Raw genomic sequence first — 115,343 nt, 5'->3', positions numbered from 1 at the left:
TGAACTCTACGGTGGTATCTAATGTATTTGGAAAGCAGTTTTCGAAAAGCCACTTTAGTTCCGGTGCTGCATTAGCCGCTTTGAATTCCGCTATGGCCGCTTCAACACTTTTGCTCGTGAAATTGCGCTTGTCAGCGGCTACCCTTATAACCGGAAAGTCCACCCGGTTCTTTGCAAATCCGGTAGCACTAAGCATTGTGCCTGCGCCTGCCAATGCCGTGTTGCGGATGAATGTTCGTCTTTTCATTATTGTTAGATTATATCTGTTCAATGATTAAGGCAATGGTATACAATTCTGCTGCATTACAACGGAAAATTAGCAGTTTTGCGGCATCATTCCGAGGTCAGCGCTTTTTTCATCGCACGTACTTCTGCTTCATCTATGTGCGGGTTCAGGTAATCTTCCACGGCTAAAAATTGGGGTAAGTGAAAGGCCATCTCACTTGCCTTTGTGTTGCGCAACGCGCCATGCAACTCCACTGCTCCTGTTGCATCGGCCAACTGCCTGATGTTGCCCGGCTTGACACCGCTGCCGGGCATTATAATAATTCGTCCTGCAGCAGTAGAGACTAGTTCCCTGATGAGCGCACTACCATCCAACGCCTTCAATTGCTGACCTGAGGTTAAGATCCGTTTGCAGCCGGCACTAATGATTTGCTCCAGTGCAACAAACGGATCGGCACAACGGTCAAACGCACGGTGAAAGGTAACTTCCATCTCTTCTGCAGCATCAAGGACCCGTTTAAGCCGGTCTACATCAATTTCGCCTGCAGGGTTTAGGAAACCTGTTACCAATCCGCGACACCCCAGTTCTTTACAAACCCGGATGTCGTCAAGTATGATCTCAAATTCGTCATTGCTGTACAGAAAGTCGCCACTGCGTGGACGAATAATCGGAAATATCGGAAGCTCAAAAGCCTGAATACATCGCCTGATCAAAGCATACGATGGCGTAAGCCCACCTTCTGATATTGCGCTACACAATTCAATACGGTCTGCCCCACCCCTTACAGCAGATGAGGTGGTGGTAAAATCAGTGGTGGCAATTTCGATGAGGTAGGGCAAAGAGGAGTTGATGATTGATAAATTTAGTAATGGCGAATGAATAAACCCTGTACAAATAGTAACCTGGCTGAATAGTATCCTGAACAATCTGGGGCAAGCGACCGAAAGCACTAATGCATGTTATATCTGCCCTGGAAAGCTGATCGCCCCCGTCCGACTAATTACCGTCCCGGTTTACTGAATGCTTACAAACTGCTCCTTGACATTCCACCCCTGTAAGGACACCAGGGGTTTGCCGTTGGCTTCATATTCAAGCAAGACCTTTTTTTGTTCACCGGGCAACACGGAAACATAGTTGTCGCTATAGTACACCGGCATCAGCCGCTTTTTTGTTTGTGCATTTACAAGGGACAGCCTGTTGAAAAAGGCGACCGTCCCATTCGCCGGGTTCGTGATTGTTACCTGCACTTTGCCCTGCCCCACGCGCCTAGCTGTAATCGAAGCTGCAGCCTGCCCGATGTGCTGTAATCCGAGATATTGTTGTTGCTCATTTGGCAACCAGTAAAAATTGTCGCTTACCAATTCCTTGTTGTTCATCAAACGTATCGACAGGAATGTGCCATCGTTTTTCTTTAATTCGTCTACCTCCCGTTTTATCGGCTCAAAGTCTTTAACCGCCGAAGCGCCGATTTCTATGTTGTCTTGTCGCAGTACAGTTGATCTGCCATCCATATCAACCGCCGTTATGAGTAGCTGAAGCTTTAAGCTTTCAAAGCTGTTGTTTACCACCATCGGTGCGCCATTCAGCGGGTTGTACATCACATGAACGGGCTCACTGCCCGAACGTAAACCATACAGGCAGGCATTGGGATCGAGGTAATAGTCGTACATCTGTCCGCGCAGCGCCGTCCATGGATTTTGAGTTTTCCAGATGATCGTACCCGTATACCAGTCCCACATGCGTGCGCTGAATCCTTCCATCAGCGAACGGTACTGGTTGTAGTTCACCAACTGCCCTTTTAGCGCAAAGTCGCGGACACCTGATGGTTTCCCGTAGGGGCTGATGTAGTTTTCATAACCGATGTACCGGTGGTATTCCCAAACAGGGTCAACCTTTTCAACGGCTTTTATCTCGCTTGAAACCGCGGGCACATACTCCGGTACAATCATGTTTTCTTTTGGAATAAAACGTTCAAGGCTCTCGTAGTCACCCAGGCCCACAGAACCTACCTCGGAGTTAAACGGGTAAGTGCGAAACTTCCAGAAGGTATCGGTTGGTTGTATCGTATACGGTCCGTCACCTCCACCATTGAGGATGTTTTTCGACATGCTGTCGGAATTGGAGTAATCAAAAAAGTAACGGGTACCATCCAGTGCGGGAAACAGCGAATCTTTCATCACCTTCAGGATATCGTCGGGTGGTGTAATCTCGTTACCACCACACCAGATTGCGAGCGAGGCATGGTTCCTGATCAACTTTATCCCGTCGGCAGCGGAACGGATAAACAGGCCATGGTCATCCGGGTATTGCCGCCGTACCTGCCGGCTCTCGAGTTTCCTGGGATCATTCCACCGCCCGTTACAATCGCCCGACATCCAGAAGTCCTGGAACACGAGCATGCCGTATTTGTCGCAGGCGGCATAAAATTCCGGTCGCTCCAACAGTGCACCACCCCATATCCTGATGAGATTAAGATTCATGTCGCGATGTAGCCGTACCTCTGCATCATAGCGCTTTGCCGACAGGCGCAACATAGCATCCGAAATGATCCAGTTGCCTCCTTTGATAAATATCTTTTGACCATTCACAGAAAACTGGCTGCTCAAAGTGGTCCCATTCCATTCGCGCCTGATCTGCCGGATTCCCACTGAAATGGTTTCCATGTCTGCAACTTTTCCATCTTCAATAAACTCCAGCTTGCTCACGTATAGGTTTTGGGCACCATACCCGGCGGGCCACCATAGCTTCGGATTTCTCATGATCATTTCCGGCAGCCTGACAAGCGTATTGGTGTTTGCCGGCAGACTAACCCGTTGTGAAATACTTACACCTGCTATAGTATACCTGAGTTTGCCGCTGATGGTTTTATCGCCTGCATTCAGCAGCTCTGCAGAAACATGGATCATTGCGGGTTGTTGCAATCCACCCGGTTTGCGGGTGCCCGGCACCACCGTAACCACATGCGGATTTTGAATGTTGATGCTGCCGGTTTTTTCAATAAAAACTTTGTCCCAAATCCCGGTGTTGCGATCGCGTATAGGTTGTATCCAGTCCCAACCTGCTACATATTGCAACGTAACATTTTTTGCTATGGTCCCATCACCACCTTGTCCGCCATTTGGGTTGCCAACAGGGTCGGGTGGATATACAATCACGGCAAGGCGGTTCTTCCCATCTTTGCGCAGCAGCTTTGAAATGTTGTACTGCTGCCTTAGATACATGCCCTTAAAAGTGGTATCGTTTAGCCGGGAACCATTCAGGTAGATATCGCATCCATAATTTACACCCCTGAACTGCAACCACACCTGCTGCCCGTCTGCGGGCAAAGTTTCCCTGAAGTCTTTTACAAACCAGTACGTATAATGGTCCCGGCCCGTGGTATAAATATCCGGTATCTGCTCGTTGTTCATGCCATAGAAAGGATCGGGTACCTGCTTGTTTTGTAACAAGGTGGTAAGTACGGTACCGGGGACAACGGCCGGCTTCATACCGGTTAATGGAAGCGCCGGGTTCGACAATAAATTGCCGTCAGCCTTAATCGTTGTAACGGGCGCGCAAACCCATCCCATTTTCAATTCATAGCGGGTTTGGGCACTTGCTTGAATGCAGCAGCCTGCTACCAGAAGCAAAGCGATTAATGAACAGATGGGTTTATAGACCAACGCTAATTTGTATGCTGCTTCTTTCATGATTGTTTTTTTATGATCCCGGCAGAAGTATGCGTGGCGACATCGTTGCGTCGCACTCTTGTACTTGTAGTAATGCTATTCAGCCATACTACAGTTAAACCCTGGTATGCCGACCTCGTTGAAATACATGTTCGCATTTTGCGATAACGCGGCAACGGTTTTTTTCTGATCGGTTATGCATTGCTTAATCCCAGTCTGCACTTGTTGCGTCGCGATCTTCCGTACAAGCGACATAGGACTTCAAATGCCGGGTACAAAAAAAGTTTCACCCTTGCCTTCACCAAACTAGTCCAACGCAGAAAATGGCCTGTCCTGCAGTTTCACGCCCCATGTTGACGACGGGTTGTTGCCCATTTCAATCGTCATTTTTCCGCCTGCAATAATGTGTTTGTACGGCACATACGATTTACTATATGGCTTATCATTAAGCAGTATACGTTGAATATATTTATTGCTGCTGCTGTTGTTTTGCACCTTAATGGTAAACGTTTTTTTATCGCCTACCTGGAGGATGGCTTCGTCAACAACCGGGCTGCCAACAAGAAATTTTCCATTCATGGGGTTGGCCTGGTACAATCCAATCGCAGATAATACATACCATGCCGACATCTGGCCAACGTCTTCATTGCCCGATAATCCATCAAAGCGGTCGGAGTACATGCTGTCGAGAATAAACCTGACCTTGTCGGCCGTTTTCCATGGTTGACCAACATAGTTGTAGAGGTAAGTGATGTGGTGGCTGGGCTCGTTTCCATGCGCATATTGGCCGATAAGCCCGGATATATCGGGCGATGCTTCTGCACCCATGTTGCCCTTGACGATAAACAACGAATCCAATTTTTTGGTAAAGGATCCTTCCCCACCCTGCAACTGAATTAATCCTTCAACATCCTGTGGTACCAGCCAGGTATATTGCCAGGCGTTGCCTTCGGTAAAGTCGTCTTTCATATGACGAGCCTGGAAAGGACTAAATGAATCGCGCCATGCTTTTTCTGAGATCCTGCCACGCATAAACCCAGTTTCAGCATTGAAATAGTTTTTGTAATTGGCCGCTCTTTGTGTAAAGTATTTGTGGTCCTCAGCTTTGCCCATACGTTTTGCCATTTGCGCAATGCCCCAGTCGGCGATGGCATATTCAAGCCCCATTGCTACCGACTCCGTCATGCTATCGGCCGGTATAAATCCGTATTGTTTGACAAATGACAATCCGCGTTCATCCTGCATAGCAGTGGTCTTGACGGCCTCCCATGCAAGATCCGCATCGAAGCCCTTGATACCTTTCAGATAAGCATCAGTGATTACCTGTACAGCACTATAGCCCGGCATTGTATTGGTTTCGTTTGCCATCAGGTGCCACACCGGCAACTTACCCTGTTGTTGATATATCGCGAGCATGCTGTTGATCATATCGGGCACTTTATCGCGCTGGTATAAGGTAAAGAGCGGATGCGCCGCCCGGTAAGTATCCCACAAGGAAAAGGTAGTGAGGTTGGTAAAGTTTGCCGCTTTATAGGTCTTCTTGTCAGTACCCCGGTAATCGCCATTGCTGTCGTTGAAGATTGAAGGAGCGATCATGGTGTGGTATAACGCGGTATAAAAAACTTTCAGGCGCGATGTGTCTTTTGTCTTGATTTCAATTTTACGCAACTCCCTGTTCCAGTCTGCATCTGCTGCTTTCACCACCTGGTTAAAGTTCCAATGGGGCACTTCGGCCTTTATGTTTGCAAATGCATTGGTGATGCTTACCGGCGATATGCCCACCTTAACCATAACCTGCTCTTTGTTGAATGTGGCAAAGCTGATCATGGCTTTTACCCTTCTGCCGGTAAGGCTATCGCCCCCGTGCATTACCGAGTCTTCATAAAGGGCAAACGATTTGAACGGCTTCGAGAAACTGGCGGCAAAATAAAGGCGCTGGTCCTGTGCCCACCCCCTGGAATAGCGGTATCCTTCAATGGTACTGTCGTTTACCCGCCTGATGTGGGTTTGGGTTGCGAGATCCCAACCGATGCCTTCTTTAAGATCGATAACAATACCGGCATTTTGTGAAGCCGGAAAAGTATAGTTGTGAAAGCCCACCCTTTTAGTCGCGGTAAGCGCAACATCGATATCGTAACGCTTTAGTTTAACCCCATAATATCCCGGTTTTGCTGTCTCATCATGGTGACTAAACAGCGAATAATAACCACTTGCGGGATCATTGAGCGAACCCTTTTTCGGCAGCACCTGGCCGGTAAATGGCATTATCAAAATGTCGCCGAGATCACCAATCCCTGTACCGCTGAGGTGGGTATGCGAAAAGCCAATAATCGTAGAGTCGGAATAGTGATAACCAGAGCACCAGTCCCACCCTTGCGACATGTTCACCGGTCCCAGTTGAACCCCGCCAAAAGGCACATTGGCCCCAAGAAAAACATGCCCATGAAATCCCGTGCCGATATACGGATCCACAAAGCGGGTATAGGTTCGGGCTGATTTATTTTGTGCTAAGCTGTCCGCGCTTAATACGCTAATCAGTACAACTGCTGCAAGGCAGTTTGCAAGTATGCAAAGCTTTGGTAGTGTAAGCACTCCTTGCAATCCTAATAATTTATAAACCGTCAATAGTATGTTTCTGGTCATCTGTTGCGTTTTCATTTAGCCCGCTGAAATCATTCGGTCGATTGAATGCGTCAATCTTAGATCTTACGAATGACTTGCCACAAGTAATCCGCCAATCCGCAATTCGCCAATTCGTAATCCGCTCAATAGATAGCAATCTCACTTATCAGCGGACAAGCTTTTGACTCTTTTATGTTCAAGCGAATCTCCGTAGTGGTTACCGGGTCTATCTTGAATATTCTTTTGTACCCAATGGTTGTGCCTTCAGCCACCTGCTTCCAATCCCCGGCTTGTTTTACATCAACGGTAAAGCTACTGATGCGTTGACCCAGCCTGATGTACTCCTGCAATACAATGTATTTAACCTGCTGTTGCCGGCCAAGATTAATATTTATGGTTGCCGCCTTCACCTCATCATGGGTTGACCAGTAAGTTTCTTTTTTGCCATCTGTAATTTTTGCAGCACCGAACATGGACGCACTGCCCCGAAACGAAGTGGCTGTTGCTTTCGCTTTGGCAGCAAGATTTTTCTTGAATTCTGTATCCAGCAGTTTACGGAATCCCTGCAACGCTTTTACATCTTTTTCATGAAATAGTCCGCGTTGGTCTGGTGGAATGTTTAATAACAAGGTTGATCCGCGGCCCACGCTCGACAAGTAGATCTGGAACAAACGCTCAGGTGTTTTTACCATAGTGTCTTCTTTGCTGTGGTAAAACCATCCTGGCCGGATCGATACGTCTACTTCAGCAGGGATCCACTTTGTGCCGTTGGCCGCACCCGTGTTGAGCAGCCCCTCTATACGGGGCTTGCCTGCATACAAGGTATCATTTGATATGGTGTTCCAGTTGGTGAGCCCGGCTGTTCCGTTCTCGTTGCCACACCAGCGCAGATCAGGTCCTGCATCGCTGAAGAACAGCACCTGTGGCTGGATGTTCCTAACACTGTCCAGAGTTGTTGGCCAGTCGTAATAAGTGGCTCCATTAATCTTGCGGGTTTCATTTGCCCCGCCGTAATAACCGCTACCCCCATTTGCACCATCAAACCACATCTCGAACACGGGCCCATAGTTGGTGAACAATTCCTTCAATTGGTTGCGGTAATAGTTGATGTATGCCGGTTGACCATATGCTGCGTGGTTGCGGTCCCAGGGAGACAGGTAGACCCCGAATTTTAATCCGTCGCTTTCGCAGGCAATGGAAAGTTCTTTTACCACGTCGCCATTACCATTCTTCCATGGACTCCGTTTCACGCTGTGGTCGGTGAATTTGCTGGGCCACAGGCAGAAACCATCATGGTGTTTGGCAGTGAGGATTACCCCTTTAAATCCTGCGCTTTTTAGGGTTTTCGTCCACTGACGAACATCCAGTGCAGTTGGGTTAAAAAGGGCTTCACTTTCATCGCCGTTGCCCCATTCCCGGCCTGTAAACGTATTGGTGGTAAAATGGATAAATGCGTTCATTTCCATCTCGTGCCATGCCATTTGTTTTTCAGTAGGCAACGGCAACAATGGTGCAGGTGGCGCAACCGGTTGCTGCGCCCAGCTCGCCCTTGCGCATAGGATCAATGCGGCGGTTAACAGGTATGGTATACGTTTTCTCATTGGGTTATGCGGGTACAAATGGCACGCTCTCCTGCGCAACGCTTTGCTTTATTCAGCTGGTGTAAACTCAAATGCAAGCGCCGGGTACTGCTCTTTTGATTTGACTAATGAAACCGGCATGGTTAGTTTAACCTGGTTACCCTGGGTGCTCCATTTGATGGTTTCACCAGATTGCAGCAGCTTTATTGTTGTTCCCTGCTTTGGCAGATTGTTGTTCCACGTGATGGTTGTGGTTAAAAGTTCATTTTGTTTGAGGCAAACCAGTGCGTACCGCTTCCCGCTTTTCTCACCCCCGGTAAAATATGTGCTGTCCTGTTTATAATCCTTTACCGTGCGGGTATTGTAGATGGCCGCTCCGTTTCGTTTTAACCATGTGCCAATCTCAGCCATTCGGGTTATTGCTTCCGGGGGCAATGTGCCGTCGGGTTTCGGGCCGATACCCAACAACAAACTACCACCTTTGGCTACCACGTCGATGAGGGTATGGATGATTTTTGCCGGTGATTTAAACCGGTCATTTGGCACAAATCCCCAATTATCGGCCAGGGTCATACAACTCTCCCAAGGATAGTCAAGTTGCTTTTCGGGTATACGTTGTTCCGGTGTTTGGTAGTTCTCATATGGACCATGAACAGTTCGATCAACGATGAGCAAACCAGGCTGGGCCTTCCGACCCATCGCAGCAATACGAGGCATGTCAATGTCCTGGCTCCACTTTGGTATGGGTGCACCCCAGGATAATACCTCTGCGTTAACCGTTTCACGCGGACGAACCCAGCCGCCATCAAGCCAGAGAATGTCGACGGACCCATAGTCGTGCATGAGTTCGCTCAACTGGTTATAGGTGTATTGCTTGAATGCGTTCCATCGCCAGGGAAAACGCGTGATGTCGTAATTGTTGTTGCGGTCGGGTGTTGCGTATTTTGGCCACCAATAATTTTCCGAGTGCCAGTCTGGTTTGCTGAAGTAGGCGCCGATCATAAAGTCCTTTTCGCGAAAAGCATCGAACACTGCCTTTGCGACATTGGCTTTGGGATGACTGGCGAAAGGACCATTAGATATTTTAAAGTCTGTTTGTTTGGTATCGAACATGCAAAATCCGTCGTGGTGTTTGGTGGTAAAAACCAGGTATTTCATCCCGGCGTCTTTGCCTGCGGCTGCCCATTGGGTGGGGTCGAAGTTTATGGGATTAAAATCTTTCTTTAATCCCCAATACCAGTTTTTATACTCGTCGTAATTCGAATTGCTATCCCGTTCGATCCAATCTTCGGAGCAGATCGACCACGATTCTATAATGCCCGGAACAGCATACAGCCCCCAGTGGATGATCATACCAAATTTCAGGTCGCGCCACTGCTCCAGTTTGTTGCGCACCTGCGGATCAGTTGGCCACTCATAGGCTGTTGATTGCGGATGAATACTTTCCTGGGCCACCAGGCAAACATCGAACACAAAAAAGAGAAAAACAAACAGTATAACGGTTCTGATCATTGATTAGCTTTTATTCCAATGGTTCGTTGGGTACCTGATGCAGTTCTCCTGTTGTCCGAACGCTTCAATGTCTTTTTACCACATTGCACCCAGGTAAGCTGCTTTTTTATTCACCAGTGGTAACCTTTCCATTTGCGAAAACAAGCTCCGAACAAAAGACCAATTTGGGATCTTTTCTTTCCGCTATTGTTTTTTCCAACAACCCTATGGTACGTTTTACCTTGCCCTTGAAAATGGTTTTGCCATTATGGTTAACGGTCACCGGCTTGTCGAGATCCATCATGGCATCACTCAAGCGGATACACAGGGTATCTGCGTAGTTATTTTCAATGGTCACTTCGTTTCCTTTGTAAGATACCACGACCTCCCCACCTGTTTTTATAGCCTGTACCGGTGTTGCCAGCCAATAGAAAGTAGAATGGTGCATGTCGTCCTGTTTCCATACAACCCGGTTGGGAGTGGTATTGCGCTGGTATTGCATCATCCAATCAATTGCCACGGTATCTTCCCGGTTCATCCAATGTGGGCGGCTCTCATGCAACTGCACCAGGTGTTTGTAACCAGGTGGATCTTCCTTTGCAAGACTGTCCAGCATCACGCTCCAGCGCCGTGCAACCTCGTTACGATTGAAGCCATTATCAAGTGCGCCTACATGAATCGTAAATGGAAGATTACGTAAACCCAGCGGAGATGTTTCATTTGGATGACCGGCCATCATTGCTGCCGCTGCCCAATGATCGGCCATTCTTGGTGCGAGCTGGTACACCCCATCGCCGCCTGCGGAATAGCCCATAATGTATACTTTATCGGGGTTTACATTTTCAAACAAAATTGCGGCATGAATCAGCTTGTCAAAAAGGGTATCAATATGCGACTCGTGCCACAGGTTCCAGGTGTTTGTGGGTGCACGGGGAGAAAGGTATACACCTTCGGATGGCTTATACAAGCCCACCTGGTTTTTCCATTGCTGGTCGTTTACCCTTGCTGCAGCATTACCACCGCCATGCATGGAAATAAACAGGCTTCGTCCTTGTGATGGCTTTTCACCAAATATTTTATACTCAAATCGGAGCGTGTCATTATCGCTGATGATGGCCTTGTTCTTCCATTGTTTTTCAAGACCAACGCGAAGCATTCGGTAGGCGTCCTCCAAAAGCAATGACGTGGCTGAAGCTGCCTCTTGTTTACTGAGCGGCTTATTGCTAAACTTTACTGCGCTGATTGGAGCACGTTTGCCGGCAGGTGCCCGGAGCCATGATTGAAGTTGTGTGGTGGTACTTTGCGCATAGGATGGTTGGGCATAAAAGAGCACAAGCGAAACGAGTAGCAGGTATCTTTGGTTTTTCATCGTCAAAAACTTTGATTGCACATACAGGACAATTGAACGTGATTGCCGTTCGTGTTCATACCATTGGTAGCGCAAGTTTACATTTGGATTATCTTGAAACAGTACTTTTTCATAAAGGTGAGCAAAGCCGCAAGCCATAGTGGCCTGACCTTGACGGGCCTATCGAACCAGATGTGTTTTACGATCGCTGTTGTATGAGCCTTGACCTGCGTCATATAGATGATCCTGGCTTGCGCTTGCATAGGCATAGGCTGGTATGTTTGATTACTTAGCTACTACGGTATTTTCAAGGTCCAGCTTCCATTCGTTGTTGAAGAAACCCGCCATTTTTACTTCTGCTGCACCCGACTGCAACATGTTGAAACCATAAACCATAAAATCAGGAAACCCACTTGCGCCCGCAAAATACTGGTTGGCATTTGCAGCCATCATTCCCTTCAATCCACTTCCGCTTATAACTGCAACAGAAGCAACATTGGAATTTTGAAGTGGCCATACAAAATAAGTGCTCAGGTCATCCCCTGTCCAGGTCTGACTGCCTGCAGTGATCTTGTTTCGTTCAACCTGGATGGGACAGTCGGCGAGAAGTGACTTCCATGCCGAGTTGGTGCTTTTATTTCCAAAAAGGATGATGCCACGGTCGGGGTATTTGCTGGCATCGAAGGCCCTATCAGCAATGATGTCTACTGCCCCATTGCCACGATAGTACCAGGTTTCGGCGTCATAACGTGCCTTGGCGAGGCTCCATTCATTTTCCGCTTTGTTGCCGCTGGTGCCATAAACAAAAACCATCCTGTTGTTAAAGGCATCTTTAAACGTGCCATAACGGTGCGGACCTTTACTAAAGCGATTGGGTTTTGTGCCGATGCTCCATTTGTTGTTTTGCTTAACGAGGTAAAGGCTATCCGTTCCGGTTGTAGTGTATGTAACGGAAGTTCCATCAAGGTCGACCCTGATGGCGGTACCCGGTTGAAAGTCTGAAAGATCCAGTTTCAGGAGGTGAACGTTATCAGTAGTGCCTGTGATGGTGCTTTGTAATTTATTCCGGTTTAACTGGATGTGGCTATACTGCAAGGGAAATTGCTGTTGTTCAATCGATGCCCAGTGATAGGAAGCTGATATGCCCGGGCTTGCGGTTTTAAAGTCAATTACATCGATGCTGCTATCCACTGCAAGGGTATGCCACTTGAAGAAGTCGAAGAGCGGCTTCCAGTCTACACTCTGGTCGCCAAACCAGTGTTCACCATTTGGGTATTCATAGTAACTCATGTCGGTGTGAAACTCTCCAAGAATTCGGCGCATCTGCCGTGCGTAATTCACCGAAACCGTCCTGTCGGCGTCGCCATGCAATACGTATACACCAAGTGGCTTATAGTTGGTTGCGAGCTTTGGAACATCACTTTGATTGCCACTGCGCAACAGCATTTGTTCAAGCGGATTATTGCTGCTGTCCGGCACAAGGCCATCAGCAGATCCGTATCCTTTTAATGTCGGATACCCGGCACAAGGGCCAATAGCGGCCCACTTATCGGGGTAGGTGGCGCCGAGAAACCAGGTACCGTGCCCACCCATCGAATGACCCGTTAGGTAAACCTGTTTCGGATCCGGTTTGAACTTCGCTTTACCAATTGCAAGTACTTCCAATGCGTCAAGCCTGCCCCAGTCTTCCCAGTTAAAACCGCGGGGGCGCCTGTTGGTTGCAGCAATTAGTGTTCCCCAGTCTTTTGGCTTGTAAGCCCTGGCCTGGCCGATGGCTTCTACCCCGGCTCCGTGTACCGATAAAAACAGGGCGGAGTTTGTCGTGTTTGATGATGACTGTGGTGTGACCCCGTAATACTGAAGACTGCCGTCGATATTGCTGATGAATGTGCCACTGTAATGCTCGGATGGGTTCACCGCCTCTATGGCCAGTGTAGCAGTATCGAGGGTTCGGGATTTATCAACCAGGGTGAGCTTGCAGTCATATCTACCTTTTACTGTAACCCCGCTGCCGTTAAAAGCAAAGGGCACTTTGCGGGACGACATGGCCGGCACTTCCGGTATAGGGGTGACCAGTTCTTTCCCTTGAAAATTGGTTTTGATTTGAAAAGACTTTCCAGGTGTGTTGCTGGTGTTATAGACAACAATGGCTCCCTGTAGTTGGTCGTTTTTGCCATTTAAAACAACGTAGGGTAATGTTGGGTCTTCGGTGTTTAGCAGTATGGGCTTTGTTGGAAAAGTAAGGCTTGCAATGATGCCGGCACCACGCACATAAAATTCGTTGAGGCCTTTTTTGAGCTTGCAGGGAATATAGAGATAGCCAAGGCTGTAAGCATCACCCATGTGCGGCTCGCCGTTGATGTAAACGCCACTGTTACCCTGTATGTTTAACAACGCAACCTGCTCCTTATCGGATTGATAAGTAAGGTAGATGTATGTACCACCAACACCGATTGAATTCCTGGCACCAGGTATTACACCGGGGCCTGCCGGACCTGTGCCCCTTGCACCAAAACCACCCCGGCTTCTTAAACTGTTTAAACTATCAGCACTAACGGGTTGCCACTTCAGCTCTTGTCCTCTTTCGTCCTTGCCAAATATTGCGCCGTCCACCGGAGCCTTTAAGGTGCCGTTGTACAATTGCCAGGCAAGCTGATCCATATACAGCGCTTCCCTTCCATACCTGCTGGGTACACCGGTCATTAATCCTGTGGTGAAATGATAAACCTGCTGGCTGGATACAATAGATGTACAGAATAGATTAACCGCTAAAAAAACCAGTCGAAATACAGGTAACATGATTCTCTGACTCATAGTTCACATTTAATCTCTGGAGCAAAATGGCCCGGAGCACAAGTTTGGCTGCGGCAACTACCGTGGTACAAGAGTGCGACGCAACGGAAGCAAAATAGCAATACTTCCGCCTGGTCCATAAAAATAAAGCGTTGAAAGGCCGATGGTCAAGATCAAGGGCAGGCTACTAACCTGCCCCTGGTGATTTATTCGTAATTATAGTTTGGCCAGTACGGCTTTACACTACGTTTATTTGCCGGCACCCAGAATATCGGTGTTGTGAAGTTATCCTGGTCCTTTACCAGCATGTAAAATTCGGTATTAGTCTGAAGCGCCGATTGTGGGTACTTCAGGCGTTCAGGAAAGGGGGTCATCACCTTCCCGGTAAAGGTCATTGGTTCGAGATATGGATGGCGTGTGCGGCGTAATTCTGTCCATAGTTCAAAAGGTGACATGATGTTCAGGTGAATATATTTCTGCTGCATCAGGATCTCCATTTTTGCTTCCACATCGCCGCGTGAGTTAAACCTGGTTGCTATTGAATCGGAATACTGGTTGATAACTGTTGCAGATGGTTTAGCAGGGTGGAAATACAATGCCGAGTCTTCGCCGAAACGATTGCTGTTAAAGGTTAGCGGACCGGTAAAGAAGTTGCCCGCGATGGCCTTGTTGCGGAATGATGCCGCCATACGACTTTCCTCGTTACGTGCATACCAGAAATCTGTTGAATGGCTGATGGCATCCTTGATGTACTGGCTCGCCTGTTTTGGCGTAGGTGCAAGGTTTTTAAGAGCAACTTCCGCAAGCAAGAGGTCCACTTCGGCAACGGACATCATGTAGGCAGGAAACTTGGCATTGTGGAAAAACGTTGTGTAATTGTACTGTGATTTTGCATTTTGTTGTAAGGAAAGGATAAACGATGCCCCGCTTGTAACATAACGTTCACCGGCAACATAGGCAGGCTTTTGGGCATCGGTATTATAACTAACCCCAATGTACTTGCGGCGGTTCACCGTGGTGCTTGGTGTTCCCGCAAAATACTTGGTTGGCATTGCAAGCACCTGTAAACGCGGATCATCAACACCGGGCTGGTATGCGGCTGCACTATCCCGGTGCATTCGCCTCATGATGATATCCGGGATGAAGGTTGCAAAGTAGTTTTCGTACATACCGCGTAACCAGAAGCCGTTGCTTTCCGGAGCTACATCCACGGTGAGCGACCAGGTAAGATCTGTTGCGGGCATCGGCTTGGTGAGCAAATCCTGCAAGTGTGTTTTTGCGGTTGCCTCGTCGACCCCGGAGATGCGGACAGCATATTTTAACCGGAGTGCGTTGATGTATTGTATCCACCGGTTGATGTCACCCTGGAGCGCGATGTCCTGTTGAGTGAAGATGCTTTTACCAAGCGGCGACATGGCGGCATGGGTGGCAGGCAGTTCTTCGCTGATGAGTTTAAGTTCGTTGAGCACGGATTTATAAATCTCTAGCGGCTCATCGAATTTGGCGTAAAAAACGGTATCACGTCCCTTGAATGCATCGAAGTAAGGAATGTGGTTGTAAAAGTCAACGTTTACCAAAGCAACATAATCCTTAATGACCGTGGCAAGGCTATAGTATATCTTGTTATCGGCCAAAGCTTGGCCATTCAGCTTTTCCAATTCATCTTTTAGAACGGCCCAGAAACGTGCACGGGTATAGAAATCGTTAAGCCGGTTATTCCACAAGTTGTTGGTAAGGCCACCAAAACCGCCAGTGCCGCCAAGGTCGTCGTAGTTAAGGTACCATGCATAGCGGTCGGTAATATGACGTTGTGAAATTTGTGCGTATCCCGGCACTTCTGTGCCCGAATTCAGCTGCCAGTAGAACTCACCATAGTCATTGGAGTACACCTTGTTTTCCGTGAGCATTTTTAGAAAGATGCCGCCGTACAGGTTTTCTACTTTAGAGTATACTTCAGGATTGTAAAATTGTTCCTCCAACTGCTTTTTACAAGAACCAAGTAAGGTGATGCAGGCCAGCAGGAACAAGTATCTGTATGATTGTTTTTTCATGATCGGTTTTTTAAAGCATTAGAAGCTTACGTTAACGCCAAAGGTGAAAGTGCGTAATGATGGATAAAACGAGTTTTCAACATAGCCCTGTGCGCCAAGGGTTGACTCAGCATCAACATTGGGGAGGGTTTTATGTAGGTAAAACAGGTTTCGCGCAGCTGCAGTTATGGTAAGCTTTTGCAGGTGAAGCATGCTGGATATTCTGCGGGGGATGGTGTAGTCAACTGAAAGCTCCCTCAACTTGATATAATCATTGGTGAACAAACGATCGGGAGGCCAGCCTGTGCTATTATCGCTGATGTAGGTTTGGTAATATGCAGGTGCTGCGATAATGATATCATTCTTTTCATACTTGGTAACACCACCCGTGGTTACTGCTTTCACTCCGTCGAGGATCATCCCATCGTGATGAACCCTGCCGCCAACAGCATTTGCAGGCGCCGGTTTATTATGCTCCCATGCAATCTTTTTGTTGGTGCCGTTTTCGATATAATAAGCCTGTCCGCCTTGCGACTCATCGCGGTTTGCGAGTGTTGATTTGATAACACCATTGCCAACAAGGTAATTGTTTGAATAAGAGAACACCTTGCCACCAAACTTGTAATCGATACCAACATGGAAGTTGAAACCTTTCAAGAAGAAGTCGCTGTACAAGCCGCCGTAAGCCTTAGGGTTGATGTTACCAAATGTTTTAAAGTTGTTGCCCAGGGTGTACAGGCCATTTGCATTTACTACCCTGTTACCATCGGGATCCCTGCTATAATCAAACATCTGGATGTCGCCCGCTGGTTTACCAATGGTTCCTACAACCCGGTAGCCTGCGCTACCATCAATGATTTGTTCGTTAATGCCGGGGTAGAGCTCAACAACCTTTGAAAGCTGGCGTGCAGCGGTAAACGTTACATCCCAACGGAAATTTTTGGCCACGAGCGGTGCTGCCTTTATGAACAATTCATAACCCCAGTGTTTAACATTGCCACTGTTGATGTTTGCCCTGCTATAACCCGTAAGCGGGTTAATGCTAAGCGGGATGATCTGGTTGTAGATATTGTTGTTGTAAAAAGAGAAATCAACTTCAAGGCGGTTTTGTTCAAACCATCTTGTATTTAATCCCAATTCAAATTCGCGTTTTCTAAACGGTTTGATGTCGCCAAGGAAAAGTGCTCCCGGAGGGGTAACAGCCCTGATGGTTGCGTTTTCGTAAATGGTACCAACCGTATAGGCGTTGTTGGCAAAATACCTGTCTTGTAAAGAAGTTGTTGGCCCGCCGCCAATATCTGCCCAGGAGAACCGGAATTTACCGTACTTCATTTTGGGTATGGTGATATTGTTGGAGAAGTTATAAGTAAGTGATGCACCAGGATAGAAGTAGGAGTTATTGCCCGGCGATAGCGAGGAGTTCCAGTCGTTACGACCCTGTATCTCGAGGTACAGCGTGTTTTTCCACGAAGCCGTAAACGAACCAAATACCCCATACAGTAGGTCAGCTCCCCGCACAATACCCCTCACCTTTGATAGTTCGGGAGCACCGCCGATGTCGTTATTCATCGAATACCAGTCAGGGAAGCGAAGGCCGTTATCACCTGTTCCCGCAAACAGTTCGTTGTAACGAACCTGCTGGTATGCGGCCCCTGCGAATGCAAAAATGTGGAGGTCGTTATTCAGGTTCTTTTCATAATTAAGAATACCCTGGTAGTTCTGTACTGTTGATGTTGATTTCCTGAACTGAAATTTACCACCTGTAAGTGTTGGCAGCAACCGAACGATTTTGTTTTGGGTTGTAAAATCAGTGGTGGTATAGTCTACGGCAGCCTGCCCAATGAAGGAGATATTCTTGGTGAACTTCAGTGTAGTTTTAATTGAGTTGATGGTGTGGAACTTGTTGTCGATGTCGCTGTTATTGTTTTGTTCGTTTAATACACCAATGAGCCTGTTTGCGGATGGCGGCAGGGCATAATTATCAAGAACTCTTTGATAGCCGTTCTCATCCATATAAAAATTATTGATGAAGTTGTAATCGTAGTCTCTGTTTAAACCAAATGCTACCACCTGCTCGATATTTGGCCGGCGATTTTTGGTTTTTACACTATAGATGTTGCTGATGAACTCGAAGTTTGCAAACGGCGAAACACTAAAGTTTCCATTGAAGCTAAAGTTGTTGCTCTTTTGATAAGAGTTCGGCAGCAGGTCGCTGAAATCGATGTTGGAGTATGATGCCCGTGCGCTTCCAAATTCTCCGCCACCTGCAATGGCCACGTTTGTACGGTTGGTTACACCATTTTGAAAGAAGTCGAGGAAGTTATTTGGGTGCGCAACATACGGAACCATCGTGCTATCATAACGCATTACCGGGTTGCCATCGAATTTAGGTCCGAAGCTTAGCCGGTCAGCGCGTAAGGTACGCACCCGTTGGCCGTTTGGCAGTACGGTAGTGGCTGTGTCAAGAATGCTTGTACCGGAGCCATACTCGTTCTGAAAGTCGATGAAAGAAAATGGCCGGTCAATACTGGTTTGGTGCGAAACGGTTACACCAAGGCCCCTTGTTTTTTTGCCGCTTTTGGTAGTGATCAACACGACCCCGTTTAAACCTTGTGAGCCATATAACACGGTTGCTTTAGCACCTTTAAGTATCTCTATAGACTCGATGTCGTCGGAGTTCAGGTCGTTGATGCCTGAGCCATAATCCAATGAGTTTAACGGATCATAGGTGGTATTGGCCATGCTCGTTGCCTGGTCGTAAATGGGCACACCATCTACTACAAACAGCGGCCTTGTTTTAGAATTGGACTCCAGGCCACCCGCGCCCCTGATGTTGATATTTACACCACCTGTGGGTCCTGAAGAACCTATGTTTACACCAACCCCGGCAGCCTTTCCGTAAAGTGACAAGGCAGGATTTAAAGTGGTTCCCGCTTTGGTGAGCTGGTCGCCCGACACAGTAGAGGTAGCATAGCCAAGACTCCGGCGATCACGCTTTACACCAAGCGCGGTAACTACTACATCACTCATCTGGCCCTCACCAATTTCCAGGGCTACAGATATCGTTTGTTGGTCGGCATTCACCCGCACGGTTTGGCTCTTATAACCCACATAAGAAACATCGAGATCAACACGGCCCTGTGGAACAGTTAAGGTGAATCTTCCATCATTTTCGGAAACAGCATTTGCCCGCTGATTGTTGGCCAGGATTGTTACCCCGGTTAATGGCTGATTGCTTTGCGCATCGGTAATTATACCTGTAATTCTCCGTGTTTGAGCGAACACGAAAAAGACAGAATGCATCAGCATCAAAGTAAGTAGATACTTCCTCATTGGAGTTAGTTTTAGATGATTGAATTAGAACTCAGAACCGGGTATATCATTGGTGCCGCATCCGCAACATTGAATATGCCTGTATATTATATGATGATCAAATAACGATGTTTAATTAAGCAGTTCTTTCACGCGCAATCGGGTTAATGCTTTCGTATAGCGTTCTAAAGTGTCACGCTCAAAACATTAAATTGGCAAATAACAACACTATTTAAATGCCCGTCACAACCATGGGCGATTGTTAAGCAAGCCTCTAATCTAACACCGGTAAGCCATACCATTGCAACCGCTCATAATAGCTTTTATCCGAAAGAATAATATCACTGAATTGGATAACCTGGCTTTTGTTGTTGCACCAATTAATTAATTTATCAAGGTTATTTCCTGCTTAATAAGAAGATTTGATGGCTATTTCTTTATTGTTGTTTTTATCCGTTTGTTTATGCTGAAAGTTTTCCATCACCAGTGCGGCTGCACCCACTAATTCAGCATCATGGCCAAGTGTTGACATCACCAAACTTGTATTCGCTGCAATACGCGGAATGCAATGTTCATTTAATGCCTGTTGTATCGGGGCGAGCCAAACTTTTCCCGCAACCGAGCCCCTGCCGCTGAGAATGATGAGTTCGGGGTTTAGCAAGTGGATAAGTATGGCCACTCCCCTGCCGATATTGTAACCAACTTTCGAAAATAATTCTATAATAAACCTGTCGCCTGCATGTACTGCCCGGCTAATCGCTGTCCATGCTTCTTCGTGATCTTCTGTAAACGATATATCTGTCATAGATGAACGTCCCAGTTCCAAAACTCTCTTTGCCTGGTCGATGATTACCAACAACGACGTTTCCGTTTCAAGGCATCCACTTTTGCCACAACTACACATTTTGTCGTTTGAAAAAACGGGTATATGGCTGAACTCTCCTGCAAACCCATCGTGTCCCCGGAATAACTCTGCATTTAAAATCATCCCAAGGCCAAGTCCCCATCCGAGGTTGATGACCATTGCATTGTTTTTATTTTTTGCTGCACCAAATCTCAGTTCCGCAAGTGCAATTAGACTGGAATCGTTATCGATAAAAACGGGCAAACCCGTCACCCTGCTAATATGTTCGGTTACTGTTCCGGTAGTTGTTTCGAGAAAAGAATAATTGATGCCGTTTTTATAATCAACAAATCCCGGCATGCCGATGCCTATACCCAACAACTTTTTTTTGGGCAACCGTGCTTCTTTTAAATAGCCTGTGATGATCTCTGTTAATTGCGTAAGTGCACCCTGATTTTTCGGCAACGACAGTTCAAACTTCCCTGGTGTGCTTACCATATTGTTTTGCATGTCCATCACAGCAATCCGTACAACAAACTGGTCCATTGCAACACAAACGATAAAGCTGACATCGCTTTTTAACGAGTACATCCCTGGTCGCCTGCCACCGGTCGATGGAGCAAATCCCATCTCACGTATCCAGCCATCATCAATCAATTCGCTTACGATCCTGGTAGTCACGGGCAAGCTCTTCTTAATCTTCAAGCTTAAATCGGCACACGACAACGAGTTATTGAAATATAATTCCCTGACGATTTTTTCCCTTGTCGAGTGCTTCTTGTCGTGCATTAGCGGATTACTTACACAATTAATGAGAGAAAGTTAGATACATTCTTCAAAAATGAGAAAACTTTTTCGAATATTTTAAAAAGTTTTTTTACTTCTGCTTTTCCGCGGAAAGAGGAAGTGGAGCGTTATCGACTACAGGAATGGGTTATCTTTAGACCCCGTGTCGCTGATTAAAACATTTTTTTGGAGCCGGGCTGATGTGCCCTGATTCGACATCCTTGCGTCGCACTCTTGTACTTTGGGTAATGCTACGGAGCCAATCCGTTGCTGGCATTTCATTGAACGACATCACAACGAGTGATGGCTACTGCTTGCATCAGGTTTAAGATGCTACAACGGGGGATTGCTTCCTGCGTCGCAAAGACGAAGTGCGCAAGTCATGCATTCATCGTTCATCATTGAGCTAAATATTTTCGATGCTACAACGGGGGATTGCTTCCTTCGTCGCAATGACGGTGTACGAACCAGTTTACGATGCTAAAACATGGGATTGCTTCCTTCGTCGCAATGACGGTGTACGCGGCCAGTTCACGATGCCAAAACGGGGGATTGCTTCCTTCGTCGCAATGACGAAGTGCGCAGATCATGCATTCATCATTCATCGTTCATCATTAACATACGTCGCAATGACGGTGTGCGCGGCCCGTTCACGATGCTAAAACGGGGGATTGCTTCCTTCGTCGCAATGACGGTTTGCGCGGCCAGTTCACGATGCCAAAACGGGGGATTGCTTCCTACGTCGCAATGACGAATTGCGAACCAGTTCACGATGCTAAAACGGGGGATTGCTTCCTTCGTCGCAATGACGGTGTACGAACCAGTTTACGATGCTAAAACATGGGATTGCTTCCTTCGTCGCAATGACGGTGTACGCGGCCAGTTCACGATGCCAAAACGGGGGATTGCTTCCTTCGTCGCAATGACGAAGTGCGCAGATCATGCATTCAGCATTCATCGTTCATCATTAACATACGTCGCAATGACGAAGTGCGACCCAGTTCACAATGCCAAAACAGGGGATTGCTTCCTTCGTCGCAATGACGAAGTGCGCAGATCATGCATTCATCGTTCATCATTGAGCTAAATATTTTCGATGCTACAACGGGGGATTGCTTCCTTCGTCGCAATGACGAATTGCGAACCAGTTCACGATGCTAAAACATGGGATTGCTTCCTTCGTCGCAATTACGAAGTGCGCAAGTCATGCATTCATCACTCATCGTTCATCATTAGGCTAAATATTTCCGATGCCAAAACATGAGATTGCTTTCTTCGTCGCAAGGACGGTGTGCGACCCAGTTCACGATGCTAAAACATGGGATTGCTTCCTTGGTCGCAATGACGAAGTGCGCGCCGCCAGTTTACGATGCTACAACGGGGATTGCTTCCTTCGTCGCAATGACGGAGTGCGCAGATCATGCATTCATCATTCATCGTTCATCATTAACATACGTCGCAATGACGAATTGCGAACCAGTTCACGATGCTAAAACATGGGATTGCTTCCTTCGTCGCAATGACGGTGTGCGCGGCCAGTTCACGATGCTAAAACGGGGGATTGCTTCCTTCGTCGCAATGACGAAGTGCGACCCAGTTCACGATGCCAAAACATGGGATTGCTTCCTTCGTCGCAATGACGAAGTGCGACCCAGTTCACGATGCCAAAACATGGGATTGCTTCCTTCGTCGCAATGACGGTGTGCGCGGCCCGTTCACGATGCTAAAACATGGGATTGCTTCCTTCGTCGCAATGACGAAGTGCGACCCAGTTCACGATGCCAAAACATGGGATTGCTTCCTTCGTCGCAATGACGGTGTGCGCAGATCATGCATTCATCGTTCATCATTAACATGCGTCGCAATGACCATGGCGTGAGGAGGCCATACGAATTTGAATCTATATTAATCACCTTTCACACTTGCGCAACCAAATAATTGCACAAATATTTGCAACCAAACGATTGCAGATCGGTGCAACTAAATTGTTAGAATAAGTGAGTCGGGCTCTTTAACAAACGTCGAAGTTCTGTAGCAAACACTATTTTACAACATAAAGCAATGGCAAATGACCACAAACAATCAAACCCGTATCACGGCTGAACCCGGCAAACAGGAGCTGTTCATCGAGCGTGAATTTGATGCGCCACGCGACTCAGTATTCAAAGCCTTCAGCACTCCTGAAATACTACTGCAGTTTTTTGCTCCTGCCGGTGTCACCATGCATTTCAATACCGCCGACTACCGGGTAGGTGGATCATACAATTACACCTTTACCATGCAAGATGGCAGTGCGTTTACATCATTTGGCTTCTTTCATGAGATGAGCGCACCCGAAAGGATCATCCAAACTTTTGAATTCGAAGGCATGCCCGAGCAAGGGCACGCTGTTCTTGAAATCCTGACCTTTGACAGTCTACCTGGTGAAAGAACCCGGCTTACGATCCAGGATATATGCCGGTCGGTAGCCGACAGGAATGCCATGGTTGAAAGTGGGATGGAAAGTGGCCTGGTCATTATCTTTAAGCAATTGGATGAACTGCTTAAATCTGCTGATCATTAACAGGTACCCTGCAGGTCAAACGCCATTTAGCCGAAGCGCACGATACTTAAATCTCCAGCTATGATAAAAACGAAAAAGCCGGTGAGTCACGACGAGTACATTTCGCGGTTTACGCCCGAAGTGCAACAGATCCTACAACAAATGCGGGAAACCATCAGGAGCGTTGTTCCTGAGGCTGAGGAAACCATCAAATATGATATGCCAACTTTTTTTCTGAACGGCAACCTGGTTTATTACGCCGCATTTAAAAAGCACATTGGCTTTTACCCCGTACCGACGGGCAATCCCGAGTTTGATCCCCTATTCAAGTCATACAAAACCGGGAAGGGTTCTATCCAGTTTCCTTTCGATCAGCCGTTGCCGCTTGACCTTATTATTAAGATCGTAAACTTCAGGGTGCGCGCCAATAAAGCAAAAGCTGCAGCGAAGCCGGCTACTTAACTTAATGGGATACACCAATCATTCCGTCCAGGGCTAATGCAACCACGTATTTTTGATTGGCTAATCGGGCATTTTGACCTTGATGTTTGTATCTTTCTGCAGCGCTGAACATGGATCAACCGAACATAGTCTCGCTAGAAAGGAGAACATGGAAAAACGGCCAATCATTAAAATTGAACTTACCAATGGCGACAAGGCTGTTGAAATAACAGGCTGGCTATTGCTTGCAGGCTTGTGGACGCTAACGGGTCTGAACTATTCGGGTCTGCCAGACGAAATTCCTGTGCACTATAATGGTTTAGGCCAACCGGATAATTACGACAGCAAGTCTGGCATCTGGATGCTACCTGTAATTGGCACCATCCTGTTTATCGGGATGACTGTTCTCAACAGGTCTCCGCATATCTTTAAATACCCGGGCAAAATCACTACCATTAATGCCAAACAACAATATACCAGCGCAACAAGACTGATCAGGTTCCTGAAAGTTGCGGTTGTAATGATTTTTGTTGTAATTGTATTTAAGACGATCCAAACGGCTTTGGGGCAGGCAGCAGGTATGGGCAACATGTTTCTGCCTTTTGCATTGCTGTTGTTGTTTTTGCCGCTGGTGATCTTTTTATCATCTAACAAAAAGAAGGACCGGGTATAACACCGCAACTCGCTTGTGATTGAGCTGTGTTTAAATTGTTTAATTGAGTACTATCTCTTCTCTGGGCCGTAGGGGGAGATATTAATTGGCTTGTCCCGCTCTTGAACAGTATAGCCGGCAAATATTCTTCTACCCAAACCTTGGCTGGTATTGTGGCAGGTCCCGGTCACTTTTCCGTATCTAATTTCTAAAAGCTCTTTCGTATTTGCCAACTGAAATAATACTCGCTTAACTAATTTCATTTGCTTGCTTTCCAATTCTAAATTGAAAATTGCTGAGGTGTTCCAAACAGCGCGAAAAATTGCTTGTCAAGCTTTTTTTTCTATTTTTAAACACCCGATTCACTGACCAAAAAACTGCTACATGAAGAAAATCACCGTAATGGCTGCGTTAGTCTGCCTGGTATGCATATCGTTCGCTTTTCGCCAACGTGCAGCGAGGTATAAAAACCTTAAAGTGTTGCCAAAGAACACAACCAAACAGGAAATGGATAGCATCATGCGACACTTTTCGACGTCGCTGGGCGTACGGTGTAACTTTTGCCATGTGAGGACCAATGACGCTCAGCGTGATTTTGATTTTGCAAGCGACAGTAGTAAGAACAAGCAAATTGCACGCGGCATGTTTAAGATGATGGTCAAGATCAACAAAAAATATTTCAAAGAAAGCCAGGCTGAGGCAAGAAGTGCAAACAGGATCCCCGAGGTTTCGTGCTTCACTTGTCACCATGGCAAAGAAAACCCGGAAAATCGCCCTCCCGCACCACCTGCCCCTGGCCAGCAACGGCCCCCTGCACCGCGCACCGGCTTACCCTAAAAAACGATAGTGCCCCTGCCCGGCTATAGTATTGAGTTCCTGTTTTTGATGCAATAAACTTAAAATCATGACGACGCTGCATTTTTCGATAACCATCGATGCACCGAGGGAAAGGGTTTGGGAATGTTTATGGAGCGACGAAGGATACCGCACCTGGACCGCGGCATTTAGTGCGGGTTCCTACGCCGAAAGTGATTGGGAGCAAGGAAGCAGGGTTGTATTTCTTACCCCCTCAGGCGAAGGTATGTTTGGCATCATTGAACGAAAGGTTGAATTTGAGATCATGCGATTCAAACATATCGGCGAGATCATCAACGGCGTTGAGGAAAGAAAAGAATGGGAAGGTGCCATCGAGGAATACTTGTTATCGGAGTCAAATGGCAAAACCGTGCTGCAGGTTAACATGGATACGAGCGAAGATTATGTTTCGATGTTCCAGGGCGTTTTTCCCAAGGCACTCAACATCCTGAAAGAAGAATCAGAGAAGCGCACAGCTCCTTAATCTTAGTTGTTAACGTCCATTTTGCCACGAGAGATTCTATTTGTACCAGCAACCTAACTACAAGCATGCACCTTTCACCGGTCCACCTTGCTAATCATTTTTCCAAGCATGAATTTCAGCTTGTTTACCCCCACCTTTCAGAACATGTGCAGTGGACCCTGGTAGGAGAAAAGCTGCTTACTGGTAAACGAGCGGTTATCGACGGATGTGAGCAGTCGTTACAATACTTAGCCGGTGTAACCACAACGTTTACGAGGTTTAAGGTTATAGCGGAAGGCAACGACGTGGTAATTGACAGTATAGCAGAATACCTGGATAAAAACAATCAGGTTTCTACTATTGCTTCCTGCGACATCTATCATTTTGAAGAAGGCAGGTTGACTGAAATAACTTCCTACTGTTTTGAATTAAATAAATAATAGCTCAAGAAGAACCTTAAATCGCGGTCGCTTCGTAATAAGTTGTAAACAATTAGCCTAATCAGTTGTACCAATGAGTGACGTAGCTTTTCTTGCGCGGGAACAATATAGGATGATTTGCGCGTCAAGAGCGGTACTATTTCAGTACTGTGCCACGATCGGGGAAAGCGATTTTGTAAAAGAGAACAGTTTATTCAGCCAGGGAAGTATACGAAACCTGCTGGTGCACGTTCCAACATTTACGAACATAGGATAGGGAATATAGCCCTCCAAAAGGGTGTGGTTTCCACTCCTTTTATGTCCACGCAATCGCTTGCGGATATCGTGTTACTGTTCCAGAACATCGATCAAATGATGTCAGCATTCTTTGACACCTACCTTTCTACCCTGCCGCTGCCATCGGTTTTGATAATGATGGAACAGTATCGCAGGCAACTCCTCTCCAAGTATACACACACGTTATTACACCCGAATTCCATCACAAGGGGCAAGTGCTTACGCTAAGCAGGCAGCAGGGTTATATTCCTGCTGACACCGATATCATCCGTTAAGCGCTGTTTAAAGGCCTCTCTTCCTTATAATTTTCCTATAACTGATCAGGAATATGGTTTAACACCGGGACACTGTCACCGTGCTTCAAAGCTGGTTGTTATCAGGTCAAAGGCCTTTTGAACAACAGGCACGGTTTTTCTCTCTCTTTGACGGATGTTTTCTTACCCTTTCGAAACTTAGCCGTGCATTTGGTGTTAGAGAACGGAAAAAATCACCTAAAAGCTACCGAATGAAAGCACTTGTACTCAGTTTTACTTTCGTTATCATGTATTTACAACTGCTGGCTCAGCCTGGAACGATGAGCCGACCTTCTGCCAGTGGCAGATTGTTTGGAAAGATTGTTGACGCGAAAACAAAAAAGGGGCTTGACGCGGTTTCGGTCCAGCTTAGTATGATGGTGCCCGGGGGAGCTAACCAGGGGACAAAAGACTCGATTATAGCGGGCCAGTTTACCCGCCCAAATGGCGATTTTAGCTTCAACAACATCGCCTGGGCTGACTCTCTGAAAGTTACAATAACAGCGATCGGCTACCGCAAACTCCTGAAACCGGTTTCGCTTAAAACGCCGGCTGGTATGAACGGACCCTTGCAGGAGATCGACCTTGGCAATTTTGGGGTTGAAGCAGAGGCGCAAACATTGGCCAATGTAACCGTAGTAGCCACGCGGGCAGCCATGGAACTGGGTATTGATCGCAGGGTATTTAATGTTGAGAAGAACCTGACTGCAACCGGCGGAACCGCTGTTGATGTAATGAAAAACATCCCCTCTGTGACGGTTGATGTAGAAGGAAATGTGCAACTGAGGAATGCCTCACCCCAGATATTTGTTGATGGCCGCCCTACTATCTTAACCCTTGACCAGATACCTGCAGAGAATATTGAGAAAGTGGAGCTCATTACCAATCCCTCCGCAAAATTTGATGCTTCGAGTAACGCAGGCATCATTAACGTGGTCTTGAAACGCAATCGAAAGGTTGGTGTTAATGGCACAGCTTCTTTATCGGTTGGTTCACCACGCATTCTTTCCGGTAACCTGAACCTCAATCTAAGGCAAGGCAAATTCAACTTTTTTGCAAGTGGAAATTATAACCGTTCCGGTGGGCGGGCCGACGGTAAAACTTATCGCCAAAACCTGAATAAGGGTGTTATTGACAATTACTTCAACCAGTTTACCTGGAACGACAGAACCCGGCAATTCCAGTCTGTTCGTTTTGGGTTCGATTACTTCCTGGACAACAGGAATACCATTTCCCTGACACAGAACCTGGTAAATGGCAAGTTTACCAATAACGAAGACCAGCAACAGGAGTACTACAATGCCGCCATGGCATTACAACAAACCGGCACCCGAACATCAATGGGTAATAACGGCTTTAACCGAAGCGGCACGCAACTGGTATACACCCACAAGTTTGCCAACCCCGGTCAACAACTAAGTGCCGACCTTAATTATAACAAAGGTTCAGGTAATGAATTGACCAATATACTGAATGCTTACCGCGCAGCAGGCGGAGGTCCTTCCAAGGCCGCTGAAAGGGTACGGAACACCGGCGACAATGAAAATACCCAGTTCACCGCCCAGGTTGACTATGTGAACCCGATTGGCGAAAATGCCAAGTTTGAAGCCGGTGGACGAGCATTTATACAGGACAATGGGAACATTTTTGAAGCCTTTTCCATTGGCCAGACCGGCAACACCACCAGGCTGCCATTAAGTAACCATTACCAGTTCAAAGAAACCGTTAACGCAGGTTATGTTACGTTTTCCAATAAGATCAATAAACTCAGCTACCAGGCCGGACTTCGTGCGGAGATTTCTAAACTCGACGGCGAAATCGTTGACAAGGGCCAAAAGTTTGGCTATAGTTACCCGTCGGATTTCAAGCGTATCTGGGACGGATTGTTCCCCAGTATGTTTATCACCCAATCCCTTGGCGAAAACGAAGATTTACAATTGAATTATACCCGCCGGATCCGGCGGCCCGACTTCCGCCAGCTTAACCCGTTTATCAACTTCAATGACCCGGTGAACCTCCGCCAGGGAAATCCTGCACTCAGGCCTGAATTCACGAATTCATTTGAGGTGAACTATAACAAGAACCATAAAAGCGGCAACTTTCTTGCGGCGGTGTATTACCGTAATACCGTTGGCGATATCACTGAATACAGCGATACCCTTACAACTGCCCAGTACCAACAACTCAACAATGCTGCTATCGACTCAAATGCCATCTTAAGTACGTTCATCAATTCTCGAAGTCAAAATCGTTGGGGTGCGGATATCACCCTACAGCAGACCATTGCAAAAAACCTTGAAATCGTTCCAAACATCAGCCTCCAGTATCGCAAGGTGAACGCGGTGGTAAACAACACCGCTTTAAACAATGAAGGATTTAGCTGGGAAGGCAAGCTGATCATGAATTACAAAATCGAGGCACCCAAGTCATGGCTTTTTTCAAATCTCGGGTTCCAGTTAACCGGTGAATATGAGTCCCCCGAGGTGATCCCACAAGGGCGGCGCAAAGAACAATACAGTGTTGACTTTGCCTTACGAAAGGACATGTTTAAAAACAAAAGCGGGACCCTCACCTTTAGCGTTAATGATGTATTTAATTCAAACCGCTTTGGAACCATCTACGAAACAGAAAATTTTTACCAGGACTCGTATCGCCGCTGGAATGTCCGCAGTTTCCGGCTGACCTTCAGCTACCGGTTTGGTGACTCCAACTTCTCGCTCTTTAAAAAGAATAACGGTATTCAAAGAAGGGATGATGATGACGATGATAACAGTGGCGAGGGGAATTGATTGCGGACCATTCGCGGATTGCGGATTTGCGGATTTGCGAATTACGGATTTGCGGATTTGCGGATTTGCGAATTGAGGTCGTGTATTCTTTTAAATAGTAAAAGCGTATTTTTTCATTTTACATTTTTCATTTTACATTTCGCTTCCTCGCTGCCATGAGAAGATATGGATGAACCGAGCGTGGCAACCGGAGCTAAATAGTTATCCTCAGCTAAGGCCATAAAAAAGTTGATAAGTTGATTGGTTGACAAGTTGGTTCCCAGGCAGGAACCAGGGTAAACTAGACTAACGATTCACGGATTAGCGGATTACGGATTATCGAATTGAGGTCGAGTACTGCTTCAAATTGTATCAACCCATTTTTTCATTTTACATTTTACATTTTACATTTTCCTAAAACCATTTGTTCCGGCGTTTGTCCCAGGAGGTGACACCAATTTTGAACGTAAGCGGATTGGTGAACCTGTTCGCCACCGAACCAACAACATATACCCCCAGCTTAAATTTGGAGCCTACATTGAACGGCCATTTGAACACCCGCTCAACACCGGCAAATGTTTCGGCATAGCGGAGGTTTCGTTCAGGTACTGACAGGAAGCCGGCACCCGCAACTTCACGTAGCTGCAATTTTTTAAGCAGCGGTATTTTGTTGATGAAGTATCCATTAAACTCGTGCACGACATGGCCCTGGTAAAAGCGCTTGAAAACCGGGAATGTTGAGTCAAGCGCCTGGAATGCACCATCGGGATTGGCAAAAAGAATGGGATCTCCGCGACGCTGCCACTGGTAGTCGATTGTTCGTAAATCGCGCCGATTAAGAAAAGTTCCGCTGGTAAGGTTATAACGCAGGATACCCAGCAAGCCAAAATTGATCTCCTGTCGCATTCCAACGTCCCAAAAGTCGAAATTCACCTGGCTGCCAAAAACACCGCTGATACCTTTGCGCCAGGTGGTGTAAAAGGTGGGCCAGGCAGATCCTAAAATAATTTTTTCTCTCGGCTCCCTGATGTACCGCTGCCTTGGGGTGTACTCGAGCCTGATCTTGCCATAAACGGCATTATATGATTCGAAACTGATGGGATTGTTGTCCGGAAGTGCACTTCCAAAAAGGCTATCTACCGTATTGCCGGTTTTATAATCCTGCAGTGACCGTCTTAATGCAACCTCAAGGTCCGTGTAAAGAAAAAGTCCGTTTTTGATTTCGACCCCATGGTATAATCCCAATGCATTATTGAGGTAAAGGTTACTTCGCTTTAGCATATTGATCCATGCATCGCCCTGGAAAATAAACTCGAAATCACGCCGGACTGAGATACCATAAAAGCCACGGTTGAACGGGTTATACATACGATTAATGCGGACGGAGCCATTGAGGTCATGGTTGCGAATGCCATAACTCAGGTCGGCAGCAAGGCTTAGGTTTTTCTTTGATTTGTACGTTTTAGCATAGTATACCCCCGGGTTTATTCGCGCGCCACCAAACTGAAAGGGTTGAAAGAGACCCGGTAGTGGTGGTAGCTGCCAGGTGCGTTCAAGTTCACGATTGTATAATGTTTGGCCTGTAAGCAGCGCTTTCTTCCAGGTAAACTTGTTGGTAAGGCGATCAATAGAATCAAGGTATTGCCGCGAATGTGTTACCCGGTAAATGCTGTCCCTGTAACGGATGAGTTTAAGCTCCTTATCCGTAAGTGGTTCTACCCGGGCCGTATCCCAGAAAGTACTGTCGCGTTTATAAGCGTCCTCGGTAGTGGCACTTACTTCTAACCCAAAATAATGTGGTGGAAAAGTTTTATTTAGCTCGTATTCACCATATGTTACCGTTGTAACCCCGGACAACTTATTCCTGGCGGATTTTGAATTATACGTAAACACCTGCTTAGTCAGCAACGAAAAATTTTGTTGGGCGGAATACCACTGTTCCACCTCGAAGAAGTCGTATTGCGGCAGATGAAATCTTGGAAAGCGAATACGGGTATGTTCAATGGTATAGTTGCTGTCGCTGATGGTCACTTCGCCTTCAACGGTCGCATTACTCATTAACCGCGGTCGTATTGAAATGGTGTAGACCTTATAGTTACCGCGTTGGGTGATGTTGATTGTTTTATAGCGGTAAGCAAGCAGTCCGCTGTAACTAACCGGCGAAACGAATTTTGCGGTAGAAAGTCCAGGTACGGTAACCAGGTTATTGTAGAAGTTGAAGAAACCTTCGGTTGCAGACAAATAAAAAAGGTCCTGGCTACTGCCAGACCGCTTTACGCCGAGCCGCTCTTCTTTAATTTTGTGTTCTGATGCATAATCAAGCCTGAGTAGGATCTCTGTCATGGCCATCCCCGCAACATCGGCATTGCCCTTACTTAAGGTGTCCGTTTTGTTTTTAGATTTAGGGGTCCGTGGAACGGAGTCCTGCTGAACCGCTTTGATATAAATGTTACACGACCACGAACCAACGGCTTTTTGCAGACTGTCTTTATGTCGAATTACGTTTGTGATAACCGCAACAGCAGGATCTTTATATTTTGTTTTAACGGCTACACCGGTTAATTGTTGAAGGTCTTCTTCAAGTATAATATTTTGAACATAGTTCCTGTTTACAACAATTGTAATCAATTGCGATTTGTAGCCGAGTATGCTGTAAACAATGTCGTATTTGCCCTCTTCCAAGGAAAGCGAATAAGTTCCATCTTCCCTGGTTACCGTACCGCTTTGCCATTCTTTCACCTGTACAGACACGAAAGCTACAGGCTCGCGGGCGGCATTGGTAACCTTGCCGGTAAGTTTATAAGTTTGAGATTGTACACTTGCAGTTATGCCGATCAATAGAATAATGAGTAGCGTTTTAGGCATAACAGATTTGTTACGCTAAAAGTCTGTATATAAATTGTACACCGCAAAGTTGGGGCTACTGAAAATTGTTAAATTGATGCAGTATTTACAACAAGTTGTTTTGCCTCACTTGAGTAAGCAATCGCATCGAGCCCTTGTTGCTGAAACAAATTGCTTACCCGGCACAAATAGGTGACCGCCACCAGTGGCGCGGTTACGATACTTGCTGTTTACAAGCCGACCGCAACTGCTTCGAAATAATTTATGGGGCCCAAAAGAATTGTCAGCAGAACAATGCTTTGGTGGGTATCAGGGAAATTACACGCAGGCCTGTCACGGACAATTAACGGATCATCAGCTTGCCGGTTTCGACCAACTTACTTTCACTGTTCAGTAATTTGTAAATAATCAATCCCGTGGGCAACCCGTTTGTATTGACGTTGTCCGGAACCGAAGTATAGCTCCTCAGTAATCGACCCAGCCCATCATACAACAACAACTGGCTTCCAATAGGCACACCTTGCTGTAATACCCGCTGGAAAGGATTGTTCCGAGCGGCCGGGTTTGGATAAAACCAGATGCTTCTTTTGCCAGAGGTTAGAACAGGAATGATTTCAGTATAAACGACCGCCCCGCTTTTCAAGATGATCCTTGCCCTTATATGGGTTATGCCCGACTGCAGGTTATTGACCACATAGGTATACTGGCTAGTTCCCCGCTCCTGCACGGGCAAAGCTTTATATACCTGCACCAGTCCACCTGTTGCAGTTACCTGCTCGAAAATTACACTGTCAACAAAAGCGCTGCTGCTTAGTTCAAGTTGAAGGCTAAGCCGGTTCTGGTCAAGTAAATGATAATTGAACGTTTTGTAGAAACACTGAGTCCCAAATTGATTGATATCCAGCGCAGCACTTCGGATTGCAGTTGAACCACTTCGCAATATGGGTTCAACAGCATAAACCGCAGTTGAAGAACCTGACTTCTGTATTACAACAAAGGTGTCGGTCACAGTGGCGAAAAGCTGGAGGTAAGGGCTGTCGGTAAGCCGGTACAAGTGGTAGGCAGTCGCTTCCTTGTTTTTGTGCCAGGAGAGTGCAAAAGAATCCGAGCAGTTAAACTCCACATTAAGGGTTGTGGGCTTGCCGACATAAAAGGGTTTGGAGGTAAATTCACCAAAGGTGGTCTCCATCTTTAAAACAGCTATTGCAGTGGTATCGGGGATGAGCCAGCGGTATTTGTTATGTGCCAGCCGGATTGAACGGCTTATCAAACCCCAGCTGGAACCGGAATTGTAGCTCACATATAGATTACCTGTATGATTGGTATCTCGCACAAAAGTTTGCCACCTGATCCAGGTGTTTTCATGCTCAGTTCGATTAACGTCGGAAGCATGTTGCGGGCTCACGAAACTAAATGTATTAAGGGTATCGACCCGGTAAGCTATACTAAATGGGAGATTATGGATTCCCTGGCTTAAACTCGAAATGGATAGCTCATAATTACCCGCCGACGGCAGCGTGATGCTAACCTGTTCAGCCGTATTCAGTGAGTCACGTTTCCTGGTGGGAGGCAATGCAAGAGAATCGATGTGTGCGGATGTGTTGAGTACCCAGGGATGATAAGCCCTGCCTGTAGCCGTTTCTGTTACCTCAAGATCAAGGTCGTGAACGAGGGCCTTGTAATTATTTACGCCTGCGGCACTGTCGGTCCACGAAAGTGTAACCTTAAGCGCGGCAGCATTCGCTGGCACACGTATCGTTTTTGCCCACCGCTGACCCGTTGAAATCACATCACTAAAATATTGTTGGCGCCTCATAGCATTTACTGCAGCATAACTATTCATCAACCCGTAACCTGTCTTGTAGTCGATTCCAAGGTTGTAAATAGCATCGGTTGTATTATAGAGTATAGCTTTTATCAATGCAGCCGAAGGCAAAACACCGCTATGGCGTTCGGCATATACCTGCTGCATAACGGCAACTGTGCCGCTTACAAGTGCAGCCGCATCCGACGTGCCATTAGGACCAAGGGCGGTTACCTGGGGTGCAATCCGGCCATCGTAGAGTGGACCAGCAGAGCTTTGAACAGGCACCTCATCGTTGCTGTTTATGGCAGCAACTGTAATTACATTTTTAGCGGCTTTAAAATTACCAGTGAGGTTTGCAAAACCGGGGAGATTGGCGTACCTGCCCTCACCCGCAAAACTTTCGCCCTGGTTTCCACCTGAGAATACCGGAACAAAATGTTTGTTTCGCCAGGTCTGCACATCATAGCTCACGGCCTCCGCACCATAAAAGGGTTGAATAACCGTTCCATACGAATGATTCTGCACCGTCACGTTATTTGCGTTCAGGACTGTTTCGTCATCTGCAAAAAGGTTGGCAAAAGAACTTGGGAACAGACGGCTTGCCCAGGCGAGCCCCCTGCCATCATAATAACTGTTTCCTGCACCGGCGATAATAGAGGCAATTACCGTTGAATGTTGTGACCTGGATGTCCCGGCAATGGGTGAAAACAAAACCCTTTGGCGAAGATCAAGGTCGTTTTCATCCATTTGCTGTTCCTTCACCCCTACAACAATGTTGTTGCCATTGGCACCAGGCAGGTTTACCGCCAGGGCACCAATACCATGAAAACTCCTGTCGTAACCAATGATGGGAGCTTCTGCTGAAGCTGTATGAACAACATCGATAAAAGTGATTTCTTTAAGATCGGCCAGGTATCGCTTTAAAAACCCGGCATTGCACTTTACAACTACCGAATGGGAAGGTTTGTCTGTCGTTAGTATTTGAAGATCCTTTGAAAAAACAACCAGTTTCTTCAACAACAGATCTAGGCTTGCTCCGGTAAGTATAAACTTTTGATTACCCCCGGCAATTAGTTGTGCGGCATTACCCGGATACTTCCAATCATTGTTGGCAACGGCCAGCCTGCAAACTTTGCTTAATGCCTCATATGCTGTTGGTGACAACACTTCTGTGATCGCGAGGTTTTCATTTATTTGCCGAACGATCCTTGCTGGTTGCGGGCGTGATCCGGTCCATTCACAGAGATAATAACTTGCATCTGCACGGTAGTGAGAAGGTCCACCGATAGAGAATTTTCCAAATAGCTTTTCCCTTTCGGTAGCCTTAAGCTGTGCCGTTGCATATGAGGTTAGCATTAGCCCGAGGCAGAACACGGCACTCCATACACGGGGAAATCTATAGTACAAACACCTCAGCATATTAATCTTAAAAAAGGTCTTGCTTCATAAATAAACGTTCTGGCGCTATACCAGGAATCTTTCTTAAACAAAAATCCCCTCCCGTTATGGGAAGGGATTTTACCCTATAGTCAGAACTAATAAACTTCTCTTAATGCAGTTTGGTCAGCAGTGGTGAATCCAGGGTTGCCGTTTGTACAAGCCATCATCCATGAATTGTTGCTTCCACTTACATTCGTTGGTGTTCCGGCAATGTGAACGGCTCCAATTGAGCCTGCCGACTCTCCTCCTCCGGGTCCGCAACTAGCCCTGGTTTTATAATCGGTATGCCTGAACCCGATACAATGTCCAATTTCATGTGCAATAACTTCGTCGGCCTTGTTTGCATCACTGATATATGATGTTGCACAGCTACTGTTACTTAATGTGAAACCCTTGGAAGGGTTACCATCCGATGTTGGAAACCCGGATGCCTGTCCGAGGATACAACCTCCACCTGAGGTACCCAGGTTGGAAGCAGTAACAACAATGTCGCCACCGGTGCTTACCCGCTGCAACCTTATCCTGAGGTTATAGCTGTTGTATCTCGCAATCGATTGGTCGAGACCGGTTGAGTAGTAAGCCGGGAAACCGTCTGTTAAGCGTACGGTTATTGTTCGGCTGCCTGTAGCCGGTGCCGTTACAATGTTGTAAGTGCGGTAATGTTCTTCATTAGCTACGATAAAGTTGTGGCTCGGTGTGGCACCTGCCATTTCCTGCAGCTGCGCCCTTGTTAATAAAATATCGCCTTCAATAAGGTAACTGCCGCTACTGGTCTTTTCCGCCCAGTTGCTGTTAAACCCGGCTGCTGAAACCAGCGCTTTCTCATCCTGCCTGAGTAAGCTTTCATTAGCTGAAACAGATTCCGCCTTTTTACAGCTTCCAAATGTAGCTGCCACCATCAGACCTAAAACTGCCGAAGAAATTGGAGTAGAAATTCTCATGTGGATTATGTGGTTTTTAGTTAAGAATAAGTTAAGACAATCTAACTTTTATTTTCAAACCTCCAAGTTTATTGGTGAGATATTTCAAAGTTATTTCTGCAGCAACTTCGGCGTTTGGCTGCCAGGAGAAAGGTTTAAAGTAGAAATTGATCAAACCACCCGGCAACCAGGTTACCGGTTGTACTTGCGCAAATAAGACGATGGAATTTTGAAGATTGAAACCCTGTTTGCACCAGCTTTGCCAATTGTAATCCGACTGTTTGTGGTGCACCAATCTCGTTTTACAACATAAAGTCGCGCAGGTACAAGCGCCCAGTTTCATGTAGCCAAATAGTGGACTTATCTATTACCAAAAACTTTTCCGGAATTAGAACGGATTACTAAAAACGGAGTGCCTTCCACTGGATAATCTGCGGCGATGGGTAACCAGGAAGAATAGTTTATACTGGAGAATCTTTGTTCTAGCAAAATTGAAAGAAATTGCCTGAACGCGTCAGCTAAAAATATAAATGCTACGGTTGGAATGTAAATTATTTCACTATTTAATCGCAAGTGCTTTCACCCCTATATGGGTCATCTTTACGGGCTTAATAAATCCCTTCTCATCAAATAACATCTCATCTATACAAGTAACCCGGTGATTGCCATTTGTCTCACCAAGCGGACGACGATGGTACACAATAAACCACTTATCTTTTTTGGTATTGTGGATCACCGAATGATGTCCTGCCCCGGTTGCAATGGTTGAGTCTTGTTGTAGTATCTTACCTACTCTTTCAAACGGTCCGAAGGGTGAGTCGGCAATAGCATATGCTACAGAATAGTTCGGCCCTGTCCAGCCACCTTCCGACCACATGAAATAATACCTGCCGTCTTTGATAAACATAAAAGGCCCTTCCACATAGCCTTTTGGTGTAATCTCTTTAAACGTGGTACCGTCAGCATAAGGAATAAGCCCGGTAAAATCATCTTTAAGTTTGGCGATATTGCAATGCCGCCACCCCCCGTAAATGATATAGTACTGTCCGTCTTTGTCGTGGAAAACAAATTGATCAATTGGCTGGGCGCCGTTGTAAAACTTATCAATTAACGGTTTACCCAGGTAATCAATAAAAGGTCCGGCAGGATTATCGGCAACGGCAACACCAATACCGCCCTGCTGTTCGTTATTCTGTATATCATTTGCACCGAAAAACAAATAGTACTTGCCGCCTTTTGCTACGATAGCAGGTGCCCACACCGCCCGTTTTGCCCATTTAACATTTACGGTATCCAATATACGGTTGTGCTTCGTCCAGTTAACCAGATCAGGCGAAGAAAACGCATCAAAAAATACCTGGTCCTTGTAAGGCGCAGAATAGGTAGGATATACCCAGTATTTGTTTCCAAAAATTGCACCTTCCGGATCGGCATACCAGCCCTCGGCAATCGGATTGCCCGAAGTGGTCTTCTTTGTGCCTTGCTGGTGCGACGAACGGGAACATGCCTGTAAAATAAGCAGGATCACAAATACATAACAGGAGTTCCTAAACATACCAGCAAGTTTTTATAAGGATAATCAACGATTAATAAGCATTACTTACAAATAGCAAGTTTGAAATTACTTTGCCTGGGTATAAGCTGTCCAAAGTTCGTCCAGTGTTTTACCGGTTAACGTCTCCCAGGTCTGGGCCGTATATGTATGTGCACGCATAATGCCATCCAGCTTTTTTACGATACCTGCATGAACATTGGTTTCAAGCCAGTTTAAAAAACGGGCAGTTACCCGGTAACTGTTGGTATAATTTTGACCTTCTTTCCATGGTGTTAATGCCCACTTAGCGCGGGCATTATCGACCCCGAACTTGAAACGCGCATAATCTGCAATGCCCTCCGTAAGCCAGCCGGGCCCCGTACTTCTTCCATAATTCTGCACGATATGCATTACTTCATGCGTAACCACATCGATGTCTTCAGGGTGCTTTTGCATCCATCCCGAACTAAAAACAACGCGCCCCGAACTGGTTGCAGCTACGCCCTTGTAAGCCGTGTCAACTTTAAACTTCACCTCGCGTGCTGTAGCGGGGTTGTATTCTTCAGCAAGCTTCGGATACACTTCGAAAAACGTTTCGATTAACCGTTGCTTTAGCCCCGGATCAAGTTCGGCGTAATTACTTTCAAAAGTAAGCGTATAGCCATTTCTTGTAACTACTTCCTGCGCTGCCAGGCCATTGCTAAAAAGCAAAAACGCCAGGAGCGATCTACTAAAAAGTTTCTTCATAATTAATGTCAGGTAAATTTAATTGAAGTGAACAGAAAACAACAGCTACATATGGTTGTCGTGCACCTCATCCAAAAAAATTATTCAGGTCGAAATTTAAGACCTTACTTGCTTCAAGATATTCTCACCTCTTATTAAAATCTCTACCGGTAACGACAAGTTCCTCAAATATTTTATTCCAGGCAGCAACCAGCTCAACCTTTCAACTAATTAACTAATCCACTATCACCGTTGCTCGTTCGAAAATGAATAAGGGAAAGCGTTGGCAGATGTACCCCTCGCCATGTTTGGCTGGCTTTCCATCATAAAATTGATTACCCCACCCTTTTGCAATTCAGCATGCGAGAGCCAGTTTTTATCCCATGCTTTTCCATTTAATTGTACGCTTTGTATGTATTTGTTTTTATCTGAATTGTTCTGCGCATTAATCACCAGTTGTTTTCCGTTTGCCAATGTAACCGTCACCTTTTTAAATAGAGGGGTTCCCAATACGTATTGATCCGTGCCAGGGCAAACAGGATAAAATCCCATTGCAGAAAAAACATACCATGCGGATGTCTGGCCATTATCTTCATCGCCGCAGTAACCATCTGGTGTCGCTTTATAAAGCCGCTCCATTGTTTCTCTTGCCCAAAATTGTGCTTTCCAGGGCTGACCGGCGTAGTTGTATAAATAGATCATGTGTTGTATGGGTTGGTTGCCGTGTGCATACTGACCCATACCTGCAATTTGCATTTCCCTGATTTCATGTATAACCCCTCCATAGGCACTTTCATCAAATAGCGGCGGCATGGCAAATACAGAGTCAAGCATGCCTGCAAACTGCGCGTTTCCGCCCATCAACTTTTTTAGCCCTTCAATGTCGTGGAACACGCTCCAGCTATAATGCCAGCTATTGCCTTCTGTAAAATCTCCACCCCACTTTAAGGGATTGAAGGGGGTTTGAAAACTGCCATCCACTTTTTTGCCACGCATCAGTTTTGTTTCAGGATCAAACAGGTTGCGGTAATTCTGTGAGCGTTTAGCATAAAGGTCTATTTCTTCCTTCGGACGGTTTAATGCTTTGGCAAGCTGGTAAATGGTAAAGTCATCGTAAGCATATTCGAGTGTGCGCGCTGCACTTTCGTTAACCTTTACATCGTTGGGTACATAACCGAGTTCGTTGTAGTGTTTAACACCGGCGCGTCCAATGGCTGTAATCGGCCCCTCGTTGTTTGCGCCGTGTAACAGCGCATCGTATAGTTTATTGATGTCGTAACCACGTAGTCCCTTTATGTAGGCATCCGCAACAACCGATGCTGAGTTATTACCAACCATAATGTTAGCATAACCCGGGCTCGACCACTCGGGCAACCATCCACCTTCTTTGTAATCATTGATCAGCCCCTCCTGCATTTCTTTATTGATTGCCGGATAAGCAAAATTCAGGAAAGGGTAAAGCGCACGAAAAGTATCCCAAAAGCCCGTGCCTGCAAACATGTATCCCGGCAACGTTTCACCAGTATAAGGGCTCCAGTGCACCATCTTGCCTGCAGCGTCAAACTCGTACAAACGCTGTGGAAACTGTAGTGCGCGGTACAAACAGGAGTAGAATGTTTTCGTTTGCTCAGTTGTTCCACCTTCAACCAGGATTTTGCTCAACTGCGTGTTCCACGTGGCTTTTGCTTTGCGTGCAGTTGCGTCAAAGTTATCACTGCCAAGTTCGCGTTTCAGGTTTAACTCAGCTTGCTCCTGGCTGATAAAAGACGATGCCACACGCAAGTGTACCTGCTCCCCTTTTCTTGTTTTAAAACCTATTATTCCACCGGCATGCCGGGCTGTTGTTTCAAGCGAATCTTTCACCAGTGTACTGTCATGCCATGCATACGATACATCAAAGCCTTTATCGATATAGATAACAAAGTAGTTCTTAAAATTTTTCAGGGGGCCCCTGCTGTACCGGGTAGTATAGCCAACGATCTTTTTTTCCGCAGATATAATTTTTACGTGGGAGCCCCTGTCAAATGCATCTACAACAATAAAAGAACTATCAGTCGAGGGGAATGTAAACCGAAATTGGGCGGCTCTTTCGGTTGGTGTAATTTCGGTAGTAACATCAGCATCGGCAAGGTATAAGCTATAATAATAGGGCTTCGAAATTTCCGCTTTATGCGAAAACCAGCTTGCCCGCTCGTCTTCCCTAAACTTCAGTTTACGCGTTACCGGCATAATTGCAAATTGCCCGTAATCATTCATCCATGGCGATGGCTGGTGCGTTTGTTTAAAGCCCCGGATCTTATCGGCGCTGTATTGGTACATCCACCCATTACCCATTTGGCCGGTTTGTGGCGACCAAAAGTTCATTCCCCACGGAACACATATCGAGGGATAAGTGTTGCCATTAGACAGGCTTGGTTTCGAGTCTGTACCCATCAGAGGGTTTACCCATTCAACCGGGTCGGAAACTTTCGTTACAAGCTGGCCAATACTGTTGTTGATTGTAAATAGGGCAAACAATGCCAACCATAGATTCTTCATAGTCGTACTAAATTTTAAACATACCCGGTCCGGTTTCCAATTTACGCTCCCGGGCTGATAAGCATTTTCTTTGGGGCTTTCAACCACATCTATATCCAGGCTGCAACCCGGGCTATCCGCTGCAAATCCGCCACAAGGCCCTGCCACAGATCCTTCAGCGTGTTTTCCGCTCCTATCCCGCAGCCCTTCGGCAATTGTACAAAAATCTGCTTACGGTACTGCTAATATAACCGTTCTTCCCATGCGGGCAGATTACCGCTGCCGGGGTTTTTTGAGCTGAATATTGTATTGTCGTACAAGGAAGATCGGAAGGGCTCAAATGCCGGGTCCATAGAAAGTTATTGCAGTAGCCGAATTAGTATTGCTGAAGCGGTTAAACATCTTCATTTAACAAACAAAACTGCTGGCCACCAGAGCCAGCAGTTTTTAAAATGTTGTTGGGGTTAATAGCCGGGATTTTGTTTCAGCCCCGGGTTAAGTGTGATCTGCCTGTTAGGTATTGGCAACAGTTCCTTGTTCTTATCGTTTGTTGCTTTATGATCCCACCATTCTGTAGTTACAAACTTATCAAAGCGGATCAGGTCTTGCCGGCGAAAGCCTTCGAAGATAAACTCGCGACCGCGTTCCATCAGTAATTCATCAAGCGTTAATGTTGCAGGTGTATAAGCTTCGGTTGCCCAATCTGCAGCACTAAACGACCTGCGTTTACTTGCATTTACAAGATCAACAGCTTCCTGGTTTGCGTTACCATTGTTTTTACGCATGATGGCCTCAGCTTTTGCGAAGTTCACCCATGTTAAACGGTAAAGCGACCAATCGACAGCCTGGTAGTTTGTTGCATCTGTTGTTAAGCCGAGCTTGTATTTATTAAAACGTACACCACTGTTTTCTTCTCCCGTGGTCATGTTTGAAGGAAGACTGTTTGGATCCTGTCCAGGTTGTAAGGAAGAGTTCCTGCGAACGTTGTCTACAAAAACCAGTGGTCTTCCAAAATATTCACGGCCATTTGTACCCGTAACAGCGGTTGTAGTTCCATATACGAACTGCGGCCCGATCAGGAACCATTCTTTCTTACGCAGGTCCGTATTTTTATAAAAGCCATCGTACACGCCGGGAATGACAATTACACCATTGTTACCATTACGTGTTGAGCCGTTGATCTGCCTTTGATTGAAGTGGTAAAAGTCGCCGGGCCACTGCGGAGCTGAACTTCCTTTTGGCGGATCGTAGGTGATTGATAACAGGATTTCTTTTGACTTTGTACTGTTTCTCGGACTGTAAGTATCGATGATGTTTGGGTCAAGAGCAACTGCGCCCGCTTGTCCGCCGGCTTCGCCGGAGATGATTTTATTACAGGCTGCAATACAATCATCCCAGCGTGGTGTTCCGGTCCACTTGGCAGCATTCAGGTACAACTCAACAAGCATAGCATATGCACCGGCACGGTTCATCCGGCCGACCATAGATGGTGAAAGCACCGGTATTTTTTCTATATTTTCTTTGATGTCCGTCTCCAGAAATTTAAATACGTCGGCACGCGACTGAGTTGGAATATTTAATTCACCAACGGTTATTGCAACAGGAACATTACCCCATAGGTCCATGATCTTTAGCAAGGTGAAGTCACGAAACAATTTCAGTTCTGCAACGTAGGCATCCTTTTCTTCCTGGGTGATCCCCATTTGAGCAAGGCTTCGTTTCTCGAGGTTTTCAATTGGCTGGTTACATAAGCCAAGCCCCCACCACATCAGGCGCCATGGGCCCCAAACGGCTTCGTCGTCGTTGGTCCATTGATGGTAATGATCCCTGATCCAGTTGCCCCCATCCTGGCCATCAATACCCTTTACCGGCCATGCAAGCTGATCTGCAGACAATTCACTTACCCGCCACCAGCCATTTTGGCCCGGGGTTGTCCATGCATTGGCATGTGTATACGGGCGCAATACTGCGGAGAGCACCTCGCTTTTGGTGTTGTAATAGTTTTCGGCAACATACCTGCTGTACACCTTCTCATCCAGTTTTGTACAGGAATTTATGCTGACTAAAGGCAGGATGAGTGCTGCGTATTTTGCTATCGTTTTCAAATTTTTCATGTTGGTTGATTTAGAAGCCTACGTTTAAACCGATTAAATAAGACCGTGTTCTTGGGTATGGTCCGCGGCTATCCATTCCCGGAGCTTGTCCCTGGTCGTTTGAAAATACATCGTTGATAAAATCCGGATCGTTACCGGTGTATTTCGTGAATGTCGCCAGGTTTTGGCCGGTTGCATAAATCCTCAGGTTCCGGATGTAGGAACTGTTGAGGTTAAAGTTGTAACCTAAAGTGATTTCATCAACTTTTACATAGTCACCTTTTTCAATATAATAATCGGAGTATTGGTAGGTATCCCTTAAATCAGCATTTCTTGTAAATGTGCTTCGCAGTACATTACCAGGCAATACTGCCCTTGTGCCATAACCAAGCTCGTTAACGTTAAGAATATTAAAACCAAACTTTCCGCGTAAAAACAACCTGAGGTCAAGATTTCCATACCGGAAGCTGTTGGTCCATGAAGCATAGTATTTGGGAATACCATTACCGATAACTGCCAGGTCCGTCACCGATTGATCATTCGACGTATTGATCTGGTTAAATGGCACAGTGGTTTTTCCATCGCGCTTGTAAAACAACCAGGTTCCGTTTGGTGCAAAACCGGCAAACTTTTTACCATAGAAGTTGCCTATTACATCACCTTCGGCTGTGCGTACTGCGCGCCCAAGTGCTCCTGCACCAGGTATGTCGCCAAAGGTTTGCGGATTACCACGAAAGCCCACTGCATTAAACTTGGTGAGTTTGCTGGTAGCATGACTTGCAGCAAGGTCCATATCCCAGTTAAACTTACCTCTCTTTAATACCATAGCACTCAACGTAAGCTCAACACCGTTGTTTTGAATGGTGCCAACGTTCGCCAAAACAGTCTCCCTTACAAACCCAGGCAGCTGTGTATCGAAAGTGCCTAAGAGGTCAACCGTGTTCCTGCGATAAACATCAATGGCTCCGGTGAGCCTGTTACCAAGGAAAGCAAAATCAACACCAAGGTTCAGCTCTTTTTTCTTTTCCCACCTGAGGTCTGGATTTGGATTCCTGTCGGGCCCATACGTTTGACGCCAAACGCCATCAGGGTACAGGTAAGTATTACCCGTACTTAGCGTAGTAAGCGAGGAATAATTGGCGAAGCCCTGGTTTCCGGTGATGCCATATCCTGCGCGAAGCTTCAGGTTATTAATAAACCTCACACTGCTCATAAAGTTTTCTCGTGAAATATTCCAACCTACTGAGGCTGCGGGAAAGTTACCCCACTTGTTGTTGGCGCCAAATCTTGATGAACCTTCGCGACGGATGATAAATGTAGCGAGGTATTTGCCGTTGAATGCATAGTTGGCCCGGCCAAAAAATGCAATCAACTTATTGTCTTCTTTGGAGCTTCCCATACCTGCCCTGAAGGTAGCGTTTGCGTTCAGGCCTGTTCCTGCGTTAAGATTGTTTTCCTGGAAGATATCGTTGAGAAAACCAACGTTGGATGCATTAAATGAAGAGCCGACATTATACTGGTAGCTGTATCCTGCCAATGCAGTAATGACGTGCTTATCGGCAATGTTCTTATTGTAATTAATGGTGGGTTCAAAGGCGTAATTATTTTCAAGAAACGAACCTTTGTAAGCATAACCGCCACCACCTAAGTCGAGTACCGAGGAGCGTGAGGCAAGCAGGCGGTACTGGTCATCAACGTAGGTGTTTCTTTGCAACGACCCGAACACCGATGCCGACAATCCTTCATAAATATCAAGGGTCATCTTTGCATCCAGCGAAGTAGTTTGTTGTGTTCTCCAACTAGTTTCCTGGCTCAGGCGTGCAAGCGGGTTAGCAGTTGTGGCGTCTTCAGCAAAAGTACCGTCAGGCTTGTATATTGGTGCAGTAGGATTCCGTGTAAGCGCGGTTTCCCAGTTAATGCCATTACCCAGCAGGTTCGCCCTGTTGAAATTGGTGGCAACATTTACCTGGGCAGAGAGGCGGTCGTTAAATCCTTTTTGGCTGATGCTTAAGCGCCCGCCATAGTTGGCCCGGCCGCTTTGTTTTGCGATCCCTTGCAAATCCTGGTAAAACATACTCACGCGGTAGTTCGTTTTACCGCTTCCTCCGGAGAGTGCGAGGTTGTGGTATTGACTCAGGTTTTCTTTGTTTAGAAGCGCATCATACATATCATCTGAAGAACCGAGGTCGAAGTTGGTTCCGATCACCCCTTCCGCGATTTTAGCACGGTATTCGGATGCGTTAAGAAATTCCGGTCTGGACGACAAAGACTCTTTCCGGAAGTAGGTGGCGTAGTCGAAACGTGCGGGACCTTCTCTACCCTTTTTGGTTGTAACCAGGATAACACCGCCATTTGCCCGGGTACCATAGATAGCGGCAGCCGAACCATCTTTAAGTACGTCGATAGAGGCAATATCGTCTTGTTGAAGCAGGTCAAGATTTCCGCCGGGAATTCCATCTATTACAATCAACGGGGAATTACTGCCCTGCAGGGAAGTTGCACCCCGGAGGATGATTGCTGCACCTGAGTTGGGGTTATTGCTTGTACGGGTGATCGTTAAACCCGCAACCTTACCCTGGATGAGATCGAGCGGGTTGCGGGCGCCGCCTGATCTGAAGTCTTCCGGTTTTACGGTTGCTGTTGCAGAGGTAACTTCTCCTCTTCTTTGGGTGCCGTAGCCGACTACCACTACTTCATCCAGGGATTTCGTACCGTACTGAAGGGCAACCGAAATGTTGTTAGCACTGCCGGCCGCGATTTCCTGGGTACCATAACCTACTGAAGAAAAAATAAGGGTTTTCGCGTTTGCCGGCACACTAATCGAAAAGGAGCCATCGCCCGACGTAGCAGAACCGATTGTTGTACCCCTTACGGTAACTGTTACACCGGATATTCCTTCACCCGTTTTGGCGTCGGTTACCTTACCGGTTATTGTACGATTTTGCGCAAAAACACCTTGCGCCAAAAAGAGAAGTACCAAACACGCAAGAAGGTGATGTTGGATACTGAAGTAAATTTTTTTCATTCGTTAAGTTGTGTTTTGATGATTTTTGGCAAGCTATTTTGGTAGAACTGATGTTGAACTACACAGCAGTAAGCCAGCAAACCATGAATAGCAGGCACAAGGAGGCCGCAAGCTGATGATACTGTTTGCTGGGTAGTGGTACCCGCCCTGAACTTGTATTATGTAAGTGCGGCTAAGATGAATTGAAGCAAATGAGCATTTGCGGGCTTGGGCAGCTGATGAACATAGAACGGCTCTTCGGGAGGTGTTTCACCGGGATCATATAATTTTTTAGGTTGAAGTATACGGGCAAAACAAAGCTTGCGTTGCCCGTTAAAAAATTAAAGTCACTGTTATACTTTCAGGCTAACCTGATGAATATTAGTTCAGCTAATCTTATGGGATTTGGATTTGTTGGGTTTACTGTCCCTTCTTTGGTGTTTGTTCCGCGCACGCTTGATTTTCCTTCCGCTAATCCTGACATGTTCAAATTGCCGGCAATAGGAACACGGGAGAAACCGGGTAAGCCTGGGAACAAAATTATGGTGATTATTTGCGCTTGTAATCTTACATTAAATTTTGCAAATTGGAACCAACGATTTTGTTTTTTGTTTTAGTGGCGTTCCTGGAAAAATGGCCGGATCGTCAATGCCCAGGTGATAAGGCGTACCAGGGGAAAGGGCTTTGCGGTACTAACCACCCACAATACAAGACGGAAATTGGGAATCTAAAAGAATTGATTAGTGCAGATATTTTAATAACGATGTAGCGGTCAAAATACTTCGTGCATAATGCACCAACTCTGCTGTGAGGACAGTGGGATAAGCGATCAACATCGTTAGGTCTGTTTCTGTATAGCCGGGCAGAATCTGTTTATCGCGCACGAGGTAAACCAAGCGAAACGGCTTGCATTTACTGATGGGGTTTATTTCCTAAAGAGGGTCTTAAGCTTGCCCGTAAGACCCTTGAGTTTCTGCTTCATGCCGGATTCTTCCTCTTCTTTATCCTGGCCGACCAGGTAACCATAAGGCTTAAGGGATTCCACGTGGTCAAAAACGATTTTTGCCATTCCCAATAAGGGTATTGCCAGCACCATGCCCGCAATGCCCCACAGAGTCTCACCAGCGATTAAACCCACAATCGTAAACAAAGGATTAATACTTACCTCTGCTCCTACGATCATAGGTTCAAGAATATAACTCTGCAGAAATTGCACGACCGCATAAGTGATAAGTATACCGATAATGAGGTTGGAGCCTCCCCCACCCTGGGCAAGCGACATGATCAAGGTAAGTGCTGTGCCAAATAGGTTACCAACAAAGGGCACGATTTCAAGTACCCCACAAAGGATAGCAAAAAAGATTGCATTCTTTACACCCACTATCGAGAAGCCGATAAAGTACATCACCCACAAACACACAATCATGAAAAACATTCCGGTCAAATACTGTTGCGATACCTTCTGGGATCCATCAACGATCTCCACGGCATTGCCTTCCTGCTCCTTAGGCACCAGGCGGATGATAAAACCTTTAAGTCTTCCCCGAAAATAAATAAATAAAAAGATGTACACCAGCACCAGCAGGCTATCTGTCAGAAACCCGCCAAGTCCGGCCAGCAACCCGGTTATCATCGAGGAGGTTTTCCCCTGTGAGGATGATTGCTGCTCCTTTAACATCTGCTGCTGTTTATCGGGTGATATGCCGAGCTTTTCGCTGGTAAACTGTTGCAGTTGATGGTATTTGCTGGTAAACTGTTGTTCTATTTTGGCAGTATTACCAGCAATGTCGGCCACCTGGTAACTCACAAAAAAAATGACCAACCCAAAAAAGCTCACGAGCACAAGAATGGATGATATTATTGCCACCGCGTGGTTAACACCCTTTGATTGCAGCCATTTAGTAACAGGCAGTAACAACATCGACAGGATGGCTGCAAATGTCAGCGGTACCAGGAATGATTTAGCGTAAACGAGAATAACAACAATCAATACAAGTATGGCAAGTATTGCCGCGGCCTTAAAAACCTTTTGGTGCTTCAGTTCAATCATAGGAAAAAAGTTGGGTTCGGCGTAATTCACAAAACAGGCAACCAATTTTCAGCATGCTGTTTATGGTTGTTGATTGAAGATAAAACAAGCAATGGATTTTCAAGCCCCGGGACTAAACTTACCGCGTATTTATTTAGCGGAGTTTCGTAACCATGTTACCGCTCGTCGGCTTATGAGTAGCGTACAGGCAATAAAGAGTTGGTGCTACCCTACCTGGTGATCAAGAAATTCAAGTTTTGTTTTGAATTGCTTTGCCCTGCAAGCATGGTGGTTTATCGTGAAAACGGAAACACTTCCTTTACCTATTCTTAGGATTAAAGCCTCGTTCATCAAAATGCTTCCGCTTCCATTTCGTGCACGGCTGACTTTACCCTCGGAGGTGTAGTTTTGATTTGCAACAACCTCCGGTAGTCGCCCGGGTTTATGGGTTTGAAAAACTGGAGCGGCGACCGGCTAATGCGTGTAGGAAGCCCCATGTCGTTCATTAATTGATCAATGTGCTTAAAGTTGAACGGCGCAACACATGTACCACTGAATACTGAGGCCGATACACGGCTTCTACGCCAGTTATCCATAAATGTAATATCCTGCCGGATACGTTCACTGGTTGGAAGTTTGATCGTACCTGATGCATACGCCACAAGCCAGTGAGCCGCAACTTCTGAAGTAAGTGTACTGAAAAGGCTGGAGTTGAAACCCACAAATCCCAGTTGCGGTATGTCGGGGTTAACGATATTCCGGTATAGTTGGTAGCGTCCGCTCTCATCGACCACGAGGTTCCTATATCGTTCTTCCAGGAAAGGTAGCGACTGGCTAAAGCCCGTACCATAGATAATGAGATCCGGTGTAAGCGTTTCGCCATTCTTTAAGACCACCTTCTTTCCATCGAAGTGGTCGATAACAGTACATTTCGCAGCTATTTTACCAGTGCGCACCTTCTCGTAAAAACCTTCGGGTGCAATGCCCAGTGCGCAACTAATCTGGTCCTCAATCTTATGATCGGGGATCATATTACAGGCTTTTAGTTTGAACTGCATTTTAAGCAGCGCCTCAAGGGCTCGCCACTGTCCCCAAACCAATGGCTTACCAATAGAATGCAAGATTTTCTCGAATAATGGTTTTTCAGGCCCGTTGAAAAACGCTTCAGAAAAGCGCGAGAACAACAGGTACTTCAGATTGACCTTGTTACCAAAGAAGCGCGGAACTTTCCACTGGGCCTTCCGGTATAACAGGGTACAACTTGTGCCCAGGTCTGCAGCGAGGGTGGCAATATCTGTTGCAGACTTGGCAAAGCCCACGACAGCAACAGCCTTATTTTTTAGCAAAGACTCGTTTTTCACCTGGCTAGAATGCAGGATACTTCCGCCAGCTTCAACAAACTGCTGTGCTCCCGGGTACTCTGGAACATAGGGTTTGTGAAAGGTCCCGGTGCAAATTGCAACAAAGTCAAATGTCAACGTACCTGCATTGGTATTGTCAACATTATTGATACGCATCAACCAACGGCCATGCTCATAGCGCAGATCGGTTACCTGGGTATTAAAACGAATGTGCCTGCTGATGTCGAATGCTGCTGCATAACTTTCGAGATATGCCTGCACCTGGGCACCCGACGGCCACAAAGGATAATGGGCTGGCATGGGGAAGTCGGAGTAGGCATATTCATCGCGGGTTGTTTGGGTAGTAACCCCAAGGTATGACCGGCTTTTCTCCCAAACGCCACCAATAGATGCCGCTTTCTCGATAATTGTAACAGCATAGCCCTTGTTTAAAAAAGCTTTTGCAGTGGTGAGGCCGCTTATTCCAGCCCCGATGATTCCAACCTTTTTCATATTGCTAAGAATTATTTCCGCTAAAGTAAACCCGCTTATGTAGCGCTATTGCGGTGGTTAACGAATCCGGCAATTGGGTTAACAAAACGGCAATTACAACCCATCAACCCAGGTTTAGCAGCGCTCGGAATAGACCTTCGCGGTTTCGTGACAGCTTTACCCGATATATCATTTCTTCAAAAGACGGCCTTAAAAATTGGTCGTTATGCGTGACAACATTGTCTGGTGCTTTCATTTGCACAATCAGCGGTTTTTGTTAGCGCTCTCGAATACGACCCTGGTGCCTGTGTTAACATGCGCCTGGCACAAAGGCCTGGCATATGCGGCATATCCGTTAAGTGAAACTGCCCATCCGTTAAGCGGGTATTTTAACCAGGCGGTTTCCTCACGAGCTTTGTCTCATCAATAACCAAGAAAAATTAAAACATGAACACAGCAGTTAATACACGTACAAATGCGCTTTCCTTTTTGCAAAACATCATAAAAAAAGGAGGCCCGGAAACAGGCGAGTACGCCGTGTTGAATACAATCTTCGACGACATTTCCGCTGATTACAAATCCGGTAAAATGAGCGAACAGGAAGTACAGCTATTACAGGAGGGTTTTGGTGATGAATGCATGGAAAATACCCTCCATGGACACGTTAAACTGAAACCGTTTGGTTATGCCGGGGATTTCCTGATCATCGATAAGATCTATCGCGAGCAGGTAACTACAGATCAGCGTTTCGAAAAGTGGGACATATTCTGGAATAATCACGCTGCAGCAAGGGCAGTGCGCAATAGGAAGGACTATTTTATAAGTATGATGACCCACAAGCTGGTCACCAACCCTTCCCTGCACCTGTTAAACGTTGCGAGCGGACCAGCCCGGGATATTGCTGAACTTTATGGCACCATCGATAGTGCAAAACTCCATACGGTATGCGTAGAAGCGGATGCAACTGCAATCAACTACGCCAAAGAACTCAATGCATCCAATGCCTCAATGGTATCCTTTATACACAAAAACGTTTTTCGTTTTACCCCCGAGGACAAGTTTGATGTGGTTTGGAGTGCCGGACTGTTTGACTACTTCGACGAAAAGGTTTTTATCCGGCTGCTGACTAAATTCATGAGCTGGACAAAACAGGGTGGAGAGGTAATAATTGGAAACTTCAGCAATGAAAATCCGAGCAGGAACTATATGGAATTGGTTGGCGATTGGTATTTGCAACACCGGTCAAAAGAACAATTGGTTGAACTGGCTATAAAGGCAGGCGCAAATAAAGAACAGATCCATGTTGGTCAGGAACTGGAGGGCGTAAATCTATTTTTACACGTACAAGTTTAATTGAATTGCGAAGCTTGCGTACTAATCAGCAATGTTTCGACATTATAGAACAGGTGGTGCTCGAAACTAAGCTGAAGTACAGTTTGCAGTCTACGATCAGCACCTACCCTTTGGTCCTACATAGCAAAGAGTGCCGGGAATTTATCATCTTTAGTTATTAATAAAAGCTTATTGAAGTTTAATTGCCAATACCGCTCAGTCGCTCTTGTATTGTGCTGGATGCTGTTTCCAGCGTTGCTAACTGCACAATACCGTATAAAGGAAGATTCATGGAAAGAAACAAAGGCGAAAAAAAGGGGGGTAATCAGTGTATTGTGGTACGACATTGAGCCATTTATCTACCGTACACGCAGTGGTGAAATCATCGGGGTAGAATATGAGCTAATGGAAGGATTTAAGCCTTTTCTGAAAAAACATTATGGCGTTGACTTAGAAGTTAATTGGGTTGATGCAAAATCGTTCAAAAATATATACCCGTTTATTAGTAGGTCGCATTACAAGGGCCTGTTTGGACTTTCATTTTATTCTATCACGGACGAACGTAAGCGCGAAGTGAAATTTTCTCCGCCCTATATGCCCGATCTAAACATTGTGGTGTCTAACAACAGTTTACCTGTTTACAAAAGCGAGCATGACTTCGTCGGCGACCTTAAACGAATGAAAGGTTATACTATGGAACATACCACCATGGAAAAAGACCTTCTCAGACTTAAACAAGATTACTATCCAGAACTACCGGTCTACAACCAGGTAGATGATTACGAAGTGCTGAAACAAATTGCTACGGTACAAAATGCGTTTGGCTATGTTCCGGTAAGCATATATGTAATAGCCTTGCAACGGGGGATTAAAGTCAAGCGACAACAGGTACTTGCTACGCGCCGGGAAGGTTTTGCCGCCATATATTCAAAGGAAAGCGACTGGAGTGAACCGGTAAATAGTTATTTTAATAGTGTTGAATGCAAACTATTGGTTAACCGGCTCATTAAAAAATACCTTGGTGAAGAGGTGGCAAATATCGTATTAAACGTGTCCAACGCAGATAGCTCAAGGGGCAAGCCGGGCGATATCGAGTTACTTACAAAAGAACGCGAGATTGTTACCCAACGATTGATCGACACCGCCCTGGAAGTTCAGCGGGAAAAAACATATCGCAATATTGCACTTGCCATAGGGGCGATGGTAATCTTGTTTGCAGGTGGTCTGTACCTAAGGTTTCGCGAAAAAAAGAGACTCCACGACGAACTGAAAGAACGGAACAAGCTGATAGCGGAACAAAAGCAAACGATTGAGGGGATCAATGAACATCTAAAAATGAAGATTCTTCAAGCGAAGCTAAATCCACACTTCATTTTTAATTCACTTAATTCACTACAGTACTTTATTGGGCTAAACGACCGCAAGAGTGCATTACTTTACCTCACCCGTTTTGCCTCCTTCTTGAGAAATGTGCTTAACTATGGCGACGACCTTTTGATAACGGCAGCACAAGAAGCCGTGCTGCTTGAACAATACTTATGGCTGGAGCAATGTCGTTTCCCCGACCGCTTTGAATATAGTGTACATTTCAGTGGCAATGGTGTTACCCGTTCTGCGTTATTGCCACCAATGATGGTCCACAGCCTGGTTGAAGATGCGTTGTACCTGGGAATTTTGAATTTGGATAGTGGCGAGACCGGCAGACTGTGTATATTATTTGAGATGGCTGGAAGTCAGTTGCAGGTAACTGTTAGCGACAATGGTCTTAACCGAACCACAGCCATTGCAAGACAACAATCCAAAGGGCTGGATAATGAAATGAACGCTTCAGCTATCCTGCACAAAAGGCTCACATTGTACAACAATAATACGGAGCGCAAAATAGAAGTGGTGCATCAGGAAGAATTGCCTGCTGAAACAACATTTGTTAACGAGGTGAGGTTGCTGGTTCCCCAACCACGGGACGGCGGTAATTTATAAATAGTCAACCAATTTATATATGGTTCTGAAAGCAGTCATTGTTGATGATGAAACCAGGAGTCGTGAATTTCTGAGAACTCTTGTGGAGGAATTTTGTACCGACGTGAAAGTTGCCGGGTTGGCGGCCAACGTACCTGAAGCTGTGGCGTTGATCAACACGCATAAGCCGGACGTGGTTTTCCTCGACATCGAGCTTCAAACCGGAACGGGTTTCGATGTATTGCAGCATTTCATTGATCCACAATTCCAGGTAATCTTTACCACGGCTTACGACCACTATGCCATAAGAGCGATTAAGTTTAGCGCGATCGATTACCTGCTAAAACCAATAGATATTGAAGAGTTGCAATTAGCCATAGAAAAAGCAAAGTCGCGGGTGGAAAACAACTCCAGCAAACAAACGATCGATAGGTTATTGCAAAACATTCGCAAACCTGCAAACAGCGACTTTTCAATAACACTGGCAACATCTGAAGGACTTGAATTTGTACCAATACAAAATATAATCCGGCTGGAGGCTTCAGGACCATATACCCATTTCTTTTTAAAAGAAGGCAGAAAAATAATGGTAAGCAAAAACCTTAAAGAGTATGAAACCATGTTGGGCGATCACAATTTTTTCCGGGTACATAATTCACACATCATAAACCTAAAAGAAGTGAAAAGGATGATTAAGACTGATGGCGGGTATGCCGTGATGAATGACGAATCAACAATTGCAATTTCACCAAAAAAGCGGGACGAGTTTATGACACAAATCGGGCAAAGGTTGTTGTAACTGCCAGCCGACTAAACACCAGGCGCTACCGACAAATTGTAAGCCCACCTGTAAGTCTGGCCAGTTTTGTGCGTATTACCAATCTGATGTGGACGGGTTATAAATAGATGAAACTCCGGGATACCAAACAGGAATTGTCAGGGTTGTAGAAGTGCCAGTTCTTCCACGGCCTGCTTACAAACCTGTTCTACACGACTAAAACACTTTTTGACTTCTTCGATGTCGCCTCCTGCCCGTGCAAGTTCCTCTATACTGGTGAGGTCATGACTAACAAGTGGGCGTAATCCAAACATGCTGGTTTCACTTTTCAAAGAATGCACGGTTTTATAAATGGTTGTGTAATCCGACCGGGCTATTGCGACAGACAACTTTGAAATGTCTTTAGGGTTTTCTTCACGAAAAATCCGGATCAGATCCGACATGACAGCCGCATTGTTCCGGGTTTGTTTTTTCAAGAAGCCAAGATCGATAATAGCAACCGGGCTGTCCTCCGGGTTAACGGCTTCTGAAGATCTTTTTTCCACCAGCCAAAGCGAAAGTTTAAAAAGGAGGTCGCTTTCGGAGAATGGTTTAGCGAGGTAGTCGTTTATTCCCTGTTGAAAACACTTTTCCCGCTCGCCAGCCAGAGCGTGCGCAGTCATTGCAATGATTGGTATTGCTATCTTCATGGTATCCCGGATATAACAGGTTGCCTCATATCCATCCATTTCAGGCATTTGTATATCCATCAGGATGAGGTCGTACTGTTCCCCGCGTAGGATATCAATAGCCTGCCTGCCGTTTTCAGCAACGTCTACTATAAAGCCATTATTCTGAAGAATGATAGAGGTAAGTTTTTGATTGAGCAGTGTGTCTTCCACCAGCAGGATGCGTTTGGGTGTCGTGAAATGCAGTTGTTGACCTTCCATATCCGCCTGGACAGTTACCGCAGCATTTGCCCGGGTAACAGGTATTGTAAACTCGAAAGTTGTTCCCTGGCCGCGACAACTTTTTACCGAAATCGCTCCGCCCATTAACCCGATCAGCTGCCGGGTAATCGAGAGCCCAAGGCCTGTGCCGCCATACTTACGGGTGGTATTTGAGTCAGCCTGGGTAAACCGCTCAAAAATTGTTTCCAGCTGAAGTTCGTCGATGCCGATACCGCTGTCCTCAACCGAAAAATTCAATATAACGGAATCATTCTCCTCTTCTGCCCCGATACAGCTTACGGTAACACCGCCGGTTTCGGTAAACTTGATGGCATTGCCGATCAGGTTTAAGAGGATCTGGGTCATACGGGTAGGATCGCCGAGAACCGGGTAATTGATGGCTGAGTCCAGGAGCAAATTAAACCTCAGGCCCTTCTGCTTTGCCTCGTTGCCAAACATCAGTCGTATGCCGTGCAGGAGTTCGGCGAGATCAAATGAAACATTGTCTACGACAAACTTTCCTGCATCAAGTTTCGATAAGTCCAGAATGTTGTTGATGATAGACAGCAAATTTCGACCTGAGGTATTGATTGCTTCCAGGTACTCTTGCTGTTGTGCAGTAAGCGCAGTTTTCTTCAGCAGATCGCTAAATCCGAGGATTGTGCCCAGCGGTGTGCGTAGTTCATGACTCATATTCGCAACGAAATCCGACTTTAGTTTTGCTGACTCCTCTGCCGACAGCCGCGATTTCTGCATCTCCTCTTCTACCCTCTTTCGATCGAAAAATGTTGGCACTTCATACCGTTCGGCCCGGCCGTATTTGTAATTTGAGCGCTGATGGTACCTTTCGAGGTGAAGCTGAATTTTCTCCGGTGGCGACATAATAAACCTACACTGTTTATCTCCCCTGGCAATGCAGCTTACTTCTACTGCGGTCAGGGGTAACCCAAAGCTTTCTTCGCACTAGCCCGACGAATAGCCGGCGTTCATGATGCATACAGGAGTATCGGACCTTTTTCCCGACCGAACCCACGAGTCAGCTTCAAACGAGTAAGGATGGGTATAAAATAAAACGAAGTTTTCGTTTGGTTCAGGGTTGCTTTCACCAGAGATATCAACAAACGCCCAGCCGGTATGCGCAAACAACACAGGTCCTGCCGACAGCCGGGCAATCGGATCGCTGAGGTTCATTTTTGAATGAAAGTTTTTTGCATCGTTCATCCCGATTACGTGGGCAATATCAAAAAGAAAATTTTTGCCAATGGCAAGTGCCGCCTGTTCGCCGCGATCTGCATAAAGGTTCTGAACCGTATCAAGAAAATCCTTTGATAAGGCCGATGCTCTAACAAGAATATAACGTTGGTCGTTGATCTCTATGGTACCTTTCGTGGGGTCCATTTTCAAGTGCTTGAAGTATTCACCTACCGTTTGTTCTGCGGCATCGAAATGAGGCCTTAGTTCCTTTGGAACCACCACACAAACATCACCGGGTTTTACGTGAAACCTGCCACGAAGAACCTGGTTTTCAGCTTCGAGATCTTCGATGCGTTTGAGCAGGGAAAGTGTATCAGGCTGGTCGATCATAGCGACAAATTACAAATAAATGCCAATAGACTCTTTTAAGCCATTTTAACATGAGGGGTAAATCACCGGTGAAGTAAGGTGCGGCACTTTGTTTAACTTCGGTGTCGCAAGAAGCAGGTACAATTTTGATTTCCTTTCGCGTCAAGCGATTACACACTATGAACAACCATTCCAATAATACCATTAAAATCTGGTCAGGATGTCTCAAAGATTATAGCCTCGAGGAGCTGTGCGTACCGCCTTCACCTGGGAGCTGGTCAATGGGGCAGCTCTATATTCACCTGGTCGAGGATACATCGTTTTACTTGCAGCAGGTAAAACGGTGTATTGGCACCAACGAAAATGCAGATAAACACACTTCCCCCAACGGCAGGTTCATTCTTGAAAATTTACGATTTCCCCTGGAGCAGGTATTGGGCTCACCAGAACATGCACTTATTCCACAACCACCAGGAAAAGCTCAATTGGTAAATCGTTTTACATCATTAGAAGCTGCATATGATTTGCTCGGTGAAGCCGTATATAGCTCGGTATTCATGGGCAAAACCGAACACCCTGGCTTTGGTTTTTTTGATGCCCGGGAATGGCTGCTGTTTGCGGACATACATTTCCGGCACCACTTAAAACAAAAATCACGGATTGATCACTATTTACTACAACGCTAATTCAATATCCCAGGGGTTAATCCATTCAGGTTTTACTTATTACCTCTTTTTCTAAAAGCGCTGTATTTACTTTTTGAAGGCTTTGTAGCCCCTGGGTTTGGAGGACCGGACCGCTTCGCTGCAGCTTTTTTTGCAACGGGTTTTCCGGAGGCATATTTCTTTGGGGCGGATTTTTTTAAGCCCGACTTTTTAGATGGGGCTCCTGCAGGCACCGCTTTTTTTGCAGAAGCTTTTGCTGGTTTTCGCCGGGACTGGTCACCCTGATCACCCTGGCCCGGTTTGACGCGTTTTTTGGCCCGCTGTTTTATATCGCGGCTGAGCGATTTACCCACGTCATCACTTTCTACAATTTGCCCTTTTTCATTACGTTTTATATAACGCTTATCCCCTCTGGGCGCGATAGTGGTGCGCTTAGCTGAAGTGCCTCCGCGCACCGGCTTGCGTATTGATTTGGCCATCGTTTTTGTTGTAAGCTATTTAATGTTGTTGACTGTTGCTGATATAATTGTTCCAACAGGAATACAGGCAAAATTTCCATGAGCAGAATGCACGCAATGGAGTGCTCAGCAATTAACACGATCAAAGTTGGCGTCAGTGTTATTAAATTATTGCCTTACTGAATACCATCTATTCTAACCGAAAATTATAACGATCTGAGGCATAAAAAAGCATTCTTTTTTTGAATCAATCTTTAAAAAAGCATTCTTTGTTCCACGCTCATTATTTGGATAACTGGCCCGCTTGTGTGATCCCGGAACAAGCTATAGAACCCCTTGCATTCTAATCCCCTGCAATCTAATTTTCAAAAACTGCTTAACCTGCTCCCAACGAAAATGCCTGGCAAAGCCAGGCATTTATCGCTACAGAGGTCGCTTAATCGTAACCTTATTTCTTTTTCTTTGGCGACAGCAGGTTTTCTTTAAAATCTGTCAGTGCATCGGCCAATTTCTGCAATTCAGGATCTAATCCCGGAGCAAATTCTTCCGGGCGCTCTGGTGCCATAGGAATAGGATAGCTTTCCCGGGGCTCTTTCATGGTAACCAGTTCTGTACCATCATTAAAAGGAGCGCTTCCGGCAAATATTTTCTCCATTTGCGAACTGTCTAACCTGAAATGATATTGTTCGCGGTGTATACCAGCATCAAGTAATGTCTTTACTTCGGGAAATTTAGAAGAGTCAAACTTCGGTATTGGCAATGCCTTACCCCAGTCTACACCAAGTGTTTCAAGTGCTTTTGCAAAAGCCGCCTGGTGCGCTTCATCCCGCACAATCAAAAAGGCAACAGTTGCCCGTAATGTTTTATTCTCAGACATCTGGTAGATCCGGCATTTCTGTAAACGACCAGTAGCCTCAAGTACCAGGTTATCCATCAAATCAAGTACAAGGTTGCCATGGCTGTGTACATATGAGCCTACCCACGGGTTTCCTGCTGCGTCAACCGGCAATGCTCCTTGTGCACCAACAATAAAGTGATGTGGGTTTTGTTGCTCTTTCGCCATTCCCATTGTTGCTTCGCCACCCTTACCCGGTGTTTCGAACTTCTTTCCATGATATTCAGGTGCACCATCAAGCAACTGCGCAATTGTTTTTGAGATCAACTCCACGTGGCTGATCTCTTCAATTCCAACACCCTGTATTAAATCAAGGTAAGGAACTGCATTGCCCCTGAAGTTGAAACTCTGAAAAAGATATTGCATCATGGTGCGCATTTCACCAAACTGACCTCCGAGGCCTTCCTGTAATGCATTTGCTGCGGACGGATCTGGCTCATCGGCAACAATGGGATTGATTAGTGATTGGACGTGATAAAACATACTATTGAAGATTAATGATTAGCCCATATAGGATAAATTATCATGCCAGCAGCAGCTTAAAACATTGATATGAAATAAAATAGTAATAGGCTAAAATGATGTAGCACCTACGGTACAATATTTAGTTACTACCACAGGATTTTGACTCGCCTGCTTTGATCTGAAGCCTTTGGTTGAGTCCAATGCAACATACCAACGCAGTGCGAACCAAGCTGCTAAATTAAATGGGAACAAACCCGGCATCGTTCAAAGGAATACCTGCATCTATCATTGTATGCCGTTACCGCGCCGACAATAGTGAATACTATTTCCAACGAAATCTGTGGCAAAATCCATAAATATGCTAAAGCTGGATTCAATGTCGTTTAGGTAAGCAATCTTTTGGGAACCAAGCCCCGGTTCTTCAATTGTAGATCGTTGCGCTGTGCCCCCAATTAATCGGTAAGTCGCGCTCCCGTCCGAACGACTTTAGCCCTGCGGGGGCTTGTAATGTTTACCATTACTCGGCAAATAAAACCAGCAAAGGGCTTAACTAAACGACATCGATTTCTGATTGTACACCCGGTGCGACGGCAGATCGCCGTAGGCGGGATAGCGTAATCCGCGACACCAACAATTTACCAAAGCCGGTGTCTACGTTGGAGAAGCAATCCCCGGACGAAAACTTATTACAACAACCTAGTTAGAAAAACTTTTATGCGTCGACCACTACTGGTGCTTATTACCCTAATTTCATTGCTACGATTTATACTCCACAATAGAGCCAGGTAAACCTTTATTGCAATGGATCAACACCTTACAATCATCAACTATGCACAAGGCGCTACTTGCCACGATTTCCTCTTTATTCGTATTTTTTTCAACAGCTCAGCAAAGCACATATAAAGCGCTTGACCCCAAACACCCCATTCAGTTTAAAGGCAAGTACATCGTTTATCAAAAAGATACCATCTCCTTAGGACCGCGGGCGCTATTTGTTGATGGTCAATTGTCGGATACTGAGATTGCCGGGCAACCTTTTGTATATAATTCAGCAACGAAGGCTCTTGATCATCTCCAGGATGGTACCGAACAGCAACCAATGGTACTTTATATCGCGCCATATGTTTATTGGATCGACAATCCCGATGACTCCGCAATCCGGGTTGCAGCTGATGGGGGATCACCTTACGGTAAGATTGTGAAATGTGAATGGCTGAAGTTTCATGGTCTCACCAACAATCCGGAAAACGTAGTACTCGCCTGCAATCGCGGGCAAACAATAGGCGCACAGGGAAACTTTACCATGTTCCGGTTTATCGGGCAGGGTACGGGGTCTGAAAACATCACATTCGGCAACTACTGTAATATTGATCTTGTTTTTCCTCTACTCCCCCGGCTAAACCGGCCTAAGCGGGCATCCGCAATTGTGCAGGCACAACTAATCCATTGCAACGGCGACAAAATTGTTGCCCGTAATACAAGGTTTGTCAGCCGGCTAAACTTGTGCCCCTTCACCGGTGGCAAACGGGTGCTGTTCGACCGTTGTCATTTTGAGTCAACAGATGATGCCTTGTGCGGCACCGGGGTTTACCTAGATTGTTCGCTCGACGTTTATGGTTCGAAACCTTTTTACAGCACGAGCGGCACCGGAGCGGTTTTCTTAAACTGCATGATCAATTCGTTTGTACGGGATGAACAATTCTTTACAAAAGCTAACGGGAAGGTAGCAGTTGTTGATACCCGTTTCAAAACCTTACCGGGCACATATCTCGGATGGAGAGATGTACTACCTTTAGAAACGCGCAATTATCAATACAATATTGTACAAAATGGCAAGGGTGCCGTAATTGGCAAGAATAACCCATCATCAACCATAGACATGACCGGAAGAGGTGTTCTTGCGGCTTACCGGCTTCTGCATGATGGAAAAATTGTTTACAACACTTATAACCTGTTAGCCGGAGATGATGACTGGGATCCGATGAGGGTTAAACAACTGGTGATTGAAGCAGAAAAAGAAATTAACAAAAAACTCACCAATTTACCCGTGCAAATGTTGGTTTTCTCTACATCGGCAACTATCGAAACTGGTAAGGATACCGCCGTGTTAACGGCAAAACGGATGCGCTTTGGCAATTTCGCTTATTCGGGCGAACCGGTGCAATGGAAGGTCGCTAACGAATACAAGAACCTGGTCAGACTGGAAGTAAGCGAAGGCGGGTTGAGCTGTAAAGTTATTCCTGCAAACAACAATGATGAAAAACGGAAAGTAGTAGTGGTAGCATCAGATGCTTCAGGCCTTGAAGCAGCAAGTTTGCTTACTGTTTCACCTGCAATCCTGGCGCCCCCGGCTTTTGCCTCCCAGCCGAAAATCAACCCATCTGTAAATGGCAAACTCCGGCTCGACTACCAACTTGACGCACTATACAAAGACGAGTCAATAGTTACATGGTACCGTAGTAGTGACGCAATGGGTAATGATGCCATTGAAGTTGCCGTTTCAAGGTTTGACAAGCCTTTTGTCGATTATACTTTAACTACCGGGGATATTGGCTATTACTTGATGGCAGAAGTGGCGCCGAAACATATCCGATCTGGTGCCGGCAAGTCCGTGCGTTTTGTACTGCCCGAAAGAATTGTTGCCGCTGATGTAAGGACCAATGCCAAAGTGTTGTCCACTGATTTCAGTAATACATCAACCCGCAACCAGCCAAAAGTGCTCCCGGGCTTTTGGACGTGGGAACAACTTCAGTCTTCATCTAACGAAACCGGGAATACCGGCCCAGCCCGCGACGCCTGGTATTATGGCGAAGGCGTTGACGGCGCAGCAAATCTTACCGGCTTGTTACAAGGTAGAAGTGCTGCAATGCGCTATACCCCCGTGGGAGAAAACTTTTCCGATATGGAACTTACCATGACCGTAGCGCCTTTTAAAGCCGCAGGCCAGGGATTTAGTGTTGCACATCTCTATATGGATGTACTTTTAAAACTGGACACCCGTACGATGACAGGCTATGGGCTACGGTTTATAAGGACAACGAAACACCACGACGCCGTTGATTGCATTCTGGTGAAATATGAAGACGGGAAAGCCATAATGATCAGCGAACCTGTAACTACAACAAGCTACAAAACCCCGTGTACGATTAAACTTAACGTAAGCGGCAATAAGCTGTCGGCACATGTTACCACCCTGGCGCGCAGGGATCCTGGACCAGCCAGGGCAAACATGGTTCACGAGGTAATAATGGAGGGCACAATCGTTCCCGGGAAATACGGCGGAATAGGAATACAGTATAATGGTGGCTCACCCACGCTGATTAAAACTTTAAAGGTGAGATGGAACTAAGGTATGACTTGCCTTAAGCTCCCTAGTATACGCTTGATTGTAAATGCAAATGCGATTGGAACGGGGTAATATGCTGCGCCTTTTAAACCTTCGTGGGCATAGAGGCAAATGGAAGTGGGTATAAGCAGCGCTAAAAATTAAGCAATAATTAGGACATGCAGGGGTTTCAGCATGCTGATTGAATGTAAGTTTAAACAGAATTTCAGGGCTGTTATAACATCTTGCATTATCAACAATTCGGGATGCTATAACGTAAGGAGCCGAAACATTTCCAGGAAATTATATACGGGACCAGGATTGATATGAAAAAAATTTTAGTGACCGTACTCGTTGTTCTTCTGTTCGGGTACACGAGTTATAGCCAGGGAGTCTCAGCAGCCGATCGTGTAGCGTTGAGTATTCCGAAAAAAGATACTTATTCAACTGAGGGTATCAGTAATTATGTGAAGTCGCATTTTACGTCAGACTCTGACCGGGTACGTGCCCTTTTTGTTTGGGTAGCAAACAATATCGTGTATGATGTAGAAAGGCTGCGCACACGTAGTCCGTTGGAGAAAATACCCCTAACCGATGTGCTGAAGTCACGAAGAGCTGTTTGCCAGGGTTATGCGGAGTTATTGGTTGAACTGTTCAGGACTTGTAATATCAAAGGGGTCCTGGTTCCCGGGTATACAAAGGTGCAGGATGGCACCATTGCAGATTTATCGCATGCATGGGTTGCTGCTCAACTTAACGACAAATGGTATCTTTTTGACCCGACATGGTCATCGGGCATGGTTAAGGATCTGCAGTTTACAAAACGTTTTACCAACCGCTTTTACAAAGTTGCACCAGAGGAGATGATTAAGGATCATATGCCCTTTGATCCCATGTATCAATTCCTGAACTATCCTGTTTTGTATGACGAATTTAATTCCGGCAATGCCGAAATTAAAACGTCGAAACCGTTCTTTAATTATACTGACACCATTACGCATTTCAATTCACTGGACACGCTGAACCAATTTATCAGTGCAGCACGCCGGATAAATAACAACGGTGAAAAGAAGCCAATCGTTAATGAGATGCTCACCGTGCTGACCAAAAACCAACGCGCAGGCGAGTCTAAATTGGGTTATACTGGTGCAGTCAGCGAGTTTAAACAAGCTACCGACATCTTTAATAAATACATTGCCCACAAAAACCAGCGATTTACGTCGGTTCGGGATGATCTGGAGATCCGCGGTATGATGGACAGTGTTCTGCGACACATCCAAAACGCTTATGCAATGTTATCAACTGTGCTGGCAAACACCGATGAACAAAAAAGGTTGCTGACCGATATTAATGCCGCATTGTTCAGGTTCAATAGCCGGGTGAATGATGAAAATAGTTTTTTGAAAAAATATTTGCAAACCGACAGGTCTGTTCGGAACTAAAAAGACAGTTTCTACCAGCGATGTTGTTGGTAGTAAAGCACGTTGGTTGCGGCAACTACAGGGTTGATTAATCGCCGGAAGATGCTACTTTGTGCGTCGTTAATGTTGTTTAACATTACTGATTTTCAGAAAAATATTATGAGAATTCTCCTCACCTACTTTGTATTGTTTGTGTGCATACCGCTTGCCTCGATGTCGCAGGTTAACCGCAATACCCCAGCCGCAATGGTACCCGGGGTTACTGCTCACAGGGGATACTCAATGGCATATCCCGAAAATACGCTAAAGGCATTCCAGGCAGGTATTGATGCGCGCGCTGATTGGGTTGAACTGGATATTCATAAAAGTAAAGACGGGCAAATTGTGGTAAGCCATGACAAAAACACCAAACGCGCAAGTGAAATTGACCTTGAGATTGCCAATACCACCTATGCTGAGCTTTTGAAGGTGGATGTTGCAACTGAGTTTAGGAATAAAAACAAGCTCACCATACAAGAATGTCCACCAGAGCGTATGCCACTGTTGTCTGAAGCTTTGAAATTGATGTTAAGGCAAAGCAAAGTACGGTTGTCCATCCAGCCGAAAATGGATTGCGTAGCAGAAGCCATTGCCATTGTTAGAAAATTGAATGCGGAAAAAATCGTTGGCTTCAATGATGCAAGCCTGCCTTTAATGTCGAAAGTAAAAACACTGGCACCATCGATCCCTGTTTTTTGGGACCGTCCTGCAACAGCAGACATCGATGCCGACATAACGATTGCGAAGGAAAGAGGTTTTGAAAGGATGGTACTGCACTTCTCAACCATTACAACTGAAAAAATCAACAAGATAAAGTCAGCAGGTATTCAGGTGGGCGCATGGACGGTTGATGACCCAAAGATGATGGGCCAATTATTAAGAATGGGGATTGAAAGAATATACACGAATGATCCCAAACTGCTGATCAAGGTGAAGAACGAGGGGATCTGACAACGATCCGAATTCCTACCAGGTAATCAGCCTGCCTTGACGATTTTGATGGTTGTTTTCAACTTCACCGAAACTGCTATTCATGAACAACAATCAACTAAACCGCCGCATTTTCATACCCGTAATAATCAACACGGCAATATTTGCATTACTTTCCCTTTTGCATTTCTACTGGGCATTTGGAGGCACATTTTGGTATGACGAGGTTTTACCTACAAACTCCAGTGGTTCAAAAAAGTTAAACCCCGGGATGACCACAGGGATTATTGTGGCCAGTGGCCTGGCAGTACTGGCCTTTATCAGTGTTGGCAACTTAGGCTGGTTTCATAAACACATAAAGACAAAGTACTTTCAGTACGGAGCTTTGATCATTGCCGGTATCTTTATCCTGAGGGCAATTGGAGACTTCAGGTTTTTTGGATTTTTCAAAACAATAAAAGTCACAAAGTTTGCAGTAAATGATACCCTGTTCTTTTCACCATTGTGTGTATTTATTGCTGTAATCAGTCTTAATATATTTTTCTTAGCCCGAAATGATGAAAGCGGTAAAAAGGGCCGCTAAATTATCGGCTTTGGTTTAATCATTATGCCTCGTAAAATCTCCAGCATATTAAAAAGAACGGTAGTCGTAATCCTGATCATTGCAATGGTGCTAACGATCGTTACGGTTGCTTATATGCAAAAAGCTACGTTCGGGAAAGCTCCTGAAGGAGCAAGATTGGCAACCATCCAAAAATCGCCCCGTTATAAAGAGGGGAAATTTCAAAACCTGAGTATAACACCGGAGTTAACGGAAGGCTATTCAATGGCCGGCGTGACGTATACCCAACTGTTCCGCAAAGCTCCGAGGCGTACCCCCATCGATCGCATTCCTTCCATCAAAACCAACCTGCTTAGTTTGCCAGCGGATACAAATGTTTTAGTATGGTTTGGGCATTCCTCCTATTTTATCCAGCTTGATGGTAAACGGATTTTAGTGGATCCTGTATTTAGCGGCAATGCATCCCCGGTACCCGGAACAGTCAATGCATTTGATGGCACAGACATCTATACCGCTGCTGAACTTCCGCCTATTGATTACCTTTTTTTATCACATGACCATTATGATCATGTTGACCATGAAACGCTGCTGGCGTTGAAAAGCAAAGTAAAAAAGGTGATATGTGGCCTTGGCGTCGGTGCCCACTTTGAGTATTGGGGTTACCCTGCCGAAAGCATCATTGAAAAAGACTGGTACGAGCAGATTGAACTTGGCGATGGCTTTACTGCCGTTAGTACCCCTGCACGACACTTTTCGGGTAGAACCTTTGCGAGAAATACTACACTGTGGATGTCGTATGTTTTACAGAGTCCTACTATGAAAATCTATATTGGCGGCGACAGTGGCTATGATACACACTTTGCAGATATTGGTAATCGCTATGGCCCGATAGACCTGGCCATCATCGACAATGGTCAATATGACTCAGCATGGAGGTATGTGCATACCCTTCCGGGTGAGGTTTTGATGGCAGCTCGCGACCTTAAGGCCCGCAGGCTTTTTCCCGTGCACTCGTCGAAGTTTGTACTTGCTAATCACCCCTGGGACGAACCACTCGTTGAGATCAGCAAACTAAATGAAGCCTACCATTTTCCACTGGTAACCCCAATGATAGGAGAAGTGGTTCAATTGAATAACATTAAGCAGGTATTTAAACAATGGTGGGTTGGTATAAAGTAAGCAGCAAGTAGTTTTCCCGGTAGTAAGAACAACTTCCGACAATGCGTTGAACAGGTTAACGAAAGCCCGGAAGCGTATACCGTTATGCGAATAGTAGCATGGACTTCAATAGAAACAATAACCAATACAACTAATTTCAATGCCCCAAAAACCCCGTTCAATCCGCGCATTTATTGGAGCAAAAAACTTCGGGCTCTCCAGGGCCTTTTACCAGGAACTTGGTTTCGTGGAGAATAGCATATCCCATGTTATGTCGTACTTCAGCATGGGAGAACTGGGCTTTTACTTACAGGATGCATATGTGCGGGACTGGATTGATAACACAATGTTGTTTTTAGAAGTAGAAGATGTTGAGGCATATTACATCGAACTGTTGACGTTAAACCTGCCGGCTAAATATGAGGGATCAAAACTTACACCCATTCGATATGAAAACTGGGGGAAAGAGTGTTTCTTACATGATCCATCGGGAGTTCTCTGGCACTTTGGACAATTTAACCCGCGGCCAGAACTATAATCAAAAAATGGCTGCGCCTGACTTAGTAAATAATTTACAGAATATTTGAATATACATTCAATAGCGTATTTTCAAAGTAGACAAAATCATAAGGGGTGGCACTACTACCCTGCCCGGATTAAGCCAGGCTCTATACTCGCGGAAACTGCCGATTTTATCGTGGAAACAAAATTATATTATGGCATATAACGAACCATTTGCCCAACGGGTTAGACAGGCACTCTCCCCGTTGCCAGACGTGGAAGAAAAAAGGATGTTTGGCGGACTTGCATTTATGGTCGACAAGAAGATGTGCGTTACCGTTGGCGCCGATCGAATGATGTTTCGAATAAATCCTGTACTCCACGAAGAAGCAGTTTCAAAGCCGGGTTGCAGTACCGTAAGCATGGGTGGGCGCCAATATAAAGGGTACGTACATGTTGCAACCACCAACCTTGCCAACGAAGATGATTTCGCCTATTGGTTACGACTCGCACTTGACTACAACAAAATTGCCAAAGCGTCCAGAAAATAATTCTATGCCCTCAAAGTAAAACCGGCATGCTATCCTATCGTAATCTTGTTACACAGCAGTGTAAAGTTGAAACCGAACACGGATTAGCATTTGCATCTTCTGCACGCGCTTCGTTTATCAAAATGCCAATAGTACCTGGTGCCGCTGTTTAATCCTGACATTGAATTAGTACCCGCTTACGAACTTTAAGTTGTGACACTAGCCGCCGGGCTGCGCTAGTTCGGCTGGCGGTGTGGTGGAGCACGAGGCCGCAATCAGTTAATGTTTTGCCGGTTCGTAGATATGACCTACTATAGTAAATGCAGCCACAATGGAATTACTATTCACGGTAAGATTTGCATTGTATTGTTATGTTGGCCGCTGTAAGTACTACCGTATACGCTGTGCGACGCAACGGCTGCTCAACCGGAGCTACCGTAGCCAGGTCCATAAAAAAACATGTTGTTGAGGCGGCACACTAACATAAGTGTCGCCTATGATCCAGGCTTAGCTGATATTGACTTTTATAAGTCGGCTATGTTTGACCCCGGGTAGTAATTATATACAAATTTCAGCGCTCGCCTATGCAACCGCATACGCGTTAGCATCTTACAACGAGATCTTCCTGTAGCAAGTTGGGGTAGTACGCACGATAGCGCCTGGTTAAAGGCACCAGTTTATATTTGGATCGCCCGCAGCCATCGTATTGCGGCAGAAAACAGCATCTTCGTGGAAATCTTAACCACCGCCGGTGAAAACAATATTATACCTGACAGACCTGTACTATGAAGCAAAGGGCCGCAACTATTACGAAGAGGACTTATATATCACTTCGAAGCTAATGGCGCATTTTAGTGTAATGATCTGTCATCCGATACAGGCTATCTCCTTTTTGGACCGCGCCGACATTGTTGTCTTCAGAAACACGGGTCCGGTGATCTATTACAAAGAAAACTTCAACGCGTTTTTGGATGCCGTGGAACGGACGGGCGTGCTGACCTTCAACTCTTTTGACGGTAAAGCCGACATCCGGGGCAAACAATACCTGCCTGATCTGTGGAACGCCGGGTACCCGGTTATTCCAACCGTTGACACGATAAACGATATTGACAAGCTGGGAAAGCCCGAAAGATACGTTGTTAAGCTACTGGACGGAGCTGATTCCATTGGTATGGAGATACTCACAAAATCGGAACTGTCGACTGTACTGCCCGGGGGAAAGCTCATCCAACCCCTATTGGATTTTGAATACGAGGTGTCCTTTTACTACATGAACGAGTCGTTTCAGTATGCATTGTATGCGCCGGATGTAGCCAGGCGATGGGAGCTCAGGCTATACGACGCCAGCGCCGACGATCTCGAATTCGCAAATAAGTTCATACGATGGAACACCTTGAAACGCGGCATATCGCGTGTTGATGCCTGTCGAATGCCGGATGGACGACTGCTGCTGGTTGAATTGGAAGACTTAAATCCGTACCTGTCGGTGGGCTTGCTTTCCGAGGAAATACGCAATCGCTTTATAGATGACCTGGTTATAGCCCTGGAAACTGCCGGTTGAGTCAGCTGCAGACGCATGGATTTCCTGGTGCTGTTAAGGCGGGTGATTGAAACTGACACTGACCTACGGTGCGGCCTGCACTACGCTTACCGCGGGCCACAGTAGGTAAATGTATCGGTTGCCACCCGGTCGCCACTCCAGCCATACTTCACATAAAAGCTTTCAGTGGCAGGATCGTACCGGCTATCGTAAGTTGGGTACTGCACGAAAACGTGGATAAATACCTGTTTGTATTGCGACTGCCCCATAATGTTTAGCAATGGAAACAACGAAGCTGGTGTCGTCCATAGTTGAATAAGATCATCGTGCCATTTCTATACACCTAACCTCGGAAATATCGCTGGGCATTTGCAATTACGCACATAGAACAGATAAATTTAAGCAGGCAAACAAACTTTAATATATTGCACGCGTTGAAATCGGTGTGGTTCATATGAATCAATATTCTTTCGAAAATCTACTGCCTGTGATTACAGGGACGATATAAACCTCCCTGTGTACGCTTAAGTACAACAGTCGTTGGTGAACAGGTCGGCAGCCTATGGCTGAACGTAAAGTTGCCTGTTCAGCGCCAAACAACATAACAAGCCATTTTACGTTTTGTAAACTGCCTGGCCGGAGTCAACGGCGGGGGATTAATGCCAAACACGAGGCAACGTCGGGTTAACTTTAGGTGATCAAAGTATAACCAGGCTGAAACCAATTTCCAGTTGAAAAAGCAACTAAGTAGCTTATACTTATGAAACATGATCGAGAAAGTTGTATGTAATCAAAAAATCTTTGCCATTATCATCCGGGCTGAATTCAGGTCGGACGGTATAGAATTTTTTACACCGGGAGAATTTTCGCAACAGCTCGCTTATATGAACAGGCCTAAAGGCTATGTGGTTGAGCCCCATATTCACGTGCACACCGACCGGAAGGTTAACCTTACACAGGAGGTGTTGATTGTTAAGTCTGGCAAAGTGCGGGTTGACTTCTTCAACGATAACCAGGCTTTTCTCGAAAGCGTGGTAATCAGTAAAGGCGACGTAATATTACTTGCATGCGGCGGTCATGGTTTTGAGTTTCTTGAGCCTACAGAAATGATCGAAGTTAAACAAGGACCGTATACGGATCAAAACGACAAAGTACAATTCCCGGTAACCTAGGTATTAAACTATGCGCTTTCAGCTAAACTATTGTTTATTTTCGGCCGATAATAGCACAAAGCGTTATGAGGACAACGTTCAACGCAGATGTTGAAGGCACCCTATCGAGGGCCAATTTGGTTAAGCCAGTCATAGCTATTTCGCAGCCGGCCAACGGCTTCATAAAAAACATCACCTATCCAATAGGTATATTTGCTGACCACATACATGTCGATGGATAAGTTAAGAATCGGAATTATCGTTGATCACAATGCTGTACCAACAGAAGGTGGTGGATATACTTATTATCAAACATTATTACACACGATAAACCATTACGATTTCTACCCCGAGATCGAAATAATCAATATTGTTTTCTCCAAGAAAGCCAAAGAGAGTCTCCCCAACCTTAAGCAAACGATATTAATCAAAAAAGATTTCGCACCGGCCGTTATGTATACCGCGTTCGACGTGTTATACCGGGTGTGGTACCGAACAGTAAGAAAAGCCTATGTTTCGCTGGGTGATTCCATTATGAACGTGATGGACGGCATACGGAACAAGTGTATCATTAATGTGCTTAAAAAGGAAAATATCGACATGGTCTATTACCTTAGACCAGTAAGTAACATTATTGATTATCCTGCGATCATCACCCATTGGGACGTCGGTCATAAATCGATGTACCCATTTCCTGAAGTGGCCGACAAGGCAAATTTCAAAAAGCGGGAGACCTACTACATCAGCATGGTCAATAAGGCATTTTTGATCCTGTGCGAGTCTCAGGCGGGGATTGAAGAACTATTGAACTACTACCCCATCAATCCCGAAAAGGTTAAAATGCTACCCTTGTTTAGCGGGGAAGTGGTAAAGCAGGAAGTCTCAGAAACGGAACAACAGGCAATCTTATCGCAGATTGGTTTGGTAAAGGGCAGTTTTTTCTTGTATCCTGCGCAGTTTTGGGCACACAAAAATCACTACAACCTCGTTAAAGCGTTTTTTGCATTAACCCGCGAACCTGGTGGCGAGCAACTGAAGTTGGTATTGTGTGGTTCCGACAAAGGCAACCTCAGGTATATCAAAAAACTGGTCGAGAGCCTGGGACTGACCTCCAGGGTGCTGTTTCCCGGATTTATCAGCTACAAAGCGCTCTACTCGTTATACAAAAATGCGGTGGCTATGATTATGCCCACCTTTTTAGGACCTACTAATATTCCATTAATAGAAGCTGCAAAGTTGGGCTGTCCGGTGCTTTGTACGGCGCTAAAGGGTCATAAAGAGATAATGGGCAATGCTGCACTGTATTTCAATCCTTCCGAGGTTGAGTCGATTAAGGCTGCAATGCAGCAAGTGCTGCAGGAACAGTGCAGGCAGGAGCTGGTAGCCGCGGGCTACGAACGAATGCGTGTGTCTTTCTTTGACGTTGAAAAAAGTGTCGGCTTCCTGCAAAAACTCCTGCTTCAAATAAAACCCATCCGAAAAGCATGGGGGATCGAATAATCAACCCCATTCTTTATTGCAGATACGATATTAAATGGAACAATCTTGTATCCTGCTTATAACATCGACAGCAGGGATCTCCTGTTTATTGCTTCGAACGCTGTTGACTCAGCTGTTTTGTGGCCCTCAGCTAAAGCTTGCCTGATTTGTTTTAAAGTTTCCCAACGAAGGTTTAGAAAGGTTGTGCTAAAGTCAAATAGTTGACTGCGCAATGCCCGAAAGGTAGCCAGGTACACTTTAACCATGATCTGCTGAGCCAACTCCGGGCTGAAGTTCGCCGATAATACCAACCTGTATATTGCCGGGGAATATTTGTCATAGAGCTCCGATAACTTGCTTACCGCCTGGATATCGGCATCGGTGAGCTCATACAAACAATCGGTCATGGTAGCAAAAGTTTCTGGTACTTAAAATACTGAAGTGCAAGTAAAGACGTATAATCACGCCGATTTGTTGCAGTGTGAGGAAGGGATCGTGGAGCCACATGGTCCTTGTTCGCTGTGAAAAGCAGGAAGGTTTAAGACGTTAGAGAGGGCTTCAGAATGAGGCGAGTCCTGCTCGAAAGCAGAGAGGGATAGCTTACCGGGTTTTCTTATTATTGCTCAGCCAATAACTTCTTTATTAGTACAATCTGTCCTAAATGGTAGTGGGTATGCTGGATTACACCATTAAGGTTCCTGTAGTAATTACCGTATGCTTCGTTTACAAAAGTGTTCCATAATTGATCATCCGGCAGCGCTGCTGTTAAGGTAGCCAGCTCCTCCACGTCGAGCCAGACTTTGTTAAGAAAACCGTCCCAATCTTCCTGGCTATAGATAGCGGGATGATCAAAACTATACTTGTCGTGGGCGTCCAGCGGATTACCCTTTAATACCTGGAGGTTTGCAGCTACATAATAATAGCTGTGGTATACAAGAGCAGCAATCGTGTTAAACGAATGTACTTTGGTAGTTGCATCTACCCAGCTTATGCCAGCAACATGTTGTTGCAGGTTTGATGCTGTCCAGTTTTTCCCGAAAAACACTTCCCTGAGTTGCCCGGATATTTGCTCTGTTATGGTCATTGGCATTATTTGTAGCGATGTTCCTTTCCGCTGCAGGCATTTGACTCACTTTTTTCTCAATGTAGAATCCCTGATCACCAACTCGGCATTAAGCACTACCGTGCTGGTAAAAGAAATTTCGTTTTTTCCGGTAAGGTGGCCGATTAACATCCGTGCAGCAACCTTGCCCATATTAAACCCAGAATAGTTTACCGTTGTAAGATTTGGTTCTATGATCGTACTTACCATGTCGTTATTAAACCCGGCCACGGCGATATCATCCGGGATCTTCCACCCACCTTCTTTAAATGCCTGGATGCAAATTGCCGCTGCTAAATCTCCTGTAGTAAAAAGCCCGTCGGGCCGTTGTTTCATCTGCATCATCTGTTTTGCCGCTGCTACACAGGAGTCTTTTTGAAGATCGTTGATAAAAATCAGCTTTTCGTCAACTTTGATTTTGTTGTCCCTTAACGCAGCAACATAGCCCTTGTAGCGCTGGTCGTACACGTTGCGCGACCTGCTACCCGTAACGTGCGCTATTCTTTTGCAACCCTGGTCAACCAGGTGTTGGGTGACCGCGTAAGCGGCCTTATAATTATCTATGATGATTTTTGTGCCGCCCTTATTTTCTTCTACCCGGTCAAAAAATATCACCGGTATTTTTTTATCGGTAAAAGCGTCGAAGTGGGAAATATCTGGAGTGTCAAACGCAAGCGAGGCAATAAGTCCGTCAACCCGCTTGTTAAACAGGTTCTGAACATTTGCAATCTCTTTTGAACCCGACTCCGCACTATGTGTAATAAGGATGTCGTATTTGGCCTCGGCGGTAACGGCTTCTATACCTGCAAGCACCGATAGCATAAATGAACTGTTGAGTTCATGCATAAGCACCCCAATGGTATGCGTTTTATTCCGTCGAAGGTTACTTGCGAAACTGTTGTACCGGTAGCCAAGTTCTTTTGCTTTGTCGAGAATTCTTTTGCGTGTTTTTTCTTTTACGGCTTCATTACCCTGTAGTCCCCGGCTCACCGTTGCAGTAGATATTTTCAGTGCCCGCGCTATATCGTATATGGTAGCTTCTTTTGCCGGTGTCATAGATGGTAGGTTATCAGAAACGTGCAAAGTAACACGGTTTGTAATACGAAAGTTATCACTTTGTGCGAAAAGTAGCTAACCCCTTCCGCTTGGTATTAAGGTAACCCATGTGGTTTAATCAGTAATCTGCTGAGCGTTATGATAAGCACAACAGAGTGATGTTTGACCCAAACTGGATGCCTCGTAATTATATAAATCGATAGAATAGCACAACGACTCATGTTCCGAAAAAATGATCCGAATAGAAAGAGGCTGCCTCAGATTGTTGAGACAGCCTCTTTGTCGGCAATAAGTTCTTCCGGCGAAATACGCCGGGCATTTCCCGTTGATGAGCATGCTGCCTGAAGCATTTTTGCTTCGCAAAAACCTGCGAATAAACGAGGATTACCATGGGCTAATCAACTTCCATCAGCAAGGTTCCATACTGAATGCTTAAAAGCTATACCTCAAACCAACCTGCATCTGAAACGGGTCACCAGATGGTGTAACTACCCCTGCAGTGTTTACCCGGTAATTGAATCTTTTGTTTACGGCATCAAAAGCGGGAACCGCAGGGTTTGTTCCGGAAGCAGGTATGCCAATGGCATACAGTGCCTGGTTGCCCAATGATTTATTAACCCCCCAACTTTTGTTGAGCATATTAGCGAAGTTGAACACATCGGCAGATAATTCGATATGATGACTCCTGTATAATTTGAACTTCTTTGTAACCCTGAGATCGATTGTGCCAAAGAAATCATTTATGCCCGCATTCCTGTCCGCAATCCTTCCAAAGTATCGCCTGATATATTCTTTGATACTGCCACTGGCGTCCGGGTTGTCTAAGATCGCTTGTAACCCTGTTCGTACATTCTGAGGAACTTCCGGGTTATTGGGATCAAATACAAATGCAAGGTCGTTGGTGTTGGAAACAAAATCCGCATTACTGTTTGCACCGGAGAGTAAACTATACCGGGTGCCGCCTATACCTGAATAACGAACGCCGATATTTACCCCAAAAAAGGTTGGCAAAGTACCGAAAATCACAACTTTGTGCCTGAACTGGTTGTCTGAATACCGCATAATGCTAAGGTCGCGCGGATCATCTTTAACGGGTAGCGAAAGGGTTGCTGTATTCGCAACGTTTCCATTGTAAGAGGTATTGTCGCGGGTGTCATTCCAGGTATAACTAAAAGAAATGTCGCCATCTTTATAGTACTGGTAGGTTCCATCAAACACTACCGCAAACTGGTTTACTTTTCCTTTGCTATTAAGTTCCAGTACACGTCCCAACTTTTTGCTAACACGACCTTCCAGCCAGTCGCCGGCGCCATTTGTTGGCATGGTGTTAAGCGGCACGTATACTCCACGATTGTCTTCATTTGCAAGCCTGAAGAAAGGTTCAGCAACCATGTTACGGTCAACGTACATGTAGTTGTTCCGTCCGAGTGTCGCATACCCCGAAATGGTTAGCTTGAACTTGCCGGTAAAATAATGACTGTACGAAAAATTGGCTTTGTACATCACAGGAACCTGTGCGTCGGTTGCATTGGTGTTGATTGTTGGCAACTGGTAGGCCGATAGTGTCGGAATGGTAGACGGATCGGCGCGGTAACCATTAAAATTTACTACCGGGATATTCGGTGCCCTTACATCTACCGTAGCAGAATGTTTACCGTCGAATACCAGGTTATTGATAAGTGCGTAGTTATTAATGTCGGAAGCAAATACCCCTGCACCGAAACGAACAAAGTCGGTATGCTTGTCGTTCACATCCCAGGTAAACTGAAAGCGTGGTTGTATAACCGAAGACCTGAGTTTGTTATCGGTACGCAATTCAAGTTCGTCCAGTACCATTTGGTTTAAGGGAGATGTCGGGTAGTGTGCATAGTCGAAACGAAGACCCGCTGTAAGGTCAAGACCTGTTGCAAGGGTGGTTTGCATCTGCGCATAAACCCCCAGGTTTTGTATGTTGCCGATTACACTTGGATCGGGCACAATCGGAACTTCGCGATAGTAACGGTAAGGTTGATTGTTTTCGAAAGCTGCCAGGCTGATGTAATGAAAGCGCCCGTTTACCTCGCTGCCGTATCTTGAATGTGAACGGGTGTTCATAGCGTCGATCCCGAAAGTATATTTTACCTTATTGGTGTTGTAATAAAGGTTGTCAACCACCTGCAGTACATTGTTGTCAAAGTTTTCCTGGGCAAAGCGGTGTCCGCCAATTTGTATGTTAGTGGACCTGGTTACACCTCCGATGGAAGAGGTTACATTCTCAACGATTGCACGCGGAATATTTGCGGATGGCAGATCATCGCCCGGCTCACTGGATTGGTAGGTATACAGGTGTTGCACTTTAAGCTCGTTGGTAAAACGTGAGCTTATTGAAGTACGCAAGGTTGCGAGCAAGCTATTGTCGCGGTTATAGTCGTTGCCCGTAGACTCATATAAGTTGATAGCGGTGTTGTCGGTAAGCCCAAGTTTATTTTTGTCGTTGGTAAAGTTGTTCCTGATGGTCAGCAAGTTCCTGCTGTTGATCTGCCAGTCCAAACGAAGAAATGCAGCATCGGAAGCGCGGTTTTTATCGAAGGATCCATATTGTTGTTTGCTGGAAACCCCATATTTGGCCCTTGCAATACTAACAAAGTTATCCAGGGTCGCCTTGGTAACGTTAAACCGGGTTTCGTCAGCAGGCGATTGAACATCTGCAATTACGAGTGAACGGTTATCCTGCTGGTGATCCCAGGCCATAAAGAAATGGAGTTTGTCTTTGATAATCGGGCCACCAAGCGAAAAGCCATATTGGTAGGTAGAGTAATTGTTGTTCCGGCGGTTACCCCGGATATCGTAATTGCTTGCCAGCCAGTCGGCCCTGCCATACCCGAATACACTTCCGCTAAGTGTATTTGTACCAGATTTGGTAACGGCACTTACTGTACCACCACCTGCGCGGCCGTAAGTAACATCGTACTGGTTGGTTACCACTTTAAATTCACGTACAGCTTCAATAGAAATCGAATATGGTGCACCACTCCGGCTGGTTGTTGAACCTGCCGAGGTTGGATTTTTAGCATTCATACCGTCAATCGTGTAGTTGGTAGAAGAACCCAGTTGCCCCGCGATATTGCCCCCGCGGCTCAGCGGCGAAAGATCCATCAGCGTGGTAAAATTCCGGCCATTCACCGGCAGCCTGGTCATTGTGCGCGACGAAATCGCAGTTGCTGCGCCAATGTTTTCAATTTTGTTTTTCAGGCCCGATGCTACTACCTGCACAACTTCAAGTGTGTTTTCCTGCTGCTGCATGGTAATCTCCACTTTCACGGCGTCGCCCTGGTTAAGTGAATAGCCGCTTACTTTTTGCTCGCCATAACCAATGTAGGTAACGTTAACGGTATAGGGTCCACCAAGGGGCAACTCCTTAAACGTAAATTCGCCTTGTGCGTTGGTAGCCGTTTTGGTGGTAAACCCTGTAGACTCATTCCGAACGGAAACAGAAGCGCCGGCTTGTGGCTTCTTTTCGTTGTTGGTTACGGTTCCGGATATTGATGCCTGGGTTGTTTGGGCAAAAGCGGCCGGGCCCATCAAACAGGTTAGCAGCAATACTAAAAGCAGTACACTTTTTCTCATGGTGTTTTGGGTTGAAGGTTTGGGCGGCGAAACTATGGGTGGTCCTTTGATTGCTTTGTAAGTTGATATTAATACATTGTTACCAATTTTCATAGTACAATTTTTCGGGATATCAGATTACGAAAACCCTTCAAGGTAGAGATGAGCGTTAACAGGGAGATGAGAGATGAGATATGAGAGATGAGATATGAGTCGTAAGGGGGCGCAATGACAATTTTCAGGCAGCGGTAACTACGGAAAGAGTTCTGGTAAGTATGCTGATAGTATCAGCGCAACCAACCTTTTTACATTTTACATTTTTAATTTTTATGGACCAGGCGGTGGTAACATTATTGAACATTGTTGCGTCGCGCTCTTGTACTATGATAACATTACTGAGCGAAATGCCATCCTGGCCCTAACGAAACGACATAGATGATGGAATTAAGGATAGTGGATTATGATCCCGGGTGGCCGGCAGCATTCGAGGCAATTAAGCTCGTTTACAAAGCACACCTGGGAAAACTCATCATTGATATTCAACACGTCGGCAGTACTTCGGTGCCCGGCCTGGGAGCAAAGCCCGTGCTTGACATAGACCTGGTCATCGACAATATGAATGTGTTACCGGCCATTATCCAGCAACTGGGGGAACTCGGATACATCCCTTTGGGTGAAATGGGCATCACAGGTCGATATGCTTTTAAACAGGTGCTGGTACCTGATAATCAGCTAAATCCTGCGCGAAACTGGCCGAAACATCACTTGTATGTTTGTGAGCAGCATAACGTTGCCTTATCAAATCACCTTCATTTTCGTGATCAACTAAGAAAAGATCGTAAGCTGGCGACCCAATATGGCGAACTGAAACGTTCCCTCGCAAAAAACTGTACAAACATGGATGAATATGTTAGTGGCAAAACAGGATTTATCGTGGAGGTGCTCAAAACGGCCGGGCTTGATGAGCAATCGTTGAAGACCATTGTACAGAACAATACTTCAAACCAGTTGGGGGAGATAAAATAGTAAGGTTTCGTATCCTGTCAGGCACTACTGCTTGTAACAGAGCAGGTGGGATCGGCTACTGCTGCGGGATGATGTAAACAGCCCGGAATTACTCAAGCATTTGCCGTAAAACCGACGAATGTGCTTTGTTAGGCAACAGTTGTGCTGCAGAGCCCCAACCATGGTGGCGGGTACAACTGCCTGGAGCATTTATATGGTAAATAAAAAAAGCCGGCGATACATCCCTAAAAAACGTTGTCCTTTGATCTGTGAGTTTGCTATCGCGAAATCAAAAGAAAAACCGTTAGGTAATGAATAGCCGGCTTTGAACATGTTTATAGATCGCCATTAAGGCTGTCCGCTTCCACCTGCTGCACCGTAGACCTGCCCTGTTGAATAACTCGCATCGCTTGCTGCAAGCTGTACAAATATCGAAGCAAGCTCAGCAGGCTGCCCTGGCCTGGCCATAGGCGTGTCGCCGCCGAATTGCTTCAGCTTTTCCATCGTGGCTCCACCACTAACCTGCAATGGCGTCCAGATTGGCCCTGGCGCAACCCCATTAACCCTGATGCCCTTTGGCGCAAGTTGCTTTGCAAGAGATCTTACAAAACTTGTCGTTGCTGCCTTAGTCTGCGCATAGTCGTATAAATCGGGCGAAGGATCAGTGGCTTGTACCGATGTTGTTCCGATGATGCAGGAACCGGGCTTCAAACTCGGCAGCGCCGCTTTGATGATCCAGAAAGGTGCATATATGTTTGTCTTCATGGTTGCATCAAAGTCTTCGGTGCTGATATCCAGGATTGAGGCTTTTGTCTGCTGGTGCGCGGCATTGCTTATCAATATGTCGAGTCCACCAAGTGCCTGGATCGCTTCTGCTACCAGTCTTTTACAAAAAGCCTCTTCTCTCAAATCACCGGGAATGGCAACCGCTTTGCGGCCTTCCGCCTTAATCAGGGCTATTACTTCTTTTGCATCCTCTTCCTCGAGTGGATGATAATTGATAGCTACGTCTGCGCCTTCACGTGCATAAGCAATCGCCGCCGCACGGCCGATACCCGAGTCTCCACCTGTAATCAATGCCTTTCGGCCATTCAGGCGTCCTGAGCCTTTGTAACTTTTTTCGCCATGGTCCGGACGGGGATCCATTTTGCTTCCGAGTCCCGGCCAGGGTTGTGATTGTTCTTTAAAGGGAGGCCTGGGATACTTTGTGGTCGGATCCTCTAATTTATCCGGTGCGCCTGCATATGGGGCAGCGCTTGCCGGCAAAACAGGTGCAACCATTGCTGCCGCCAGGCCGGCACCCAGGCCACCGATTGCCTTACGCCGGCTTATGGCTTGATCTGCTGTTTCTGATAGTACTTCCTGCGAACCTTCGGTTCCGTTAATTTCTGCTTTTGTCATAGAAAATAGTTGATTGTTTAATTTGTTTAATCGTCGCCCAGTCAAAGACACGCCATACTAACACAGGTTTTATCATTGGGCTTTGGGGTACCTGGCGACAAAAACTACACCCCGAAGAGACCGCTGGCCATGGCATTTCCTGATCAAATCTTATGTATAACATCTTCTACACCTGTCTCGGAAAGCCTACAGGCGGTTGTACACATTAAATGTTTAAGGCTGCACTAGCGCGGCTCAGCTAATATTATTACTTTGTCGGGGTACAACACACGCATTGGAGCAAGTCATCCTGCTTTAAAAGAAAAGTTGAAAAACGGAAGAGGAACATGCGGCGCCAAACGAGACCGGAATACTTAAACGTCGCTGTACTATAGCCGGGGAGCACCAGGAAAGACCAGGGGTCGTTTTCCACAAAATGCATTATTCATAAACGACACTAACCATGAAAAAATCGGTTGTTTCTACTTTGCCACTATTGTTGATGTTTTGTCTTGGGTTCGCATTTAAGTCGTACATAACACCGGCAAAAGATGAAGCGCCGCTCAAACGGGTGACCGGGATTGGTGGGATCTTTTTTAAATGCAAAGACCCTGGGAAAGTACGCGATTGGTATAAAACTCACCTGGGTTTAAATTCCGATAAATATGGAACGGTGTTCGAGTGGAGGCAAGGTGCAGACAGCAGTAAAAAGGGCTTTACCCAGTGGAGTCCATTTGCCGAAACCACCAAATACTTTGGCCCTGCCGAACGAACATTTATGATCAACTACCGGGTAGCCAATATGGACCAATTGGTAAAGCAGCTGAAAAACGAAGGGGTTCAGGTAATGGACAGCATCCAGGTTGTTGAATATGGCAAGTTTGTGCATATTCTTGATGTCGAAGGCAACAAGGTTGAACTTTGGGAGCCAAATGATATTGAGTATGAAAAAATGGGCAACAAGCTTGGGAGCACAACAACCAAATAATTCGACTGCGTCTACTTTAGTGACGGCACCACTTACATTGATACACATAACCAGCGTTGCAGATTATCCCGAACCAACACTTTAATCCATGGCAGAAATAAAAACAAAGCCTACGGCAGTTGACGTGATCGACTTTATCAATTCAGTAGAGAGTCCACAGAAAAGAGCCGATAGCTTTACCATTCTTGAGATCATGAAGGAAGCGAGGGGTGAGCAACCTAAGATGTGGGGCAGCTCGATTGTTGGCTTTGGCGACCTCCGGTATAAGAGCCCCACATCAGGTAGAGAGGTAGACTGGTTTGTAATAGGGTTCTCTCCCCGGAAAGCAAACCTATCCTTGTACCTGGGACTTAATGTGCAGCAGCATGCAGCGGCTCTTAAAAAGCTTGGGAAATACAAAACAGGGGTTGGCTGTTTGTACATCAACAAATTATCCGATGTAAATATGGACGTTCTTAAAGACATGATTGTTGCCGCAGCGAAACCATAATCTACAATGACTTAATAAAGCCTGGAAACCACAGTTTGCCGTACATACTTGCCGAAATCAATACATAGTACATTAGCCTAAAACCCCCGATTTGGTAAACTACCATCTTCGAACTGCAACCATTTTAATTTTATAACAATGGCAGAAACAAAACAATTATCACAGGCTGATCGTGAGGCCCTGATTCAAATTCTAAAAACCCGGTTCCAAAAAAATGGTAAACGGCACAAGGGTTTGGAATGGAGCAAAGTGCAGCAAAGACTGGAATTACACAGTGACAAACTTTGGTCGCTACAGGAAATGGAAAACACCGGTGGGGAACCAGATGTAATTGGCACCGACAAAGTAACCGGAGAATACCTTTTTTATGATTGTTCTGCCGAAAGCCCAAAAGGTCGCAGAAGTGTATGCTACGACTATGAGGCGCTTGAAGCAAGGAAAGAGTTTAAGCCGGAAAATACCGCAGTTGATATGGCTGCCGCTATGGGCATAGAGCTGCTATCGGAGGCACAATACCGGGAACTTCAACAGGTCGGGCCTTTTGATATGAAAACTTCAAGCTGGGTAAAGACACCGGATGACATCAGGGAACTTGGGGGTGCCCTATTCTGTGACTACCGTTATGGGCACGTTTTCCTGTACCACAACGGTGCCCAGTCGTATTATGCGGCACGTGGTTTCCGGGGACTACTCCGGGTGTGACTACTAACGGATCCCTTAAACATGGCCCTTTTTGAAACGATTGGCTTCCTGGAACAAACAAAATTTTATTACACCTTAACGCATTATGGTAAAGCTACCGCCAACTGCCATTAACCCGAACTGTTATCCTGCGGGGGTAGCCAACCTGATTACAATTACGTTCAACCGGTGAGGATTAACAGCACCAGCTGTATCCGCATCTACCCCTTATGTCAGATATTTTAAAACAGCACATTAGAAAGTTCATCAAGCTCAGCGATGAAGATTTTGCTGGTGTGCTCGCCTATTTTGTAGCTGTTGACCTTGATAAAAAGCAAAACTTACATGTTGAAGGAAGAATTTGTAACAGCAACAGTTTTGTTGTCAAGGGTTGTTTGCGGATGTTTTTCGTAAACGAAAAAGGCGTTGAACAAACCATACAGTTTGCGCTTGAGCACTGGTGGCTCGCCGATTATATTTCCTTCTCAACAAGGCAACCTTCCGAATTCTATATACAGGCAGTAGAAAAATCAAACGTGTTAACCATCACTGCAGAGGAGCAGGAAAAGTTGCTGACAACCTATCCAATCATGGAAAGGTACTTCAGGTTGATCCATCAACGGGCACATGCTGCCGCACAATTCAGAATCAAAACCCTGTATAATTTTTCGCGCGAACAAATGTATCATCAATTCGCCAGTAACTACCCCGATTTTGTACAACGGATACCACAATACCTCCTTGCTTCATTTTTAGGATTTACACCAGAATACCTTAGCGAGATAAGAAGTAAAAGAATTTCTTAAACCAGTTTAAGCATGTTCCGCACCACCCCTGTTTAGCTTTGATCTAAAATAAAAAATATGGAACAAAGAATAAACATCGAAACGGCATCTTCCGAAGCATGGAAAGCCTTGTATGCCCTGTCGGTAATTACCAGCAAGTACGACCTATCCCCTATTCAAAAGCACCTGATTAAAGTAAGGGTATCGCAGATAAATGGATGTGCGTACTGTATCAACATGCACACGAAAGAGGCCCTTAGATCGGGCGAAACACAGCAGCGTTTGTTTCTGCTAAGTGCATGGAATGAGACCGACCTGTTTACACCGGAAGAAAAAGCCATGCTACGATTAACAGAAGAGGTCACATTAATCCATAACCACGGTGTGTCGGACCAAACCTACCAGGAAGCGGGAAAGTATTTCAGCCCTGAAGTGATTGGCCAGATCATCATGTCGGCGATAACCATGAATGCCTGGAACAGGATCGCGGTCAGCACGCATAAGCCGATTGTTGATTAACCTGCAATCTTTTATTCCGTGAACCAAAGGCTTGTTGGGGCAATAAGCCTTTGGTTTTTGCAGGGGAGTGACTTGCTCACTATTAAGACGATTGCGGCTGTTGTATTACCGGGATTGCAATTGGCTGATCAACTGATCACGATGCTTGTTTGCAGCATTTTGACTGCCCAAGATTTCCGTTGCGATTCCGTAAACCTACAATTAAAAATATCAACTAAAACGATGAACTTAAACCAGGTTACCATTTCGGTAACAGATGTTGAGCGGTCGATCCGGTTCTACCAAATGCTTGGATTGGAAATGATCGTAGAAGCGCTGCCGCATTATGCAAGGTTCATTTGCGATGGTGATGCAACGTTCTCACTACATAAAGTTGGAAAGCCACCCGATGGTTCTGCAACCTGGGTCTACTTTGAACTCGATGATCTCGACCTTTTTGTACAAAGCCTTCTCAGCAAGGGAGTGCGCTTTGAGGAACTTCCAAATGATAAGCCCTGGCTGTGGAGGGAGGCGAGGCTTCGTGATCCTGACGATAACATTATCATACTTTATCACGCGGGGGAAAACAGGAGAAACCCGCCCTGGAGATTAAAGTAGAGTTTCCGGGGTTCAATCTACTCGCATCGCTAAAGCTGCTCTGGCAACTGATGCCGATTACATTCCCTGGTGTGCAAGTTGATGTTGAGGCAATGTCGCTTTCCAGGTCCTTGCATAGATTTGAAGCAATGATCAATATAGCTGGCAAAGTACCGGCAGATATAACATTATCTTAGCCTTGAAATTATTGCATGAAAAAGATACTGGGCAAGCTACTTCATTCACATCTGACTCGCCCGTTTGTGAGCTCACCTGCAGGCAGTTCCATAAACGTGACGGACTTTACTCCAGGGTATTTCCATTCATTTGGCACCAACAACAGCGATAAAATGTTCTATGTAATCTGGCTGGCAAATGGAGGATCGGGTTTTTTCTCAAATTTTGCTAACGTATTATGCCACCTGTACATAGCCGAAAGTCTTAACATGATACCCGTGATTGATTTCCGGCAATTCAAAACCATCTATAATGTCGCCGACGAAGTAAATGGCACTTCAAACGCCTGGGAGTATTATTTTAAGCCGGTGTCGAACTTTACGCCTGAGGAAGTTTACACCAGCAAAAACGTGTTTTTCTGTAGCGGGCACTACCCACCGCAATTTTCTTACAACCTCAGCGAACTAACTCAACTTTTTCCGTTGTACAATAGCCTGGTGCAGTTTTCACCTGCCTTAACCGAGCGGATTAACCGCTATAAAGATAAGTTCCGGGGAAGGGTGCTGGGCATTCACTTTCGCGGGCAGGAGATGAAGATAGCAGCTGCTCATCCATTGCCGCCGACCGAAAAACAGATGCTTGCTTACACTGCAGAAATCATCAGCAAAAACCATATCGACAAATTGTTTCTTGTGACCGAACATGAGCCATACCTGGATCTTTTTAAAAAGCACTACGGAGACAAACTTATTTATACTGATAGCTTCCGCACCCGGGGTGAGAACGCCTACAATCAAGATCCCCGTAAACATCACCGGTACCTGCTGGGCCTTGAGGTTTTAACCGATACTTTGCTGCTGGCTGACTGCACCGGGTTATTGTGTGGAAATTCCAATGTATCAGAATTCGCAAAGTTCGCAGGCACGGGAAAGCTCGAATTTGTTTACAACATCTTCAATGGCATGAATTCATCAAATCGTTTACTTGCCCGTTACCTATACCGCATAAGGAAGCATACCATCGGCTTTAAAACGGACATCACAATCGACCATCCCATACTGCAAAAATCCGTTTAGCGCCCATGCTGCCAATAGACTTTGGAACGCAGCACTACAATCCCAATCAGGCATGTTGAAATGCTTTCACCGCATCGCCAAGGTCGAATACAGGGATGTTCCCGTTTAGCTTAACTTGGATAATCGAAGCCCCTGCTGCGCTGCGATACCCGCCGGCGCAGTGTACCACGATTGGTTTGTCAACAGGTATCTCATCCAACCTGTCTCGTAATTCGTGCAAGGGAATTGGCAGGCTCGTTTGAAATACTTTTCCATCTTTCACCTCCGAAGTATTCCTGACATCAACAATTGTATAGTGCTCTACCCGTTGCCTGAATACCTCAACATCGAGAATCGGTGAGGTTCCCGGTGCATTCTCTATAACAAAGGTTTCCTGTATCTGTGGTTCATAACCTATAGCTGCTGCGCGCTCCAGCAGGTGTTGTAACTGGGTTGTATTATCGCCTGCCAGGTAAAAAGATTCATGTGGCTTTATTACACTGCCTAACCACGTTTCAAACTTTGGACCTTCCATCAGATTTATGGCATTGGGCAGGTGCCCCAATTTATACGCGCGTTCATTTCTGGCGTCGATGATGATCGTGCCGGCATCCAGCCTTTTAGCATCATGGTCATTTCTTATCGGATCACCTGATTTGACGGCCTGTATACTCTTTCTGAATGCTGGTGCACCTTCAAGGTTTAAGGCTACATCGTAGGGAAAGTAAGCGGGCACGAATGGTTGGTCGCTTAACAAAGCTTGTATAAACTCGCTTTCCGACATGGGTTGAAGCGACCAATTTGCGTGCTTCTCCTGCCCTATTGTACTGCTGCTGGCTTTGCTGATGCCTTTCCCACATAAACTACCGGCACCATGAGCAGGATAAACGACAACATCATCTTTAAGATCCATATACTTGTCTCTTAAAGTGTGATACATCTGCCGGGCGAGCTCCACCTTCATGCTGTTTGGCTTACCTGGTTCCTCACGTAAGTCTGGCCGGCCGCAGTCGCCAATAAAGAGCGTATCCCCTGTAAATAGGGCTTTTTGACGCCCACCGTGTTCCATTAAAATGGAGATACTATCGGCTGAGTGGCCGGGGGTATGTAAAATCCTGAGTGTAATTTTTCCAAGTTCAATAGTGTCTGCGTCAAATACCGGGATGTGCGGATATGCCGCCCGGGCCAGGTTGCCCGTATATATGTTTGCGCCGGTGATATTGCTGAGTTCTGCATGCCCGCTTACAAAGTCAGCATGGGGATGTGTTTCAAGGATACCCGTAATGGAAGCATGGTTCTGCTCAGCATAATCGAGGTATTGTTTCGGATCACGAAGCGGGTCGACCAGAATAATCTTGCGTTCACAGTCGCTGAGTATTGCGTAGCTAAATTGCGCAAGGTCCTCATCTTCCCATTGTCGTATTTGCATGGTGGTAGCGGTTTTAAGCAAACCTACGCTGATCAGGACCAAACCTGCGAGCCTAGTTCAGGATGGTTTCCCTGATGATAATGTAAATGCCCATCACCAGCACGAACCAGCCAAACCCTTTTTTCAACTTTTCGCTATTTACCCGCTGGTTGAAATACCCGCCAATGAAAATTCCTGCGATGGCAATGGCTGAAATAAGCATAATAAACATCCAATCGATTGGGTGGCGGCCAATGTCGCCCACGAAACCAATGAGCGAATTTAGTGCAATGATTAAGAGAGATGTGCCGATCGCTTCTTTGATTGGCAACTTCATAAGTAAAACCAAAGCAGGAATTAACAGGAATCCTCCGCCCGCGCCGAGAAAACCCGTAACAAGGCCAATCATAAATCCGTATGCTACTAACCTCGCTGGTTTGGCGTTCATCCTTTCGCCTGGTTCGATATTCCTGCTGCTGATCATAGAGCCTGAAGCAGCTAACATCAGCATGGCAAATACGACCATTACAAAAAGGCTATGGGTAACTTTGAAATGACCAATGGTAAAAAACACATCGGGCAGAAAAGGAATTATAAACTTACGGGCGATAAACACCGTGGTTATAGAAGATGATCCAAATAGCAGTACCGTTCTGAAATTGACCAGACCCTTTCGATAATTATTGAATGCACCTATCAGGCTTGTTAAGCCTACAATAAACAGCGAGTAAGAAATGGCAATTGTAGGTGAAATAGCAAACAGGTAAACCAACACGGGCACGGTTAAAATAGAACCGCCTCCACCAATAAGGCCGAGGGTAACCCCAATAAACAATGATGCGATATATCCCGCAGCTTCCATGGCGCAAATCTAAAGCGATTAGCGTGTCTGGAGTGTGATATTTGCAACAGGTAACGGCAGGCTGACCTTAACCGATCCAGGTATTTTCAGGCTTAGATGCATTGAATAGTGCATACCTTGGTAACCCGCAGGAAAGCCCTCCTAAGGTCCATCAAACTACTTCCCTTCGGTTTCACAAGTATGCTTTTTCCAACATATCGGAACAGTAAAGTATGCCTGCCTTACTGTCCCCACTTGCCAGGTCATCACCCTAGTTCTCCACGGAATCTTTCACGATTACCGGAGGTTTAAAACGTACAGGCTTTTGCGCCTTTTTTCGGGATGGCTTATCGCGAACTATTGTAGGCGGATTGAACTTTACTATTCTACCCTTTTGATGCCGCGGAGCTTCGTCATTTTTTACGATGACCGGTGGTTTAAACTTCACGGTAGTGGAGTCTGCCTGTTTTTGAGCAATGCAGCGTGTGGAAAAACTCGTTACCAGGATGGCTAAGATCAGGTACTTCATCTTGTATGTTTCCTGCATAGATACAGAAGCTAGGCAATTTCCATACTGCTTCGTAGCAGAAATAGGAATAAGTCCGCTACCATTCCCATGCAGGTAAGCATACGTGTGTGATCACACGGGCTCACGAGCAAAAATTCGAGATCGTGAGCCCGCGTGAGGGATTGCGTGGAAAGCCCGCAGCCCCGCCTTAGCGGGGTGAGGACTTGGAACAAAAGCCCGACCCCAACCCCTGTTGGGGGGCACGCCCAAAAATATAAGCTGCTATTTGCTTCAACTACCCCGTTCAGATGCAATCAAACCACTTTACGAAACATGGTATTTACATCATCGGCCGATGTCTTTTTAAAACCCATCTTTTCTATGAGGCGTATGGCTTTCGAATTCGCTGAAGTTGTCGAGGCCAATACGGTTTTTATTCCCAATTCCTGGTTGGCAAAGTGGGTAAGCAGGTCCAGCGCTGATTGCATTAGTCCAAGTCCCCAATATTCAGGAAGTAGTGCGCCACCCATCTCTATTTCGTTTGCTTGTTTGTTCCAATCGTGCAACGCACAGTCGCCAATTATGAGACCTGGTTTTTCTATTGACCTTATGGTAAAGATGTATTCGCAGCTCCTGATGAGCCGTAGCGTAAATTCTAACGACGTTTCATTCCCCTTTAAAGCTCCTTCGTCGAAATACTTGCTTACCTCCGGGTGCGTATTAACCCGAAAAAAGGCTGTGTGATCAGCAATGGTTAGGGGGTGAAGGACCACAAGCTTGTTGGATAGCACCATTGGGAAAGTTGTTGTTAATTAAGCGAGCGACCCAATACTGTGATTACCGGGCGAGCCATTCCTGTAGTGGCTGGTGGCACAATAGGTAAGCACTGCGCACCGTGGGCAGCAACAATTATGTGACCCGGATTACTGAGCCTGTTGTAGTGATTGGTAAAGCATTTCGGGAATTATATTCCCATGCGAAAATCTTTGATGCTGTTTTGCGTTAACGAAAAATCTTCAAAAACAGCGCTTGTTCCATTACCGACAGGGGCCTGTGTACTGACACCTATCCAGGCCTCAGCCGGGTAATCGTTACGGAATAGCCTAACCAATTGCCAGGTTTTTTTGTCGATTGAATAGTAAAAGCCAATCGTTTTTGTGTCTGAAGAGATCTTCATGTACATGCTTGCGCTGTCAATCACATCATGGTTGTTATCGTCCGAAGTTTCGATGGTTCGCACGGTTACTGCACGGGTAAGCATCCTTTCATCCCGCTCGAATGCAAACTTGAACCATTTGTTCTGGTTCATATAGATGTACATCGTGCCGGCGTCGTAAACATCGTTGAAAGTTGGTGTGACCTTACTTATAAACGTGAAAGGCTTGCTGTTATCGAGCCGGGCAAGCAGCACAGGAGCGGTGTTATTGGAAAGCTTTCCGTCGGGATCATTGAAGTTGTCGGATTTGGCATTGGCTTTAAGGATGAGCCTGCCGCTTTCTATACTTACCAATGAGCTGGCGTTATTAAGGGACTTCGTGAACTCAATACCCGGAAGTTTTACTGAACATTCCTCCCCTTTTGCCACCGGGGTATTTTTGCATCCCGACAACAGTACAAGCACAGTGAGCGTAAAATAAAATAGTTTGTTCATATAATATTGGTTGGTTGAAAAAGGCATTGTAGGTGCAAATCCAGCATGGATAATTACGCCCGTAATAAGATGACGGCTTCTAATTTATAAACAAAAAGATATCGCCAATGCATCACGTATTGGCATATATTGAATAAAACAGACATGCACAAGATAACCTGAAATTGGAACAGGTTTGTTTTAACCGCTTACAAATAAATGATTGCCTGATCCAGGTTCAAAATCAACTAATCATTGCACGCTACGACCAAGTTTTTGCTTTACAGCAACCGCTAATTCAGTAAAAACATAAAGGGCTGCTTCGGTTCGAAGCAGCCCTTTATCATAGACCCCAATGGTACGGTATTTAAGGCTAATATTCGCCTGCCTTAAACTAAGGTGTCAACTAGCTTATGGATGAGCGGAACCGGTAGTAGAGGCATTTCCCTCATCACCTGAACGACCAAATTCTTTTTTAATCAGGTCTACAGCGATGTCTTTTGCTGCGTCTATGGTCTCGCTATACTCTTCCTGCAAATGGGAGGCTTTCTCCTGAAGGTTATGGGCGAGTTCTTTACCTTTTGCTGCTAAGCGTGTCCTGGTCTGTTTACCTTTTTCAGTTGTCAAACTCCAGATGATAGCGCCTGCAACACCTGCGATGACTGCGCTCACCAGCAACTTGTTGTTATGATCCTCGTCAGAATAGTCTGACTCGTATAAGCTACTGGTAGCATAATTATTTTCGTTGGGATAAGATGAACCAGTACTGCTACCTTTTGACATTCCCAACTTCTGTTTTCCTTTTTCGATCAGGTCTGCTGCACCTTCTTTTGCTGCCTCAAATTTGTTTGCTACAGCGTCGGTCACCCCAGACACCTTGTGCTTCAGGTTGTCAGCAACTTTCTTTCCGCTCTCGGCTGCGCGGTGCCTAATTTCCACACCTTTTTCGGTAAAAGCACCTGCTACAAGCGAGCCTACAGCGGCCCCGGCGAGGGCGCCAATTACCAGTTTTGTGATATCGTTTGAGTCTCCACTAGTTGTTGAAACATAATGGTCGTCGTTAAAGTCTGTTGATTCGTAATTCATAAAACGGTGTTTTAAACGTGGTTGAATGTTTAATTGTACAATACACCTTAAAAAACAATGCCATGCATGATGATTACACAGTATAAGCTATGCCACCCGGAAGAGCCCGCTGACAAGTTCCTGGAAACCGCACGGCCAGGTATAAACAAGCTTAGGAACAATAAATTAGGACGAGTCGAACCCAGCTCTTCAGGCTCTCCCACGGGCAACTGCAAGACGCTATAGCATTACCTTATGCTCCGATCGTATCCCCGGTTCACCAGGCTGTAACGCCAATTTGTATGGCTGATGTCGCCAACAGGGCGCTGTACAAGGTGACGATAATATACCCAACTACCGTACGCATATGGGTGATATGGGCTGCTGTATAATCCGCCTGACGTTTGTTTAGTATTTGTACGATGTGCCGACCAGACTCGTGCTCAACCGACTCGTCTTTTCCTGGTTTACGAAAGCCTACGCTGTTGGCTCCGCCGACTTAAGCCATTCGGCAAATTTCGTAGATGGCATGTTTACAGCTTCCCTGAAGTGCTTAATGTGTGTTTGTCATCATCACTCATCCTTCTTCGTTTTTTTTGTCAATGCTTCCGGTTTATGAGCGGCCAGCTTTTTACTCTTGCTGGTTTCGACCAGGTACTCAGGGTTTTCTGCAGATGCGGCTACTTCATGACCCTTGATTTTCATTGGTGCGGTAAGCTTTTTCTTAACTGTTCCAGAAGTTTTCCCCTGGGGAGTTTTCCACTCCACCTCGTCGCCCTGTTTAAGCGTTTTAGTAGCTTTTGCCATAACGTATAAGGTTTGATTTTCATTCAAACACCCGATCACCATATTTGTTTGGCGCTATGTAATATTTACAAGGTCAAACGCAAGCGGGGTTAAAGCGACCATTACACTCCTAAGCGGTCACTGCTAGTGAACATTGATCGCTTCCAATTGGTCATCGATGAAATTGAAACCCCATCCGGGCCGGTTGTGTGGGTATGCAAAGCCATCTTTTACGGTCATCGGCTGATCAATCAGCGGATCGATCCAGTCAAAAAATTCAACCCCGGCACCATTTGGAATTGAACAGACCAGTGGCACATCATAGTCTTTGTAATAATGGGGCAATATCGGCAGTTTATGACAGTTGGCCAGTGCGGCACTTTCGCGCCAGGCTTCCACCCCACCAATACGCAAAATGTCGGGTTGCCATATGTCGATCGCATTACGTTGAATCAATGCTACCAATGGCAGGGTATCAAACTCCCTTTCGCCCATAGCCAGGGAAATACCGGTTTGCTCCTTTAATACCTGGTATCCGTCGAAATGCTGGTGGTCAAGTGGCTCCTCAAACCAGTAGATGCCAAGTTCATTGGCTGCGTTTGCCAGCCGGATCGCTGCCGGTAACTGCATGCCCTGGTTTGCATCCATCATGATATTCAGGTCGTCGCCTACTGCTTCCCGCACCCTTTTTAAACGCTGCACATCGGTTCGCCAATCGGAAGAGCCGACTTTTATTTTTACTGCCTGGAAACCCCTTTCTTTATAGCCGGTAACTTCGGTAATTAACTCATCCGTAGTGTAAGAAAGCCAGCCGCCGCTTCCATAGATAGCGCATTTCTCGTGGTGCGAGCCAAACAATTTCCAAACAGGTTGCTCCAGTGTTTTTGCCCAGGCATCCCACATGGCAATGTTTACCGCAGCCTGTGCCCAACGGTTGATCCCGTTGTTACCAAAGTATTCCGCATCATGACTGTGCATCCGGAAGACCTTTCCGGTCTCGAAAGCCTCGTAACCAATTGTGCCTGGCAACAAGTCCTTTAAAGCACCGAGGATTGCATTTGGGGAATACTGGAACGACAGCAGGTAACTTTCACCAACAATACCGTTTTCAAGTTGCAACCGCAATACAAGAAATGAAATCTCGTATAAGGTATGGGTAGCATCAGCAATCGGCTTTTTCAACCTGGCCTTTGCTTTATAAACTTTATAGTCGTGTATTTTGGTAGAAGATATACCCATGTTCGCTTTGGTTTAAGTAAGTGCCTGATCGAGCCCGGTGTAGCGGCAAACACAGCGATGGACCCGCAAAAGCAACCAATACGCATAACGTGCTTACCGGGTGTAAATTCAGACAAAACGGGCTCAACGACAAATTTAGATTAAACAAGCTGCGAAGGTAGTAAACAGAGTTTGGAGGTATGCTGCCGGTCATGAGAGGCATTGTTATACCACGAATGCCACAACAGCACGCTTGCCTGACCATTACCACGAGTGAACCGTTGAGGAGAGGTGATTTGGATAGTTGTAGTGCTGTTTGGCTTGCTGGATTTATGAAAAGGCTACACAGAAAAATTTGCTGTAATGGGGCCTGCGGGAAGAGAGAGACTCGATGTTAAGATGTTAGCCAGGTTGAGGTTCGGGTCAATTCGATTTGCTGTAATAAGCGAATTCGTTACGAAATCGTCGCCAGTCGCCACCGTTGAACACCACCAGGCCTCTGCGGTTTAAAACTTTACATGCCAGGTTACTTACTTCGTCTGAAGTGCTCAGCACTACTATGGTTGCAGGCATCTTTTGTAATGACTCAAAAAGCTCATTGATCATATCTACCGGAACACTGATTGCCTCTACAAGGTGGGCTTGCTCATAATCCTCTTTTAAGCTTACATCAATTAAAATGGAGTTAGCTGGAAATCCATACTTATCCTTGCGATTCCGACGAAACAATCTTATCCATGCCCTCTTCATTTCGCTTGTATAATGGTTGATTGCTTAAATTGTATTGTTTGCAATAGCTTGCAAATGGATGTTGGCGATAAAAAAAGGGAGTTGTGGCTAACCCCAACTCCCATGTTAAAATTTAAAGGCTTTTAATCAGGAAATTGGATTTTCACGGTATTCGTCTTTCAAGGATGTATATATTGTTCTGATAATTTCTTCAACCTCGTTGGTTTGCGAAAATGTATCGAGAAGGTGGTCGATTCCAATTTGCCGGCACCACTCGCGATAACTGTCGTGCAGATAAACTGAGAACAACGTTAAAGCGCACTTAGAGCGGCCACAAGCAATAGCAAGATTGGAAAGTTCCGGTTTAGAAACATGGTTGGCAAGTATGACCAGTTGAACGGCCTGATCGTCCAGGATTGCTGCACTTTCATTTACCTCGGCACATCTATAGACCCCTGCAACCCAATCCAGGTTGCTCAACCATTCCGCCATCCGTATGGAAGTGATTGCAGAACGATCTATCAACAAAACAGAAATGCCTCTTTTCATTGCTGGTGCAAAAGAAAACCAATTCATCTACCCGGGAGGTAGCAGAAAAGCAATATTGTAGTAGTAGTATTTCAGGTGCTTTGTAGCAGATCAACTACAAACTGCATCATGGAAAAGGAAACGTACGTGGTAACATATCCTACATGCGGTCATCCAGTTTATGATCAATTACGTAAACTGTTAGCGCAGCGGTGTTGGTGACTTCCATTTTCGAAAATATGCGCGACCTGTACGTGCTGATAGAAGAAACACTCAATTTTAGCACAGTAGCAATTTCACCAATAGACTTTCCTGCTGCAAGAAGTTTCATGACTTCAAACTCCCTGTTGGAAAGGTATTCATGTGCTTGCTTTCGTTGTTCCTTGAAAAGGTAATTGGTCATGGTTTCTGCTACAGCCGGACTGATATATTTTCGTCCGGACAGAATTTGCTGGATTGCATGAATAAGCTGAACAGGTGCAACCTCTTTGTTCAGGTAACCTGAAGCACCGGCCTTTAGCACCCTTACTGCATATTGTTCCTCGGGGTACATACTCAATACCAATACGGGCAGGTGTGGTTTGCTCAGTTTAATTTGTTGTAATGCATCGAGCCCGCTTCTCCCGGGCATCGAAATGTCGGTTATCACGATATCCCAGTTTTTGCTCACAGCTCTTTCGATCAACTCTTCGGCCGAAGAAGCTTCTTCTATTTGGGCGTTCGTGAATTCGGCGGTTAATATTTGTATGATGCCTTTTCTTACAATGGTATGATCATCAGCAATTAAAATCTTTATCATAAGTCTACGATTAACTGACTGGCACCAACACGGTAATGGTCGTGCCTTTACCCGGTTCACTTGAAATATTATAATCCCCGTTCACCATAAAAACCCGTTCTTTCATACCGATCAACCCCAAAGTTTTCTTCTCGCGGATTGTCTCCAGATCCATACCTACACCATTGTCGGTTATCGTAAATTCGAGATGGTTGTCTTGCTCAAGTAGTTGCGCGCAAACACTTTTTGCATGGGAATGTCGCAATACATTGGTAAGGCTTTCCTGGAAGATCCTGAATAAGGTGATATCGATCTTCTTGTTATTGATGTTCCTTTTCAAAAAAGATTTAACCCCACACACGATACCTGTTCTTTTCTGAAATTCCATGGCCTGCCATTCCAATGCATCAACAAGCCCAAAATCGTCCAGGATGCTTGGTCGCAAGTCAGAAGAGATTTTTCTCACGGTCTTGATGGTGTCGTCAACCATCTGGAGCAGATCGGGAAACTTCTTCTGAACTTCATTTGCCGAGGATGGCAGGTGATTCTGTAACCAGGATATATCCAGGCGTATACCGGTCAACCGTTCACCCAGCTCATCATGAATTTCACGGGCAATATTTGCACGCTCCTCTTCACGGATTTCCTGCAAATGTGCCGACAACTGCCTTAATTGCTCATTTTTTTCCCTGAGCTCCGCCTGGGCAATCTTGCCCGGGGTGATATCATGAACCGATCCTACCAGGCGAATGCAGTGCCCCCGCTCATCATAAACAGGGGTAACGTTAACAAGACCAGTCTTTACTCCTGCAGGATATTCCGTTTCCTCCTCCCATGAAACGGCCTGGCCGGTTTGGATGGCCTCCCGGTATTTCTCCATTACCAGTTCCGACGATGGAGATGGGATAACCTCTTCAACAAACTTGTTTAGGATTCGTTCTGCCGGTAAACCGGTCGCCTTTTTGAAAGCTTCATTTACAGAAATAAACCGGTAACGTTCGCCATCTACCTGTAGCAGAAAGAGAATATCGGTTCCTGAATTGTAGATGAGTGATAACTGATGTTCGTTTACCTTTAGTGCCTCTTCTGCTTTTCTCCTTTCTGTGATGTCTTGCACCAACGACATACAAGAGATGATCTTTCCCTCGTGGTCCGTTAATACCGAACTATACCATTCACAAAATATTACGTTGCCATCCTTTGTATAATTTTTATTTACCCCCTTGAATGTTGCCGTGGCACCCTTGAAAAGTTCCCCGATAACATTGTTTACGTCCGTTACATCTTCTTCGTGAACGAGCTTTAGTTCCTCGATCGACTTTCCTTGTGCCTCCTCCTTACTCCAGCCAAAAATGCGCTGCGCTTGTTCGGACCACGTGGTGATAATCGATTCGGTATCCCACTCTACTACGGCTAAAGGTGAATTGGTAAGGTGTAAAGAAAGGCGCTGGGAGCTTAACCTTGCCTGTTGTTCTATTAGCTTTTGCTCGGTGATATCCCTAAAGAAAATACTCAAGCCATCAGGAGACGGGTAAATATGATTTTCAAACCAGCGGTCATAGGGTGGATAATAATCTTCGAGCCGGATATAAGCCTGCTTCTTCATCGCTTCATGATAAGCGTGGTAAAAAGGGAGCCCGACTCCTTCCGGGAATTCAGTCCAGATATGCTTACCCAACATAAGGGCAGGATTTCGGTGAAAAATCTCACCTGCCTTCCTGTTCATGTAGGTATAACACATGTTCATATCAAGGGCGACAAAGGCATCAGTGATCCGTTCAAATATGCTGGTGAGTTGTGCAGATTTGTTAATCACTTGTTCTTCCAGCGCAGAGTTAAATTGCTTCAGGTGTTCCTCCACCATTTTCCTGTCTGATATATTCTGGTGTATGGCAACATAACCAATGATTTCGCCCCTTGGTCCTTTCAACACCGTAATGGATGCATGGATGTATAATGGGCTTCCGTCCTTATCGAAGAACTCGTAATCGCCCTTATGATAACCATCTCTCTGAAGGGCCTCTAACTGAAGTGATCGTTCCAGTTTTGAAATGCTGCTTCTCAGGAGTAAACCAAGCGGGGTGCCAATGACAGTTTGCGCTTTGTACCCGTACAATCTTTCTGCTGCGGGGTTCCAGCTGGTTATTACAAACGACTCGTTCGTTGAAAAGATAGCATCGCGTGCCTGCGTAACAATCTGACGGAAGTCGATTGCATCGTTTTTGTTCATATATGTTGAGTAGAATATGCTAAGCTCTAAAGGTACCTGAAAACAGAAGTAGAACCCCACATTCTACCTGGCCCTTTCTTGGAGTATTGATTGGAAGACATCCGGTTGGAAGATTTTGAAGCTAACGCTTAAATCAATTATAGTTTACCTTGTAAAATGTCGTCCCTGAAGGCGCTTTCGAAGTTCCTGCAAACAACACTTTGAGCTAATGAGCAAAACTGAACCAGGTGCCATAGAATAATGCATGCCTTGCCCGGTTGCATAAGCTGATGGTCACCTGTTTGAAAATTTTCTAAACTTATCACTATGCTGTTTAACCTGGCCCGTTCATTAGAAATCCTTGAACGCACCCCCGCTGTACTGCTATTAATGTTGCAAGACCTTGCTGCTGAATGGACATCTGCCAACGAAGGGCCGGGTACCTGGAGTGTTTATGACATCGTTGGGCATCTTATTGAAGGTGAAAAGACGGATTGGATCCCAAGGATGGAGATAATTCTTTCAGATCAGCAGGATAAAACATTCATCCCTTTTGACCGCTTTGCCCAGGTTAAGGCAAATAAAAACAGATCACTGGCAGAACTATTGAGCGAGTTTGCAGCATTGCGGGCTAAAAATTTAGAAATCATACACTCACGGCACCTTACCGGGAAAGATTTTGAACGAACAGGAGTTCACCCCGACTTCGGGCCGGTCACCTTATCGCAATTGCTTTCAACATGGACGGTACACGATCTAAATCACATTGCACAAATCTCCCGTGTAATGGCAAAGCAATATGCAGCTGCGGTTGGACCCTGGACTGCGTATCTGAAAATTTTGCAGCAATAGCCTATATTATCGCTTGAACAACATGCAAACACAGGTCTCAAGGGGGTTTTGTCAGCTTCATTTTATATCTTTAAAAAACCAGCACTTTGGGTTAGAACTACGGAAGACATCAATTTATCCTTACTGTAAACGCACGCCAGGGAACGGGGAATAAAACACTGTTAAAGTAGTTTCATTACCTGGCTACTTAGGCTAAATAAATATCTGAAGTATGAAGATCGGAACCGTTGTCACATGGAGTTTTTTAGTTGGTTTTCTCACGATAATCGCAGGCGCATACCTGAGAATCTTACATCGTGAAGGAACTGACTTCTTGTTGGTTACCGGGCTTCTTGCTTACCTCGTATTCATCGTTTCCGCAATCTACGAGGTACGCACGTCTAACCGGATCGACTCCAGGGCAAAAGCTTTGTGGACCATCGGCTTTATCACGATGAGCAGCATTACTGGTATATACTATATGTTAATTGGAAGGAGAAAAGTGGCTGACCTTTCCTGATAAATTTGCTTCCCAGTCCAGGCTGCAAACCGTATGCGTCGGGCCAGATTTACGATGACCTTCACGGTCATAAACCAGCACGTTGCAGTTTGTCAATTCACCAGGGCTTGCGGGAAATCCCGCCAAAGATCAACACATCTAACGCCATCATGCAGGAACACCATCGTTGGCAAAGCTCATCTATAATCCTGTGCTCTGCCACTATTCCTGCGGCCATAATTACGATCTCTTCCTCATAGTTCACCCTTGTTGTACGCCCGTTTTATGGCTGCTTAATAAGTCAGTAATTGTTGGAGCAACCACGTAAGCATTGCCGCTATCCCCGCAATCGCGCATCATAATGGGTACTACTCGATGACAAAACCTGATGTTTATGATACCATAGGCCCGCTTTGTCCCGCGTAATTTCATAAACTTGTGAATGCGCAAATGTTCAATGTTGTTCAGCTTGACGATTACCGTTACTTCAATGCAAACCCAATGAATTAGCTATCCGCCGTGCAAGCCAAATTGGAGCAGGTAAGCGCAATTGTTGATACATTTGAGCACAGGTAATCCCTCGCCTTCTTCTGCCCATTGATCATAGGGCCTGTTCAATTACGTCTATGGCAGCATAGCATTCAAACTACCCGGTATTGTGTCCCTTGCTGGGGTAGACCTCTGGGGCAACAGGGTTAACTATAGGTAATTGGCTGTTTAGTAAGGCACTGTTTGGTAGGAGCAGAGCAACTAAAAAAACAGCATCTTAATTCCGCATAAGCATGGAAAAACTGATTGTTCTCCTAACTAGCCTCGTTTGTATGTTGGCAACAGTTGCGCAAAAGCCAGTTCCGAATAAGCCCCGCATACTTATCAGTACCGATATTGGTGGCACAGATCCCGACGACAACCAGTCGATGATCCACTTTCTTATGTACAGCGATAAGTTCAACACCGAAGGACTCATTTCATCTCCTTCTTATGGTTTTGGCTCAAAGCAAAACCTACTTGATATGATTGCGCTATACGAGAAAGACTTACCCAAATTGTTACAACATAGCAGGGACTTTCCCAAGCCGGATGCCTTACGCGCAATATGCAAACAAGGTCGTCAGGGCGCCGCCCCATTTGCCGGTTACACCAGCGCTACAGAAGGTTCTGATTGGATCATTCGATCAGCCAGGAAGAAGAGCAAACCGCCATTATGGGTGTTGGTCTGGGGCGGCCTTGATGATCTTGCCCAGGCCTTACACGATGCCCCAGACATCCGCAGCCAAATAAAAGTTTATTGGATCGGTGGACCCAACAAAAAATGGAGTGCCAACAGCTATGCCTACATTGTAAAAAACTTTCCGGACTTGTGGTTTATCGAAGTAAATTCCTCCTACTACGGTTTCTTCTCCAACAGCGGAATGCCGGACAGTGTAAAAACAACGAATTACTACAGTGAGTACATCCGTGGTGCGGGTTACATGGGAAAAGATTTTGTAAACTATTACCGGGGAAACGTAAAGATGGGCGATACCCCTTCCCTGCTATACATGATGGATGGAAATCCCGACAACCCATTAAAAGATAGTTGGGGTGGCAGCTTCGAAAAGTTTAATCATAGTTCACGGCAAATAATCAATCGCACAACATCTCTTGCCGATACGGTAACGGTTTGCTCAATTCTCGAGTTTCATTTCAAAGGACCCCGGGTAAGTATCGCTGCAGACTCTACTTGCTTCACGCTAAATGTAACCGCCGGTATTGGGGAACAAAAATGGGCAGGCTATTACATGGGCGATGGCAATTATGTGGTCAGGTATGCCCCCAAACAATCGGAAAATCTTTCCTACACGGTTAGCTCTGCTATCCCCGGTTTTCCAGAACAACCAGGTCAGTTGGTGGTAGATAATCAATGGCCTGGTAAATCCAGGAAAACAGATTACCCTCTTGGCGCGAACTGGTACACCGATCGGAGCAACCCTTTGTTGTATGATGGCAAAATCCAGGGCGGGATAACGGTAAAGCAATGGCGGCAGCAGGTTTTACAGGACTGGGCAAAGCGGTGGAGCTGGTTAAAAGCAAAACAGTAATCGTCGACAATAAAATAGCAATTGTATCAGGCACTATGGCTAAAGCAAGCATTTAAATGAGCGCTTATAAAGATAAAGCGGGTTGAGCGATGCAGCGCAAGTGGAGTTTTTTGTGGGTCATCGGTAGTTCCCTGATGTTTCATCGTTGCGACGCTCCGTTTAACTGCAACGCTCCGGTAGAGCAGGTTTTCAGATCTCCATTTGTCCACGATCCTATGCATTATTCCAATAGTATGGTCCACCATTCCGAAATCAAACAGCTGAACCCCGCAGCTTAGGTAAAAGACCTTTTAAGGCAACAATTATCAAGTAAGGCACATCATGGATAGGGCTCCAATAACAATTGCAGAGATCGTGGGTGCTTACTGTCCTGATTGATATCGGCGCTATCTAAATGCGTGTGGCAATAAGGCCTGCAATATATAACGAGCCGAAACGATCATTTGAAGCACGGGCATGCCACTTTCATAAGATCGTGCTAAAGTGTTTGACTCCGGTTGATGCACGGTTTTATCGGCTCGGCTTTTCGTAAATTGCACATCATCACCGTCATGCGACATTTCCGGGCGATAGCACTGGTTATTAATTTTATGCTGATTAATGGTGCCAATGTGATTTAGTTCATTCTGATGTTTCCAAAGTAAATGTTGAAAAACTTGTATGCTAATGGCAAACATTCCTGTTGCACCGGATAAAGTCATCAATAAATCCATTACCAAAATGACAAAACTGAGGTATATCCATATTTTTACCACTATTTCACTTTCCATCCTATTGACAGTGGCATGTAATGAACGGCAAGCACGGCCTTCAATAACTCCCCGTGATACCACCATCAATAAGTCAAACGCTTACACCCCGGTATTTATTGACAGCACTATCCTGGAAAATTTCCTCGATAAAAACGTACCATCCGATAGTATCAAAAATCACATGCGGAGCTTTTACAATGCCCGTAACTACAGTACCGCATGGTTTGATGAAAACGGGCTTACAAGCCAGGCGCAGGGATTTTGGTATGCGCACAATAACGAGGCCCGCCAAATTGCCGACAGCGGCATTTACGATAGGGAACTCCACGAGTTAATTGACACATTATTGACAAACGATAGTTTGATCATCAGCCAAAACAAGGCGAGTGCTTCAGTTGAACTCCGTTTTACCATGCACTTTTTTGAATATGTCGACTTCGTTTATGGGGGCAAGGTTGATCCCGCAACGGTTCAATGGCATATTCCAAGGCGGAAATTAAAAGCTATTGCACTACTCGACACCGTGCTTTCCGGCAGAACAGGTGAATGGAAACCACTTAACAAAGCTTTTCAAGGGCTGCAATCCCAACTGTTCCGTTATCGTAAAATTCAACAACTTGGGGGATGGGGCGAGATACCCGTTAGTAAAAGAACACTGGGGGTTGGGGACGATGATCCGTCTATCATCCAATTGAAAAAACGCCTGAGTTCCTCCGGCAACTACGCAGGCAGTGATACCTCGTCAACGTATTCAGAAGACCTGGTGCTTGCAGTAAAACAGGCAGAACGAACTTTTGGGTTCAAGGAAGATGGAATAATAAGAACCGAACTAATCAGCGCACTAAATGTTCCGGTCGAACAAAGAATCAGGCAAATGCTTGTCAATCTTGAAAGAATGAAGTGGATGCCCGAATTGCCCGAAAATTATTTATTGGCTAACATTCCTGAGTTTAGGCTACACATCATCGAAAATAGAAAATGGGTTTCGGGGATGGACATCGTTGTGGGTAAATCAGCAAACCGCACCGTTATATTCTCAGATAAACTAAAATATGTTGTCTTTAGCCCATACTGGAATATTCCGCAAAGCATTGTAAGAAATGAAATACTACCGGCGATAAAACGTAACGGGGGGTATTTAGCCAGGAATAATATGGAAATTACCGGTTACAGCGGAAACCTACCTGTTGTACGTCAAAAGCCAGGCAAAGGAAATGCGTTGGGTAAGGTCAAATTTATTTTTCCAAATAAATACAACATTTACTTTCACGACACGCCATCCAAAAGCCTGTTCAATAAACAACAGCGAGCCTTTAGTCATGGTTGTATCCGGTTGCACAAACCTTTTGATCTGGCTGCATACCTGCTACGGGATCAATCCGAATGGACCCAGGAAAAGATAAGGTCTGCAATGAACCAAACAACTGAAAAGTGGGTGGAACTGGATAAACCAGTTCCGGTATTCATCACTTATTTTACCTCATGGGTCGACCATGAAGGCATTATACACTTTGTTGACGACATCTATAATCACGATAAAGACCTGGCCGGTCACTTGTTTGGATAAACAACGGCTATAATCAGTAAAATGCAGTAACTGTACTCCTACTCAAAAAAGGCACAAGAAGAAAATTTAGCTCTTTTAGGAAATCTGAACCTATACAAATAACCAAACGAACAGATAAACTGTTACTCCCGATCTTATCAAGCATATGTGAACTGCATCATCTTGCCGGGTGCACATGAGCGGGCATATCTAACCATCGATGACAAGTCCGATAAAATCGTTCCGGCATGAGGCACTGCTTACAGGCGAAGCATTAAACCGGCTGACGGGGTAACAATTGTTTTTTCGTAATCTATTCCGTGCGCAAAGTTTACGTTGATGATCAAAGCAACAGCACTAAGGTTGAAATTGAAACCAACAGTAGTGGAATTGTACTTTAATGATTTTGCGTCGAGGCGTATATCACCATTTGCCCCTGCAATAGCCTGCCCTTCGAAATGCTGTTGACCCACACCTGTGCTGAGGCGCAATACCTCGCCGATTAATAAGCCCCCTTCTAACTGGTAAAAATTATTCAGCTTTGCCTGGTTAATCCTGGTAGTTACATATTGCTGATCTGAAAAGATTTTTTTTATTGTCGACTCATTATTAAATCCGTAAGCGCCAAATCCTGCTAACATTGTTCTACGCCCGTTTTTATCCCGTAAAATGGTCAATCCTAACAATCCATTTATTTGCCAGTTTACGCGTTCATTTTCAAACTCACCAAAATTACGGTCGCCCTGTCCATAATAATAATTGGCCGCAGCTCCCAATGAAACGGCAATGGTGCTTTTTTGATTTTCCGTTTTATTGTCCTGGGCAAAAAGCGGGTAATTTGCGATTAGCATGATTACACCAATTGAAAGTATACGTTTTTTCATATTATCGATTTATAGCTGTTATTGTAAATTAATTATTGCACCTAATTGTATTAAAGAAGCTCCCGCACCTACATCAGCGAACAAACCATAAGGACCGCCAAAAAAGTAATCTGCACCAACCCTTGCAAGAATTCCCAACCCGGCAGAACGGCTGCCGGAACTCACCAACAAAGTTTGATTGCTGGTAAGTTTCAGTTCGCTTTCGGTACGTACATTAGACGTGTTGATGCCGAGTCCCAGGATCACATAAGGTCTTAGATTAGCATAGCTTGCCTTGCTACTGTATTTACCGTAGAGCGAAAAGGTGAAAATGTTTTCTTTTAAATTGCTTACACTTTGTATGCTGTCGTATGTACTAAATTCCTGTTTCGAGAATTTCTGCGATCCAAACGCCATTTGTAAACCCAGCCGTAAGTCTGTGCGATACCGGGTGTCATAAGCCAGTGCAATAACTGGTGAAGCGCTCGTCTTTGCATAGTTATCGGCTTTTGCAACTTTTGTATAGCCGCTTATAAAACCAACTCCAATACGAAAGCTATTTTCTTTGAACAACAACACTTCTCTGTTGATCGGATAGTCATTCCAACGGTCTCTTCTGGCATCAACTTTATTGCGGAGTTGGTTATTTGGCTCAACCATCACCGGGCTCATGTATTCTTTAACCTGGTTCCTATAGCTAATCGCATACACATCAATACGCGGGATGGTATATACGGGCCCATCTGGTATGTCGGTACGTTGGTATTTAATTACCTGGAGCCCTAGCTCTTTTACAAGACCATGCAAGATTTCTCCATTATGCAGGATTATTACGTCGAAGCCGGAGTTAGAGGTTTTCACAGCAGCGGGTAATGAGTCCAAAGGTTTCTGGCTGGTTTGTGCATGCGTTTTTCCTGATGTTAGCACAAATGCTATGGTAATAATACTTAGGTAAATATATTTCATGAATAAGGTTTAATGTGTGAATTAGTAGCTTACGTCCGTCAATGTGCCACTGGTAATGGTCATTTTCCTGGTAGTATCACGCGCATCACGAAGCATGATCTGAAAGGTTCCGGCGATCAATCGTTCACTAGTACTTTGTTTGGTGATTTTCAGTGTGGAAAACGCGTTATCATACATCTGATAGAATGCGAGGCTGGCATTGTCCATATCATAAACCTGCACTTCTTTTAGCCCTTTGTCCCCGGTGTAAGCTGTTTTGTATTCCCCTGTAAAAACCTTCTGCTCCTTGGTGTCAAACACCATCACAATTTGAAGGTTTCTGTTTTTATCGTCTACACCAAATGCCTGTAATGTGTACCTGTTGTATAATGTTCCCGGAATAAGGGGATCAGCAGGATAAACAACTGCCTGAGTGGGCGGAGAAATGTCGTACGTTTTAGCCTTCCATGTTGAAGATGAGTCGTAATTGAAGCTCATTGAAGAATGCCTGACTACCTGGAAGGTTGTTTTTTCAGGGGTACAACTTAGAACAGTAACAATCGCAATAAAAAATAATTGTAGCGTTTTTTTCATTCAATACATTTAAGGTGAAGAATTCCTGCAAACAATTTTTATTTGTTGACAAAAGCTTTTTACAGGTATACAATCAGTTTCACCTCAGTGTCCTAAAATCATACCTTTAACCCGACTATTCAAATGAAAGCCGGATCTGAGCCGGCCCGGATATGGGGCATCTGCGCAGCTTTAAGACTGTGGATAGCGTGAAAGTCTTCGGTTATGGCACAATGCTTTTCTAATAAATAATTGAAAAATGAATTGAAGATTTAGAAATTAGATATTTTTTTTGGAAGATTTATTTGCTTTTGCCGACATTCTTACCCACCTTCTATAAAAGTCATTGTTAACGAACTCACCGCCCAAAGCGCCTTTTTATTCCTGAATCCCTAACAAATTAATTTTAGCGGGAGCAGCTTCCAGCTTGAATAATTATGCAAGCCTTGTGTTTTTATCTGGTGTATTGCATTGTAAAAAAAGCTATGTAACACATTATTCGTAATCCAGGTACCTTACGTATACAAATACATACTACTATTTTGATCGACAACAACAAGTGATTTATATACCTGCTGATTTTCTAATACATTAACAAGCATCGCAAGATTAATTACATAGCATTAGCCTAAAGAACGTTTTGGCTACTACCTGCTATATGCTGCAGCAGCTGGGAAACAAGGGTCATTTATCAGGATGATGGTGGTCATATGTCGCAGTCGCCTGACAGGCTATTTTCACAATAAAAACCGATGATAGGAAAATTAAACAGTACCGAAATTGAAGAGGTTCTTCGCGACCAGGTCATTGGAAGGATCGGCTGTCACGCTGACCAGGTCACTTATATTGTGCCGATAAGCTATTCTTACGACGGAACATTCATTTTCATTCACAGCAAAGGCGGGATGAAGATTGATGCAATGAAAAAAAACCCAAATGTTTGTTTTGAAGTAGAAGCCTTTGAGAATATGGCCAATTGGAGAACGGTTATATTATGGGGCACGTTCGAGGAGATTACCAATGCGGGGGATCGGAACCAGGCGTGGCAAGCTTTACTACACAGAACATTGCCACAGGAAACCAGTGAAACGGTTCAACTCTCACGCGATCTGGCAAAGTTGGTAGCAGCCTCGCATGAAAGCGATGGAAACGTTTACCGGATCAGGGTAGCGGAAAAAACGGGAAGGTTTGAAGATGCACAGGCAATAGACATTAAATTGTACAATTAGTACTGACCGGGTAAAATCTTCTTTTCCCTGCTTCATGAGCTCGGTAAAACTGGCTTCAAGGTAAATTGCACTTTGCGCACTCCTCTTCAACCAGCGGAGCTGGTTACACCAGTCTGCCGATGATCAAAAAACTGAAAGCCGGTCCGTTTCAGCAATGCTTCAATGGTAGAACGAAGACATATTGCTGAACATTACACATTGCGGGTCCGTTACAAACCATGAAGGTATCGTTGCTTTGTTTGAAAGTCCGCTATGTTTCGTGCATTATGTTGGCGTGGGAAGTCAAACAATAGCGTCATTGTTATCGGATCTGTATTAAACAACATGTTTCCGGCGCTTGAAGATCAGGAACCGATCTGGCAATATTACTCACCTCGGTATGTTCGCTGGAACACACTAGCGAGCGGGTGAGTCCTGACGGTAACATGGTTGCTAATCCAGCTGGATGACCGGCACCCATCAGCTCATTACGTTAATTAGCTATAGACCCGACCTTTTCCTAAGCATACAAGTTAGCACCGGACTTTCTTATGACTTTATGCGCGAGATAATCTCCATACAAGCCCTGCTGTTATGATAAGGGCACTTCCACATGCCAACTTTGTCTTCCCCCTTCATAATTGCGTTATTTGCGTCTACCCCCCAATACCATTCACCTTCCGGGCTCAAAAGGTGTTTCTTTATAAATTGCCAGCTGCCCTGCGCTTTTTGCAGGTAGTCCTCTTGACCAGTGATTTGCCATACATTGTAATAACCAACCATTGCTTCCGCCTGGGGCCACCAAAGCTTTTCTTTTCCCAAGTGCTGATCATCAAAAGTGTATTCGAGCCACAAACCCCCGTCAACATCTAATCCGCGGCTTGCAGCATTAGCAACCTCAACACACCGGGCTTTCACAACTTCAGCAAGTGCCGCATCCTGGATGATCTCAGCCGCCTCCTGTATCAGCCAGGCGGCTTCAATGTCGTGCCCGAATGATTGGGTATTCCCCTGGGGTACCCATTGCTTGTTGAAAAACAGGCTGAGGTGATTACCTACCGGGTGTATTATCTGGTTTAGGAAGAGCTTAATAAGTTCAACAATCCTTTGTTTCAGGTCTTTATCGGGCCAGATACGGTAGAGGTTTGCAAAGGCCTCCAGTACATGGAGGTGTGTGTCCGTCGACTTATTTTCATTTGCATCCTTATGGCTCCCTGGCAGTCCCTCCAATTCCTTCCACTCCCTCGAGAAAGCTTCTGTATAACCTCCGTACTGACTGTCGCAGTTATGTTTTACTACTACATCATACAACCGCATCGCGAGTTGTTTTGCCTGCTCTTCTTCTGAGGCGCGGTAATATTCACTTAAGCCATAAATGGCAAACGCGATAGCGTAGACCTGCTTTGTTGTATCTAAAGGCTTCCCCTCGAAGTCAACCGTCCAGAATACACCGCCATACCTTTCATCAATGAAATAGTTGACCATGTATTTATAAGCCCGTTCAGCTAATTGCAGGTATTGTGCTTTTTTGTTGATGTTGTATGCGGCGGAATAACTCCAAAGTATCCTGCTGTTCAGTACCGATCCTTTAGGGGCACGGGCATCCACCTGGTTGTCGTTACTGATCTTGCCAGCGAACCCGCCATGCTTAAAGTCAACGGCATAATTCGACCAATAGGTTAAAATCCGATCCAGTTCCTGTTGAACCTCTATCTTAAATGCGGGTAATGTTAGTTCCATGTATTTGCGTTCGGGTGTGTTCAATACATCATCGATACGTTGGTAAAATCCCGGTCGCTACGTGCATACGGGGTTCGCACGATTACTAATAATGTTTACGGCATCGTCTTGTGCAGCGATCCGATGCGTTTGAAGGTAGCACCTTCGACTCATCTGAAGTACGTTCCGCTCCTTCGGGCGTCACTGCTTACTTACATAACCCACCTTTGTTTTCAAAGCTTCAACCGCATTTGCGAGGTACACCATGGGTGCATTCCAGTTGATCGCAATCTCATTCGAAGCATACGAACAATCAATATCGGCATAAGCGGTTTCAGGTTCTGTAAACTCGTATTGGCACTTGTCCTGCATCCCGGGGTTTGGTCCGCCTACCAGTAATCCGGGCACAGGTTCTATGATGCCATCGCCTACGGAGGGGCGGTGATGCGGGTGCATCGGCGACTTGCTTCCAAGACCCGTTACAAAGCAATACCCGGTTGCATTTCTGCCCAGCAGGTAGTCGAGGTTTGTAAGCGCATGGTCAACATAATGCTTTTCGCCCGTAAGCTGGTACGCCTTAATCAGCAGGTTGCCCTGGTTTGCCGCATTGGAATTGCCTCCCCAGTTGAAGTCCCTCGCCGACTGTCCCATCACGGTTGCAAAAGCATTGGTCTTAACACCTTGTAGGTAGCCATTCGCGATGTTCAAAATCCTTTCTTTCATACGCAGTGCCGTATCACGGGCAGCCGCAGGTAGTTGAGTTGCGAATCGCAGGTAGGTATAGTATCCAAGCATTCCCACGTTGGCCCATGATGGCAGTCCAACCCCGTGCTTCATCTGTTCATTTACAACGGTGCTGTACCGGGCCTCCTTCGTGGTTACAAATAGTTCTGCTGCGGCCCAAAGCCATTCATCGTTAAAGGTGCGGTCGCCATAACCGCCGGTCGAAATTTCGGGTTTGTTTACCTGGTTGATGGCTCCCTGGTTGTATTCCATTGCGGGGTGATCAACTGCCCATTGCCAGGCCTTCGTTGCAGCAAGCAGGCAACTATCGGCCAACCCGGGGAACTGCCTTTTATATTGCTTAAAAATACGAGCCGCCTGTGCGGTCACTGCGGCAAAATCGAGTGTTGCTGCAGTTCCTTTTTGTACCACGTAACGCGGTGCTTTGGTAATGCCTGGCATAACCATTCCATCGAAAGCGGCATTGGTACACTTGTTATAAACCCCACCATCGTTGGGGTCCTGCATGGTTAACATCCAGCGTAGGTTATACAAGGCTTCGTTTAGAATATCAGGTATGGCATCATTGCTTTCGGGTATGTTGGTGTTAAGGGTTTTAAAGTATTCGGGAAAGTCTTCGTAAGCAGAAAAAATGGTTCCCATCGACACTCCGGAATTCACGATGTACTTGTTGTAATCACCGGCATCGTACCAGCCACCCGGTGAAGAAATTATCGTTCCTTCCGGCCGCTCCTTTGTTGCCGCAGAAGCATGAATATAAACCACCGCATCGGGGTGTCCTGCGGAGCGGTGCCACTTGCCTGCAAACTTTTCTTCCAACGGCATCGACACGCGCTGGTAATAGTAACCCTTTATTGTTGATATCGCTGCCAGGCTGTTTACCCCGTTGCCGATTTCAAATACATACGAGTGGCCTACGCCGGGAACAACTACCACATAACTTCCGCTGCGGGTAAATGTCGAAAATACAGCCTGCTTTGTGATCGTATTAGAATAAGCCGACTTTACTTCCGGGCCAAGTGTGCCGGTATACAAAGTGTCACGGAGGTTGGTGGAAGTAATGTAAAAATTAACCGCATTTACGGGTCCGGTTACCACAGCTGTTTTCGGAGAAAAATTGTAAAAGCCAAGTTGATTAAGGCTTATACGGCTGGTAACGGTTTGCGAAAATAGTTGGGTTGGTAGCACCAGAAAACAAATGAGTACACATTGTAAAGCTGATGCGCTACGCTGGCTTAATACTTTCATATGACCCTTGATAGTTAGATTATTTTAGTTTGATTAAGTTGTTGCCGCTGTGTCGACGTAAGATAAATCCCGCCGAACAATTGACTGCTGTACCATACTCTTTTTTTTGGCCGCCGGCGACATCACCTTGATGATACCCCGGTTGCGACGCTCCGTTCAACTGCAAATCCTTGTGCGGCATTTAAGCGGGTATTAAAGATAGTGGATGTTATCACTGTCCGCCATTATTACCTGCTTTGTGGAGGCCACACCCCCATAGAATGAAGCCTGGTGTGAAAGCCACAGCCATTTAGAACGGAATGTACAATGATTCAGCTTGATATTCCCAAAATGCAAAAAGCCAGCTAAATCAAAGACTTGCTGGCTTTAAAACTTTTTTGTTTCCCCAAGTGACCGCGTGAAGACTCGAGTGTGGCGTTCTTGCGCTGGGCCGGTGTGTTAACCAGCCCGGCGGAATAAAAGCTTATCATCAGCGGAACCCCCGTTAGTATTTCTCTTGGGGAACGACACCCTTACTCCGGAAAACTTATAATTTATTCGATGGTAACACTGATAGTAGCAGGTACAATAGAACTGTTAAGGAGTTTGTTTTTTATCTATTACGTCACCAATGATATAGCCACCTGCAGCACCGACAACACCCCCGATAATTGCTCCTTTGACTTTCTTTTTACTTACCACGGCTCCAACAACTGCACCACTTGTTCCGCCTATAACGGCACCTTTAGCTTTGTTACTCCATCCCTTTTTCTTTACTACCACTGGGGGCGTAACAGTTGTATCAGGTCTGTCACCCGGCGCAGTCGCAGGTTTAGTAGAAGTTGTACTTGCGCCTGAAGCAGGTTTAGTGGGATTGCTGGTTTTGCTGGTGGTAGTCGTAGTCGTAATTGAACCATTCGGGTCCCGACGTTCAACCACAACAACCTGCTGGGTGCCGGGGGAAAGTTGTGGCGTTGCAGCGGAGTCGGCTGCAGTGTTATCCCTTAAAAAAACAGAAGAGTCAACTTTTGCCGTTTGAAGGCTTGTATTCTTTTTAGAATTGCAGGCAATAAAAAAAGAGAGGGTAGCGAAAATCAAGATTGGAAATTTCATATTTAAAATTTTGGATTAAGTAGTACCTACTAAACATAATATCTCCTGTTATATTGCTGTGGAAGTGAATATTGCGCAAGTATGTTTTTTTGCTAACTCGTTTTAGGTGGCCGTGGGTGGTGCAATTATTAAGGTTATGGGGAAGAATTTGCTCCAGGATAAGACATCATCAATCAAGAGCGACATTCAGCCCCAAGATTGTAAAGGCAAAGTAAATCAGACCAAAAAGGGCTTCCTTGGAAAAGATGTATATTGTAAAAATCACGTTTTAATTATCCTTCTAAGTTAAATTGCCTTATTCCCCCGGGCCAAACGACATAAATCTGTCAAAACCGAAACTGCAACAGTGTGTTACAAATATCTGATTAAGGCAATTCACTAATTCTCTATTTATATAACCTGCAACTTTCTTGAACCCTCTACAAAATGCTTAAGTAAAAGAAAAAGCCCGTAAACAAGAGGATTACGAGCTTTAGAACCGGGGAGTAGTCGGTGGTGTTTCAATGATAAAATGAAAAAAAAATTGCCTCCTTCATAATAAGGGCGCAGGTACCGTATTTAAACATTAGTCCTTAAGTGTGCTGCACTTGCCGGGTACAACTAATTTTTGTTAAAGGGTATAATTGGAACTATTACTTGTTAACGTTTTGGTCGATAGAAAGGCTTTAGCTTCTTCATGCCTTCATAATAAAACGTACTCTCGCCACCAAATCCATATTTCCTGTTTAATGCAACCATTTGCTCCAACATGTCCTGCTTTACCAAAAAACCATCGGCTAATGATGTGAGTATGCCGGGAAATATGTTTTGTTTTTGTTTGGTGGTCAGTTGATCAGACAATTCTTTTAACGTTTTCTCATACGCAGCTATATCGTAACGATACACCTGCGGCAGAATTTCATCGGCATAGCCACCATTTAGCCATGCTGGCCAGTCCTGCAAATACTGCTCTTTGCTCCAGGGATAAATGCTCGGTGCCCAGGATACGATGGCTCCCGGACGTTGCTTTTTAACTGCGGTATACAAGGCTTTGCCATATTCGTTTAATTTACCTGCCCGCCATTGCAGCCATGCAGGTTCTTTGCTGTTAGCAGGCGGCAGCCCCCCGTTGTGTTCTTTTGCGTAAAGTGCTTTTGTAAAATCGTCGTATCCACCTTCAGCCGGCATGGCTGGTAAGCGATCGTCGCCCTGTATGCCATCAGCGTTATATTTGTTTACAAACTCTAGTATCATTTCATTCATAAAAGTTTGCACCTCCGGATGCAACGAGTTCCACCAGTAAAACTTGTTTTTTTTTAGTAAGTTTCCTGCTGCATCTCGCCCGGCCCAATGCGGGTATTTTTTCAACCATACTCCTGAGGTATCGTCGTACGCGTACGAGAACCCGAATTCAAACCAGCCAATCACTTTTAACCCAGCCTTGTGGCCTTCCGCGATAATTTCTTTGATCGGATCGAAACCCTTGTAAACAGGGTCTTGTTTTACCCCGACATATTTCTCCACTACCTCGCTTGGGTACATCGTCACACCGTTGTTCCAGGTAACAACATAGATCGTATTGAGACCGAATTGCTTGCAGCGCTGTACCGTTTCCCTTACCTTTTGTTTTGATGTCAACGCATCGCTGCCTACATTGGTAACCCAGGTGCCACGCACCTGTGCTAGTGAAGGTGCGCTTAGCAAAATGGTAAAGAAAAATACCGCCAAACAAGTACATAGATATTTTTGCATGGTTGTTAAAATGAATTTTTGTACTCTGCGTAACGATTGTATAAATGGTGGGCTTGAACATAGGCGCTTTGCGGACTCATAAAGTGCGCGAATTCAAACGTGATCGCCTTATCGTAACCACACCGTCGGGCGGCTTCTAACTTCAACCTAAGCTTTTCCCATTTGATCGGCAAGAACTTGATCGGCATATCACGGTCAAAGCTTTCTGCATTGGTCCAACATTGAAGGCCGTACTGATCGGCCAGTTGTTTATTTACCGAAAAAAAAGCATCCAGTTCTGTATAATCAATATGACCATCCTGGAAAGCCACTGCATCAACACTGCCCTGCAGGCCGCTGAATATTTCACCCCACTCTCTTTGATGTTCTTCTACACTTACCGCATCAGTTTTAGTCAACTCCGTTGAGGCCGCCTGCACAGCCTTCTTACCGTCGATCCAGGGTGAGATAAAAGTGGGCAAGCCTCCACTTATTGCTTTGCATTGTAGCCCCAGCGTACGGAAGGCCTCTGTTGCGCCAATGGTCCTCCGGCTGATTTCCATGCTCAAATACCAGCCTTTAAACGAAGCATGGTGGCCGTACTTTTTCCAGGCTTCTTCAATTACAAACTTGTTGTCTTCTATCTCGTGAAACAGGTTACCGGTATCCCAATAAGTGCCACTGTCGTATAAACCGAAATAGAAGTTCATGTTATACTTGTCCGATAACGTAAGAAACATTTCAACAAGGTCGACGGGCGGTGCAAAGCAACCGTGTGCGTTTATCAGGTAAGCAGACGGATAAGAAAGAAATTTGCGATACCCGCAACGAATGAGAATAACCGTATCAATGCCGGCAGCCTGCATGTATCTGAAGTCGTGCTCCCACTCAGCAGCTCCCCAATTTTGGTGGGGAATGTCGTGGCTGATTTCGTCGATAAAGGTGCCTGTTATCAGCATGATTATTTCATATGTTTTTTCTCCAATAAAATCGTTTTCCAAAGCGCAAAGCCTTCGCCCGTAAGATGCAAGCCATCATTGGTATAGCGTTTATCCAGCTTGCCCTGTGCATCGATAAACCGGCTGTATAGGTCTACATAAATAAGTTTGCTGCCTTTGCACATGCTCTCCAGTCTTTTATTAATAAACCGGATATGCTCGTCTTTATGCTGGTGGCGTATAAAGGCCGTATACGCGTCATTGGTGGGCAGAATGCTTTGTACATATATGATGGTTCGGGGCGATGCAGATTCTATGCGCTGTATGATTTTTTTATAATTCGACAGGATGACGCTGTCGGGAGTATTCCGGGCGATGTCGTTGATGCCGATAAGTATAAATATTTTGGAAGGTTTTGATTCTACTATTTCATCTAACCTCGCCAGCACGCCAAACGTATTGTCACTTGAAATACCGCGGTTTTTTACACGAAGGTTTTGCCAGGTCTCTGTCCATTCACCAATATCAGTAATGCTGTTGCCGAGGAATATGATTTCTCCGGGTGTATTGGGCAGCAACCTGAAATGAGAAACCTTTTGGCTGTAATAAGTAGTCAGGTAAGTGGTATCAATTTCCTGGCCCAACACGTTTATAGCGTAGCACAAAAAGCAGGTTTGCAACACCAATGATTTCAACAGGTTTACTTTCACCTTTGTAAACATGTAGCGAGCATAACGACTAATGTATTTGTGATGTGCACCGTTACACAGTTGCACCGCCCTCGCCGCAATATTGTTGAATAGCATTACTGAACGTACAAGACTGCGACGCCCCTCCGGATGGCGCAGCCGGGCGGGCAACGGCCGATCCACAAAGGTCAAACCGCCGGGTACAAGAGGATTGGTCTGCTTGCTCATTGGCTAACCATATTTTGTTCCTGCTGAATTTCTGTTGATGTTGGCTCCACTTCCGGCTTAGCAAGGGGCACGAGCCAGGTTACAATAAAGGCTGGTAAAGTTGCAATTAGCACCCAGATAAAAAATTCGCGGTAGCCCAGGTAGTCGCTCACAAAACCACTCACCATACTCGGTATCATAAAACCAAGATTCATCAATCCACTGCCAAAAGCATAATGTGCCATTTTGTATTTGCCCGGAGCTATGTTTTGCATCATAAACAGGATCAGCCCAACGAACCCAAAGCCATAACCAAAGTATTCTATGGCAACAGCCGAACCAATGATATAAACATTTTCAGGTAACGTAATAGCGAGAAAAGCATACGCCAGGAAAGGAATATTAAAAAAACAACATAATATCATCAAGGTTTTTTTGGTCAAGCCTTTATTCGATACAAAATAGCCCGCAGCGATAGAACCCAATACAAATGCAACAGCACCGGCTACCCCGTACAAAACACCTATTTGCGAAGTGCTTAGCCCAAGACCGCCCTCTGCCCGGGCCGCTTTGAAAAACAAGGGTGTAATCTTAATTGCCTGTCCTTCGGCAAAACGATAGAACACAATAAAACACAGGCTGAACCAAATATTCCGTTTCCTGAAAAATGTTACGATAACATCTTTTAACGTAGCCATGCTTTCTTTAACAGATTGCACCGACTTTGCCTCGCCACCAGTTGG

Annotated in this window: 89 protein-coding genes and 1 pseudogene (2 of these 90 cut by a window edge); 36 read left to right on the top strand and 54 right to left on the bottom strand. The window is 45.6% G+C overall.

The window, feature by feature from the left end; genetic code table 11:
- The 11 genes from EXU57_RS00645 to EXU57_RS00595 form a co-directional block, all read right to left on the bottom strand.
- Positions 1 to 247: the start of a glycoside hydrolase family 125 protein gene (locus tag EXU57_RS00645; RefSeq protein ID WP_133266233.1), read on the bottom strand. Its footprint begins 1,172 nt before the window's first position; 247 of the gene's 1,419 nt are visible here — the first part of the coding sequence; the start codon lies at positions 245 to 247; the stop codon falls past the left edge of the window.
- A gap of 86 nt (positions 248 to 333) precedes the next feature.
- Positions 334 to 1,065, bottom strand: coding sequence for a copper homeostasis protein CutC (locus EXU57_RS00640; protein ID WP_133266232.1), 732 nt, complete (start codon positions 1,063 to 1,065; stop codon positions 334 to 336).
- A 174-nt stretch (positions 1,066 to 1,239) separates the two neighbouring features.
- Entirely contained in the window at positions 1,240 to 3,915 is a 2,676-nt protein-coding gene (locus EXU57_RS00635; RefSeq protein ID WP_133266231.1) for a glycoside hydrolase family 2 protein, read from the bottom strand.
- Positions 3,916 to 4,200: 285 nt separating this feature from the next.
- Positions 4,201 to 6,537 (bottom strand): GH92 family glycosyl hydrolase, encoded by a 2,337-nt coding sequence (locus tag EXU57_RS00630; RefSeq protein ID WP_133266230.1) that lies wholly within the window; start codon positions 6,535 to 6,537, stop codon positions 4,201 to 4,203.
- Between the two features lie 122 nt (positions 6,538 to 6,659).
- Positions 6,660 to 8,117, bottom strand: a complete 1,458-nt coding sequence (locus EXU57_RS00625; RefSeq protein ID WP_133266229.1) for an alpha-L-fucosidase — start codon at positions 8,115 to 8,117, stop codon at positions 6,660 to 6,662.
- A gap of 48 nt (positions 8,118 to 8,165) precedes the next feature.
- Complete coding sequence (locus tag EXU57_RS00620; RefSeq protein ID WP_133266228.1) at positions 8,166 to 9,608, bottom strand: alpha-L-fucosidase; 1,443 nt, start codon at positions 9,606 to 9,608, stop codon at positions 8,166 to 8,168.
- A gap of 106 nt (positions 9,609 to 9,714) precedes the next feature.
- A complete protein-coding gene (locus EXU57_RS00615) occupies positions 9,715 to 10,956 on the bottom strand; it encodes an alpha/beta hydrolase (protein WP_133266227.1) in 1,242 nt (413 codons plus the stop codon).
- 264 nt (positions 10,957 to 11,220) lie between these two features.
- Positions 11,221 to 13,749 (bottom strand): alpha/beta hydrolase-fold protein, encoded by a 2,529-nt coding sequence (locus tag EXU57_RS00610; RefSeq protein ID WP_243745468.1) that lies wholly within the window; start codon positions 13,747 to 13,749, stop codon positions 11,221 to 11,223.
- Between the two features lie 185 nt (positions 13,750 to 13,934).
- On the bottom strand, positions 13,935 to 15,779 hold the full coding sequence (locus tag EXU57_RS00605; protein ID WP_133266226.1) for a SusD/RagB family nutrient-binding outer membrane lipoprotein: 1,845 nt from the start codon (positions 15,777 to 15,779) through the stop codon (positions 13,935 to 13,937).
- Between the two features lie 18 nt (positions 15,780 to 15,797).
- Entirely contained in the window at positions 15,798 to 19,091 is a 3,294-nt protein-coding gene (locus EXU57_RS00600) for a SusC/RagA family TonB-linked outer membrane protein (protein ID WP_133266225.1), read from the bottom strand.
- Between the two features lie 388 nt (positions 19,092 to 19,479).
- Positions 19,480 to 20,703, bottom strand: a complete 1,224-nt coding sequence (locus tag EXU57_RS00595; RefSeq protein ID WP_133266224.1) for an ROK family transcriptional regulator — start codon at positions 20,701 to 20,703, stop codon at positions 19,480 to 19,482.
- 2,065 nt (positions 20,704 to 22,768) lie between these two features.
- On the opposite strand from EXU57_RS00595, the gene EXU57_RS00590 reads away from it, so the two are divergent.
- From EXU57_RS00590 to EXU57_RS00550, 9 genes are all read left to right on the top strand, one after another.
- Complete coding sequence (locus EXU57_RS00590) at positions 22,769 to 23,263, top strand: SRPBCC domain-containing protein (protein ID WP_133266223.1); 495 nt, start codon at positions 22,769 to 22,771, stop codon at positions 23,261 to 23,263.
- Positions 23,264 to 23,323: 60 nt separating this feature from the next.
- Entirely contained in the window at positions 23,324 to 23,704 is a 381-nt protein-coding gene (locus tag EXU57_RS00585) for an iron chaperone (protein WP_207955347.1), read from the top strand.
- A 148-nt stretch (positions 23,705 to 23,852) separates the two neighbouring features.
- Positions 23,853 to 24,356 (top strand): DUF1648 domain-containing protein, encoded by a 504-nt coding sequence (locus tag EXU57_RS00580; RefSeq protein WP_133266222.1) that lies wholly within the window; start codon positions 23,853 to 23,855, stop codon positions 24,354 to 24,356.
- 363 nt (positions 24,357 to 24,719) lie between these two features.
- Entirely contained in the window at positions 24,720 to 25,172 is a 453-nt protein-coding gene (locus tag EXU57_RS00575; RefSeq protein WP_133266221.1) for a c-type cytochrome, read from the top strand.
- 67 nt (positions 25,173 to 25,239) lie between these two features.
- The gene (locus EXU57_RS00570) at positions 25,240 to 25,674 is read left to right on the top strand and encodes an SRPBCC family protein (RefSeq protein ID WP_133266220.1); all 435 of its coding nucleotides are present in this window, start codon (positions 25,240 to 25,242) and stop codon (positions 25,672 to 25,674) included.
- 65 nt (positions 25,675 to 25,739) lie between these two features.
- Entirely contained in the window at positions 25,740 to 26,093 is a 354-nt protein-coding gene (locus EXU57_RS00565; RefSeq protein WP_133266219.1) for a nuclear transport factor 2 family protein, read from the top strand.
- 73 nt (positions 26,094 to 26,166) lie between these two features.
- Positions 26,167 to 26,349, top strand: a complete 183-nt coding sequence (locus EXU57_RS00560) for a hypothetical protein (RefSeq protein ID WP_133266218.1) — start codon at positions 26,167 to 26,169, stop codon at positions 26,347 to 26,349.
- Between the two features lie 142 nt (positions 26,350 to 26,491).
- Complete coding sequence (locus EXU57_RS25710; protein WP_133266940.1) at positions 26,492 to 26,644, top strand: DinB family protein; 153 nt, start codon at positions 26,492 to 26,494, stop codon at positions 26,642 to 26,644.
- Positions 26,645 to 26,874: 230 nt separating this feature from the next.
- A complete protein-coding gene (locus tag EXU57_RS00550) occupies positions 26,875 to 29,451 on the top strand; it encodes an outer membrane beta-barrel family protein (RefSeq protein WP_133266217.1) in 2,577 nt (858 codons plus the stop codon).
- A gap of 393 nt (positions 29,452 to 29,844) precedes the next feature.
- Here the strand turns inward: EXU57_RS00550 and EXU57_RS00545 are convergent, their stop codons facing one another.
- The 10 genes from EXU57_RS00545 to EXU57_RS00500 all read right to left on the bottom strand — a co-directional run bounded on the left by EXU57_RS00545 (position 29,845) and on the right by EXU57_RS00500 (position 50,197).
- Positions 29,845 to 32,295: a DUF5686 and carboxypeptidase regulatory-like domain-containing protein gene (locus tag EXU57_RS00545; RefSeq protein WP_133266216.1), complete on the bottom strand. Its 2,451-nt coding sequence runs from the start codon at positions 32,293 to 32,295 to the stop codon at positions 29,845 to 29,847.
- 322 nt (positions 32,296 to 32,617) lie between these two features.
- On the bottom strand, positions 32,618 to 35,488 hold the full coding sequence (locus EXU57_RS00540; protein ID WP_165957985.1) for a S8 family serine peptidase: 2,871 nt from the start codon (positions 35,486 to 35,488) through the stop codon (positions 32,618 to 32,620).
- 128 nt (positions 35,489 to 35,616) lie between these two features.
- Positions 35,617 to 36,462 carry a M57 family metalloprotease gene (locus EXU57_RS00535; RefSeq protein ID WP_133266214.1) on the bottom strand — a complete coding sequence of 282 codons (846 nt, stop codon included), beginning with the start codon at positions 36,460 to 36,462 and terminating at the stop codon, positions 35,617 to 35,619.
- 538 nt (positions 36,463 to 37,000) lie between these two features.
- Entirely contained in the window at positions 37,001 to 37,996 is a 996-nt protein-coding gene (locus EXU57_RS00530; RefSeq protein WP_133266213.1) for a glycoside hydrolase family 43 protein, read from the bottom strand.
- Positions 37,997 to 38,062: 66 nt separating this feature from the next.
- Positions 38,063 to 38,722: a basic secretory protein-like protein gene (locus tag EXU57_RS00525; RefSeq protein ID WP_133266212.1), complete on the bottom strand. Its 660-nt coding sequence runs from the start codon at positions 38,720 to 38,722 to the stop codon at positions 38,063 to 38,065.
- Positions 38,723 to 38,947: 225 nt separating this feature from the next.
- Positions 38,948 to 41,239: a GH92 family glycosyl hydrolase gene (locus EXU57_RS00520; protein ID WP_133266211.1), complete on the bottom strand. Its 2,292-nt coding sequence runs from the start codon at positions 41,237 to 41,239 to the stop codon at positions 38,948 to 38,950.
- Between the two features lie 443 nt (positions 41,240 to 41,682).
- Complete coding sequence (locus EXU57_RS00515) at positions 41,683 to 43,332, bottom strand: RagB/SusD family nutrient uptake outer membrane protein (protein WP_133266210.1); 1,650 nt, start codon at positions 43,330 to 43,332, stop codon at positions 41,683 to 41,685.
- Positions 43,333 to 43,342: 10 nt separating this feature from the next.
- Positions 43,343 to 46,336, bottom strand: a complete 2,994-nt coding sequence (locus tag EXU57_RS00510) for a SusC/RagA family TonB-linked outer membrane protein (protein WP_133266209.1) — start codon at positions 46,334 to 46,336, stop codon at positions 43,343 to 43,345.
- Between the two features lie 904 nt (positions 46,337 to 47,240).
- Positions 47,241 to 48,365 (bottom strand): AI-2E family transporter, encoded by a 1,125-nt coding sequence (locus tag EXU57_RS00505; protein WP_133266208.1) that lies wholly within the window; start codon positions 48,363 to 48,365, stop codon positions 47,241 to 47,243.
- 329 nt (positions 48,366 to 48,694) lie between these two features.
- The gene (locus EXU57_RS00500) at positions 48,695 to 50,197 is read right to left on the bottom strand and encodes a flavin-containing monooxygenase (RefSeq protein ID WP_133266207.1); all 1,503 of its coding nucleotides are present in this window, start codon (positions 50,195 to 50,197) and stop codon (positions 48,695 to 48,697) included.
- A 426-nt stretch (positions 50,198 to 50,623) separates the two neighbouring features.
- Between EXU57_RS00500 and EXU57_RS00495 the strand changes: the two genes are divergently transcribed.
- The 3 genes from EXU57_RS00495 to EXU57_RS00485 all read left to right on the top strand — a co-directional run bounded on the left by EXU57_RS00495 (position 50,624) and on the right by EXU57_RS00485 (position 54,266).
- Positions 50,624 to 51,529 carry a class I SAM-dependent methyltransferase gene (locus EXU57_RS00495; RefSeq protein WP_133266206.1) on the top strand — a complete coding sequence of 302 codons (906 nt, stop codon included), beginning with the start codon at positions 50,624 to 50,626 and terminating at the stop codon, positions 51,527 to 51,529.
- A 171-nt stretch (positions 51,530 to 51,700) separates the two neighbouring features.
- On the top strand, positions 51,701 to 53,488 hold the full coding sequence (locus tag EXU57_RS00490; RefSeq protein WP_133266205.1) for a histidine kinase: 1,788 nt from the start codon (positions 51,701 to 51,703) through the stop codon (positions 53,486 to 53,488).
- Between the two features lie 19 nt (positions 53,489 to 53,507).
- Complete coding sequence (locus EXU57_RS00485) at positions 53,508 to 54,266, top strand: LytR/AlgR family response regulator transcription factor (protein ID WP_133266204.1); 759 nt, start codon at positions 53,508 to 53,510, stop codon at positions 54,264 to 54,266.
- Positions 54,267 to 54,403: 137 nt separating this feature from the next.
- On the opposite strand, the gene EXU57_RS00480 is transcribed toward EXU57_RS00485, so the two are convergent.
- Both EXU57_RS00480 and EXU57_RS00475 read right to left on the bottom strand, forming a co-directional pair.
- A complete protein-coding gene (locus tag EXU57_RS00480; RefSeq protein WP_133266203.1) occupies positions 54,404 to 56,056 on the bottom strand; it encodes a hybrid sensor histidine kinase/response regulator in 1,653 nt (550 codons plus the stop codon).
- 81 nt (positions 56,057 to 56,137) lie between these two features.
- On the bottom strand, positions 56,138 to 56,758 hold the full coding sequence (locus EXU57_RS00475) for a XylR N-terminal domain-containing protein (RefSeq protein ID WP_133266202.1): 621 nt from the start codon (positions 56,756 to 56,758) through the stop codon (positions 56,138 to 56,140).
- Positions 56,759 to 56,916: 158 nt separating this feature from the next.
- Between EXU57_RS00475 and EXU57_RS00470 the strand changes: the two genes are divergently transcribed.
- Complete coding sequence (locus tag EXU57_RS00470) at positions 56,917 to 57,423, top strand: DinB family protein (RefSeq protein ID WP_133266201.1); 507 nt, start codon at positions 56,917 to 56,919, stop codon at positions 57,421 to 57,423.
- A 32-nt stretch (positions 57,424 to 57,455) separates the two neighbouring features.
- Here EXU57_RS00470 and EXU57_RS00465 read toward each other — a convergent pair whose 3' ends face one another.
- Both EXU57_RS00465 and EXU57_RS00460 read right to left on the bottom strand, forming a co-directional pair.
- Positions 57,456 to 57,881 carry a hypothetical protein gene (locus EXU57_RS00465; protein WP_133266200.1) on the bottom strand — a complete coding sequence of 142 codons (426 nt, stop codon included), beginning with the start codon at positions 57,879 to 57,881 and terminating at the stop codon, positions 57,456 to 57,458.
- 427 nt (positions 57,882 to 58,308) lie between these two features.
- Complete coding sequence (locus EXU57_RS00460; RefSeq protein ID WP_133266199.1) at positions 58,309 to 59,238, bottom strand: manganese catalase family protein; 930 nt, start codon at positions 59,236 to 59,238, stop codon at positions 58,309 to 58,311.
- A gap of 811 nt (positions 59,239 to 60,049) precedes the next feature.
- Between EXU57_RS00460 and EXU57_RS00455 the strand changes: the two genes are divergently transcribed.
- The 8 genes from EXU57_RS00455 to EXU57_RS00420 all read left to right on the top strand — a co-directional run bounded on the left by EXU57_RS00455 (position 60,050) and on the right by EXU57_RS00420 (position 69,247).
- Positions 60,050 to 62,569, top strand: coding sequence for a hypothetical protein (locus tag EXU57_RS00455; RefSeq protein WP_133266198.1), 2,520 nt, complete (start codon positions 60,050 to 60,052; stop codon positions 62,567 to 62,569).
- A gap of 302 nt (positions 62,570 to 62,871) precedes the next feature.
- Positions 62,872 to 63,987, top strand: a complete 1,116-nt coding sequence (locus EXU57_RS00450) for a transglutaminase domain-containing protein (protein WP_133266197.1) — start codon at positions 62,872 to 62,874, stop codon at positions 63,985 to 63,987.
- A gap of 138 nt (positions 63,988 to 64,125) precedes the next feature.
- The gene (locus EXU57_RS00445; protein WP_165957984.1) at positions 64,126 to 64,956 is read left to right on the top strand and encodes a glycerophosphodiester phosphodiesterase; all 831 of its coding nucleotides are present in this window, start codon (positions 64,126 to 64,128) and stop codon (positions 64,954 to 64,956) included.
- 82 nt (positions 64,957 to 65,038) lie between these two features.
- The gene (locus tag EXU57_RS00440) at positions 65,039 to 65,518 is read left to right on the top strand and encodes a DUF3995 domain-containing protein (RefSeq protein WP_133266195.1); all 480 of its coding nucleotides are present in this window, start codon (positions 65,039 to 65,041) and stop codon (positions 65,516 to 65,518) included.
- A gap of 24 nt (positions 65,519 to 65,542) precedes the next feature.
- On the top strand, positions 65,543 to 66,676 hold the full coding sequence (locus tag EXU57_RS00435) for an MBL fold metallo-hydrolase (RefSeq protein WP_133266194.1): 1,134 nt from the start codon (positions 65,543 to 65,545) through the stop codon (positions 66,674 to 66,676).
- A 139-nt stretch (positions 66,677 to 66,815) separates the two neighbouring features.
- A complete protein-coding gene (locus tag EXU57_RS00430; protein WP_133266193.1) occupies positions 66,816 to 67,193 on the top strand; it encodes a glyoxalase in 378 nt (125 codons plus the stop codon).
- A gap of 178 nt (positions 67,194 to 67,371) precedes the next feature.
- Positions 67,372 to 67,707, top strand: a complete 336-nt coding sequence (locus tag EXU57_RS00425) for a TfoX/Sxy family protein (protein WP_133266192.1) — start codon at positions 67,372 to 67,374, stop codon at positions 67,705 to 67,707.
- 730 nt (positions 67,708 to 68,437) lie between these two features.
- Positions 68,438 to 69,247 carry a hypothetical protein gene (locus EXU57_RS00420; RefSeq protein WP_133266191.1) on the top strand — a complete coding sequence of 270 codons (810 nt, stop codon included), beginning with the start codon at positions 68,438 to 68,440 and terminating at the stop codon, positions 69,245 to 69,247.
- Positions 69,248 to 69,333: 86 nt separating this feature from the next.
- Here EXU57_RS00420 and EXU57_RS24920 read toward each other — a convergent pair whose 3' ends face one another.
- A complete protein-coding gene (locus EXU57_RS24920) occupies positions 69,334 to 69,495 on the bottom strand; it encodes a hypothetical protein (protein ID WP_165957983.1) in 162 nt (53 codons plus the stop codon).
- A gap of 498 nt (positions 69,496 to 69,993) precedes the next feature.
- Here EXU57_RS24920 and EXU57_RS00415 point away from each other — a divergent pair, with 498 nt between their 5' ends.
- Both EXU57_RS00415 and EXU57_RS00410 read left to right on the top strand, forming a co-directional pair.
- Positions 69,994 to 70,398 carry a hypothetical protein gene (locus tag EXU57_RS00415; RefSeq protein ID WP_133266190.1) on the top strand — a complete coding sequence of 135 codons (405 nt, stop codon included), beginning with the start codon at positions 69,994 to 69,996 and terminating at the stop codon, positions 70,396 to 70,398.
- 213 nt (positions 70,399 to 70,611) lie between these two features.
- Entirely contained in the window at positions 70,612 to 71,877 is a 1,266-nt protein-coding gene (locus tag EXU57_RS00410; RefSeq protein WP_165957982.1) for a glycosyltransferase family 4 protein, read from the top strand.
- A gap of 56 nt (positions 71,878 to 71,933) precedes the next feature.
- Here EXU57_RS00410 and EXU57_RS00405 read toward each other — a convergent pair whose 3' ends face one another.
- The 4 genes from EXU57_RS00405 to EXU57_RS00390 all read right to left on the bottom strand — a co-directional run bounded on the left by EXU57_RS00405 (position 71,934) and on the right by EXU57_RS00390 (position 77,713).
- Positions 71,934 to 72,263 (bottom strand): hypothetical protein, encoded by a 330-nt coding sequence (locus EXU57_RS00405; protein WP_133266188.1) that lies wholly within the window; start codon positions 72,261 to 72,263, stop codon positions 71,934 to 71,936.
- A 209-nt stretch (positions 72,264 to 72,472) separates the two neighbouring features.
- Entirely contained in the window at positions 72,473 to 72,940 is a 468-nt protein-coding gene (locus EXU57_RS00400; protein WP_133266187.1) for a DUF1572 domain-containing protein, read from the bottom strand.
- A gap of 45 nt (positions 72,941 to 72,985) precedes the next feature.
- Positions 72,986 to 74,014 carry a LacI family DNA-binding transcriptional regulator gene (locus tag EXU57_RS00395; protein ID WP_133266186.1) on the bottom strand — a complete coding sequence of 343 codons (1,029 nt, stop codon included), beginning with the start codon at positions 74,012 to 74,014 and terminating at the stop codon, positions 72,986 to 72,988.
- 432 nt (positions 74,015 to 74,446) lie between these two features.
- Entirely contained in the window at positions 74,447 to 77,713 is a 3,267-nt protein-coding gene (locus EXU57_RS00390) for a TonB-dependent receptor (RefSeq protein ID WP_243745467.1), read from the bottom strand.
- Positions 77,714 to 78,034: 321 nt separating this feature from the next.
- Between EXU57_RS00390 and EXU57_RS00385 the strand changes: the two genes are divergently transcribed.
- A complete protein-coding gene (locus EXU57_RS00385) occupies positions 78,035 to 78,625 on the top strand; it encodes a GrpB family protein (protein WP_133266185.1) in 591 nt (196 codons plus the stop codon).
- A gap of 327 nt (positions 78,626 to 78,952) precedes the next feature.
- Here EXU57_RS00385 and EXU57_RS00380 read toward each other — a convergent pair whose 3' ends face one another.
- The gene (locus EXU57_RS00380; RefSeq protein WP_133266184.1) at positions 78,953 to 80,005 is read right to left on the bottom strand and encodes an SDR family oxidoreductase; all 1,053 of its coding nucleotides are present in this window, start codon (positions 80,003 to 80,005) and stop codon (positions 78,953 to 78,955) included.
- A gap of 442 nt (positions 80,006 to 80,447) precedes the next feature.
- Here EXU57_RS00380 and EXU57_RS00375 point away from each other — a divergent pair, with 442 nt between their 5' ends.
- The 7 genes from EXU57_RS00375 (at position 80,448) to EXU57_RS00345 (ending at position 85,276) form a co-directional block, all read left to right on the top strand.
- A complete protein-coding gene (locus tag EXU57_RS00375) occupies positions 80,448 to 80,972 on the top strand; it encodes a VOC family protein (protein WP_207955346.1) in 525 nt (174 codons plus the stop codon).
- 88 nt (positions 80,973 to 81,060) lie between these two features.
- Positions 81,061 to 81,462, top strand: coding sequence for a DUF1801 domain-containing protein (locus tag EXU57_RS00370; protein ID WP_133266183.1), 402 nt, complete (start codon positions 81,061 to 81,063; stop codon positions 81,460 to 81,462).
- Positions 81,463 to 81,600: 138 nt separating this feature from the next.
- Positions 81,601 to 82,164 carry a DUF4256 domain-containing protein gene (locus EXU57_RS00365; RefSeq protein ID WP_133266182.1) on the top strand — a complete coding sequence of 188 codons (564 nt, stop codon included), beginning with the start codon at positions 81,601 to 81,603 and terminating at the stop codon, positions 82,162 to 82,164.
- Positions 82,165 to 82,373: 209 nt separating this feature from the next.
- Positions 82,374 to 82,949: a Crp/Fnr family transcriptional regulator gene (locus EXU57_RS00360; RefSeq protein WP_133266181.1), complete on the top strand. Its 576-nt coding sequence runs from the start codon at positions 82,374 to 82,376 to the stop codon at positions 82,947 to 82,949.
- Positions 82,950 to 83,006: 57 nt separating this feature from the next.
- The gene (locus EXU57_RS00355; RefSeq protein ID WP_133266180.1) at positions 83,007 to 83,447 is read left to right on the top strand and encodes a carboxymuconolactone decarboxylase family protein; all 441 of its coding nucleotides are present in this window, start codon (positions 83,007 to 83,009) and stop codon (positions 83,445 to 83,447) included.
- Between the two features lie 222 nt (positions 83,448 to 83,669).
- Positions 83,670 to 84,044: a VOC family protein gene (locus tag EXU57_RS00350; RefSeq protein WP_133266179.1), complete on the top strand. Its 375-nt coding sequence runs from the start codon at positions 83,670 to 83,672 to the stop codon at positions 84,042 to 84,044.
- Between the two features lie 191 nt (positions 84,045 to 84,235).
- Positions 84,236 to 85,276, top strand: a complete 1,041-nt coding sequence (locus EXU57_RS00345) for a hypothetical protein (protein ID WP_133266178.1) — start codon at positions 84,236 to 84,238, stop codon at positions 85,274 to 85,276.
- Positions 85,277 to 85,322: 46 nt separating this feature from the next.
- On the opposite strand, the gene EXU57_RS00340 is transcribed toward EXU57_RS00345, so the two are convergent.
- From EXU57_RS00340 to EXU57_RS00280, 13 genes and pseudogenes are all read right to left on the bottom strand, one after another.
- Positions 85,323 to 86,684 (bottom strand): MBL fold metallo-hydrolase, encoded by a 1,362-nt coding sequence (locus EXU57_RS00340; protein ID WP_133266177.1) that lies wholly within the window; start codon positions 86,682 to 86,684, stop codon positions 85,323 to 85,325.
- A gap of 52 nt (positions 86,685 to 86,736) precedes the next feature.
- The gene (locus EXU57_RS00335) at positions 86,737 to 87,525 is read right to left on the bottom strand and encodes a sulfite exporter TauE/SafE family protein (protein WP_133266176.1); all 789 of its coding nucleotides are present in this window, start codon (positions 87,523 to 87,525) and stop codon (positions 86,737 to 86,739) included.
- Positions 87,526 to 87,775: 250 nt separating this feature from the next.
- A complete protein-coding gene (locus tag EXU57_RS00330; RefSeq protein ID WP_133266175.1) occupies positions 87,776 to 88,033 on the bottom strand; it encodes a hypothetical protein in 258 nt (85 codons plus the stop codon).
- 293 nt (positions 88,034 to 88,326) lie between these two features.
- Positions 88,327 to 88,806: a GNAT family N-acetyltransferase gene (locus EXU57_RS00325; RefSeq protein ID WP_133266174.1), complete on the bottom strand. Its 480-nt coding sequence runs from the start codon at positions 88,804 to 88,806 to the stop codon at positions 88,327 to 88,329.
- Positions 88,807 to 88,976: 170 nt separating this feature from the next.
- Positions 88,977 to 89,663 (bottom strand): DUF1349 domain-containing protein, encoded by a 687-nt coding sequence (locus EXU57_RS00320; RefSeq protein ID WP_133266173.1) that lies wholly within the window; start codon positions 89,661 to 89,663, stop codon positions 88,977 to 88,979.
- Between the two features lie 390 nt (positions 89,664 to 90,053).
- Entirely contained in the window at positions 90,054 to 90,728 is a 675-nt protein-coding gene (locus tag EXU57_RS00315) for a YtxH domain-containing protein (RefSeq protein WP_133266172.1), read from the bottom strand.
- Positions 90,729 to 90,984: 256 nt separating this feature from the next.
- A pseudogene (locus EXU57_RS25850) lies at positions 90,985 to 91,185 on the bottom strand (DUF3140 domain-containing protein); the annotation flags it as partial.
- 95 nt (positions 91,186 to 91,280) lie between these two features.
- Positions 91,281 to 91,514, bottom strand: a complete 234-nt coding sequence (locus EXU57_RS00305; protein WP_133266171.1) for a DUF2945 domain-containing protein — start codon at positions 91,512 to 91,514, stop codon at positions 91,281 to 91,283.
- A 123-nt stretch (positions 91,515 to 91,637) separates the two neighbouring features.
- Positions 91,638 to 92,732, bottom strand: coding sequence for a mandelate racemase/muconate lactonizing enzyme family protein (locus EXU57_RS00300; RefSeq protein WP_133266170.1), 1,095 nt, complete (start codon positions 92,730 to 92,732; stop codon positions 91,638 to 91,640).
- 402 nt (positions 92,733 to 93,134) lie between these two features.
- Positions 93,135 to 93,461 (bottom strand): rhodanese-like domain-containing protein, encoded by a 327-nt coding sequence (locus EXU57_RS00295; protein WP_133266169.1) that lies wholly within the window; start codon positions 93,459 to 93,461, stop codon positions 93,135 to 93,137.
- 126 nt (positions 93,462 to 93,587) lie between these two features.
- Positions 93,588 to 94,016 (bottom strand): hypothetical protein, encoded by a 429-nt coding sequence (locus EXU57_RS00290; RefSeq protein ID WP_133266168.1) that lies wholly within the window; start codon positions 94,014 to 94,016, stop codon positions 93,588 to 93,590.
- A 112-nt stretch (positions 94,017 to 94,128) separates the two neighbouring features.
- Entirely contained in the window at positions 94,129 to 94,767 is a 639-nt protein-coding gene (locus EXU57_RS00285; RefSeq protein WP_133266167.1) for a response regulator transcription factor, read from the bottom strand.
- Positions 94,768 to 94,777: 10 nt separating this feature from the next.
- Positions 94,778 to 96,976: a PAS domain S-box protein gene (locus EXU57_RS00280; RefSeq protein WP_133266166.1), complete on the bottom strand. Its 2,199-nt coding sequence runs from the start codon at positions 96,974 to 96,976 to the stop codon at positions 94,778 to 94,780.
- Between the two features lie 306 nt (positions 96,977 to 97,282).
- Between EXU57_RS00280 and EXU57_RS00275 the strand changes: the two genes are divergently transcribed.
- From EXU57_RS00275 to EXU57_RS00260, 4 genes are all read left to right on the top strand, one after another.
- Positions 97,283 to 97,807 carry a DinB family protein gene (locus EXU57_RS00275; RefSeq protein ID WP_133266165.1) on the top strand — a complete coding sequence of 175 codons (525 nt, stop codon included), beginning with the start codon at positions 97,283 to 97,285 and terminating at the stop codon, positions 97,805 to 97,807.
- A gap of 211 nt (positions 97,808 to 98,018) precedes the next feature.
- Positions 98,019 to 98,306 carry a hypothetical protein gene (locus EXU57_RS00270; RefSeq protein WP_133266164.1) on the top strand — a complete coding sequence of 96 codons (288 nt, stop codon included), beginning with the start codon at positions 98,019 to 98,021 and terminating at the stop codon, positions 98,304 to 98,306.
- Positions 98,307 to 99,067: 761 nt separating this feature from the next.
- On the top strand, positions 99,068 to 100,366 hold the full coding sequence (locus tag EXU57_RS00265; RefSeq protein WP_133266163.1) for a nucleoside hydrolase-like domain-containing protein: 1,299 nt from the start codon (positions 99,068 to 99,070) through the stop codon (positions 100,364 to 100,366).
- Between the two features lie 666 nt (positions 100,367 to 101,032).
- Positions 101,033 to 102,685 carry a murein L,D-transpeptidase gene (locus EXU57_RS00260; RefSeq protein ID WP_165957981.1) on the top strand — a complete coding sequence of 551 codons (1,653 nt, stop codon included), beginning with the start codon at positions 101,033 to 101,035 and terminating at the stop codon, positions 102,683 to 102,685.
- A 239-nt stretch (positions 102,686 to 102,924) separates the two neighbouring features.
- Here EXU57_RS00260 and EXU57_RS00255 read toward each other — a convergent pair whose 3' ends face one another.
- The 3 genes from EXU57_RS00255 to EXU57_RS00245 are packed head-to-tail and all read right to left on the bottom strand — an operon-like array spanning position 102,925 to position 105,066.
- Positions 102,925 to 103,548: a hypothetical protein gene (locus tag EXU57_RS00255; protein WP_133266161.1), complete on the bottom strand. Its 624-nt coding sequence runs from the start codon at positions 103,546 to 103,548 to the stop codon at positions 102,925 to 102,927.
- 18 nt (positions 103,549 to 103,566) lie between these two features.
- Entirely contained in the window at positions 103,567 to 104,493 is a 927-nt protein-coding gene (locus tag EXU57_RS00250) for a hypothetical protein (RefSeq protein ID WP_133266160.1), read from the bottom strand.
- Between the two features lie 21 nt (positions 104,494 to 104,514).
- Positions 104,515 to 105,066, bottom strand: a complete 552-nt coding sequence (locus tag EXU57_RS00245; protein ID WP_133266159.1) for a hypothetical protein — start codon at positions 105,064 to 105,066, stop codon at positions 104,515 to 104,517.
- A 731-nt stretch (positions 105,067 to 105,797) separates the two neighbouring features.
- On the opposite strand from EXU57_RS00245, the gene EXU57_RS00240 reads away from it, so the two are divergent.
- Positions 105,798 to 106,274, top strand: coding sequence for a pyridoxamine 5'-phosphate oxidase family protein (locus EXU57_RS00240; RefSeq protein WP_133266158.1), 477 nt, complete (start codon positions 105,798 to 105,800; stop codon positions 106,272 to 106,274).
- 528 nt (positions 106,275 to 106,802) lie between these two features.
- On the opposite strand, the gene EXU57_RS00235 is transcribed toward EXU57_RS00240, so the two are convergent.
- The 7 genes from EXU57_RS00235 to EXU57_RS00205 all read right to left on the bottom strand — a co-directional run.
- Positions 106,803 to 107,993, bottom strand: coding sequence for an AGE family epimerase/isomerase (locus EXU57_RS00235; protein WP_133266157.1), 1,191 nt, complete (start codon positions 107,991 to 107,993; stop codon positions 106,803 to 106,805).
- A 180-nt stretch (positions 107,994 to 108,173) separates the two neighbouring features.
- Positions 108,174 to 109,964 carry a glycoside hydrolase family 9 protein gene (locus tag EXU57_RS00230; protein ID WP_133266156.1) on the bottom strand — a complete coding sequence of 597 codons (1,791 nt, stop codon included), beginning with the start codon at positions 109,962 to 109,964 and terminating at the stop codon, positions 108,174 to 108,176.
- Positions 109,965 to 110,540: 576 nt separating this feature from the next.
- Complete coding sequence (locus tag EXU57_RS00225; protein WP_133266155.1) at positions 110,541 to 111,056, bottom strand: YMGG-like glycine zipper-containing protein; 516 nt, start codon at positions 111,054 to 111,056, stop codon at positions 110,541 to 110,543.
- A 639-nt stretch (positions 111,057 to 111,695) separates the two neighbouring features.
- Positions 111,696 to 112,787 carry a glycoside hydrolase family 10 protein gene (locus tag EXU57_RS00220; protein ID WP_133266154.1) on the bottom strand — a complete coding sequence of 364 codons (1,092 nt, stop codon included), beginning with the start codon at positions 112,785 to 112,787 and terminating at the stop codon, positions 111,696 to 111,698.
- A 5-nt stretch (positions 112,788 to 112,792) separates the two neighbouring features.
- Complete coding sequence (locus EXU57_RS00215; protein ID WP_133266153.1) at positions 112,793 to 113,725, bottom strand: DUF4434 domain-containing protein; 933 nt, start codon at positions 113,723 to 113,725, stop codon at positions 112,793 to 112,795.
- Positions 113,726 to 113,727: 2 nt separating this feature from the next.
- The gene (locus tag EXU57_RS00210; RefSeq protein ID WP_133266152.1) at positions 113,728 to 114,621 is read right to left on the bottom strand and encodes a GDSL-type esterase/lipase family protein; all 894 of its coding nucleotides are present in this window, start codon (positions 114,619 to 114,621) and stop codon (positions 113,728 to 113,730) included.
- Positions 114,618 to 115,343, bottom strand: the 3' portion of a protein-coding gene (locus tag EXU57_RS00205) for an MFS transporter (protein WP_207955345.1). 591 nt of this gene lie beyond the right edge of the window; the window shows 726 of its 1,317 coding nt (coding positions 592-1,317); its start codon lies beyond the right edge, outside the window; its stop codon occupies positions 114,618 to 114,620. Before EXU57_RS00205 ends, EXU57_RS00210 begins: the two co-directional genes overlap by 4 nt.

The sequence above is a fragment of the Segetibacter sp. 3557_3 genome (assembly GCF_004354985.1).
Lineage (GTDB): Bacteria > Bacteroidota > Bacteroidia > Chitinophagales > Chitinophagaceae > Segetibacter.
The sequence above is the reverse complement of the archived record's forward strand: the minus strand, read 5'-3'. Positions and strand labels throughout refer to the sequence as shown.

Coding starts and splice junctions, on each gene's coding strand:
- EXU57_RS00635 (WP_133266231.1), bottom strand. CDS start 3,915: ATGAAAGAAGCAGCATACAAATTAGCGTTGGTCTATAAACCCATCTGT.
- EXU57_RS00630 (WP_133266230.1), bottom strand. CDS start 6,537: ATGACCAGAAACATACTATTGACGGTTTATAAATTATTAGGATTGCAA.
- EXU57_RS00625 (WP_133266229.1), bottom strand. CDS start 8,117: ATGAGAAAACGTATACCATACCTGTTAACCGCCGCATTGATCCTATGC.
- EXU57_RS00620 (WP_133266228.1), bottom strand. CDS start 9,608: ATGATCAGAACCGTTATACTGTTTGTTTTTCTCTTTTTTGTGTTCGAT.
- EXU57_RS00615 (WP_133266227.1), bottom strand. CDS start 10,956: ATGAAAAACCAAAGATACCTGCTACTCGTTTCGCTTGTGCTCTTTTAT.
- EXU57_RS00610 (WP_243745468.1), bottom strand. CDS start 13,749: ATGAGTCAGAGAATCATGTTACCTGTATTTCGACTGGTTTTTTTAGCG.
- EXU57_RS00605 (WP_133266226.1), bottom strand. CDS start 15,779: ATGAAAAAACAATCATACAGATACTTGTTCCTGCTGGCCTGCATCACC.
- EXU57_RS00600 (WP_133266225.1), bottom strand. CDS start 19,091: ATGAGGAAGTATCTACTTACTTTGATGCTGATGCATTCTGTCTTTTTC.
- EXU57_RS00595 (WP_133266224.1), bottom strand. CDS start 20,703: ATGCACGACAAGAAGCACTCGACAAGGGAAAAAATCGTCAGGGAATTA.
- EXU57_RS00590 (WP_133266223.1), top strand. CDS start 22,769: ATGACCACAAACAATCAAACCCGTATCACGGCTGAACCCGGCAAACAG.
- EXU57_RS00585 (WP_207955347.1), top strand. CDS start 23,324: ATGATAAAAACGAAAAAGCCGGTGAGTCACGACGAGTACATTTCGCGG.
- EXU57_RS00580 (WP_133266222.1), top strand. CDS start 23,853: ATGGAAAAACGGCCAATCATTAAAATTGAACTTACCAATGGCGACAAG.
- EXU57_RS00575 (WP_133266221.1), top strand. CDS start 24,720: ATGAAGAAAATCACCGTAATGGCTGCGTTAGTCTGCCTGGTATGCATA.
- EXU57_RS00570 (WP_133266220.1), top strand. CDS start 25,240: ATGACGACGCTGCATTTTTCGATAACCATCGATGCACCGAGGGAAAGG.
- EXU57_RS00565 (WP_133266219.1), top strand. CDS start 25,740: ATGCACCTTTCACCGGTCCACCTTGCTAATCATTTTTCCAAGCATGAA.
- EXU57_RS00560 (WP_133266218.1), top strand. CDS start 26,167: ATGAGTGACGTAGCTTTTCTTGCGCGGGAACAATATAGGATGATTTGC.
- EXU57_RS00550 (WP_133266217.1), top strand. CDS start 26,875: ATGAAAGCACTTGTACTCAGTTTTACTTTCGTTATCATGTATTTACAA.
- EXU57_RS00545 (WP_133266216.1), bottom strand. CDS start 32,295: ATGCCTAAAACGCTACTCATTATTCTATTGATCGGCATAACTGCAAGT.
- EXU57_RS00535 (WP_133266214.1), bottom strand. CDS start 36,462: ATGAGAATTTCTACTCCAATTTCTTCGGCAGTTTTAGGTCTGATGGTG.
- EXU57_RS00530 (WP_133266213.1), bottom strand. CDS start 37,996: ATGTTTAGGAACTCCTGTTATGTATTTGTGATCCTGCTTATTTTACAG.
- EXU57_RS00525 (WP_133266212.1), bottom strand. CDS start 38,722: ATGAAGAAACTTTTTAGTAGATCGCTCCTGGCGTTTTTGCTTTTTAGC.
- EXU57_RS00520 (WP_133266211.1), bottom strand. CDS start 41,239: ATGAAGAATCTATGGTTGGCATTGTTTGCCCTATTTACAATCAACAAC.
- EXU57_RS00515 (WP_133266210.1), bottom strand. CDS start 43,332: ATGAAAAATTTGAAAACGATAGCAAAATACGCAGCACTCATCCTGCCT.
- EXU57_RS00510 (WP_133266209.1), bottom strand. CDS start 46,336: ATGAAAAAAATTTACTTCAGTATCCAACATCACCTTCTTGCGTGTTTG.
- EXU57_RS00505 (WP_133266208.1), bottom strand. CDS start 48,365: ATGATTGAACTGAAGCACCAAAAGGTTTTTAAGGCCGCGGCAATACTT.
- EXU57_RS00500 (WP_133266207.1), bottom strand. CDS start 50,197: ATGAAAAAGGTTGGAATCATCGGGGCTGGAATAAGCGGCCTCACCACT.
- EXU57_RS00495 (WP_133266206.1), top strand. CDS start 50,624: ATGAACACAGCAGTTAATACACGTACAAATGCGCTTTCCTTTTTGCAA.
- EXU57_RS00485 (WP_133266204.1), top strand. CDS start 53,508: ATGGTTCTGAAAGCAGTCATTGTTGATGATGAAACCAGGAGTCGTGAA.
- EXU57_RS00480 (WP_133266203.1), bottom strand. CDS start 56,056: ATGTCGCCACCGGAGAAAATTCAGCTTCACCTCGAAAGGTACCATCAG.
- EXU57_RS00475 (WP_133266202.1), bottom strand. CDS start 56,758: ATGATCGACCAGCCTGATACACTTTCCCTGCTCAAACGCATCGAAGAT.
- EXU57_RS00470 (WP_133266201.1), top strand. CDS start 56,917: ATGAACAACCATTCCAATAATACCATTAAAATCTGGTCAGGATGTCTC.
- EXU57_RS00465 (WP_133266200.1), bottom strand. CDS start 57,881: ATGGCCAAATCAATACGCAAGCCGGTGCGCGGAGGCACTTCAGCTAAG.
- EXU57_RS00460 (WP_133266199.1), bottom strand. CDS start 59,238: ATGTTTTATCACGTCCAATCACTAATCAATCCCATTGTTGCCGATGAG.
- EXU57_RS00455 (WP_133266198.1), top strand. CDS start 60,050: ATGCACAAGGCGCTACTTGCCACGATTTCCTCTTTATTCGTATTTTTT.
- EXU57_RS00450 (WP_133266197.1), top strand. CDS start 62,872: ATGAAAAAAATTTTAGTGACCGTACTCGTTGTTCTTCTGTTCGGGTAC.
- EXU57_RS00445 (WP_165957984.1), top strand. CDS start 64,126: ATGAGAATTCTCCTCACCTACTTTGTATTGTTTGTGTGCATACCGCTT.
- EXU57_RS00440 (WP_133266195.1), top strand. CDS start 65,039: ATGAACAACAATCAACTAAACCGCCGCATTTTCATACCCGTAATAATC.
- EXU57_RS00435 (WP_133266194.1), top strand. CDS start 65,543: ATGCCTCGTAAAATCTCCAGCATATTAAAAAGAACGGTAGTCGTAATC.
- EXU57_RS00430 (WP_133266193.1), top strand. CDS start 66,816: ATGCCCCAAAAACCCCGTTCAATCCGCGCATTTATTGGAGCAAAAAAC.
- EXU57_RS00425 (WP_133266192.1), top strand. CDS start 67,372: ATGGCATATAACGAACCATTTGCCCAACGGGTTAGACAGGCACTCTCC.
- EXU57_RS24920 (WP_165957983.1), bottom strand. CDS start 69,495: ATGGGGCAGTCGCAATACAAACAGGTATTTATCCACGTTTTCGTGCAG.
- EXU57_RS00415 (WP_133266190.1), top strand. CDS start 69,994: ATGATCGAGAAAGTTGTATGTAATCAAAAAATCTTTGCCATTATCATC.
- EXU57_RS00410 (WP_165957982.1), top strand. CDS start 70,612: ATGGATAAGTTAAGAATCGGAATTATCGTTGATCACAATGCTGTACCA.
- EXU57_RS00405 (WP_133266188.1), bottom strand. CDS start 72,263: ATGACCGATTGTTTGTATGAGCTCACCGATGCCGATATCCAGGCGGTA.
- EXU57_RS00400 (WP_133266187.1), bottom strand. CDS start 72,940: ATGACCATAACAGAGCAAATATCCGGGCAACTCAGGGAAGTGTTTTTC.
- EXU57_RS00395 (WP_133266186.1), bottom strand. CDS start 74,014: ATGACACCGGCAAAAGAAGCTACCATATACGATATAGCGCGGGCACTG.
- EXU57_RS00390 (WP_243745467.1), bottom strand. CDS start 77,713: ATGAAAATTGGTAACAATGTATTAATATCAACTTACAAAGCAATCAAA.
- EXU57_RS00385 (WP_133266185.1), top strand. CDS start 78,035: ATGATGGAATTAAGGATAGTGGATTATGATCCCGGGTGGCCGGCAGCA.
- EXU57_RS00380 (WP_133266184.1), bottom strand. CDS start 80,005: ATGACAAAAGCAGAAATTAACGGAACCGAAGGTTCGCAGGAAGTACTA.
- EXU57_RS00375 (WP_207955346.1), top strand. CDS start 80,448: ATGAAAAAATCGGTTGTTTCTACTTTGCCACTATTGTTGATGTTTTGT.
- EXU57_RS00370 (WP_133266183.1), top strand. CDS start 81,061: ATGGCAGAAATAAAAACAAAGCCTACGGCAGTTGACGTGATCGACTTT.
- EXU57_RS00365 (WP_133266182.1), top strand. CDS start 81,601: ATGGCAGAAACAAAACAATTATCACAGGCTGATCGTGAGGCCCTGATT.
- EXU57_RS00360 (WP_133266181.1), top strand. CDS start 82,374: ATGTCAGATATTTTAAAACAGCACATTAGAAAGTTCATCAAGCTCAGC.
- EXU57_RS00355 (WP_133266180.1), top strand. CDS start 83,007: ATGGAACAAAGAATAAACATCGAAACGGCATCTTCCGAAGCATGGAAA.
- EXU57_RS00350 (WP_133266179.1), top strand. CDS start 83,670: ATGAACTTAAACCAGGTTACCATTTCGGTAACAGATGTTGAGCGGTCG.
- EXU57_RS00345 (WP_133266178.1), top strand. CDS start 84,236: ATGAAAAAGATACTGGGCAAGCTACTTCATTCACATCTGACTCGCCCG.
- EXU57_RS00340 (WP_133266177.1), bottom strand. CDS start 86,684: ATGCAAATACGACAATGGGAAGATGAGGACCTTGCGCAATTTAGCTAC.
- EXU57_RS00335 (WP_133266176.1), bottom strand. CDS start 87,525: ATGGAAGCTGCGGGATATATCGCATCATTGTTTATTGGGGTTACCCTC.
- EXU57_RS00330 (WP_133266175.1), bottom strand. CDS start 88,033: ATGAAGTACCTGATCTTAGCCATCCTGGTAACGAGTTTTTCCACACGC.
- EXU57_RS00325 (WP_133266174.1), bottom strand. CDS start 88,806: ATGGTGCTATCCAACAAGCTTGTGGTCCTTCACCCCCTAACCATTGCT.
- EXU57_RS00320 (WP_133266173.1), bottom strand. CDS start 89,663: ATGAACAAACTATTTTATTTTACGCTCACTGTGCTTGTACTGTTGTCG.
- EXU57_RS00315 (WP_133266172.1), bottom strand. CDS start 90,728: ATGAATTACGAATCAACAGACTTTAACGACGACCATTATGTTTCAACA.
- EXU57_RS00305 (WP_133266171.1), bottom strand. CDS start 91,514: ATGGCAAAAGCTACTAAAACGCTTAAACAGGGCGACGAGGTGGAGTGG.
- EXU57_RS00300 (WP_133266170.1), bottom strand. CDS start 92,732: ATGGGTATATCTTCTACCAAAATACACGACTATAAAGTTTATAAAGCA.
- EXU57_RS00295 (WP_133266169.1), bottom strand. CDS start 93,461: ATGAAGAGGGCATGGATAAGATTGTTTCGTCGGAATCGCAAGGATAAG.
- EXU57_RS00290 (WP_133266168.1), bottom strand. CDS start 94,016: ATGAATTGGTTTTCTTTTGCACCAGCAATGAAAAGAGGCATTTCTGTT.
- EXU57_RS00285 (WP_133266167.1), bottom strand. CDS start 94,767: ATGATAAAGATTTTAATTGCTGATGATCATACCATTGTAAGAAAAGGC.
- EXU57_RS00280 (WP_133266166.1), bottom strand. CDS start 96,976: ATGAACAAAAACGATGCAATCGACTTCCGTCAGATTGTTACGCAGGCA.
- EXU57_RS00275 (WP_133266165.1), top strand. CDS start 97,283: ATGCTGTTTAACCTGGCCCGTTCATTAGAAATCCTTGAACGCACCCCC.
- EXU57_RS00270 (WP_133266164.1), top strand. CDS start 98,019: ATGAAGATCGGAACCGTTGTCACATGGAGTTTTTTAGTTGGTTTTCTC.
- EXU57_RS00265 (WP_133266163.1), top strand. CDS start 99,068: ATGGAAAAACTGATTGTTCTCCTAACTAGCCTCGTTTGTATGTTGGCA.
- EXU57_RS00260 (WP_165957981.1), top strand. CDS start 101,033: ATGGCAAACATTCCTGTTGCACCGGATAAAGTCATCAATAAATCCATT.
- EXU57_RS00255 (WP_133266161.1), bottom strand. CDS start 103,548: ATGAAAAAACGTATACTTTCAATTGGTGTAATCATGCTAATCGCAAAT.
- EXU57_RS00250 (WP_133266160.1), bottom strand. CDS start 104,493: ATGAAATATATTTACCTAAGTATTATTACCATAGCATTTGTGCTAACA.
- EXU57_RS00245 (WP_133266159.1), bottom strand. CDS start 105,066: ATGAAAAAAACGCTACAATTATTTTTTATTGCGATTGTTACTGTTCTA.
- EXU57_RS00240 (WP_133266158.1), top strand. CDS start 105,798: ATGATAGGAAAATTAAACAGTACCGAAATTGAAGAGGTTCTTCGCGAC.
- EXU57_RS00235 (WP_133266157.1), bottom strand. CDS start 107,993: ATGGAACTAACATTACCCGCATTTAAGATAGAGGTTCAACAGGAACTG.
- EXU57_RS00230 (WP_133266156.1), bottom strand. CDS start 109,964: ATGAAAGTATTAAGCCAGCGTAGCGCATCAGCTTTACAATGTGTACTC.
- EXU57_RS00225 (WP_133266155.1), bottom strand. CDS start 111,056: ATGAAATTTCCAATCTTGATTTTCGCTACCCTCTCTTTTTTTATTGCC.
- EXU57_RS00220 (WP_133266154.1), bottom strand. CDS start 112,787: ATGCAAAAATATCTATGTACTTGTTTGGCGGTATTTTTCTTTACCATT.
- EXU57_RS00215 (WP_133266153.1), bottom strand. CDS start 113,725: ATGCTGATAACAGGCACCTTTATCGACGAAATCAGCCACGACATTCCC.
- EXU57_RS00210 (WP_133266152.1), bottom strand. CDS start 114,621: ATGAGCAAGCAGACCAATCCTCTTGTACCCGGCGGTTTGACCTTTGTG.